Genomic DNA, 115,343 nt, shown 5'->3' on the forward strand with positions numbered 1-115,343 from the left:
ATAAAATGAAACGTGTATTGGTATCAACGTATCAGTCGGTTTCTGGTACAGGAATAAAAGCCGTACAACAATTAGAAAATGAAATAGCAGGCATCAAAGGAGAAATGGCTTATCCTTACCCAATAGGTAAAAATGCTTTACCACATTGCGACGTATTTGAGGAAAATGGGTACACTAAAGAAGAAATGAAATTAGCCAGAGAACCTCAAAAAATATTAAACGACAAAACATTTTCCGTGTCAGCAACTGCGGTAAGAATTCCTACTGCTGGTGGACATAGTGAAGCCGTTAATGTAGAGTTTGAAAAAGATTTTAATCTTGCAGATGTAAGACAAATATTAAGCGAAACTCCTGGTGTAGTTGTACAAGATAATACCGCTACAAATATCTATCCAATGCCAATTTATGCGCATAATAAAGATGAAGTGTTTGTAGGTCGTATTCGTAGAGACGAAACACAACCAAACACTTTAAATATGTGGATTGTGGCCGATAATTTACGTAAAGGTGCTGCGACTAATACGGTACAAATTGCAGAGTATTTAGTAAAAAATCAATTGGTATAATTTAAAAAAAATATAAAATTAAGCGTTGTATTAGTTTAAACCTTAAATTTACTTAGAATCTATATTAATGAAACAATTTATACTTGTTGCTTTATTCACTTTTTTCGCCATAAGTTCTTATGGTCAAAAAGTTGTGGCTAATAGTGGCGAGAATATTTTTAATAAAGTAGAAGCAAATACCAATCCTGAAACCGTTTCCATTTCTCCAAACCCAACCACTAAATTTCTAATAGTATCGACTATTGAGAATTTAAACACCTACGAGATTTATGATGTTTTAGGTAAAAAAATATTAAGTAAACCTATTGTAAAAGACATTAATGTTTCTAACCTAAAAGATGGTATTTACTTTTTAAAACTTATAGGTCCAAATCAGACAGTAAATAAGAAATTTATAAAACAGTAATCGCATAAAACGATACGTTAAAAAGCACTTACATATAGACTTGTAAGTGCTTTTTTTGTTAAATTTAGATTCAAAATCTTAATCAATGAAAAAATTAACCCTTTGTGCAATTACACTTGCTACAATTATGTCGTGTAAAACAGATAAAAAACAAGAACAGGAAGAATCCCAAATGGCTATTACTTATCCCGAAACTAAACGTGTTGACTCTACAAGAACTTATTTTGGTGTAGAGGTTAAAGACGATTTTGGTTGGCTGGAAGACGATAGAAGCCCGGATACCGAAGCTTGGGTAAAAGCACAAAATAAAGTAACCTATAATTATTTAGACCAGATTCCTTATAGAGCAGCACTTAAAGATCGCTTGGAGAAGCTATGGAATTATGAAAAAGTAGGAGCACCATTTAAAGAAGGTAATCAAAACTACTATTATAAAAATGATGGATTACAAAATCATTATGTTATTTACAGAACAAACGAAAACGGTAATGATGAGGTATTTCTAGATCCTAACACATTCTCTGAAGATGGAACCACTTCATTATCGGGATTAAGTTTTACAGAAGATGGCTCTTTAGCTGCTTATTCCATTTCTGAAGGTGGAAGTGACTGGCGTAAAGTCTTAATCATGAATACCGAAACTAAAGAAATTATTGAAGATACTTTAGTAGATATCAAATTCAGCGGAACCTCATGGAAAGGTAACGATGGATTTTATTATTCAAGTTACGACAAACCTAAAGGTAGCGAGCTATCGGCAAAAACAGATCAGCACAAAGTGTACTACCATAAGTTAGGCACGCCTCAAAAAGACGATAAAATTATTTTTGGGGCTACAGAAGCAGAAAAACACCGTTATATAGGCGCAAACGTAACCGAAGATCAAAATTATCTTATGTTAAGCGCTTCAGTTTCCACCTCTGGAAACAAGTTATTTATTAAAGATTTAAAGTCTCCAAATGCTAATTTTAAACCTATAATAGACAATACCGATTCCGATACTTATTTAGTAGAAAATGTGGGTAGTAAACTCTACTTAAAAACCAATTTAAACGCACCTAACGGTAAAGTTGTGGTAGTAGACGCTAAAAATCCATCACCAGAAAATTGGGTAGATTTTATTCCAGAAACCGAAAATGTACTTTCAATTTCTACAGGTGGTCATTATTTCTTTGCAGAATATATGGTAGATGCGGTTTCTAAAGTAATACAATACGACTATGATGGTAAATTAGTTAGAGAAGTTAAATTACCAGGTATTGGAAGCGCAGGAAGTATTGGTGGGAAAAAAGAAGAGAAAGAATTATACTATTCATTTACCAATTACAACACGCCAAGTAGTATTTACAAATACAATGTAGAAACCGGTGAGTCTACGCAATACTGGACACCAAAAATAGATTTTAATAGTGATGACTACGAATCTAAGCAAGTCTTCTATTTCTCTAAAGATGGTACAAAAATACCTATGATTATTACCTACAAAAAAGGCACCGAACTTAATGGTAAAAATCCAACCATACTTTACGGTTATGGCGGTTTCAACATTAGCTTAACACCAAGTTTTAGCATTACCAATTCCGTTTGGTTAGAGCAAGGTGGTATCTACGCAGTGCCTAATTTACGTGGTGGTGGCGAATACGGTAAAAAGTGGCATGATGCAGGTACACAGCTTAAAAAGCAAAATGTATTTGACGACTTTATTGCAGCTGCCGAATATTTAATAGAAAACAAATACACTTCAAAATCTTATCTAGCTATTTCGGGACGTTCTAACGGCGGTTTGTTAGTTGGCGCCACTCTAACACAAAGACCAGATTTAATGCAAGTAGCATTACCGGGCGTAGGTGTATTAGACATGTTACGTTACCATACTTTTACTGCAGGAGCTGGTTGGGCTTACGATTACGGAACCGCAGAAGATAATAGAGAGATGTTCGACTATCTTAAAAACTATTCTCCGGTACACAATGTAAAGCCAGATACCGAGTATCCAGCAACCTTAATTACTACAGGAGATCATGACGACCGTGTAGTTCCAGCACACAGTTTTAAATTTGCGGCAGAGTTACAAGCTAATCAAACTGGCGCAAATCCAACTCTAATTCGTATAGATGTAAATGCAGGTCATGGCGCAGGAAAACCTGTAAGTATGCAAATACAAGAATGGGCAGATATTTATGGCTTTACCTTATATAACATGGGCTATAAAGTGTTACCCACACAAAAGCTTAAAAAATAATTAAGTATTTTATCTAAAAAAGCGATACGTAAAAGTATCGCTTTTTTTATTTGGGCAAATGGCAAGCCACCACGCTATAAGCTATATCTTTTTTGTCATGAGGTTTCGACTGCGCTCAACCAGACAAAAAAGGATGCCGCTCCTATCGTTTTTGCAAAATTTATAAAATTTGTTATCTTAAAGAAGATTGTTTTTTTCTCAAATGAAATTCAGATTTAAAACGTAAGGTGTCTAAATCTTCTAAGAAGTCCATATAATTATATTTATCATTTATTTTATTTAGAGTCCAAAACTGTGTTGAATCGTAAATAAACTTATAAGTACCATTCTTGTTAGCTTGCAATGTAAATTCTATTTTATTAGAATTATCAACATCACATAATATAATATTAGTTTCAGAAACAAAAATTTTTCGTTTTTCTGTAGTTAAGAAATCTGGATCTATTTGATAATAAGTATTGTCTTGTATCACAATTTCAAAATACTGATTTTCACTAGTTAAGACAGAATAACTACCAATTAGTTTTTCTCGATGACTACAAGACATAGCAACAAATAAAAAAAGAATATAAATTAAGGTTTCTTTTAAACTAATCATCTTACAAAATTAATACTGGTTGCATCATGAGTTGGATTCTGCTTTTCAGCAGAATGACAAATCGACTAAACTAAAAACCCCACCACATCTTCAATTTTAGAAATCAATTGAATTTTAATGCATTTTGGTTTAATTGAAATCTTATTATATTTGGATACAAAAATGGTTGAAAAGCCTAATTTTTCAGCTTCTAAAATACGTTGTTCTACGCGTTGTACAGGTCTTATTTCTCCAGATAAGCCAACTTCTGCAGCAAAACAATAATTACTTGGCAAAGCTTCATCTTCGTTGCTCGATAAAATAGCTGCAACTACGGCTAAATCTATCGCAGGATCGTCTACAGTAATTCCACCAGTAATATTTAAAAACACATCTTTTGCACCTAATCTAAACCCTGCACGCTTTTCTAAAACTGCCAAAAGCATGTTTAAGCGTTTGGCGTTAAAGCCTGTGGCGCTTCGTTGTGGGGTACCATAAACTGCGGTACTTACTAAGGCTTGTACTTCTATCATTAAAGGTCTTACGCCTTCTAAAGTTGCGGCTATGGCGTTTCCAGAAAGTTCACCATCTTTCTCAGAAATAAGTAACTCGCTAGGGTTAGATACTTCGCGTAAACCTGTGCCTTGCATTTCGTATATCCCTAACTCGTTGGTAGATCCAAAACGGTTTTTATTGGCACGTAATATTCTAAACACATGGTTGCGGTCGCCTTCAAAATGAAGTACCGTATCTACCATGTGTTCTAATATTTTTGGTCCGGCAATGTTACCGTCTTTAGTAATATGTCCAATTAAAATAACAGGAGTATTAGTTTCTTTAGCAAACTTAATAAGCTCTGTAGTACATTCTTTAACCTGAGAAATACTTCCTGCAGAAGACTCGATATAATCGCTTTGCAAAGTTTGGATAGAATCAATTACCACAATATCTGGCTCTAAAGCTTCAATTTGCTTAAAAATATGTTGTGTTTTGGTTTCGGTTAAAATAAAACACGTGTTGTTAACTGGATTAATACGTTCGGCACGCATTTTTATTTGTTTCTGGCTTTCTTCACCCGAAACATAAAGGGTTTTATAGGGTAATTTTAAAGCTATTTGTAAGCACAACGTACTTTTACCAATACCAGGATCTCCACCTAAAAGCGTTAAACTTCCAGGTACTAATCCGCCACCAAGTACTCGGTTAAATTCGGCATCAAACGTGTCTAAACGCGCTTCTTTTGCCGAGTCTATTTCATGAATAAGTAAGGGTTTGGCATTTTTGGTTTTTACGGTGGTTGTGGCTTTCCAATCGTTTTTATCTGGTTTACTTACCAGTTCTTCCACTATGGTATTCCACTCCTTACAAGCCGTACATTGTCCTTGCCATTTGGCAAATTGGGTACCACAATTCTGACAAAAAAATGCCGATTTAAGTTTTGCCATATTTAGAAGCCGAAATCTGCTTTTAACTGGTCTGCTTTTTCTAACACTTCATCTTTGGTTATCCCTCCAATTTCTTCAAAAATATAAGCGTTTTGATAAGCTTTATAAGCTTTTTTAGGCTCGCCTATTTCTTCGTAATAACGTGCCATATAGTATGGTCCAATAATATGGTCTGGATATTCTTTTTTAGCAATTTTAGATAACTCTTCTAGAGGTTCCCATTTCTCCGACTTTCTAATAGCCGCATAAATAGCTCTGAAATCGTTAATTAAAATTTGTTTTTTGATACCAAAAAGGTCTTCTATAGTTGCATACTTTTCAGTTAAATACTCTACTGGAGATCCGCTTAATTTTAAAATAACATCGGTATATTCTTTTTTGCTAATAGGTTGATACACAAAAAAGGTGTTTTCTAAAGCTTTTGCAAATGAATGTGCAGGTAAAGAATAATGAGATGGTCCTTCAAAAGTATCTGCATTAAAAAAGAAATTTTTATTATCTACCGTTTTTAAAGTGGCAGCTAAAGCTTCGGTATTTGTTTTAATTTCTGGCACGTCATTAGTTGAGGTCGCTAAATAATAAAACAATTTAGTTTCGGTTTTTGGAGCTACATCGGTTATAAACGACATCATGTCTGGTGCAAAATCTGGTCCTAAAACTACAAACGACTGAAATGTTGGTGTTTTTTCAGCTTTCAACATAAAATAGTTAACATAATTAGCAGATTTACCATGACCCACCATCATTTTAAACTTCTCTAAATTGAAGTTTTTTTCCAAATAAGGTAAAACCTCTTCCATAACAAAACTGAAGAATTGTTGTCCTTCATCCATAGGAAGCGAATTTCTTTCATCATATAATAAGTCTGTATCTCTTGTTTTAGATTGGTTGATTCCTACCACTATAGAATTTGGCATATCGTCCCAAAATGAATAGTAATCTACTATCCCTGCAACAGGCTCAAATAAATAATCGCCATCTAAAACCACGACTAAAGGATATTTTTTTCCGTCATTCTCGTAAGCATCGTGACCACGCGGGACTTGTATTTTAAGTTCTCGAGTTTCGCCTAAAATACTAGATTCTATATTTTTATATAGGGTTTGTGCTGTAATTTGAACTGTTGCAAGTATTGCAACTAAAAGGAAACAGATGTTTTTCATTTTAAAAAGAATTTACTTGTATGCAATGTACAAATTATTTCTTTTTATTAAATAGCGGTAAACAAATTAAAGAGGCGCCACCACAAATAATAATCATAGCGGTTTGTGCCGTCCACATAATCCAGCCAAAAGCCAGACTTGGACTGTAAGGTAAATTAAACAACGTAAATCCTGTTACTACTGCTACCGGAAAAGAACCAATCCCACCATTGGTTGCAGCAATACTAAAACTGGCTAAAATAAACCCAATAAGGACAGCTCCAATAGTCACACCTTCAAGTTCTGGTACTGCAAAAGTGGTGACATAAAACATAAGCACATACATGATCCAGATAAAAAACGTGTGGAAAATAAAGGCCCATTTTTTCTTCATTTTAAAAATACTTAAAGCGCCATCTATAAGTCCTGTTATAAAGGTTTTAATTTTTAAGGCCAGTCCGGAAGTGCTTTTTCTAATTATTAAAAATGCAACAAAACCAAGACTTAATAAGAGCAAAGCTGCTATTAAAATTGAATTAAAATTAAATCTGGATTCTAAGAAATCAAAAATAAAATCAAACTGAAGAAAAAGCGTTATGCCAACAATAAGAAACATGATAATTAAATCGGCAATACGCTCGGCAACAATGGTTCCAAAGCCTTTTTCGAAAGGAACCTTTTCATAATTGGTTAAAATGGTTGCTCGGGCAACTTCTCCAGCTCTAGGAATAGTAAAATTAATAAGGTATGCAGAAAACACTGCCATAAAACTGTTGGCAAATTTAATTTTATATCCCAATGGTTCCAAAATAAAAACCCAGCGATATGCTCTAGAAATATGACTAAGTAACCCAAAAAACACACCTAAAAACACATAAAAATAATTAGCGCTTTTAAAATATTCTAGTAGCTCACTAAAAGACACTTTAGATAAGGAGTACCAGACTAAAAAAAATCCCAACAAAAGTGGGATTCCTATTTTTAATGTGTTTTTTAAAGATTTAGACACGAATTATTGCAATAAATTATTGGCTTCATTAGGAAACACAAGGTTTGGTTGAAACGTTTTAGCTTCTTCAATATCCATAGTTCCATAAGTAATTAAAATAAGGATATCTCCTTTAGCTACTTTACGAGCTGCAGCTCCATTTAAGGTAATTTCACCTGAATTACGAGGTCCTGGAATAGCGTAAGTTTCTAAACGTTCGCCATTATTATTGTTTACAATCTGAACTTTTTCACCTCTAATTATGTTTGCAGCATCCATTAAATCTTCATCAATAGTAATACTACCAATATAATTTAACTCGGCTCCTGTAACTTTAACTCGGTGAATTTTAGATTTTACAACTTGTATTAACATGGTACAAATATAATTAATTTAGAGCGATATTGTCTATAAGTCTAATGTTTTCAGTATAGACCGCAATAAACGCACGGTATGTTTTAGATTTACTTTTTCTTTTAACGGGTTTTAAATTTGTTTCGTCTGCAATAGTAAAATATTCCAACTCTAAAGTTTTATTATTCGAAAATTGTTTTTCTACCCATTTCACTACTTCATTAGCACTTTTTGTGCCAAAATAAATTTTTGCTTGTTGAAGTGTTTTATAGATAAATGAAGCTTCATTTCTGGCAGATTCAGATAAGCGTTCGTTTCTGGAGCTCATGGCTAAACCGTTGGGCTCTCTATAAATGTCGCAACCAATAATGGTAACCGGAATATTATTTTTTTTAACTAACGTTTTAATAATTTGAAGTTGTTGGAAATCTTTTTCGCCAAAAAACGCTTTGTCAGGTTTTACAATTTCCAATAGTTTTTTTACAACGGTTCCTACACCATCAAAATGTCCTGCTCGAAATTTACCTTCCATTTCATGCTCTAAACCATTAAAATCGAAATGTTTAGACGTGACCGTATTCTCATAAATATCGTCTACAGTTGGGGCATAAACCAAAAGTTGATTGGAAACTGTTTTTAATAAATTAACATCTCTTTCTAATGTACGCGGGTATTTGTTTAAATCTTCCGGATTATCAAATTGCGTCGGATTTACAAAAATACTAACCAAAACAAAATCATTTTCTTGCAAAGCACTTTGTACTAAAGAAAGATGACCTTGGTGTAAAGCGCCCATAGTAGGCACAAATCCAATAGTATAATTTTTAGTTTTTAAAGCGTTAATTTGTTTTTGTAAATCCTTGCTTTTATTGAAAACCTGCATATATTAATATAAGTTTAACGTCTGCAAAACTAAGATTTTAAGCCGATATTAGCATTATTTTTTGTACTTTTGCGTGTTTTTTATTTTGTTTTTTAAAAATAAATCTGTTTTATATTTTAAAGACAGTGTAATAATGATCAAAAATTTAATTTATGAAAGATAAGAGGATATTATATGTATCATCTGAGGTAGTACCTTATTTGCCAGAAACTGAAATCTCATCAATGTCGTTTGAAACCCCAAGAATGATTAACCAGCAAGGTGGGCAAATAAGAATTTTTATGCCAAGATTTGGTAATATCAATGAAAGAAGACATCAATTACATGAAGTTATACGTCTCTCAGGAATTAATTTAGTTATAAACGATTTAGATATGCCTCTAATTATAAAGGTAGCATCGATCCCTAAAGAACGTATTCAGGTTTATTTTATAGATAACGACGATTATTTTAAAAGAAAAGCAACTTTAACCGATGAGGACGGAAAACTGTTTTCAGATAACGACGAGCGTGCTATATTTTTTGCAAAAGGCGTTATTGAAACGGTTAAAAAATTAAACTGGTCTCCAGACATTATCCATGTTCACGGGTGGTTAGCTTCATTATTACCACTTTATTTGAAACAGTTTTATAAAGATGAACCATTATTTACAGAAAGTAAAATTGTAACCTCTATCTATAATAAAGGTTTTGATGGAGAATTAAACAAAGACTTAATTAATAAAGTAAAGTTTGATCAAATTGATGATAAAGCAATCGATTTGCTGAAAATACCAAATTACACCAACTTTATGAAAGTGGCTATAGACCACTCGGATGCACTTATTAAAGGTTCCTATGAATTGCCTGAAGAGTTAAACACTTATTTAGATAATGCAGATAAACCAGTCTTAGATTTTAAAGAAAAAGACGAATTTGCAGAAGCCTACACTAATTTTTATAATACAAGCGTTTTACAATAAACGTTTTTTTGCTATGAAACATATTTTATTAAAGCTTACAGCTTTAACCTTACTAATATCTTTAAGCTCTTGCGACAAAGATTTTGCCGACATTGAAAGTGATGTAAAAGGAGCACAGAACTTTAACGTTTCTGTTAGGGAATTTCCAGTTACAGCCTTTTCTAAAAATACAGGACCTGTACAAGTAAATGGTTTACCATACAGTTATTTAGGTGTTTTAAAGGATAACACTTATAATACACAAACCACAGCTAACATAATTACGGAAATTACACCTACTACTTTTAACCCAGATTTTGGAGAGAATCCTAGAATTAAAAGAGTAATTTTAAATATTCCTTATTTTTCTACTTTAAACTCTACATCCGAAGATGGAGAAGGGCAGTACACTTTAGATTCTATTTTTGGAAATCAAGATGTAACCTATAAGTTAACTATTTTAAAAAGTAATTATTTATTAAGAGATTTAGATCCTGCAACTAATTTTGAGGAACCACAGCGCTATTATTCAGATTTTTATACGAATACTTTAGAGGCACAAGATGATTCTTACACAGTTCTTTATACAATTGATGATTTTAAACCAAATAGCTCCGAAAATGTTTTGTTTGAACTTGGAGAAGATGGATTACCAACAACAGACATAAAAAGTAGGTTTTCTCCAGGATTATTTTTAAACCTTTTAAATAACAATCCAAACGATACAACAAACGCTAATAAGCAATTTTGGAACGATTTATTAGGGATAGTAGAAGATACAGATCCAGCAACTGATAACACACAAACAACACTAGATTATTTAAGTAATGCCAACAATTTTAAAGCATTCTTTAGAGGTTTAATATTTAAGGTTGAGGCAACTAATGCAGATGGTAGTTTAATTGCACTTAATCTTGCAAATACAAATGCTGGTATTACGGTAGACTTTACTAACAATGCAGAAGATGCACCAGGTTTTGTAGAAGATATCAGAAACCCATCAGAGTATAATTTTGGATTTAATGGAATACGTTTAAATACCTTTACAAATACACCAGACATCGCTACCTTAAATGCAAACGAGGTTAGTGGGGACGACAACTTGTTTTTACGTGGCTTCAATGGTAATTTCGCTGTAATCGATTTATTTGGAAGTGAAGATTTTGATGGTAATGGTATATCAGACGAATTAGAAAATTTCAAAAGTTTTAGAGGGAAGTGGTTGATTAATGAAGCTAATTTGACATTTTTTGTTGATAATAGCCAAATCAATAATCCAAATGGAAAACAACCTAATAGAGTTGTCTTGTACGATTTAAAAAATAACTTACCAATCATTGATTACTTTTTTGATAGTACATCAACTGCAGACGCAAATTCTTCAAGAACTGTTTATTCGGTTCCGTTAACAAGAAATTCTAGTGGTGAAGGTGTTAAATATAAAATAAGACTTACAGAGCATATGAATAACATATTATTGAGAGATTCCACAAATGTGAAACTTGGACTATATGTTACCAACAATATAAATAATCTTGGAACGTCTCAGTTAAAAACTCCTGTAACTGTTGGCTTACCAAATGATCAAACAATAATTGAAGCTGTTCCTCAGAACACGGTATTAAATAATAAAGGTACAGTACTTTATGGAACTTCTTCAAATGTTCCTGAAGATAAAAAAGTGAAGTTTGAAATTTATTACACAGAAGAAAATTAGTAATTATGTGTGGAATTGTAGGTTATATTGGTAAGCGTGAAGCTTATCCAGTTGTTTTAGAAGGTTTAAAACGATTAGAATATAGAGGATATGATAGTGCTGGAATTGCCATTTATGATGGGAATGATATCAAACTTTGTAAGACTAAGGGTAAGGTTTCGGACTTAGAGCTGAAAGCTAAAAATGATATTATAACCTCAGGAAACCTTGCTATTGGACATACACGATGGGCAACTCACGGTGTACCAAACGATGTGAATTCTCACCCACATTATTCCAATTCCGGAAATCTGGTTATTATTCATAATGGAATAATTGAAAATTATGAATCAATAAAACAAGAGTTAATTAAAAGAGGCTACATCTTTCACTCAGATACAGACACAGAGGTTTTAGTTAATTTAATTGAAGATGTTCAGAGAAACCAAAATTTAAAATTAGGTAAAGCCGTTCAAATTGCATTAAATCAAGTGGTTGGTGCCTATGCAATTGCCGTTTTTGATAAAAATAAACCTAATGAAATTGTTGTAGCAAAACTTGGTAGCCCTTTAGCTATTGGGGTTGGAGAAGACGAGTTTTTTATTGCTAGTGATGCCTCTCCATTTTTAGAGTATACCAAAAAAGCGATTTATCTGGAAGATGAAGAATTAGCGGTTATTCGTTTAGGGAAAGACATCAAAATTAGGAAAATTATAAGCGACGAGTTAACCGATACCTACATACAAGAGCTTCAAATTAATTTAGAGCAAATTGTAAAAGGTGGTTACGATCATTTTATGCTTAAAGAAATTTATGAACAGCCAAATGCCATAAAAGATACTTATAGAGGTCGTTTATTAGTTAAAGAAGGCATTATCAGAATGGCTGGAATAGACGATAATTTAGATCGTTTCCTTAATGCAAACAGAATTATCGTTGTGGCTTGTGGTACATCATGGCATGCAGGTTTGGTTTCAGAATATATTTTTGAGGATTTAGCAAGAATACCTGTTGAGGTTGAGTATGCATCAGAATTTAGATATCGTAACCCTGTTATAACCAATAAAGATGTGGTTATTGCTATTTCTCAATCTGGAGAAACAGCAGATACTTTAGCAGCTATCAAACTAGCCAAACAACATGGTGCATTTGTATTTGGTGTTTGTAATGTAGTAGGTTCTTCAATTGCAAGAGAGGCAGATGCCGGAGCATACACACATGCAGGTCCAGAAATAGGAGTAGCTTCAACTAAAGCATTTACTACTCAAATTACTGTATTAACCCTTATTGCTTTAAAATTAGCTAAAGCAAATGGTAATATTTCAACAAGTAATTATCAGTATCATTTACAAGAACTCGAGCTTATTCCTGAAAAAGTAAAAAAAGCATTAGAGTCGGATAAACATATTTTAGAAGTTGCTAAAATGTATAAGGATGCTAAGAATTGTCTTTATTTAGGAAGAGGCTATAATTTTCCTGTAGCTCTAGAAGGCGCATTAAAACTAAAAGAGATTTCTTACATCCATGCGGAAGGATATCCAGCTGCAGAAATGAAGCACGGTCCAATTGCTTTAATTGATGAGCAAATGCCTGTTTTTGTAATTGCAACAAAAAAAGGTCATTACGAAAAAGTGGTAAGTAATGTTCAAGAAATCAAGGCGAGAAAAGGTAAAATAATTGGTATTGTTACCGAAGGTGACGTTGATGTTAAGAATTTAGCAGATCACGTCATTGAAGTGCCGGACACTTTAGAGGCCTTGTCTCCATTATTAACTACAATTCCCCTTCAGTTATTATCTTACCATATTGCGGTATTACTTGACAAAAATGTAGACCAACCAAGAAACCTTGCAAAATCGGTTACGGTAGAATAAAAACATAAAAAATATCAAAATAAATAAAAGCACATTCACATTTTGAATGTGCTTTTTTTGTTAAAAAACTATTATGCACGCATAATTTTTATAAAATTTTCACAATAAATAGTTAAAAAATGTATATTTACTCTAAATAATCTAACTAATTTGATAATATGAAATCAATCTTTTCAATTTTATTATTGTTCTGTTTTGGGCTAACCTATTCACAAACAAGCATTTCCGGGACGGTTTTAGACGATAGTGGTCTGCCAATTCCTGGGGCTAACGTAATTGTTGTAGGAACTTCTTCGGGAACCGTAACAGACTTCGATGGTAAATTTAATTTAACAACAGACAGTGAGCCACCATTTACAATTCAAATAAGTAGTGTTGGTTTTGCAACATCAAATCAAGAAGTTACAGCTAATAATCAATCTTTTGATGTGGTTCTAGAAGAAGGTACTGCTTTAGATGAGGTAGTTATCTCTGCATCTAGAACTCCAGAACGTGTGTTTGAATCTCCTGTAACTGTAGAGCGTTTCGGGCTAAAAGAAATTAAAAGTACTGCTTCAGCAGATTTTTATGGCGGTTTAGAAGACCTTAAAGGAGTGGATGTTAACACTAACAGTTTAACGTTTAAATCGGTTAACACGAGAGGTTTTGCAACATTTGCAAATACCCGATTTATGCAGTTAGTGGATGGTATGGACAACTCTACACCTGCATTAAATTTCCCAATAGGTAACTTAGTGGGTATGATAGAAACTGATGTTTTAAGTGTAGAATTACTTCCGGGAGCATCTTCAGCTTTATATGGCGCTAACGCATTTAATGGGATCTTATTTATGAGAAGTAAAAACCCATTTGATTTTGAGGGGATTAGTGGATACATTAAAAAAGGTATTACAGATCAAGAAGCAGCTGGTGAAAATGCCTATACCGATTTAGGTATTAGATTAGCTCATAAGTTTACAGATAAGTTTGCAGCTAAAGTAAATTTTGGATACTTAAAAGGAACAGATTGGGCAGCAACAAGTGAAGTAGATAAAATAGATCCTAGTAGAACACGTTCTAACACAAACTATGATGGTATTAATGTTTATGGTGATGAAGTATCTACAAATATTCGTTCGGCTTCAGGATTAGGAATAATTCCAGATGTAGTAGTTAGTAGAACTGGTTATAATGAAGAAACTTTAACCAATTATAATGCGGAAAGTATTAAAGCAGATTGGGGATTATACTTTAGACCAATTGATGGAAATAGTTTAGAACTATCTTATGTAGGTAAGGTTGGAACTGGATCAACTATTTATCAAGGAACTAACCGATATAATATTAATGGCTTTTTCCAACAACAACACAAATTAGAAGTTAGAAATGATAATTTCTTTGTAAGAGCTTATGAAGTTTCAGATAAAGCTGGAGATTCTTACGATATGGTATTTACAGGAATTAACATTAACCGAGCTTGGAAAAGTGACGAAGATTGGTTTGGCGACTATATTGCAACCTATGCAGGTATAGAGTTATCAGGAAATCCACAAGGTTTAACCGATCAACAAAAACATGATGCAGCAAGAGCTGCAGCAGACACAGGGCGTTATTTACCAGGATCACCAGAGTTTAAAAATGCGTTTAACCAAAGTATTAATAATCCAGATTTAAGTCAAGGTTCTAAATTTCAAGATGCATCAAAATATATACATAGTGATGCTAACTATAATTTCGGACATTTAATAGATGTTGCTGAAATTCAAGTAGGAGGTTCTTTTAGAAGATATAATCTTAATTCTGGAGGAACTATCTATACTGATGGCGATAGCCCAATAGATTATTCTGAATTTGGTGTATATACGCAAGTACAAAAAGACTTAGAATTAAACGAAAGTTTAAAATTAAAATTAACCGCTTCTGGACGTTATGATAAATCAGAATTATTTGATGGCTTTTTCTCCCCAAGATTATCTGGTGGTTTAACTGTAAATAAAAATCATAACATTAGAGCGTCAGTACAAACAGGCTTCAGAAATCCAACAACTCAGGATTTATTTATTGGTTTAGATGCTGGTAGAGCAATTCTAGTAGGTTCTGCAAAAGAAAACTTAGACAGATATGTTAGAACTTTTAATGTAAGTACAGAAGGGCAGACTTTAGGTCAACCTGCAACAGTAACACAAACAGGTGCGGTTGCATATAATAATTCTTATTCACAACAATCTGTAAGGGACTTTGCAAATTCTGGTAATCCAGCAGATTTAGAAATAGCAAATCCAGACTTAATAAAACCAGAACAAGTTACTTCTGTTGAGATAGGTTATAGAGGTAAGTTAAACAAAGTAATTGTAGACTTTAGTACATACTATAATGCATATAAAGATTTTATCTCTCAAAACGTAGTGATTTCTCCGTATTATGGAACTGTTGGAGACAATAGCTCATCTGTACAAGCAATAGCAAATGGAGATTTCCAAGCTTATAGTACTTACACAAATTCTGATGCTAATGTAAACTCTTATGGTGCATCTTTAGGATTATCTACTAAAGTATTTAAAAACTTCGATTTAAGCGGAAGTTATACCTTTACAAAATTAGATTTCGATCAAGAAGCTAATCCAGATTTTCAAACGAATTTTAATACACCAGAACATAAGTTTAAAGCGTCTTTTGGTAACACAGAATTATTTAAAAATTTCGGATTTAATGTCTCATACAGATTTAGTGATGATTATTTCTGGGAAGCAACGTTTGGAAATGGTGTAGTACCAGAATTTCATGTCGTAGATGCTCAAATCAATTATAACATTCCAAGTTTAAAAACAACTTTAAAGGCAGGAGGAACAAACCTTACAGGTAAGGAATACTTTACTGCGTTTGGTACTGGATTTATTGGATCTATGTATTATGTTGGTTTAACTATTAACAACCTATAAAAAAGAAAAATTATGAAAAGCATAAAATATTTATGTCTTCTAGCTCTTGCAGTTGGTTTTACCTCTTGTAATGACGAAGAAGATTTTATTGAGAATCAAAATGAAGAGGTTAATAGACCTGCTTTAACTGCTGGTCAGGCAGATTTTTCAAATTATGTTGCAGTTGGAGCTTCTTTTACTGCAGGATTTACAGACAACGCCTTATTTCAAGCATCTCAGGAAAACTCTTTTCCTAATAGTTTAGCTAAGCAATTTGCTAAGGCAGGTGGCGGTAACTTCGTTCAGCCTTTAACAAATGATAATTTTGGAGGGTTAGCGGCAAATGGAACAAGAATTACACAACCAAGATTAGTATTTAATGGTACAGGACCTGCTCCCTTAGAGTCTTTAATTGGACCTGTTACTGTTTCTACAGATATTGTTTTAAATAACCCTACAGGACCATTTAACAATTTAGGTGTTCCAGGAGCAAAAAGTTTTCATATGATTGCGCCAGGTTATGGAAATATTATGAATTTTCCATCTGCAGCAAATCCATATGCGGTTAGATTAACAGGAAACACCCCAGATGCATCAATGTTAGAGTTAGCTATTGTACCACAAACACCAACCTTTTTTACTTTAAGTGAAGTTGGAGGAAATGATGTTTTGGGTTACGCGACTACAGGTGGAGATGGGTCTAACCCTATAACGCCACAAGCTACATTCGACTTCGCTCTTTCAACATTAGTTAATGGTTTAGTAGGGACTGGTGCAAAAGGGGCAATTGGTAATTTGCCTAATATTACCAGTTTATCTTTCTTTACAACCGTAGCTTATAATCCTGTACCTTTAGACGCTGCAACAGCTGGTCAATTAAACCAAGGATATGCAACTTACAATGGAGGTATTCAATTTGCGTTAGCAAACAATGCTATTTCTCAAGAAGAAGCAGACAGAAGAACTATTGTTTTTAGTGCTATACCTGATAACGCAGTGGTTATTGAAGATGAAACCTTAACAGATTTATCAGGTTTTGGTATTCCTAGTTATAGACAGGCAGAACCTACAGATTTAATTTTGTTAACTGCAGCTTCTCAAATACCTTCAGGATTAGGTACTCAAAACCCAATGAGTGATTCATTTGTTTTATTACCATCAGAGCAGCAGGAAATTGCAGATGCAACCATAGCTTATAATGCTTCTATAGCAGCTATTGCAAATGCTAATGGTTTAGCTTTAGTAGATTTAAACAGTATTTTAAATCAGGCTACTATGGGTATCCAATTTGATGATTATAATCTATCAACAAACCTTGTTACAGGAGGTTTAGTGAGTTTAGACGGTGTACATTTAACAGCTAGAGGTTATGCTTTAATGGCTAATGCATTCTTAAAAGCTATAGATGCAACATATGGTTCTAACTTTGAAGCTTCTGGAAATTTAAATAAAGCAGAAGACTTTAATGTAAGTTATCCTGTTCTACTTCAATAATTTAAGCAATTATACAGTATAAAAAACACCTTCAGTTTGAAGGTGTTTTTTTCGTTTTAAAAAAGCTTTTAATAAGACTTTTAAATTAAATTAAAACAACTATCTTTGCACGCGAAAACGTATAGGTTTTCAAATCAATTAAATACCATAATATTAAATAGATAAGTAATGTCAAAAGTTACAGGTAAAGTTGCTCAAATTATTGGTCCAGTTATCGATGTAGAATTCGCTTCTGGTTCAGAACTTCCAAAAATTTACGATTCGTTAGAAATTAATAAAGCTGACGGTACTAAATTAGTATTAGAAGTACAATCTCATATTGGTGAAGATTCAGTTCGTACCATTGCTATGGACTCTTCAGATGGTTTAAGTAGAGGAACCGAAGTTATTGCTACAGGTGCTCCAATACAAATGCCAATAGGAGGAGATGTTTATGGACGTTTATTTAATGTAATTGGTGATGCAATTGATGGTTTAGGAGATTTACCTAAGTCGGGAGATGCAGGTTTACCAATACACAGACAAGCTCCTAAATTTGAAGACTTATCTACGTCTACAGAAGTTTTATTTACGGGAATTAAAGTTATAGACTTAATTGAGCCTTACGCAAAAGGTGGAAAAATTGGTTTATTTGGTGGAGCAGGAGTAGGTAAAACGGTATTAATTCAGGAATTAATTAACAACATTGCCAAAGGTCACGGTGGACTTTCTGTATTCGCAGGGGTAGGAGAACGTACACGTGAAGGAAATGATTTACTTCGTGAAATGTTAGAGTCTGGAATTATCAAGTATGGTGATGACTTTATGCATTCTATGGAAGATGGTGGATGGGATCTTCAAAAAGTTGATAAAACAGCTATGAAAGATTCTAAAGCAACTTTCGTATTTGGACAAATGAACGAGCCACCTGGAGCTCGTGCTCGTGTAGCACTTTCAGGATTAACTATTGCAGAATATTTCCGTGATGGTGCAGGTGAAGGACAAGGAAAAGACGTATTATTTTTCGTAGATAATATCTTCCGTTTTACACAAGCAGGTTCTGAGGTATCGGCTTTATTAGGTCGTATGCCATCTGCGGTAGGTTACCAACCAACATTAGCGACCGAGATGGGAGCAATGCAGGAGCGTATTACATCTACTAAAAGAGGTTCTATTACATCTGTACAAGCGGTTTACGTACCTGCAGATGATTTAACGGATCCAGCACCAGCAACAACCTTTGCTCACTTAGATGCAACAACCGTATTATCTCGTAAAATTGCCGAGTTAGGTATTTATCCAGCGGTAGACCCGTTAGATTCTACGTCTCGTATTTTAACAGCAGATATTTTAGGTAATGAGCACTATGACTGTGCACAACGTGTTAAAGAGTTATTACAACGTTATAAAGAATTACAAGATATTATTGCCATCTTAGGTATGGAAGAATTATCTGAAGAAGATAAATTAGCTGTAGGTAGAGCTAGACGTGTACAACGTTTCTTATCTCAGCCTTTCCACGTTGCCGAGCAGTTTACAGGTATTCCTGGAGTACTTGTAGATATTAAGGAAACGATTAAAGGATTTAACATGATTATGGATGGTGAATTAGACCATTTACCAGAAGCTGCATTTAACCTTAAAGGTTCTATTGCTGAAGCAATTGAAGCTGGAGAGAAAATGCTTGCTGGAGAATAATTATAGGTTTAATACTAAATTAAAAGTACATGTTTTTAGAAATCGTATCGCCAGAAGCCACATTATTTAGTAGCGAAGTAGATGCAGTTACTGTTCCTGGAGTAGAAGGAGCATTTCAAATGCTTAATAACCACGCACCAATAGTTTCTGTTTTAACGGAAGGTGTTATTAAAATAAACGTGCATACTCAAAGTCATTTGGTATTAGACGATTTGCACGGAACTGTAGTGCCTCATATTGACGATCCAAAGGTTTTAACTGTTAAGATTAATTCTGGAACAGTTGAAATGAAAGATAACAAAGTGATTATCTTAGCAGACTAAAACACAAGTTAAATAATTATATAAAAAAAGTTCCGTTTTATAACGGAACTTTTTTAGTTTTAAGATATCTACTTAATAATTAGTCTAACTTATCAGTTAATTTTAGGAAGACTTTTTTAGCATCTTTGCCCTCATATAAAATCTCGTGAACCGCATTTATTATAGGTAAACGGGTTTTCTTTTTATTTTTTTCATTTAGCTTAAAAGCACTTTTAGTGGCATAGTAACCTTCGGCTACCATACTCATTTCCATTTGTGCACTTTTAACGGTGTATCCTTTTCCAATCATGTTTCCAAACATTCGGTTTCTTGAAAATGTAGAGTAACCAGTAACTAACAAGTCTCCTAAATAAGCTGAATTGTTGATGTTACGCTTCATTTTATGCATTTTTTTAATAAAACGCTTCATCTCCCGAATAGCATTACTCATTAAGACACTCTGGAAATTATCACCATAACCTAAACCGTGTGCTATACCTGCTGCCACAGCATAAATATTTTTAAGCATTACAGCATATTCAGTACCAATCACATCATCACTGGTTTTTGTTTTAATGTAATGGCTTTCTAAAACTTTAGCTAATTGCTGTGCTTTTTTCTTATCTGAGCAAGAAATGGTTAAGTAAGATAAACGTTCTAAAGCGACCTCTTCTGCATGGCAAGGTCCGGCTATTACACCAATATTATCGTAAGGTATTTGGAAGTTTTCGTGAAAATGTTCACCTAACAATAAACCTGTTTCAGGTAAAATACCTTTTACAGCACTCACAATAGTTTTGTTAGAGATATCTACGTTTAATTTTTCTAATTCAGAATGAATAAAAGCGGAAGGAATAACAAATATGAGAACATCTGCATACGCTGCAATTTCATTAATATCGTTACTTAGTTTAAGTTGATCTAAATGAAACTCTACTGAACTTAAGTAACTTGGGTTATGTTGTTCCTTTAATAAATGTTCCTTGGTATATATGCTACGCATATACCAGCCTACTTCGTCTAAATTTTCACATAACATTTTTACTATAGCGGTTGCCCAACTTCCAGATCCAAAAACAGCATATTTTAATGCACTCATAAGCTTTTAACATAGGTATTTATACCTTCAAAAATACACAATTTATTAGAGTTACTGCAATGCTATTCTTAGAAGCTTTTATATTTTGGCACGTCTTTTGGTTTTATTGAAGTATAACTTTAAAATTCAAGATTATGAAAACAACAAAATTACTTTCAGCATTTGCTTTAATAGCATTACTTTTCACCTCTTGTTATACAGAAGTTATTGTAGATGAGACACCATATGTACAACCGGCACCTGTAACTACTATTACAACCAATCAATTACTTAATTCTTACGAGTTATGGTATATAGATATAAATCAAACTATTGGTTATGGTGAAACTCCTTTTTTGCAAATAGCTTTTACTGTATCATTTAGGAATGGTATTTTATACGCAAACAATAATTTGGTGGGCATAGGAAGTCAAGGAAACGGTTTTGGTATTGAAATTGGGCACTACGACGCTTATAATGGTATTTTAGATACCAACCATATCATAGATGGCTTTGATAGTTTTGATGTGTTTGTAGTAGACCAAAATACGATTGAATTATATAATATTTATAATGACACCTCTTATTTTTTACATGGCTATAACCGAAACACATTTGATTATGATTATGTTTTTTACGATAATGTAAGATATTTTATGCAGGAATATGAAGCTTGGGAAAAAACGTATACAAGTGATTACGGTGTATTAAACGAGTTTGATAACGAAAACTATCTACAGTTTTTATCTGGTGGAAATGATAACACCTTTAGAAGTTCTCAAGATGTTGTCCCAACAAATCCAAATAATTTATATTGGGATTATACAGGAATTTATGGCGTAAATGATGTGCCAGGTAATTTTTATTTGAAAACGTTAACGCTTGACTATGATTATTTTGATAATGAATATTTTGAACTGAATATTGTAAATGATCAGACCATAGAATTATTTCATCCTGATTCTGGAACCTTATACGAGTTTAGAGGTCGAGGTTATATTGCTTACTATAAAGAAGGACAAACGGTAAACAAATCTAAAACCTCTGCGCAAAAAAAACGTGTACAACGTACAGACAAAAAAGAGAATACTAGAGAAGCAGATAGAATATAAGAACTTAGTATAAATAAAAAACACCCAAGACTACACTGTAATCTTGGGTGTTTATATTTTAGATGATATAAATTTAGTTACTGAATGTGATATTTAAATCTATAGTAACACTACTTAATGCTTTTGAAACTGGACAAATGTCTTTTGCTTTTTGAGCAATTTGCTTAAATTCTTCTTCCGAAATTTTTGGGACTTTTGCATCTAAATTTAATTGAATATGCTTAAAAGCAAAACCACCATCTTTTTCTTCCATTTCAATTATAGCATCAACATCCAAAGTATCGGCTGTAAAACTATTAGCATTTAACATAAAACTTAGTTGCATGCTATAACAGCCCGCGTGAGCTGCTGCTATTAGCTCTTCTGGGTTAGTTCCTGCTTTACCATTTTCATTCTCAAAACGAGCTTTAAAACTAAAAGGAGTTTCATTTAATACGCCACTTGGGCCATTTAAAACTCCATTTCCTTCTTTACCTGAGCCTTTCCAAATTGCATTTGCTTTTCTTTTCATAATTATAGTTTAAATTGTGTACTACAAGGTCTTAATTATGAATACAAAACACTGTTAATGAAGTTCTAATTTTTATTCATAAAACCCCATCTCGTCAATATACCTCCAAACTTCTGGGCTTAATAAAGGTTTTACGTTTTTTTGAGCTTTTATACTATTACGAATCATGGTAGAAGACAACTCAATAATTGGTGCATCTACTCTTGAAATTTTTGGATGATTGGTAAATTGGGTTTCAACAATTCCTTCAGAAATTCTAGGGTAAACATACACTTGGTAATCTTCAAGTATGACCTCGTAATTTTTCCACTTATGAAAACTTTTTAAATTGTCTTCTCCCATTATGATAGAAAAATCATGAGTAGGATGTTTTTCTTTTAAATGAATTAATGTATTAACGGTATAATTGGGTTGCGGTAAATTAAACTCGATATCGCAAGGTTGTAGTTTATCGTAATCTTTAGTGGCTAAAAAAACCATTTCTAAACGCTGATAATTATCTAATAAAGAAGCTTTTTTCTTAAAAGGATTATGTGGTGTCACCACAAACCAGATTTGGTCTAAATCGCTGTTTTCTACCAAATGATTGGCAATAATTAAATGACCAATATGTATGGGATTAAAAGAGCCAAAATATAAACCTACTTTCATGTTCAGTGATCAATTATCAGTTATCGGTAATCATTTAGTGTTGGTCGGTTGTAGTGATTACTTATTTACAAATGTTCCCACTAAAAGTTCAGCTTCCGCTAAAGCATTCTCGAGTTTATCATTTTCGATAATCACATCAAATAGTGGTGCAGTAGCTAACTCTGCACTGGCTTTTGCCACACGCATGTTTATTTTGTCGTCCGACTCTGTCTTACGGTTTTTTAGTCTTATTTTAAGTTCGTCTATACTTGGCGGCTTTACAAAAATAGCTAAAGTTTGTTCTGGAAATTTTCGTTTAATACGCAAGCCTCCAGACACATCAATATCAAAAATAACATTTTTCCCTAGTGCCCATAAACGCTCAACTTCATTTTTTAAAGTGCCATAAAAATTATCTCGATAGACTTCTTCCCATTCTAAAAAATCGTCATTTTTAATATGTTGCTTAAAATCATGAGCCGAAAGAAAATAGTAGTCTTTAGCATGTTCTTCTGTACCTCTTTTTTCGCGAGACGTCGCAGAAATAGAAAATGCTAAATTTAAAGACTCTTGTTTAAGCAAATGTCTTACGATGGTTGTTTTTCCTGAGCCAGATGGTGCAGAAAAAACAATAAGTTTACCTTGTGTTGTATTGGTATTGGGCATTTTATTCAGTTATCATTTAATAATTAACAGTTATTAGTCCTTCATTTAGAAAGCAAAATTTATTCATCGGGCATCCAATATCACGCATCCGACTTCATTATTCACACTTAAAATTCTTAAAGTACGTTTAATAATTGTTCTTTTATTTTTTCCAGTTCGTCTTTCATTTGCACCACAAGCTGCTGCATTGGGGCATAATTACTTTTTGAGCCTATGGTATTAATTTCGCGACCCATTTCTTGGCCTATAAATCCTAATTTTTTACCATTAGAGTCTTTGGAGTTTATACTTTCTATAAAGTAATTTAAATGGTTGGTTAATCGCACTTTTTCTTCAGTTATATCATATTTTTCAATATAATAGACTAATTCTTGTTCAAATCGGTTTTCGTCATATTTTTCTTTTAACTCTGCAACACCTTTATGAAGACGTTCACGAACCGCTTCAACACGTTCAGGATCAATTTTTATAACCTCTTCCAATAAATTAGAAAGTGTTTCTATACGCGCTTTAAAATCGGCCTCTAAAATTTTTCCTTCGTCCAGGCGGTATTGCGTAATAGCGTCAATAGTCTCTTTTATACCGGCTTCAATATGTTGCCACTCTGCTTCATTTATTTCTTCTCTTACCGTATTTAAAGCATCCGGTAAACGCATAGCCATTTTTAATAACTCAATACCATCACCTGGCACCACTTCATTTAGCTGTTGCATGTATTTTTGGACTACAGGCGTGTTTATTTGAGTACTGGTATCGTCTGCAGTGGTTTCTACATAAATAGAAAAATCTACTTTGCCACGCTCTAAATCTTTTGCTAATTGTTTACGTATATCCAATTCCTTTTCTCTATAAATAGAAGGCATTCGAACATTTAAGTCAATACTTTTACTGTTTAAAGACTTAAGCTCTATGGTTACTTTTTTGGTTGGTAATTGTAAAACCGATTTACCATAACCCGTCATGGAATATATCATATAAATAAGGTATAAAGTCGCAAAGGTAAGTAAAACCTAGCGTATTATAAATGTTTCTTAAATATAGCGCAAAGTGACAATAAATTGTAATTTTGAAGAGGATTGAATCTTAATGTTATGTATAAAAAATCTTTTGAAATACGCTGGAGCGATATTGATGCGAATAGACATATGGCAAATTCTGCCTATTTAAATTTAATGAGCCATACCAGAACGGCTTTTTTACAGGATCATGGATTTTCATTAATGACCTTAAGTAAAGCACATTTAGGTCCAGTTGTATTTTATGAGCATATCTATTATTTTAAAGAAGCTTTTTTAGGTGAAACGATTGATGTTTCTCTTGAAGTTGCTGGTTTAAGTGAAGATGGTATGTTTTTTAAATTTGAGCATAACTTCTACAATAAAAAAGGTAAACATTTAGCGCATTGTGAGATTTTAGGCGCGTGGATAGATTTAAATACCCGACAACTTACCGCACTAAAGGAAGAGTTACTAACGGATGCTAATAACTTCCCTAAGTCTAAAAATTACAAGGTTTTAACAAAAGAAGATACCAGAGCTTTTGGAAAAAAACCGCAAAACTTAGAGTTATAATATACTTTCCTGTTTTTCTTTTTTCTTCTTTGTTACTAAATAGACACCAGAGAAAATAATAGCAGCCGCTAAAACTTTAATCACATTTAAACTGTCTGCACCCATAGCAATTGCAAAAATGGCAGCAATAACTGGTTGTAAGTATATAAAAGTGGTTACAGTAGATGCTTTTAAATGTCTAAGACCAATTGGATTTAATAAATACGTTCCAAAGGTTGCTCCTACCACCACAAATGCCACCGCAAAAAAGTCGTAAGCAGTAAACCTGTAAAGTTCTACCTGTGTTAAATCCTCATAACCAAAAGGCAGCACAATACACAAACCAAATAAAAACAACCATTTAATAAATGAAAATGGATGGTATTTTGAAGTGACTTTTTTAATAATAATAATATAAACCGAATAGGATGCAGCATTTATAAACACTAGTAAATTACCTAAAGGCACATTGCTACCAACACTTGAAGTTCCAGAACCATATAAGCTTAAAATTATAGCTCCACTAAACCCTAAAAAAACGCCTAACACCTTAATTAAGGTCAATTTTTCAGCTAAAAAAATAGCAGAAAGGAGTAAAACAATTATGGGCACTGTAATCATAATTACAGAAGCATTTATGGGCGTAGTATATTCTAATCCTTTAAAAAAGGTTAGCATGTTTAAGGCAATACCAAATATGGAGGCTAAAAAGAAGGTCAGAAAATCTTTACGCTCTATTTTTTCGTTTTTGGTGAATATGCTCAGGATCCAAAATAAAGCGGTTGCGCCAATAATGCGCACTAAAATAAATCCAAAAGGCGCAATAAGGCCTTCATTTATAATGCCTTTAGCAAATGTAAAGGTTAACCCGTACAAAAGCTGCACCATAAAAACAGCTATTAGTGCTAATGCTCTAGTGTTCATTTAAAAAGGTTTTAGCAGCTTCCACAGTTTTTTTAGAATTTCCAACAAAAATAGTATTATTAGACACCAAAACGGGACGACTTAAAAAGGTATAATGTTCTAATATTAAAGCTTTATAATCGTTTTCTGTTAGCGTTTCATTTTTAAGATCTCTTTCTTTATATAGCGTTGCTCTTCTGCTAAACAAAGCTTCGTGTGAGCCTGCTAGTTTTTTCATGTGGTCTAACTGCTCCTCTGTAATAGGATCATTTTTTATATTTTGAAGCGTTACCGTTTCAGGTAAATTTAAATCGTCTAAAATTCGTTTACAGGTCGAGCAAGATTTTAAATAGAAAAAAATGTTCATAGCTAAAGTATTTCAGTGCAAAGAAAACGTATTTCTATCAATTTTCAACTGAAATAACTGCTTGATGTGCTACTTTAAAATTTAGGGAATTTGCAATAAAACACATTTCATTTGCCCTGTTATGAAGTAATTCTGCCAATTTTAAATCGGCTTTAGCGGTTATAGTAATTTCTGGATGTAAAGTAATTCCTGTAAACTTTCCACTTCCATTTTCTACCTCTTTCATAGTGCCGGTAGCCTTGTCTGTATAGCTAGTGACTACAATATTATTTGTGGCGCAAAGGTGCAAATACCAAAGCATATGGCATGAACTTACTGCACTTAGTAATAATTCTTCCGGATTATATTTAGAGCTATCTCCTAAAAAAGCAGGATCGCTGGAGCCAGAGATGGTTTGGGTTTTACCATTACTGCTAATGGTATAATCTCTACTGTAGTTTTTATAACTTTTTGTTCCCGAACCTAAATTACCTGTCCAGTTTATGGTGGTATTATAACGATGTGTTTTCATAGTTTTTGAGTTAATAACATGTAAAAATTATGGTTTTTAAATGAATTAATTTTAGCTTTAAGAAAAAATTATTAAAACATGAATTTTACTTTCGACGTTACCATAAAAAACAGAACCATATTTAAATCGTTTTTAGAAAATTTAGATTTAGAACAACTTAATAAAGTTCCAGAAGGCTATAACAATAATATTTTTTGGAATATAGCGCACACTGTAGTAACCCAACAAATTCTGGTATATAAACTATCGGGCTTACCTATGTTATTGGAGGAAGATTTTGTAGATAAATACAAAAAAGGAACTAAAACCGAGCATGAAGCCACTCAAGCTGAAGTGGATTTTGTTAAAGGCTTATTGTTTTCTACTATTGAAAAAACCAAAGAAGATTACACCAATAGGGTTTTTCAAACGTTTCATGAGTATACCGTAACCACAAAAAGTACATTAACTACTGTAGAAGAGGCTATAGCATTTAATAATTTTCATGAAGGGATTCATTTAGGCTATATTTTAGCCCAAAAGCGTGCTTTAAAAATCTAATAATTTAGAAAGCTTTCAATTTGAGAAAATGGTACAGCTATTTCAACAAAATCGTTTAAATTGGTTTTATACAATGCAATAATACCATTTGTATTAAAGCTTATTTCATCGGGATTTCTTAGCTTACCTTCTGTTTTAAATTCTTTTATGGTGTAAGCTGTATTAGACATTAATTCGCGTACCAAATATTTTTCTAAAACTAGGTTAAATTTTTCAGGGTTTGAGATAAGGTGTTTAAAACTTAATGCTTTTCCCATATCCTTATCGAAATTTAAGAACTTAATTTGTGTAGTTCCTTTTGAGCCTCCAGTATTTATGCTTGAAGACATACTAAAAGAGACTAAGTTTTCATCTTCATAAATCTTCTCGCCTTCAATAACAGCTTCCCAAGCTGGTAAAGGTTCTGTTGTAATTTGCTCTACCTGTTTTTTAAAGCGCTTATAAGCAGTATTAAAAAGAGTTACGCTCAAAGTAATGTCTTCTGTATCTTCCGCATTAACATCCATTTGTAATGCATTTGTAACAAATTGAGTTAGTTTTTTATTTATTTTTTGAGCTACTTCGCTATCACCTAGAACTTTTGGGATATTCACTACTACTTTAGTGTCTTTCATACTGGTGATGTTAATTTCGGAGTATTGTAAAACTTCTTCTTTTTCGCATGACATTAAACTCAAAAAAGTTAAGGTAATTGCACAGTAGAAATATAATTTAGAGAATTTAAACATGACGTTAAAGAATTTGATGCGGTTTTTAATACAACGAATTAAACGTTATTTTAGTGGTTATCAAAATCATTTTTAACTTAAAATGATAGCAAAATACAATTACTGTATGAAATTTAACACCAAAACCATCCACGGAAATCAACATCCAGACAAGGCTTATGGCGCTGTAATGCCACCTATATACCAAACTTCTACGTATATCCAAGAAGCACCAGGCGTGCATAAAGGTTATGCATATTCACGATCTAAAAATCCAAGTAGAGAAGCTTTAGAGAATGCTCTTGCTAGTATAGAAAATGGTGTTTACGGTTCAGCATTTGGGTCTGGAATGGCTGCAATAGATGCCATTTTAAAACTTTTAAAACCTGGAGATGAAGTGATAGCAACTAATGACTTGTATGGCGGCAGTTATAGATTATTTACACAGCAATATGAGACCTACGGAATAGTGTTTCATTTTGTGGACATGAAGGAAGCGTCTCATATTGAAAGTTTTATAAATGAAAAAACAGCATTAATCTGGATAGAAACGCCTACAAATCCGCTGTTAAACATTATAGATATTGCAGCGGTTAGCCACATAGCAAAAACACATTGTATACTGTTAGCAGTAGACAATACCTTTGCAAGCCCATATTTACAGCAACCATTAGATTTAGGAGCAGATATAGTAATGCATTCTATTACCAAATATATTGGTGGACATAGCGATGTGGTTTTAGGCGGTTTGGTGGTTAAAGATGAAGCATTAGCTAAAAAACTTTATTTCATTCAGAATTCTAGTGGTGCTATTTGTGGCCCACAAGACGCGTTTTTAGCTTTAAGAGGTTTAAAAACACTACATGTCCGGATGCAAAGACATTGCGAAAATGCGAAAACTGTGGCTCATTTTCTTTTGAATCATCCAAAAGTAGATCGTGTTTATTGGCCAGGTTTTGAAAACTTTCCAAACCATAAAGTTGCAAAAAAGCAAATGAAAGATTTTGGTGGTATGGTAAGTTTTAGTTTAAAAAATAGTACTTATGAAGAAACCATACATGTATTACAGCAGCTAAAACTATTTACACTAGCAGAATCATTAGGCGGTGTGGAGTCACTTGTGGGACATCCGGCAAGTATGACGCATGCTAGTATACCAAAAGCTGAACGTGACAAATTAGGCATTGTGGATTCCTTAATTAGATTAAGTGTAGGAATTGAAGATATCGAAGACTTAATTCAGGATTTATCTCAAGCTTTAAGTTAATAAACTCAATAATTGTTAAAAACAGTCACTTTAACGAGTAATTTCACATTTCAACAAAAAAATTGTTATACAAAGTGTAGTAGGGTTATATTTACTAAACCATAACGTAAGTAGGTTAAGTTAATGGTAGATTTGGGGCAAAAAAGGTGAAAGCAATTTCACCTTTTTTATTTTTTAACCCATATGTAATATTAGAATCCGCGTTCTTTTTGAAGTTGTTCGTAAGCTTTTAAAACTTCTTTAAATTTTGCTTCCGCTCCTTTTTTATGTGCTTCGCCTAAATGTTCTACTTTATCTGGATGGTATTTTTTAGCCATGCGTCTGTATGCTTTTTTAATTTCATCAACACTAGCTTCTGGTGTAATCTCTAAAATTTTATATGCGCTATTACTACTGTTATAAAACATGGCTTTAATACTTTCGTAATCGCGATAGCTAATATTAAGATATCCAGCAATGGTATGTATTTGAGATTCTTCGCTCTCATGTACTTCGCCGTCTGCTTTTGCAATATCAAATAGAAAATGAACCAGTTGTAAGCGGGATGCATGTTCCATGCGTTGCTGTATTTGCAAACAAACTTGTCTAGTAGAAATTTGCTGCTTACTTATTTCCTTAAAAACTTTAAACGCATTATTTGCCCGTTCCTTACCGTAAAGTTTAACAAATTGCATGCGTACAAGATCCAATTCTCGCTGATCTTGTTTTCCATCGGCTTTAATAACCACACTGGCTAAAACCAAGAGACTTACTTCAAAATCTCCGGGTTGTGTCTGGTTTCTATAACTGTAATTTGGAGATGGTCTTCGTTTTTTCTTATCGCCTTCTCCAAGATTAAACAGGTTTTCTTCTTTAGAAAACGCATCGCCTAAACTTCCCAAAGCCAATCCTAAAATAGCACCTAAAGGTCCACCAAGCGACCATCCCACTGTGGCACCAATCCATTTAAATACACTCATTACTTCTAATTTTATCAATTCAAAGATACTATAGTTAGTAGAAGTTATTAAAAATTGTTACAGTTTTAATATGTAATATCTAAAAATCAAAAGATGTTTTTTGTAAATAGATTAAACTGACCATATGGCACAAATTCACTTAAAAAATTTCAAAAAAGAGTATTGCATGATTTTTGATTAACTTTGCAGTATAAATAAAAATTGAAATTATGTATCCAGAACAATTAGTAAAACCAATGCGTGAAGATTTAACTAACGTAGGTTTTCAAGAATTACATACCAGTGAAGATGTTACTAACGCAATTTCTAAAGAAGGTACTACATTACTAGTAGTCAACTCTGTTTGTGGTTGTGCAGCTGCAAATGCCAGACCAGGAGCCAGAATGAGCTTAGATAATAGTAAGAAACCAGACCACATTACTACAGTTTTCGCGGGTGTAGACAAAGATGCTGTAAATAAAGCTAGAGAATTTATGGTGCCTTTTCCTCCAAGCTCACCTTGTATGGCGTTATTTAAGGATGGTGAATTGGTTCACATGCTTGAACGTCATCATATTGAAGGAAGACCAGCAGAGTTAATTGCAGAGAATTTAAGAGATGCCTATAACACACACTGTTAAAAATTTACAATGCATACATAGTAAAGCCACGTATTTTTACGTGGTTTTTTTATGTCTAATCTTTTAATGTCACTAACTTTGTAGTTTACTATAGTTATTATAATGAGGAAAATTTTAGCCTATCCGTTAACCATTATTTACTTTATATTTTTTGGATTGTTGTTGCTTATATTTCATCCAATCCAAGTAATTTGCTATAATGTGTTTGGATATAATGCACACAGAATAAGTGTGGCATTATTAAATCTTGGCTTAACTCGTTGTTTACATATTTTAGGATTTACCTATAGTTTTAAAGTTCCAGACCATATCCCTACAGACCAGCCAGCAATTATTGTTGCCAATCATCAAAGCATGAATGATATTCCACCAATAATTTGGTTTATGCGTAGATTTCATCCAAAATTTATTAGCAAAAAGGAATTGGGACGCGGTTTTCCCAGTGTTTCTTATAATTTAAGAGTTGGAGGATCTGTATTAATTGAGCGTAAAAATCCGCGTCAGGCGTTAACAGCTATTGCGGCTATGGCAAATTATATTGAAACTCATAAACGTGCAGTGGTTATTTTTCCAGAAGGTACTAGAAGTAGAACTGGAGCTCCTAAACCATTTCAAACGAAAGGGTTAACCGTGTTATTTAAGAAAGCACCAAATGCAATTGTTATTCCAATTACTATAAATAATTCGTATAAAACCTTACCTTACGGTAAATTTCCTATGGGAATTGGTCATCATATTACATTTACTGTTCACGATTATTTAAAAGTTAAAGATTACGAAGCCCAGGATCTTATAGATAAAGTAGAACATACTATTACAAACGCCATTAAATCTACATAAATTATGTCTTTAAAAAATATACGCTTAGACGTTATGAAATATCTTGAAAAAGATGTTGATACGTTAATTGAAAAATATCTAGTGCCTATAGAAACTATATGGCAACCAAGTGATTTTTTACCAGATTCAGAATCGGATACGTTTTTTGAAGAAGTTAAGGAAATCCGCGAGTTAAGCAAAGAGTTACCTTACGATTTCTGGGTGGTATTGGTAGGAGATATGATTACAGAAGAAGCTTTACCAACTTACGAATCTTGGTTAATGGATGTGGAAGGTGTAGGGCAAATAGAGCGAAATGGCTGGTCTAAATGGGTGCGCCAATGGACTTCTGAAGAGAACAGACATGGAGACGTGCTAAATAAATATTTGTATTTATCTGGACGTGTAAACATGAAAGAAATTGAAAAAACCACGCAGCACTTAATTGCCGATGGGTTTGATATTGGTACAGACCGTGATCCTTATAAAAACTTTGTTTACACTTCATTCCAAGAATTAGCAACCTATATTTCTCATAACCGTGTGGCAAAATTAGCCAAAGAAAAAGGAAATAAGCAGTTAGCTAAAATGTGTAAAATTATTTCTGGAGATGAGATGCGTCATCATATGGCATATAGCGAATTTGTAGATCGTATTTTTAAAGAAGATCCAAACCAGATGATGATGGCTTTTGAATATATGATGAAAGCAAAAATTACTATGCCAGCTCATTTTTTAAGAGAATCTGGAGGCGAAATTAGCACTGCTTTTGAAGAGTTTAGTAATACTGCACAACGAATAGGTGTTTACACATCTATGGATTATATCGATATTTTAGAGAAGTTAAATACGAAATGGAATATTGGTGGTATGACTGGTCTTGATCCTGAAGCTGAAAAAGCCAGAGATTACCTAATGAAATTACCGGCACGTATGACGCGTATTGCAGAGCGAATGAAGGTACCAGCAAACTCTTATCAGTTTAAATGGGTGGAACCAGCAAAATTGTAAAGCATTTGAATCCTTATAACGTTTAGTCAAGCTGAATTTTTTTCAACTTCACACTAATTTAGATGAGATTATTATGTATTGAAATAGGTGAATTACTTTTACCAAACAAAATTCAACAAAGCCTTTCAACTTTAAATTGAAAGGCTTTTTTTTGTGCTATGGATAAAACCTCAATAATTAATCAAACCATACATTTCGTAAAAAAACAACTCGAAAATGTTGAAGGTGGACACGATTGGTTTCACATAGAACGCGTGTATAAAAACGCCTTATTAATAGCAAAAACTGAAAAAGTGGACAGTTTTGTGGTTGCATTAGGAGCTTTATTACATGATATAGCCGATAGTAAATTTCATAATGGCGATGAAACTGTTGGCCCAAAAGTGGCAAGAAAACATCTAGAAGTGTTTCAAGTTGAAGAACCTATCATAACACATGTTGTTGCTATTATTGAAAATATAAGTTTTAAAGGCGGACATGAAACTCAAAAATTTAAGTCTTTAGAGCTCGATGTGGTTCAGGATGCTGACCGACTAGACGCGATAGGTGCTATAGGAATTGCCAGAACATTTAATTATGGCGGATTTAAAAACCGTAAGATTTACGATCCGGACATAGCGCCAAATTTACACATGGATAAGGAAACGTATAAGGCTTCTACCGCACCAACTATAAATCATTTTTATGAAAAGCTGTTACTTTTAAAGGATAAGATGAATACTAAAACAGGAAAACAGTTGGCCGAAAAACGTCATGCCTTTATGGAACTGTATTTAGATCAATTTTATAACGAGTGGAACGGTAAAGTTTAATTAGATTCTAAAAAAGCACGTTTGTCCTTTCTATATTTTGAGGCACTTTTTCCAGTAATTAAATTAAATTGAGTGTTAAAATAGGAGAAACTATTAAAACCACATTCATAACAAATATCGGTAATTGTATGGTCTGTTTCTGTAATGAGTTTTGTAGCGTGTACAATTCTGTATTCATTTAAAACCTTTGTAAAGGTTTTGCCGGTTGCCTTTTTAAAAAATCTACAAAATGATGGGACTGTCATACCAGTTTTATCTGCAATAGCTTCTAAAGTAATATCATCTCTAAAATGCTCTGTGATATAACTAAATATAGTATCTACTTTATGACTGCCTTTTAAATCACTCTCAAACGCATAGCCATTACCATTTAAAACCTTGTAGTCGTTTTGCTGCGCTAAATCATTCAAAATTTCTAGAAACAAAAGTGTTCTGTTAAATCCGCTGGTTTCCATTAGGGCTTCCACTTTTAATCCAATTTTATCTTTTTCTTCACCAGTAAAAAGTAAACCTTGTTTAGACCGCTCTAGTAAATTATTAATTTCAAAAGTTTCGGGTAAATTAAAAAAGGCGTCCCCTAAAAAATTAGGCTTAAACTGTACAATGGTCTCTTTGCCATTTACCGGCATATTATTGGCAAAACCTTGATGAGGTAAGTTAGAACCTACCAATAATAATTGATTGGTGTCAAAATAAGACAGATGGCTACCTATATGACGTTTTCCAGAGACATTCTTAATGTAAACCAATTCCAGTTCCGGATGAAAATGCCAAGATAAAAACGTGTTTGGATGATTAAAATCGTGTTGTTTAATAAAAATTGAACTAAATACATTAGGATCAATATGTTCTAAGCTGGGTTTTTGCTGCATAACAACTAATTATAACATTAAAATTAACACAATTTAAGAAAAAAAAAGATATTAAGGTTAATATAGTGTATAAATGTGGCAATTATGATATGTTCTTTAAGCGTTAAAACTATTAATTTTGTACCATAACTTTTAATATGAAGATGATGAAAAAGATTTTAAATGTATTAGTGATAGCTGTATTAGCTATAAATAGTTTAAATGCTAATAATATTACAAAAGGAGATGGCGATTTAGGTAAATACACCGAATTTAAGTTAGACTTCGTAGAGAAAAACTCTAAAGTAGTTTTAAAGGATAAATTTTCAAGTATTTTATATTCTGAAGTAATTGAAAATGCTGGTTCATACAGTAAAAACTTCGATTTTAGTTTACTGCCAGAAGGTTACTATTTTTTCGAGGTTACTACTAACAAAGTAACAAATCGTTACCCAGTTAAAGTTACAGAAGAGTTTGCAAAAGTAAATACTAAAAGAGTTTTAAAAAGCTACGCACCAACTGTTACGCTTAGAAGTAATTTGTTATATGTAAGCCAGTTAACGACAGGCTTAACCAAGCTTAAAATATACATTTACGCCAAAGATATTGAAACCAATGAGTTTAACTTATTAAAAAAGGAACTTGTTAAAGACCAGAATTTTGCGGGTCGTATCTTTAAATTAAATAAAAACAAAGCAACCTCTTATAAAGTGGTTATAAAGACAAAAAACGGCGACGTTTTTGAAGAATTGGTAAACTTATAAATCTACCAATAAATCCCTACTTACTTAAAAAGCCTCACAATTTGTGAGGCTTTTTTAATTTAGGAAAGGCATATAATTAATGTCCTTTAAAGTCTGCTTTACGTTTTTCTAAAAATGCAGTAGTACCTTCTTTAAAATCGGCAGTACCAAAACAAGCGCCAAACTGCTCAATTTCCACCTCATAGCCACTAACACCATCTATAAAGTTGGCATTTACAGCTTTAATAGCTTTGCTTATAGCAACCGAAGAGTTTCTCATAATTTTGCCTGCAATTTTTTCAGCAAGAGGTAGTAGTTCTTCTAAAGACACCACGTGGTTTACTAAACCATAATTTAACGCAGTAGCAGCGTCAATCATTCCAGCAGTCATGACTAATTCCATTGCGCGACCTTTGCCAATAAGCTGTGGTAAACGCTGTGTCCCACCATATCCAGGAATGACGCCTAAAGAGGTTTCTGGTAACCCCATTTTTGCATTATCGCTAGCAATTCTAAAATGAGCAGACATGGCTAATTCTAAACCGCCGCCTAAAGCAAAACCATTTACAGCAGCAATAACAGGAGTGTCTAAATTTTCAATAAAATTAAATAGAAGTTCTTGCCCATTGGCAGCCAATTTGCCGCCATTTTCTACACTAAAATTAGCAAATTCGCTTATGTCTGCTCCAGCAACAAATGCTTTTTCTCCATAACCCGTAAGTATAATTACTTTAGTTTCTTTATGGCTATTAGCTTCTTTAAAAGCATGGTGTAGCTCTTCAATAGTTACTTTGTTTAAGGCATTTAATTTACTTGGTCGGTTAACAGTAATAGTAGTTATTCCATTACTAAAGTTGCTAAGAATGTTTTCGTATGTCATGGCTTATTATTTTGGAAAAACAACCAAAAAGGTTGTTCCTATATTTTCTTGGGTTGTAAATGTTATCGTTCCGTTATAGGTTTCAATTACACTTTTAATCATTGGTAAACCTAATCCCATACCACTGGTTTTAGTGGTAAATTTAGGTTCAAATACTTTATCAATATTGTCTTTGCTAATACCTCCGCCATTATCTATAACTTCAATGGTTATCTCTGTAGGAGATTCGTTTAAATTAATTATAACCTTTGGCGTACGTTCTTTAGGAATTGCTTGTATAGCATTTTTCACTAAATTAGTAACGACTCTTATTAATTGTGTCCGGTCAAATTTAGTAATGATTTCCTTTTTATTAGAACTAAAGGTAATATAATCTTCATTAAAAATATCCAACGCCAAATCTATCACTTCAACCACATTAAGCTCTTCTTTTTGTTGAGCAGGCATTTTAGCAAAATTTGAAAACGCCGAAGCAATGGAGCTCATGGTATCTATTTGTTGGATTAAGGTTTTAGAATATTCATCTACTTTTTGAATAATATCAGGATCATTAGGATCAAATTTACGCTGAAAACTCTGTATGGTTAAACGCATTGGTGTTAATGGGTTTTTAACCTCATGCGCCACTTGTTTTGCCATTTCACGCCAAGCCTGTTCTCGCTCGCTTGTGGCTAACTTTACCGCACTTTCTTCAAGCTCGTCAATCATGCTATTATAAGAATCTACAAGTGTGGCTATTTCTTCGGTCGTAGAACCAATTTCAATACGCTGGTTACGTTTTTCCAAACGGGTTTGGTTAATCTTATCGCTAATGGTTTTTAAATTTTTTGTAATGTATTTGGAGAGTAAATAAGCTAATGCAATTGCAATAAAAAGCATAAAAACATAGGCATAACCTAAACGCTCAAAAAACTCCCGAAGTTCTTTCGCTAGAAAATCGTCATTCTCTAAGTAAGGTAAATTTACAATCCCAATAGGTTTAAAATTAGCATCGGTTAAATACGTATAAGAAGAGCGAAAACTTTGTCCGTCTTCCTCACGTTCTTCAACTACACGATGTTCTGCGGAGTTAAGTAAATCATTTAAAATAGGGGCTTTAATACAAGCTTGTATGGTGTCCTGTGGTAAAGCAGCTTTAGAACTTTTTAATATAGAACCTTCTAAATCGTATAGATTAATTTGAAGGTTATGCACATCGGCAATTTCATGAATTTCATCCTTAAAAATAAGCGGAATTTTCTCTGTACTTACCTCGTAGGTAGTTTCTCTAATAACAAACTCGATATGTCGTTTTATACTTTTTTCCTTACGCTCTAAACGTTGTGTATGGTAATCTTGAGTTTCTTCACGGTACTGAAAAATAGCTACTAAAGCAATCAAAATAGAGGCGAGTAGCACCAAAAAAATCATGGCAACAAAAATGCGGACGCGTAAAGAATATTTTTTTCGAAACAATTTTAAAATGCTTTGGCATAAATATAGCAAAAATGAAGCCAATTAACTGGTTTTATTCTTTTTTGGGCATTCCCATTTTAAAAAATGGTCGCGCTTTACGCTATATCTTTTTTTGCCATTTATTAAAGCAAAAAAAGGATACCGCTGCAATCGCTAATGCGAAAACTAAGAGTAATAGTTTAATGTTTTTTGGAGCGCAGTCGAGAACTCAATTAAGATTGTAAATAAAAAGTCATTTCGACGTAAGGAGAAATCACACTATTTTGGTGACTATATAATAAAAAAATATTATGTGATGTCTCGATACCTCGACATGACTAATATGAAAATTTTTGTCTGTTCGAGCGCAGTCGAGAACTTAATCAAGATTGTATATAAAAAATCATTTAGACAGCAGGAAATCACGCGATTAATCTTTAATACTTAAGTCTATGCTTTAGTGATAGAAGTGGCATCCTTTTTTTGGTGCGCCTAAGCCAAAAAAAGATATAACGGATAGCACGACCTGAAAGGGAACGCCAATATGTTACTAAGCCTCAGGGTTTTTATCTCTAATACGTTTATACACTTTAAAGCCCAACATTAATAAAATACCTAATACTAAAATACCAATAACACCAAAAATCCAATTAATGGCACTTTTAACCAGTACCAAAAAGATAACTGCAAATAAAATAAAGGTGGCACCTTCATTCCATAAACGCATAAAATTGCTGGTTTTACGAACATCATCTACTTGTAATTGCTTAAAGTAGATGTGTGTTTTTAAATGGTAAATAATTAATAGGACTACAAAACCTAATTTAACTTGCATCCAAGACAACTCTAATAAAAAAGGTCTTAAATGTAAAAGTAGTAAGGCAAAAATAATGGCTAAAATGGCACTTGGCCAAGTAATAATATACCATAGGCGTTTTGCCATAAGTTTAAGTTGTTTGCCTAAAATTTCTTTTTCGGGAGAAGGTTTATGAAAGGCTTCTATTTGATAAACAAATAAACGCGGGATATAAAATAAACCTGCAAACCAAGTAATTACAAAAATAAGATGTAAAGCTTTTATATAGTTATAGTACGGTTCCATGAGTCTGGTTTGGTGTTGATGGAAGTTTATTTAATTCTCGTTTTAAAAAGATTGCTGTAATGATAGTTGCAGAAACATCGGAAATTGGAAATGCCATCCAAATACCTAATTCTCCAAAAAACTGAGGTAAAATATACAACAAAGGTATAAATATGAAGCCTTGTCTGGTTAAAGTTAATAATAACGCAGGAATAGCTTTACCTATAGCCTGAAAATAGGCTGCGCCAATAATTTGAACGGCAGCTATAGGTGTTACAGCAAATACCCAGCGCATCGCATCTGGAGCCAGTTCTAAAACCGCTTTGTCGGTAGTAAATAATTTTGAAATCGTTGTAGGGAAAAGCATCAATACAGCAAAGACGATAAACCCGAAAAACACCGCAGATTTTACTCCAACAGCAACAGATTCTTTCACCCTACTATAGTTCTTTGCGCCATAATTAAAGCCTGCAATAGGTAAAAAACCTTGTGTAATCCCAAATACAGGAAATAACGCGAACATAAGCATACGTGCAGAGATGGCGTAAGCGGTCACTAAGGTTTCTCCGCCATAATTAAAGAGTAAATTATTTAAATATAAATAGGTGATACTTACTACGGCTTGTCGGGCAAGTGTAACAAAACCTAAGCTACCAATTTCTTTAACTATAGGCAGTTTTAATTTAAAATGGGATATGTTGGGTTTTAATTCCGATTTTTTGGAGCAGAAAAACCAAAATATAAAAGCGACACATAAACCATACGAAATAGTAGTCGCCCAAGCTGCGCCTTCCATACCATAATCTAATACATTTATTAAAAGATAATCGAGCAGCAAATTCCCAACCGATGGAATTAACATGGCATACATGGCAAATTTTGGTTTGCCCTCAGCTCTAATTACTGTGTTTCCCATCATGCACAAGGCCAAGAATGGCACACCATAAAGCACAATGGTATAATATATTTTGGCAGGAGCAAAAATAGCACCTTTACCACCAAAAGAAGGAATAAGATTATCTACATAGTACAATCCCGCAGCAACAAAACTAACCGTAATTAGTAAAGTTAACGCGATTTGATTACCAAAAACAGTGAGTGCTTTATTATGGTTGTTGGAGCCTAAGGCTCTGGAGATAATAGACGATCCACCAATACCAATACTCATACCAATAGCCGCAATAAAAAATGAGACTGGTAAGACAACATTAATAGCTGCAATTGCTGTTGGTCCAATCCATTGACCCACAAAAATAGTATCGACTAAAATGTTTAAAGACATCACTAAAATACCTATAGAGGCAGGTACGGCTTGTTTGACCAAAAGTTTTGGTATGGTTTCCGAGCCTAATAGTGCTGCTTTGTTTGGTTTCATTAAGCGTTAACAGGTGTTTTTGCCCAGTCGTTAATCCATTGTGCTAATAAATCTACCCATGGCTGGTCCGAATTTAAACACGGTACTGTTGTAAATTCTTTACCACCAACTTCGTGGAACAGTTCTTCACCTTCCATAGCAATTTCTTCTAAGGTTTCTAAGCAATCACTTACAAATGCAGGCGTAACTATAGCCATGTTTTTAATGCCTTTTTTCCCTAAACGTTCTATGGTTCTGTCCGTATAAGGTTGTAACCAAGGATCAAATCCTAATCGGGATTGAAATGATGTTGAATACGTATCGGGCTTTAAGTTTAGTTTTTCGGCAACCAATCGGGTAACTTCCTTACATTGGTGTCTGTAACAAAATTCGTGTGCAGGACTTGGTGTAGCACAACAAGAGCCATCTATTTTACAATGTGATTTTGTAATATCGCTTTTTCGAATATGACGTTCTGGAACACCATGATATGAAAACAGTAAATGCTCGTAATCTTTATCTTTTAAATGATGTTGAATTGAATTTGATAGCACATTAATATAATCTTCATTATTATAAAAAGCAGGTAAATCTTGAATCTTTACATTAGGAAAATGTTGCGCTCTAACCTCTTCTGCTAACACCAAAATAGTCTCGGTTGTTGCCATAGCAAATTGTGGGTATAATGGTATTAAAAACACCTCTTCTACACCTTTGTCTACCAGCTCTTGTAGTCCTTTTTTTATGGTCATACTTCCGTAGCGCATAGCTAAAGCAACAGGATAGTCTACTTTTTCCTGCACTTTTTCTTTTAACTGTTCACTTAACACAATTAAAGGCGAGCCATTTTCCCACCATATTTTTTGGTAAGCTTTGGCACTTTGTTTAGGTCTGGTATTTAAAATAATCCCTTTAACTAAAAGCGTTCTTGCCCATAAAGGCACGTCTATAACGCGTTCATCCATTAAAAATTCCCCTAAATATGTTTTGACGTCTTTTGGAGTAGGAGAATCTGGCGAACCCAGATTAACCATTAAAATGCCTTTTTTCATTTAAAAAATTTATAGTGTTACAAAAATACAATTCTATTTTGTAATATGCCTACTTATTAAGCGTTGCTATAGTAGTAAGATATTTTAATACCTTTACATACCTTTTTCTTAAGTATTTATGAAGTACAGTGTTTTTTACCTCTTTATTTTTGTTTCATTTATCGGGTTTTCCCAAGAAAATCAAAACAGTTTATTATGGGAAATTAGTGGTAATGGTTTAGAAAAACCTTCTTACTTATATGGTACCATGCATGTAAGCAATAAAGTGGCGTTTCGATTGGACGATGTGTTTTTTGAAGCCTTAAATAATGCCGATTATGTTGCTTTAGAATCCAGCCCGAGTGAATGGCTGGAGTATAATTACTACACCACGACGTTGTTTCCGCAAAATTATGCCTCTACGTTTAAAGATGATTTTTATTCTAATATTGTTGGAATTGAAGCTCCCAAAGATTTGCTAATTCGTTCTGCTATACGCTTTAATAACCAGTTAGTTAATGGTATTTTATACAGAAAAGATTCGGCTAAAGATAATTTTGAAGAAGAAACCTACCTAGATATGTTTATTTATCAGGCAGGAAAAAAAACTAATAAGCCCATTATTAGTCTCGAAAATTTAGAAGAGTCGCGATATTTGGTAGCAAAAGCACAAAAAAATTCAAAAAAAGATAAAATAGACCCTTGGTTGGCTAAGTTATATGAAAAGGAAAACGCATATTTATTAAGAGAAAATACGTACCGAGATCGAAATATCCAGTTTTTAGATTCTATAAGTAAAGCATCAAATTCTGAATATTTTAGAGAACATATGCTATTTATTAGAAATGATAATATGGTTAAGGTTCTAGATTCTGTTATGCAAACCAAGTCTGTGTTTTCTGGAGTTGGAGCAGCGCATTTAGGCGGAAAACGCGGGATGATACAATTACTTCAAAATTTAGGATATCGTGTAAAACCCTTAACATCTTTAAAAACAAATCTTGCCATAACCGAAAAGGAACGCTTGGAAACCAAAATTAAAACCCCTGTATTTTCTAAGCAGCAAACTCCAGATGGTTTTATAAGCTTAAATGCATATGGCGAGTTACGAGAATTCTTGTATAATGGAATTAAATATTACATATCTCCAGACTTACCAAACGGCGCACATTTAACGCTTACCAGAATAAACACCTTTAACTATTTACCTAACGATAATAATTTATACTTAAACCACATTGAAAAGTTTTTGTTTGAAGACGTTCCGGGAAAAATCATTTCGAAAGAACCTATTACGGGGAAATTTCCTGGGTTAAGTATTGTTAATCAGACCAAAAAAGGCGATTATGAAAAATTTCATATTTATCAAACGCCACTAGAATTTATTATTATTAAATTATCTGGGCTTAAAACTTACGTGTTAGATTTTGAAAAAAATGTGTTCGATTCAATTTCATTTAAAGAATCTGCAACAACATTTACGGTATTAAAGGAGCCTTTTAATAAATATGAACTAAAATTTCCCGAAACTTACGTGACGGATAATTACGATTATTCAGGTAATAAACTCGTGCAAGGTTATTACAACAATGCCTTTTACTTTTTAAGAGAAACCGTTTATCATGACAATTATTATTTGGAAGAAGATAGTTTCGAGGCAAAATTTATGGCTCATAACTTTCTTAAAAACCTGGAATTGGAAGTTAACGAAGGTAAACTTACAAGAACACCAGTTACAAGTTATGAAACCAATGCTATATTAAAAGATTCTGTTAATGGTCTTCATTTAAAAACCGTAATAAAAGATGGTAGTTACTACACCTTAGGTTATGTAGGACAAAGTGAGGCAGAAGCTAAAAAGTATTTCAGCTCTTTAAAATTTAAAGCATACCAATATCCGGATAATTTTGAAACAGTTATTGATACGTCTTTGCATTTTTCAGTAAAAACAAATACCAAAACTATACCACCAAAAAGCAACTATAGTTACGAAAAAGAAAAACCTTATGCTGAAAAAGAGACCTTAACAACCTATTATAGTAAAGCAAACGAACAGATTTATGTGACCAAATACAAGTATCACGATTTACAGATGTTTGAACACATTGATAGTTTGTGGGCTACCGTAAAAAAAGAATATGAAAATTATAGCCAGTATGAGGGCTACAAGGATTTTATTATTTTAAATGAAAAGAAACAGGTTAAAGACAGTACGTTTACATATGAGTATATTTTAAGAGATACTGCCAGTATTAAACAAGTTTACGTAAAAAACATACTTAAAAAAGGCGCTTATTTTGAGTTACGTGCTCAAGGTGATACCATAACGCCACAAAGTCAATTTTTAAAAACATTTTACAATTCCTTCCAACCCTTAGATACCTTGTTGGGAGTTTCTGTATTTAAAGATAAAACACCAATTTTTTTAGAAGCACTAAAAGCCAATGATAGCATTGTGTTTGATAGTGTAGATAAATTAAAATTTAACACCACTCATGCAGAACCTTTAATGAAGTTTTTAAAAACTTTCGATTTCCCTGAAAATAAAATTGATATTAAATACAAGCTTATTAAAGAGCTGGCACAGCTGGAGCATCCAAATTTAGAAACTTACTTGGAGCAGTTATATGATGATTCTTACAGCGATCCAGAAGTTCAAATTATAGTTTTAAATAGTTTTTTTAGAAAGAATACCACGAAATCGTATGAGAAGTTTATTCAACTCCTTAATAAAGATTTACCCTTAGATGAGCGTGAAATTACAAATGTTTTAAACCGTTATAACGATAGTTTAAGTGGTAAAAAACAGTTGTTTCCAGAATTATTACAGTTTACATCTGTAAACGATTACAAGGCTCCAATTTATGGTCTGTTGAGTCAGCTTATTATTAAAGACGAAATTAAGCCTAAAGTCTACAAAAAATATAAAAAGCAAATTATTAACGATGGTAAAATTGAAATAAAGCGTAGTTATAGTCAATATAGCAGTTCTTACAAAGGAAACTATGGCCTAATAGATTATGTGTATTTAATTTTTCCTTACCGTGAAGAAAAAACAGCACAAGAATTTTTTAACAAATTAATTGAAAGTAAAAACGGACATGCCCAAGCGTCTTATTATTCGTTATTAGCAAGAGAAAATGAAACCATACCTAATGCTTTAAAAGAAAAAACCATTTATAGTGATGATCTTAAACACCTTATAATAAGTAAGCTTTACCATAAAGAATTATATACTCATGCGAAAGCAACTGGTATAACACAGGACAGCTACATTAAATCTTACTTATTTGCCGATACGAATATTGAAAAAGAGCGTGATTCCATAGTATTTGTAGACAAAAAACCATTTGAAACCGATTTAGGAGATAAAGGAGAAATTCATTTCTATAAACTAATTAAAACCACAAGCGACTCTGAAAATACTCGTTTATACTATTTCGCTTATTTAAAGGACGATTCTAACGACTTAATTGTTCTAGATTCGTATTTAGAAACAGGCTCTTACGGAGAAGAGTTTAATGAAAATAAAGACGAAGAAGAACTCTATCAAAACATTATTGATAAAGTAGTCCACAAAACCAGAAAACGATTGATGGATGAGGATTATTAATTATTTGCTTAAAGCCTTTAAAATTCTTTCTTCATTTATCACAATATCTCGAAATAAAACATGAGGAAATTCATTAAATTTTGATGTTTTAAAAGCTTCGGAAATATTTAATAAGGTTGAAGCGGTTATAAGCGATAGATTCATTTCTGTATCCATTTCACAATCAGTAACAAAATCATCACTAAATTCAGGAGCGACTAAAAGAATTTTTACAATTCTCAAATCATTTTTTAAAGCAACATTTTGATAAGATTTTAGTTGTCTAGAAACTGTACTAAACTTGTTATAACCCTTCTCTTTACTTGTTTTGCATTCTACAATTATAATTTCATTGTTACCTAAATTGATTAGGATATCCATCATGTCTTTCTTGGTGTTTAATTGATTCTTTAAAACATCATCAACTTGTAAACCAAGACCTTCGAAAATAGTTTTTGTTAATTCTTCAAATTTTAAACCAAGCTCACTTTCTTTAACTGTTATTCCGTTTTCTTTTAAAACATTTAAATTTCTATACGCAACATTCTCAAAATTTTCCAAATAAAGATTTTCAACATCTTTGTAGTGTTCTAATATGTTAAGAATATTATCGCCACGTTGTTTTACTCCATTATCTTTAATAAATTTAATTAAATCTTCTTTAACCAATAAATCTAAAATATCTCTTGGTTTTATGTTATAGTCTAATAAAAAATCAGCTTTTAAAACATATTCATCCTGCAATTCAAATTGCTCTTTAATGTGTTTATTTTGTTTTGGTAGAGATTGATTTAACTCAGAAAGGAGCTTATCAAACCCATCGATAGAAATGCCTACTTTCTCATCTCTTTCAACGCTGTCGAAGTGTTCAATTAGGCTACATATTTTATCTTCTAAAACACTACCTTTTAAATTATTAATATTTAATCCTTTTTCACAAAGCTCATTTAATGTCTTTTTCTTTTCTGTAAGAGTACTGCCTTGCTTATAAATATCTTCCAAAAGTAGATTGGTAAAAGAAACACCTTCTTTTATAATTTCTTCTATTTTCTGTGCTGGTGTTAATTTTCTGTCAATATTATGTTCTTTACAAATTTGATTTAAAATTGGCTCTCTTAGTAATTTTAGAGTTCTTCTAAAAAATTTCTCAGCGACTTCTTGTTCCCTAACTCTTCTAAGAACCCTAACCATCTCATCAGCAACATAAATCGTATTTTCTTTATTTGAATAGAAAATAACTCCTATGTTTTTCAAACTCTTAATAACATCCTGAATATCAAGTTTTTTTATTGGAAGAATGGAATAGTTTATTAGTTTAATCTCCTCTTGAGATAAACCAAGTTGTTTTGATAATGTTAGTATAATTGAAAGCTCATCAGATGTTATTTTTGCATCTCTATTATTATCTACATCATTAAAATAGGCTGTATGTAAGCAAGATTTGTAAATTTTATAATCTCTCTTTCTGGAAGAAGATAGTTCCGATTTTTCATCTTCAAAATCAGCATTTAATTCTTTAATTTTATTTTTAAGTTGTTTGATTTCTTTCTCATATAATCTTGAAAACCAATCTTGCTTCATGATACAATTACCATCTCTAATAATAATATCTATTAAAATATCTAACTGGGATGTGATTTCTTGAAATTCACATTTTATATGATCTTGAAATTCGTTTTGAGTAAGTTCAAATATTTTTGAAATATTTTGATTGTCTACAGACTTTAAACCTTTATCTGTAGAACTTAATATTTTATTTATAATCTTTAAATTATTAGGTTCTTTAGATATAATATTGTCTATTATTTTTATGAATGAGTTTTTCTCAATAGAGCCTAACTTATCTAGTATTTTTTCTAATTTCATGGTGGGGTTTTTGGTTGGTTAAAATAAATTTAGACTCTAAAATAATAAATTAATTCTCTTAAAGCACAATTAATAATATTTAACTACTCTGCAAATACTTTTTAGGCGTAGTAACATATTTCTTTTTAAAAGCGGCTATAAAATGGCTTCCAGTGCTATAACCAACTTTTAAACCTACTTCGTTAACGTTATGAGTTCTAGCTTTTATGAGTTTACGATTAACTTCAAAACAATTATAAAGTAAAAACAAGAAAACGATTAATAGATGAGGATTATTAAGTTTTTTATTGAAAATATTAATACGTATACGTTATTTAACCTCAAAAGATGAATTTTATCGAATATTTTAAACAAAACATTGCGTAGTTTATATTATTGAATATATTCCTATTATAAAAGTAGGTATATGATTAAAAAATTACTCCCAGCCTTGATTTGTTTTCCATTATTCGCACAAGTTGGAATAAATACAACAAATCCACAACAAGCTTTACATATAGGTTCCAATACAGGTACAGTTAGAGTTGAAAGTTTAGATGCAGATAATAGTCCCTATAACGCAGGAGATGTAGATGGTGATATGGATTTATCAAATAATACATATAATCTATACGTCGATGATTTAGGTAATTTAACCACAGAGTTTAAACCATTATATAATAGTAATGGTACAGATGCGGTTGATGATGCTGCCATCCCAGTAAATTTTGTGTCTCTTGCGGCTAATGATACCGATGGTGAAGCAGATGTTCAAATAACCTTATTTGAAGTTACTATAAACAGACCAGCAATTCTTGAAGTAAAATACAATTTAAGTTTTGATGTGTATTTAAATGCGGGAAGAGTCCCGATATCCGATAATTTTGCAAGAAGAATAAGTACTTATTTTATTGTAAGTGGTGTGGGAACTAGAAAGTATGGTCCGGTTTCTAAATGCTATTCTAGTGGCTCTGCCTTAAGTGTTACGGGTCCTATGTATAATGCTTCTACTGCGTACATACAACTTCCTGGTGCTGGCAAATATGAAATTCAATTTTATGGCGAAGTATCTTCAAATGTAAAAGGCGGCGGAGGTGGCACAACCTCTAAAGCAGCATATGTTGAATTTGCTACAGGATATGACGCTATATTTCTTCGTCTTCATTAATATTTAAAACCAAAAAACATTATGAAAAAAAACTATTTTATCATAGTAATGTTCAACCTATGCTTTTTTATAAGCTTTTCTCAAGTAGGGATAGGTACATTAACACCTCAAGAGGAATTGCATGTTGCAGGAACTAATTCTACTATTAGAATAGATGCCTTAAATACTGCTAATAACCCTGTACAAAACCCATCGGGTAAGCTAGTAAAAGCTTATGTTGATGGTAATGGAGATATAACTTTTGGAAGCGGATTTGGGTCAGATTCTATTGAGCCATTAAACTTTCTTTTAGATATACCAAATTTTATAGAAGACGATCCTTACGCATTAGGTTATGGTTCTGGTTCTGTCGTTAATTGTGGTGTAGGTAGCACAACCAATGAAGATACTATAAAAACAATAACATTTAATTGTCCTCAAGCGGCAACCGTAGAGGTTAAATATGGCATTACGTTATTAATAACTGGTAACGATTTAAGTACTAGTCCTCCAACTACTTATGCAACATATGATAGAGCTGTAAGTATGATAACTTATTTCTGTGTAGATGTTAATAGTGATGGTCTAGATGCTACAGAAAAAAGTATTAGACATGGTTACAAAGGTCAGTCTTATGAAACAAATTATGGGGGCACCATAGGTTATCCATATATGAATAGCCAAGGTTATTTAACTCTACCTGCAGGAAACCACACCTTACATTTTTTTGGAGAGGTTAATAGCAACGCTTTAGATTTTACAAGCGTAGGGTTTGGTGGAGATAAAGATTATTTAAAAATTAGAATTTACAATTAATTATGAAAAAATTATATATAACCTTTAGCTTTGTATGTATTTTTAGTACTGCTTTTTCACAAGTAGGTATTAATACAGACAATCCACAACAAGCATTACATGTTGGTGGACCTATTGAAACTATTAGAATAGATGGTTTAAGTAGTGCAAATAACCCAAATAATTTGGGTCCAGACAGTACAACACAAGTGCATATAGACGACAATGGAGATCTAGTGTTAGGGACACAAACGGATAATATAGAAATTTTATTCGATTCTGAGAATTACTTAATTGATGGAATTAGTCCAACAACTTTAATTAATCAAACTGGAGGTGGTTTTGGTTATACAACCGCAGGTATACCCGTTGGGGGAACAGCAACAAGTTTTACCTTAACAAAAAATGCTATTGTAGAAATAAATTATTCTGTATCGTGGTCAGTTTACAAAACAGCAAACCCTTCAGGTAGAATTGATGACGAACATGCTAGAATTGTACAAACAGGTTTATATTTTAGAAGAAATAATTATTTAGGACCTGCCGTAACATTTGATGTGGATGGCAATCCAATAAATGATGGGCCTTGGTGTATTGATGTTAATTCAAGTGGTACAAATTGCCAAGAAGTAGGAGGAATGTTAGCAATTAATGGTCAATTTTATAATAACGGAGATGGTAGAAATGGTGAATATGAAAATTTTCATAATACTGGTTCAGATTATGTTAAGTTGGGACCAGGCACTTATACAGCAATGTTTGCTGCTCAATTAGCGGTTGGAGATACGGGAGGAACAGGTGCTGTAAAAATGTATATTGGAACAGGAAATGATGATATTCAAATAATAGCACATTATTACCAAGATTAATACTTACAAGTTTTTATATAAAGGTGTCTGTAACTGTAAAGTTATAAGATACCTTTTCTCATTTTAACTACTCTGCAAATACTTTTTAGGCGTAGTACCATATTTCTTTTTAAAAGCGGCTATAAAATGGCTTCCTGTGCTATAACCAACTTTTAAACCTACTTCGTTAACGTTATGAGTTCCGGTTTCTAAGAGTTTACGGGCAACTTCCATCTTATAATCAAACAAAAAGCCATAAACCGTATCGCCATAAATTTGCTTAAAGCCTTCTTTTAGTTTTTTTAAGCTTAAATTAATCTCGTCCGATAATTCCTGTAAAGTTGGTGGCTCTGCCATGCGAGAAATAATAATATCTTTAGCACGCTTTATTTTGGTTACATTACTTTCATCGGCTAAAAATGGGCATTGTTCAATATCGGCATCTTCATTTCGGTTAAAATAAAGACTTAATAACTCATAAGCTTTCGCTTTAAAATAGAGTGGTTTTATAATCTCATTAAGATTGTAGTTAATCACCTGATTTAAAGCAATACTCATAGACGGCGAAATTTGCCCATCTTTATAATACTTGGTGTCTTTATTGTCTTTGTTCAAAAATGAAATATAATCGGCTTCCTGAGAAAATAAACCATGAAACTTTTTAATAGAAATCACTATAGAAACCATCCAACTATTCGGCTTTACTTTTAAAAAAATAGGTAAGTCTCTTTGCGGGTTATAAAGTAATAGTGAAGATTCTTCAGAAATGTCTAAAACATAAGAGCCATTATTAAATAAAAAGGCGCTATGTCCTTTCAAACAAAAATGAAACTGAATAAAACTACTGTCTATATCTCTCTCAATATCAACAATTTGATTGGTGTCGTTTCGGTAACTTAAAACTAAAAATCCATCTTCAATCTGGGTTTCATTATAGAACCCTTTAGCGTTATTTTTTTCTGAAATAGACATAAAAAATATATTTATTTTATTTAGATTCGTTCTAAACTAATTTTAGCTTAGCAACCGTAAAAGCTTGTTATTACTGTAATAATAGTGTAAAAATACAAAAAACAACTCTAAAAAACCACAAGCGACATTTATTGTTCTTACAGCGTTATAAAAAACCATAACCGACGTGTAAATTTGCAGACAATACCTTAATGCTTTAATGGAACAATACCACATCTCTAAAGGAACTCATTTCTATGCCTTAGGCTTAAGCTATAAAAAAGCAGATGCCGAGGTAAGAGGTCATTTTAGTTTAGATGAAAACGCAAAAGCTAATTTACTGGCTCAGGCTAAGGAAGCTGGTATTGAGAGCTTACTGGTAACTTCTACCTGTAACCGTACAGAAATTTTTGGCTTTGCCGAGCACCCATATCAATTAATTAAATTACTATGTGACAACACCAAAGGAACGGTTGAAGAGTTTCAGGAAGTCGCATACATTTATAAAAGCCGTGAAGCTATCTCGCATTTATTTCGTGTAGGTTGTGGCTTGGATAGTCAGATATTAGGGGATTTTGAAATTATAAGTCAATTAAAAGTAAGTGCTAGAGCTTCAAAAAAACAAGGCTTATTAAATCCTTTTTTAGAGCGTTTATTAAATGCCGTAATTCAAGCAAGTAAACGTATTAAGACCGAAACCGAGATTTCTTCGGGAGCAACATCGGTATCTTTTGCATCGGTACATTATATTTTAAATGAAGTTGAAAACGTTTCAGATAAAAATATTTTATTATTTGGAACTGGTAAAATAGGACGTAATACCTGCGAAAATTTGGTAAAACACACCAAAAATGAGCATATTACACTTATTAATCGTACTAAAGATAAAGCCGAAAAAATTGCTGGTAAATTTAATCTAGTAGTTAAAGATTATGCCAATTTACAGGAAGAAATTCACGCTGCAGATATTTTAATTGTATCTACAGGTGCACAAAACCCAACGGTAGATAAATATATTATTAAAAACAACAAACCGCTTTTAATTTTAGACTTATCGATTCCTAAAAATGTAAATGAAAATGTGACCGATTTAGAACAAGTCACTTTAGTACATCTGGATCAATTATCTCAAATGACAGACGATACTCTGGAGCGTCGTAAAACTCATATTCCTTTAGCTGAAGAAATTATAGAAGAAGTAAAAACCGATTTTAACGCTTGGTTAGAGACACGTAAATTTGCGCCAACTATAAAAGCTTTAAAACATAAACTTCACGATTTTAAAATTGCCGAACTAGATACACAACGTAAAAAGTTGGCTAATTTTAACGAAGAACAAGCCGAATTAATTAGTAATAATATTATACAAAAAATAACAAATCACTTTGCGCACCATTTAAAAGATGATGCGAGTTCTAATACAGATAGTTTAGAACTTATTAAAAAAGTGTTTCAGTTATAAGAACCAAATAAACCATGTCTAAAACCATACGCATTGGTACACGCGATAGCCAACTAGCCCTTTGGCAAGCAAACGCAGTAAAATCTCAGTTAGAACATTTGGGTCACGAATGTGTTTTAGTGCCTGTAAAATCCACAGGAGACATAGTGTTAGACAAGCCACTTTATGAGCTTGGAGTCACTGGAATTTTCACCAAAACATTAGATATTGCTTTGTTAAATGGCGATATAGATGTGGCAGTACACTCTTTAAAAGATGTACCAACCATGATGCCGGAAGGCATTATACAAGCGGCAGTTTTAAAACGTGGAAACACACGTGATATGTTGGTTTTTAACGATTCTGAAGAATTTTTAAGTCAGCCAGACGCAATAATAGCTACGAGCAGTTTACGTCGAAGAGCGCAGTGGTTAAACCGCTTTCCTACTCATAAAGTTGAAGATATTCGTGGTAATGTTAATTCTCGTTTAGAGAAACTTGAAAATAGCGAAACTTGGAATGGTGCTATTTTCGCAGCTGCGGGATTAGGGCGTTTAGGAATTAAACCAGAAAACTCGTTTAATTTAGATTGGATGATTCCTGCACCAGCACAAGGCGCAGTTATGGTTGCTGCATTGGAAGAAAATGTTGAGGTCATAGAAATTTGTAAAGAAATTAACGACGAAAAAACAGAAATTTGTACCTCTATAGAACGTAAATTTTTACGAATTCTGGAAGGTGGTTGTTCTGCACCAATTGGAGCATTAGCGTTTTACAGAGATAAAGAAGATGATATTTGTTTTAAAGGAATTTTACTAAGTCGTGATGGAACACGTAAAATTGAAGTTGAGAAAATTGAACCTTTCGGAAAACATCATGATATCGCCAATTTTTGTGCACATTATATTTTAGATAAAGGTGGAAATAGTTTAGTAGACATCCGTGATTATACTAAAAGAGATGAAACAGTTTTCTCTACAAAAGCTTTAACCGACGAGCAGAATAAATTATTCCATGATGGGATCAAAGTTAATCATGCCGATTTTGTAAAAGTAAATATTAATCGTCTTGCACCACATGTGCTTAAAAAAGCACATAAAAATGTAGTTATCACAAGTCAGAATGCGGTAGAAGCTATAGTAAATAGTGTTCCTGCTGAAGACTTAAATTTTAAGACTATTTACTGCGTAGGAAGACGTACAAAAAAGTTAATAGAACAAAAAATAGGAAAAGTAAAACACCAAGCTAAAAATGCCGAGACCTTAGCAAATTATCTACTAGATTATATGGAAGGCACAGAAGTTACTTATTTTTGTAGTGATATTCGTTTAGATGCCTTACCTACTATTTTAGGAGAAAGCAATATTAAAGTTGAAGAAATTGAAGCTTACAGCACAAAGTTTGATCCTTTAGAAATTAATACTAAAGCAGAAGGTGTGATGTTTTACAGTCCAAGCACTATAGACAGTTTTGTAAAAGAAAACACCATAAGACCTATTGCATTTTGTATTGGAGAAACTACAGCAAAACACGCCAGAAAACATTTTGAAGATGTACGTGTGGCAAAAGTGCCAACGGTAGAAAGTGTGATTGAATTAGTAAATGAAGCATTTGTGTAAAATAGCTTTTTAGCAATAACAGGTTAACTAACAAGGCATGTCTGGTTGAGCCTTTCGACTGTCGCTCAAGACAGGCTAAAGTTGAGACCTAATAAATCAGAGAACAAGCTAATAGCAAAAGGCCACCTGCTATAAGCAAAAAATATAACTAGAGAGTTGACAGAGCGGCCGATCGTGCTACCTTGGAAAGGTAGTGTACTTGCAAAGGTACCAAGGGTTCGAATCCCTTACTCTCTGCTAAATTTTTTAATGATTTTTTTATCAGTCATTAAAACCAAAGTGTCAGGTTGAGCAAAGTCGAAACCTAATTAATAAAAAAAAGCTAACAGCCAAAAGCTAACAGCTAACAGCTATTTATGAAGAACGATTTATTTTTAAGAGCATTAAAAGGAGAAACTGTAGAACGTCCACCAGTATGGATGATGCGTCAAGCCGGAAGATATTTGCCAGAATTCATGGAAATAAAGGCAAAATACGATTTTTTCACACGTTGCCAGACGCCAGAATTAGCAAGTGAAATTACCGTACAACCTATACGTAGGTACGGCATGGATGCTGCTATTTTATTCAGTGATATTTTAGTGATTCCTCAGGCTATGAATATCGAGGTGCAGATGAAACCAAACTTTGGTCCTTATTTGCCAAATCCTATTCGTTCGCAAAAAGATGTGGATAACGTGATTGTTCCAGATGTTAAAGAAGCTTTAGACTATGTGTATCAGGCTATAAAAGCGACTAAGGAAAAACTAAATGACGAAATTCCGTTAATTGGTTTTGCTGGATCACCTTGGACTATTTTATGTTATTGTGTACAAGGTCAGGGTTCTAAAAACTTTGATAAAGCCAAGGAATTTTGTTTTACAAATCCTGTGGCAGCTCATCAATTATTACAGAAAATTACAGACACGACTATTACTTATCTAAAAGAAAAAGTAAAAGCCGGTTGTAATGCGGTTCAGGTATTCGATTCTTGGGGTGGTATGCTATCTCCGGTAGATTATCAGGAATTTTCATGGAAATACATTCAGCAAATTATAGATGCCCTTAAAGATGATGCACCTGTCATTGCATTTGGTAAAGGTTGCTGGTTTGCATTAGATACTATGGCAAAATCAGGTGCTTCTGCATTAGGTGTAGACTGGACCTGTTCGGCTAGAAATGCACGTTATTTAACTGGAGGAAACATTACCTTACAAGGTAATTTTGATCCTACACGTTTATTTTCGCCACCAGCCGAAATTAAGAAAATGGTAACTCAAATGATTAACGAGTTTGGAAAAGATAAATACATTGTAAATTTAGGTCATGGTATTTTACCAAACATTCCGTTAGAAAACGCCAAAGCATTTATAGATGCGGTAAAAGAATATAAAGCGTAATTCTTTTACTTAATAACCTTCACATGTGTAAGGCATTAAGCATAGAATAATGATTAAAAACATCATAAAAGGTATTCAAGGCTATTTCCATAGTTTTAGTTTAATGAATAAACTAAAGCTATGGAAATACTTTTTTATACCTATCGTTATAAGTGCATTAACTGCAATCAGTATTGGGTTAATTGCTTATGGCTTTTCAGATAACATAGGTGCATTTATTGCAAGAATATGGATTTGGGAATTTGGTAAAGACACCTTCACCTCATTTTCAACTATTTTAGGAGTTATTTTTGTGTTAGCAATTGGCTTGGTGCTCTACAAGCATATTATCATGGCATTTTCTGCACCATTTATGAGTCCCGTTTCAGAGAAAATTGAAGCTTATTTAACTGGAAATGTTCATCACGAACATCGTAAAACAAACTTCACAGAACAACTGGTTAGAGGTATTCGTATGAATGTGCGAAACTTGTTAAAAGAACTACTAATTACAATACCGCTTTTACTCTTAAAATTTATTCCTGGAGTTAACGTGTTTTCAACGATAGCATTATTCCTTACACAATCTTATTATGCAGGTTTTGGAAATATAGATTATACCTTAGAGCGTCATTATAACTACCGCGACAGTATAAAATTTGTTTCAAATCATAAAGGTTTAGCCATAGGAAATGGCATTATATTTATGTTGTTTTTATTAATTCCTGTATTTGGGGTTATTCTGGTTTTACCATTTAGCGTAACTGCAGCTTCTATAAAAACAGTTGAATTATTAAATAAAAAAAGCGCTTTAGCTCATAAATAACTACATTTTAAGGTAGTTATAAGATGAATTGAAAGCCACAAATAAAAAATAAAATGAAAGACCAGTTTTTTAAATACATTCATGAACTACAAGACCGAATTACCTCTAAATTAGAGGCTATCGATGGAAAAGCTAAGTTTAAAGAAGATCTTTGGGACAGACCTGAAGGTGGCGGCGGCAGAACACGTGTGATAGAAAACGGAAATGTTTTTGAAAAAGGTGGTGTTAATATATCTGGGGTTCATGGTAAATTACCAGACAGCATGCAAAAGTACTTTGGAGTTGAGGATGCCGATTTTTTTGCGTGTGGTTTAAGTTTGGTGTTACATCCAAAAAACCCAATGGTGCCTACGGTTCATGCTAATTGGCGCTATTTTGAAATGTACGATAAAGACGGAAATATTGTAGACCAATGGTTTGGTGGCGGACAAGATTTAACACCTTATTATTTATTTGAAGAAGATGCCAAACATTTTCATCAAGTTTGTAAAACAGCTTGCGATAAACATAATCCAGAGTTTTACCCAAAATATAAAGCGCGTTGCGACGAATATTTTTATAACACACATCGTGAAGAAGGTCGTGGTATAGGTGGATTATTTTACGATTATTGTAAAAAAACCGACGATATGTCTATGGAAGATTGGTATAATTTTGAAACTGAAGTTGGTAATAGCTTTATTGAAGCCTATGTGCCTATTGTAGAAAAAAGAAAAGATTTAGAATACACCAAAGCACAACGGGACTGGCAGGAAATTCGTCGTGGTCGTTATGTAGAATTTAATTTAGTACACGATAAAGGCACATTATTCGGTTTAAAAACCAATGGACGTATTGAAAGTATATTAATGAGTTTGCCACCACACGTTCAATGGGTTTACGATCATCATCCAGAACCAGCTTCAGCAGAAGCGAAACTTATTGAAGTTTTAAAAAATCCTGTAGATTGGATTAATAAAATTTAAAGTGAAAAGCTAATAGGTCGTTTGTATAAGGCACAAAAAAACACCTTGGGGTTGAAAAATTATTAGCCAAGGTGTTTAAAAGTATAAATTGAAATATGAGTTATTGACTTACTTTTTTCATGTAGTTGTAGGTCCCTCCATTTTTTAGTTTAGAAACATATATGTTATTATATTTTTTCAAAGTTAATAATTCTTCTAAACGTTGGCCTTCAGGTTTACTAATTTTGTTAATACTATCATTTCTAAATCGTGTACTATCAGATTTTAATATAATGTTTTTATTATTAATAGACCATTTACCATTAGCATATATACCGCAAGTCTTAAAAAAAAAAGTAGAGTCTTTTTTTAAAATTAATTCGTTATTAAATATATATTGCTGAGTTTTAAACTTTTTCTTTAATTGCTTATTGGGAATAATAGATTTATATGTGCCAATATACTCATCTTCAGATTTGCATGAAATAAATATTAAAAAAAAGGTTAAATAAATATATTTCATTATTCCATTGAATTTAATATCTCTCCTTTAGTTTTATTAGAATAGATATTTAAGTCATTTTCCAAATCGTCTAAAATATAATTAAAATCTGGATTATTAGACATTAATCTTAAATCATCTAAAATAGCTATAATATCTGTTTTTAATTGTTGAGTTAATATTATAGTATTATTATCGGTGTTGTCCTCTAATAGTCTATTAACGCTTGTATTTAAACTTGGTAAAGTGCTAATCATTTTTAAAAAAGTAGAAGTATTATAATCGCTAACCATTTTAAAGTCTGAAATAGCATAATAATAATTAGTGTGTTTTGTTCCTATATTATAATTTAATAAAAAATTGTCTCTTAAATTTCTATGTAAATCTAAATCAAAAAGCTCATTTGCTAAATCGTTAGCAATTATATTTTGATCAACAACAGCAACCCTATTTTGATCATCTTCACAAGTACCATCATCAGAACCACCATTAGAACCACCATCTCCACCACTAGCTCCAATATCACAATAATAACCACCATCACAAACTCCATCACCTTGTTCTGAACAACTATTGTCACATTCTCCAGCACCACTTGCAGGATATCTAGATGTAGAGTTTCTTAAATTATCTTTATTACTTGGGAATTGATATATAACTCTAAACATATTAAAAGCATTTCTTTGGTTGCCATATCTAGCTTCTCTGCCTTCATCGTTTAAATTAGATATACTCTTAACTCCTATGTGTTTATTGTTTTTAAATTCTTTATTAAAATATTTCCAATACAAGAAATTAACATTTTCTAAATTCCTAACATCTTCCCTTAAAGCTCTTTTTAAAATAAATGTTTCGTTTTCTTTTTTATAAAAACCATGTGTCATTTCGTTATTATCGTCAATTGTATAAATTGAATAACCAATAACATTTTTAAGATCAAGTTTTTCTTCTAAATTATTTTTATAATATAATTTAATATCAACAACTTTATTTTTTAATCCTATTATAGGAAGCTCTTTTGTTAAGAAATCTTGAGAATAAGTAAATTCCCTTTGACTAAAACTAGTAAAATAATACTTAACATTGGTGTTATTATATTCTTTTAAGTTTATATCTAAAGCTAATGTTTCATTCTTTACATTTTCAATATCTTTTGAAGTTAACTGATTGATGTCAGTTTTCTCATTTTTAGAACAGCTTGAAATAAATAAAATCAAAGCTAATTTAAATAGTTTTTTCATGTTAGTTAGTTTTATAGTAAAAAAAATTTAAGTAAACTAAAAAAAAAAAAAATGACGTATGCAAGTTTATTTATCTTTGCAAAAATACTTTTAATCAAATTTTGTAAAAAAAATTGATAACACTGAAGACTGCAAACTGAAGACTAATAAGATGTATCCACTAAGACGAAATAGAAGATTAAGAACCAGCGAAGCTATAAGAAGCCTAGTAAGAGAAACCATCATTTCTCCAAACGACTTTTTAGTGCCGCTATTTGTGGTAGAAGGTAAAGGAGTAAAAGAAGAAATTGCGTCTATGCCAAATTACTACCGCTACAGTTTAGATCTGTTAGAAAAGGAAGTAAAAGAGCTTTGGAGCATGGGTTTAAAAAGTGTATTGCTTTTTGTAAAAGTACCGGATGCTTTAAAAGACAATGCAGGAAAAGAAGCATTAAACCCAGAAGGATTAATGCAACGCGCCATAAAAACTGTAAAAAATGCATGTCCAGATATGTTGGTTATGACCGATGTAGCATTAGACCCATATTCGCAATACGGACACGACGGAATTATAGAAAATGGAGTAGTTTCTAACGATAAAACCAATCAGTTTTTAGCAGAAATGAGCCTATCTCACGTCAAAGCTGGCGCCAATTTTGTAGCACCAAGCGACATGATGGACGGACGCATTTTAAGTATTCGTGAAGCTTTAGAGACAGAAGGATTTACAGACACAGGAATTATGAGCTATTCCGCTAAATATGCATCGTCATTTTACGGCCCATTTCGTGATGCTTTGGACTCTGCACCTGTTGATATGATGGATATTCCAAAAGATAAAAAAACCTATCAAATGGATTATGCGAATCGGTTTGAAGCCATTAAGGAAACCGAAATGGATATAGATGAAGGTGCGGATATTGTAATGGTAAAACCAGGGTTATGTTATCTGGACATTGTACGCGAGATAAAAAATGCGGTAGACGTTCCTGTTGCAGTGTATCAAGTATCTGGCGAATATGCTATGCTAAAAGCAGCTGCCGAAAAAGGTTGGTTAAATCACGATGCTGTTATGATGGAGCAGGTCACTGCCATAAAAAGAGCAGGAGCAGATGTTATTGCAAGCTATTTTGCTAAAGATGTGGTGAAACTATTAAGCTAAAATTAAAAGGCTTTTAAATTAACTTTAACACCAAACCCATTTCATTTTTATACATTAGTAAAAAAAACTAAACCATCAAATGACAGCACTTTTACTTTGGGCAACCTTATCCATCTTCTTTTCATTTTTATGCTCTATACTGGAAGCCGTACTTTTAAGTGTAACACCAACATTTATAAACGTAAAAAAACAAGAAGGTAAAAGCTATGCACTAAACCTAGAAGCTTTAAAACAAGATGTCGACAAACCACTTATTGCCATACTTACTTTAAACACCATTGCCCATACTGTTGGAGCCATGATGGTTGGTATACAGGCAGAAGAGTTGCCTTATAAATTTGAGCTTTTTGGTATTAATACCGTAGGTATAGTTTCGGCAGTAATGACCTTCTTAATTTTAATTGCATCAGAAATTATCCCAAAAACTATTGGGGCGAAATACTGGAAAAGTCTAGCTAATTTTACCTCGGGAGCCTTAAATATTTTAATATTTCCTTTAAAATGGACCGGAATTTTATGGTTACTTCAATTAACCACAAAACTTATTGGTGGTAAAGGACACGGAAGCATTTTAAGTCGTGAAGGATTTTTGGTAATGACGGATATGGCTAAAGATGAAGGTGTTTTTCAGGAAAATGAAAGTAAGATTATTAGAAACCTGTTAACGTTTAAAGAGGTCTTTGCTAAAGATATCATGACGCCCAGAATTGTTTTAAAATCTGAAGACGAGCAAACCACAGTCGAAGACTTTTTTAATAGAAACATGAATGTACGTTTTTCAAGAATTCCTGTGTACAGCAAAAAAGCCGATAATATTAGTGGTTTAGTTCTTAAAGATGAGGTTTTTAAGGAAATGGCATTAGGAAATGGCACCAAATTACTTTCAGAATTAAAAAGACAAATTATTATTGTAGACCGAAACATTCCAATTCCGGTGTTGTTTGATAAATTGGTAGAAAGTCGAAACCATATGGCATTAGTGGTAGACGAGTATGGTAGCGTGAGTGGTATTGTAACTATGGAAGACGTTATAGAAACCCTACTTGGTTTGGAAATTATGGATGAGAGCGATAGTATTGATGACTTACAACGTCTAGCACGAAAAAGCTGGGAAAATAGAGCCAGAAAATTAGGACTTCACAACCCAGAAAATCCATCGTCTTAGTGGAAGAATGCATCATCAACACGCCTTTAGGCTTCACTAAAATTACTGGTGATGACGACGGAATCTCTAACGTAACCGTATTAAATTCCGAAGAAAACATAACCGAGATTATTCCTGAAGTTCTCGAAGATGCAGTATATCAGCTCAACGAGTATTTTAATGGCGAGCGCGAGCAATTTAACTTAAAATTAAACCCAGAAGGCACCGACTTTCAACAAACAGTTTGGAAAGCTTTACAACAAATTCCTTACGGGAAAACCTGCTCATATTTAGAACTTTCTAAAACTTTAGGTGATGTTAAAGCCATTAGAGCGGTAGCAAATGCAAATGGAAAAAACCCATTATGGATTATTATTCCATGTCATCGCGTTATTGGTTCCGATGGTAGTTTAACAGGTTATGCAGGAGGCATTCATCGTAAAAAATGGCTTTTAGATCACGAAAACCCTTACAAACAACTCTCTTTTTTTTAAATTTTAACGTTACCACAAGGGTCGCGTTTTCCATTCTATCTTTTTCTCGTGCTGAATTTATTTCAGCATCTCAAAAAAGGATGCCTTTTCAACCGCTAACGCAAGACACACCTGTAAGTTTTTATTATAAAAATTTATGTCTGGTCGAGCGTAGTCGAAATCTAATTTTTCAGTTTTAATTCATATCTTTAAATATTACTAATTCACTTCTATGAAATTTTTAAAAAATCTATTTAAAGGCATATTAATCATCTTCGTTTTACTAATTGCCACACTTTATATTACAGATACAGATTATCTTATTAAAGCAGTGAGGACTATTTATCTAAATGGCTATACTACTGCTTATTTAGAGGACTATAAAAAGTTTGATAATCAACAAGTAAATAACGGACAAGCACAACCGTGGTCTAATCATAAAAATTATAATACCGTAAAACCCACAGAACGTCTAGCAAAAGCTAATAAAGATTGGGGTACTATAGCCTATGTAATTATTAAAAATGATAGCATTTGGTTTGAGGAGTATTACGACGGGTTTGGACCAAATTCTAAAAGTAATTCCTTTAGTATGGCAAAAAGTTATGTATCAGGATTATTGGGAATGGCCATTCAACAAGGACATATAAAAAGCTTAGAGCAACCTGTTTGTGACTTTTTACCAGCATTTTGTGACGATAAAGCTAAAAAAATGACGGTTGGCGATTTATCTACCATGAGCTCAGGAACCAATTGGGACGAGAAATATTATTCGCCATTATCCATTACCACACGTGCTTATTTTGACGACGATTTAGCCAAAGTTATGAATGGTTTAAAAGTAGTCGATGAGCCTGGACAAGCTTTTAAATATGCAAGTGGAGATACGCAAATGTTAGCTATGGTCATAGAAAAAGCAACCGGTAAAAAACTATACAAGTATTTAGAAGAAAGTTTCTGGAAACCTCTAGGTAGCGAAAACGCAACACTTTGGCAAGTAGATAGCGAATCTCACGACTTGGTAAAAGCGTATTGCTGCATTGCCAGTAACGCCAAAGATTTTGCACGTTTTGGAAAACTTTACAAAGACCACGGAAAATGGAATGGGAAACAACTATTAGATTCTGCATTTGTAGCAAAATCTTTAGTGCCAAAATTTCCAGAAAGCCCGCAATATGGTTATGGCTGGTGGCTACAGAAAAAAGGAGATAAAAACTTTTTTATGATGCGTGGACACTTAGGTCAATACGTTATTGTTGAACCTACAGATAATATTATAATTGTTCGTTTGGGACACCAGAAATCGCCAGACCAAGGTGTTGGTGTATTTACAGATGATATTGATTTATATATAGATGAAGCTTATAACATGTTAGAAAAAGAATAAATGGGACTATTCAACAAATTATTAGGAAACGCAAGTGAGGTTTCGGTAGAAAAACTAAACGACAAATACGGTCGTCTTTTAACCGATAGTGAAGACATTGAGTTAGGTTTTAAATTGATGCGAGACGTCTTTATGTTTACAAACAAGCGTCTTATTTTAATCGATGTGCAAGGTTTAACAGGTAGTAAAATAGAGTATAAATCTATGCCTTATAAAAGTATTTCTAGGTTTTCCTTAGAAACTGCAGGCACTTTTGATTTGGATGCGGAACTTAAAATCTGGATTTCTAGTGAAAATATTCCTTCAGTAAGTAAAAAATTTAATAAAAGTATAGATGTGTACGAAGTACATAAATATCTGTCCAGTAAAGTCATTTAAAAATGATTTCAAAACTTAATCTCGAACATATTTTATTTCTGGATATTGAAACAGTTCCGGAAACCGAACATTTTAATGAGCTTTCTGATACAAAAAAAGAGCTTTGGGAATTAAAAACACGTTACCAGCGTAAAGAAGAGTTTAATGCTGAAGAATTTTACGATCGTGCTGGAATTTGGGCAGAGTTTGGAAAAATTGTTTGTATTTCGGTAGGTTTTTTTAAAAATCAAGGCGATGTGCGACAATTTAGAACGACGTCTTTTTATGGTGATGAGATAACTATTTTAAAAGACTTTAAAAATCTTTTAGAAACCCATTATTACGACAATCGTTATTTGCTTTGTGCACATAATGGTAAGGAATTTGATTTTCCCTATATCGCCAGACGTATGATAATTCATAACATATCTTTGCCTTCTAAACTCAATTTGTTTGGAAAGAAACCTTGGGAAGTCCCACACTTAGACACTTTAGAATTATGGAAGTTTGGAGATTATAAAACCTACACTTCTTTAAAGCTCTTAACCAATGTTTTAGGCATTCCTTCGCCTAAAGACGATATAGATGGTAGTGAAGTAAGAGATGTGTTTTACAATGAAAAAGATATCGATAGAATTATTACCTATTGCGAGAAAGATACTATTGCAGTAGCTCAAATTTTTCTACGTTTACGTGGGGATGCTATTTTAGAAGAGGACGAAATCATACACGTATAATATAATAACTTTTAGATAAAAAAAGACCGCTTAAATAGCGGTCTTTTAGTTTTCAATTATTTACTAATGATTATTCTTTCAAGAATTTTTTGGTTATTAAACCATCTGCAGTATCAAATTGTATTAAATACATGCCAGCTTCTATATTAGAAACATTTAAACTTTGGTTAGAAGTTGTTCCTCTAGCCACTTGTTGTCCTAACATATTTACAACTTTAAATGGCACATTTTCAATATTAGATTTAATGTACAAAGTATTTCCTTTTACAGGATTAGGATATATGTTAAATTCAATAGCTTCTAAAGTAGCTACTTCAGTTCTACTATTATCCACTCGCGGAGTTCCACAAGTTCCTAAATTTATCCATCCTGTAGAAGTTCTTTCATATAAACTTCCTTGGTATGTTACACGATCTCCTACGCTATAACTAGTACTACTATTATATGGACTAACACCAGCACATTTGTCGGCAGGAGCATTCGTAAGTGCAATAGCATCTACCGCCATATCACCTTGCCAAGTCGTTCCTGTGGTACCATCAAAACGTAATTTAATAGTACTGCTTGAATAGGCAGATAAATCCACATCGGCATCTAACCAAGCATTACCTTGATTTCCAGTTCTGGTCCAAATAGTTGTCCAAGAAGATCCATTATTGGTTGAAACGGCTAATTTTAAATTACCCATGTTACTTGCACCATACATATGGTACTTGAAAGTAAAACGACCTTGAGATACTCCAGAAAGATTATAACATGGAGATTCTATTATAGCACGACTCACGTTATTGTTTGGAGCAGAAGACTCCATATAGATATATTGTGAACCTTGAGAAGCACTTGTTGGTCCTGTATTACTAGATGCAGTAGATCCACTTTGTCTTGTCCAGTTAAAATCATCGTTTGTAGCTTGTGTCCAAGCTCCAAAACCACTTTCAAATCCTTCATTGTAAGGGAAGCTTGATACTGTATTGCTACAAGACGAACCTCCAGTTCCACTACTTGTAATGTTAACTGTATAGTCTTCAACTTCACCATAATCAAACGTTTCACAAGATGTTGGTACACCATTATATTTCATAGAAACTCTTAATCTCGTAGTTCCATTAAGGGCAGTAGTTGGTATAGAAACCGTTCCAGTTACTGGACTTGTTTGAGATGCAGCTCTAGAAAATATTTGTTCTCCAGCATCATTAAAATCTCCGTCTTGATTAAAATCAATCCAAGCAGCATAACCTTCGCTGTAAGTTGTTCCTGTCCAAGTAGGTGTTACGCTTAAAGTATAGCTAGACCCTTTAGTTAAAGATGTTGAAATCGAAGTAAAATTAGAATAGCTTTGAGCACCAGAATTATTGTTAATACTTCCTAGCTTAACATTGCTAATATATTCATCTGCAACACTATTTCCTTGAGAAGCGCAATATTGATTCCCTGTTTGACAAGGTGTACATGAGCCACCACAATCTACTCCAGTTTCATTTCCATTTTGAACACCATCATTACAAGTAGGCTGAACAACAGCTCCACATTTATCAGATAAGGCTAAAGAACGTCTTGGTCCACCAGCAGCTAAAACAGCTCTCATTCGGTTTTTTTGACCTTGTGTAAATAAATTCATACACGAATCATTCGTGTAATCCATATAGTTTTGTGGCATATCTGTAGAAGAACATGACACTTGGCCAACTGGGCATCCTCTATTTGAAGTTTGGTGTGTAGGTGTATCACTTACAAAATCGTTTCCACAATTAGCATCTCCCCAGATGTGACGTAAATTTAAATAGTGTCCAATTTCATGTGTGGTAGTTCTTCCACCATCATACGGAGCAGTTACAGCACCTGTACGACCAAATGCATTATAAATCATAACAAGACCATCGGTAGCTGCAGAACCTCCAGGAAATTGAGCATAACCTAATAAATTTATAGTTTGTCCTCCAGAAACAGTAGTCATTTTAGGAACAACCCACATGTTTAAATATTCTGCAGTATTCCATGGGTCAATTCCACCTGAAGATGAGCGTTTTGCGTCATCGTTTGCGCCCCAATCCTGTCTTGTGGTTTGTTTACGGGTAATCCCAGTAGTCGCATTTCCATTTGGGTCTACAGTAGATAAACAAAATTCGATTTCTGTATCTGCTGCTTGTGACCATATGTTATTGGCGTCTGGATTTGTTCGTCTAAAATCTTCATTTAAAACATCTAGTTGAGATTGAATTTGAGCAACACTGATGTTTTCTGTACTATTTCTATATAATACATGTACTACAACCGGGATTGTAATAACATTACCGACAATCTTTTGCTGGTTTTGTTCAAAGTCTGAAACTTTAGACTTAGTAAATTTTTCAATGTCCTGCATTCTTTTCTCAAGCTGCGGATCTTTTTGTTTACGTAATTCCAGATTCTCCATAGTTCCGCAGGTCTTATCCTGTGCGAAAGAATGCAGGCTAAATAGTAAACAAATAATTAAAAGCGTAAAGATTTTTTTCATAATTATCGGTTTAATTTTTAATTGATTCATTTTAAAACTATGAATTATTCTTTTATGTAGCTAAAAAATTGAATAATATTTATATAAATCACTCAAACTTTAACATTTAAGCAAAAGTCATTCGGTTTAATCGATGATTTAAAAGAATCCATTTTAATTGATTAAATTCGTAGATATGAGTCTATTAAGCGTTGAAAACCTGAAAATTTCTTTTGGTAAGAAAGAAGTGATTAAAACAATTTCATTTGAAATATTTGAAAATGAGATATTAGGCATTGTTGGAGAGTCAGGGTCTGGTAAATCTGTAACCTCGCTAGCTCTAATGGGACTTCTGCCTAAAAATTTAGCAAAAATTACCTCTGGTAACATTATATACAAATCTAATGACATTACTAATCTTAGAGATAAAGCATTCCAAAAGATTAGAGGAAAGCAAATTGCTATGATTTTTCAGGAACCTATGAGTTCTTTAAATCCTAGTATGCGATGTGGTAAGCAAGTAGAAGAGATCTTAAAGCAGCATTCTAATTTGAACGACTCAGAGCTTAAAGCTGAGGTTTTACAATTATTTGAACAAGTTAAACTACCAAATCCAGAACGCGTTTATAAAGCTTACCCGCACGAAATTTCTGGTGGACAAAAGCAAAGAGTTATGATTGCTATGGCAATTTCCTGTAAACCAGATCTTTTAATAGCCGATGAACCTACAACTGCGCTTGATGTTACTGTGCAAAAGGAAATTATTATACTTCTTAAAGAGTTACAGAAGCAAACAAAAATGAGTGTGTTATTTATAACACACGATTTAGCTTTAATTTCTAAAATAGCCGATAGGGTTTTAGTGATGTATAAAGGCGAAATTGTAGAACAGAATACTACAGAACAAATTTTTAATTCTCCAAAAAACGAGTACACTAAGGCACTAATAGCCTCAAGACCAAGTCTGGACGTTAGATTAAAACGCTTGCCAACCGTAAGCTCTATTTTAAAAAAGGAAGAATTTGCTAACGAATATACCGCAGAAGATAGGCTACAACACCATAAACAGATATATAGTCAAATACCTCTTTTGCAGGTTATTGATGTAGATAAAGAATATATTTCTACTACAGGTTTTTTTGGTAAAAAAGAGCGTTTTAAAGCGGTTAACCATGTGAGTTTTAATGTTTATGAAGGTGAGACTTTAGGATTGGTAGGAGAATCGGGTTGTGGCAAAAGTACTTTGGGAAATGCCATTTTAAACTTAGAAAAAGCTACTGCAGGTAAAATTCTATATAGAGGTATAGATATCACAAAAATCTCTAAGGCTGAAATGGTAACGTTTAGAAAAGAAATTCAAATTATATTTCAGGATCCGTATTCGTCTTTAAATCCACGTCGCTCTGTTGGAGAAACCATAATGGAACCAATGCTGGTTCATAAATTATATGCCAGCAAAGCCGAATGTAAAGCAAAAACGCTAGAATTATTAACGCAGGTAGGTTTGGATGAAACAGCTTTTAACAGATATCCACATGAATTTTCTGGAGGACAGAGACAACGTGTTGGGATTGCCAGAACCATTGCCTTGAAACCAAAGCTAATTGTGTGTGACGAGTCGGTTTCTGCTTTAGATATCTCGGTACAAGCACAGGTTTTAAATCTTCTAAATGAATTAAAAGAAAATTTTGGATTTACTTATATATTTATTTCTCACGACTTAGCCGTAGTTAAATATATGAGTGACCAATTATTAGTAATGAATAAAGGTAAAATTGAAGAAATTGGAGATGCCGACCAAATTTATAGTAATCCTAAAAAACCTTATACTAAAACATTAATTGAAGCGATACCAAAAGGAATTTAAAGTTTTGCTAACTAGAAATTCATTTTTATAAAATAACATTTTTACTTATAAAAAGTTAAAAACTTGTTTGCCGCTCAAATAAACTGTAGTTTTCTTATCAATATAACTATAAACTAATCCATTTATTTAATGAAAAATTCTGTAAAACTATTAATTCTAACTTTATTTAGTGCTTTACTTTTTTTAGGCTGCACAGATAAAAAAAAGGAAGAAGAACAAATACAACAACAAGTTGAAAGAATAGAAGCTATTGAAGATAAAATTCAAGATACTGAAACTGAATTAGAAAATATTAAGGAAGAAGCAGAGAGCGCCTTAAAAGAATTAGACTCACTATAAAATTAGAAAAGATGAAAAAATATACTTTTATTTTAACTTTTGGGATTGTATTAACCTTTGGAAATTTAAGCACTTTTGCACAGGAAAACTCTAAAGAAATCAACCAAAAGAATAATGACAAAACAGAGAAAGTTAAAGAAGCAAAATTAAAAAAGCATAAAGAAAAAGATCACGGTAATCACAATCATGATAAAATAAAAAATGATAAGTCTAATAACGGTAACGCCTATGGAAAATACAAAAATGGTTTAACTGGCAGAGAGTTTGTAGAACTAAGATCTGAAGAGGCTAAAAATAAAATTAAAGAACAAGAGCAGAATTTAAAAGATAAGCAAGAGTTTGTTCGTAATGGTAGAGAAAAAATAGTAAAAATTAGAGAAAGAGTTAAAACACAAAGAGAGAATCAAGTAATTACTTTAGAGCAAGCTATAGAAAAAGAAAAAAAGATATCTAAAGCAGAAGATAAATTAAAAGTACTTGAAGATCGTATTTCTTTAGCAAGAGAAAATCTAAAAAAACGGAGAGAAGAATTTAGAAAGGTTGTATTACCTGAATAAAATGAGTTGCATGTTGAATAAATAAAAAAATCTCAAACATTAGTTTGAGATTTTTTTATTTATAAATGACGTGTATTTATATCTAGATATTCATTTCAGGAATATCACCTTCTATAATCAATTCACCTTCTGTAGCATTTTGGATGTCTTCTACAGAAACTCCTGGAGCGCGCTCCAATAATTTAAATCCTTTAGGCGTAACTTCTAATACAGCTAAATTGGTTACTATTTTTTTAACACAACCAACACCAGTAAGCGGTAAGCTGCATTTTTTCAATAGTTTAGATTCGCCAGCACGATTGGTATGCATCATGGCTACAATAATATTTTCTGCTGAAGCAACTAAGTCCATAGCACCGCCCATACCTTTAACCATTTTACCAGGTATTTTCCAGTTAGCAATATCCCCATTTTCGGACACTTCCATTGCTCCTAAAATAGTTAAATGCACATGTTGACCACGAATCATTGAAAAACTGGTGGCTGAATCAAAAAAACTTGCACCAGGTAAAGTGGTTATGGTTTGTTTTCCTGCATTAATAATATCGGCATCTTCTTCACCTTCAAAAGGAAAAGGCCCCATGCCAAGCACACCATTTTCACTTTGAAATTCCACTTCTATATCGTCTCTTACATAGTTAGCTACTAAAGTTGGTATACCAATACCAAGATTTACATAGTAACCATCTTGTACTTCTTTTGCAATTCGTTTTGCTATTCCTGTTTTATCTAACATATATTTAATGTTTCAATTCTTTAATGTAAAAATGTAACAATTTGACTATGAAATAGTAATTTTAAAGTCAAGGTTTTGTTTTATAACTCGTGCTTATTATTTTATATAATATCAAACCAAGTTCTTTAATTTGTAGTTTAACTATAGGGTTAAAAGTATACGATGATGCTTTTTCGCATAATAATAGCCAATACTTTGTTTCTTCTAATTCTTTTGCTGCTATTTTTAATTTATGAATAAAGTCTGCTTTACTTTCTGCATTTTGTGCTTCATGAATATTTGCACCTATACTTGTTCCAGATTTTAAAAGCTGATTTGCAATTACAAATTTTCTTTTAGATTCTAATAATTCTGTAAATTCAATAATGTGTAAAGAAAACTCAATTGATTTGTCTAAAATTATGTTTTTTCTTTCCATTGCTACATTATTAAATTAGTGCATTGAAAAATTATTTAGTTCTCACTGTTCGTTGCTCAATTCGTTTTTCGTACTTCTCACCTTGAAATATACGCTGTACAAAAATTCCTGGGATATGAATTTGATTTGGGTCTAACTCACCAGCAGGAACTAACTCTTCAACTTCTGCTACTGTAATTTTTGCAGCGCCACACATGACTGGGTTAAAGTTTCTTGCGGTACCTTTAAATATTAAATTTCCAGCGGTATCGCCTTTCCAGGCTTTTACAAAAGAAAAATCAGCCTTAAAAGCATGTTCTAGCACATACATTTTGCCATCAAATTCACGAGTTTCTTTACCTTTTGCAACCTCAGTTCCAAATCCTGCAGGTGTATAAATTGCAGGAAAACCAGATTGTGCTGCTCTACAGCGCTCGGCTAAAGTACCTTGAGGAATTAATTCTACATCCAATTCCCCTGAAAGCATTTGGCGTTCAAATTCATCATTTTCTCCAACATATGAAGAAATCATTTTTTTAATTTGTTTACCGTGTAACAGTAAGCCTAATCCAAAATCGTCTACCCCAGCATTATTAGAAATACAGGTTAATCCGTTTATATTTTTTTCAACTAACTCGGCTATAGCATTTTCAGGAATACCACACAATCCAAAACCTCCTAACATAAAGGTCATGTCATTTTTAACACCTTCTAAAGCTTCTTTAACCGAATTTACTTTTTTTGAAATCATTCGTTTATGTTTATTTTTGAAGTATAAATTTACAAATAAAAAAGCCATTCAAAAATGAATGGCTTAATAAATTAAGGCTTATTCTAAATATTCCTTAAAATAATATTTATATTTTAGAGTTACATTCCCAAATCATCAATATCGGGAACTTGAGGTGTTTCCGAACCATCTGGATTATAATTGTCACAATCCACTTCGATAGTTAATTCTTCAGGAGCTTCAAATTCACCTTTAGAAATTTCTAAATCTTTATTGGCATAACAGTCTTTCATATACATTCCCCATATAGGTAATGCCATAGAAGCACCTTGACCATACGCTATATTTCTAAAATGTGTTGCTCTGTCTTCGCCACCAACCCAAACTCCGGTAACTAAGTTAGGAACCATTCCCATAAACCAGCCATCACTGTTATTTTGTGTAGTTCCTGTTTTACCAGCTATTGGATTTTTAAATTCATAAGGATAACCTGTAATTATTTCTCTATAAACTGCGTTCCATTGATCTGCACCCTTAGTTCTTAAACGTGTTCCAGAACCACCTTGAGTAACACCTTCCATTAACTTTACAGTAACATAAGCAGATTCTTCGCTCAAAACATCTTGAGATTTAGGTAAAAACTGTTCTAAAACCGTATCATTTTTATCTGAAATTGCAGTAACCATAATTGGTTCTATATAAACCCCTTTGTTTGCAAATGTGGCATAAGCACCTACCATTTCGTAAACGCTAATGTCTGGAGTTCCTAAAGCAATGGAAGGAACTTCAGGAATATTAGAAGTTACTCCTAATTTTTGAGCTAAATTGGTTACCTGTTTTGGCCCTACTTTATCCATTAATCGTGCAGTGACGGTATTTACAGAATTTGCAAGAGCCGATTTTAAGGTCATCATACCACCATAACTACCATCACTATTACTTGGCGTCCAGGCTTTCTGATTGTTCCACTTTCCTGCTTCAATAGTATATTGAGATTTTGGTAATTGGTCGCAAGGCGACATGTGTAATTGGTCTATTGCGGTAGCGTAAACAAATGGTTTAAAGGTTGAGCCTACTTGACGTTTACCTTGTTTTACCATATCATATTGGAAATGTCTGTAATTAAAACCTCCAACCCAAGCTTTTACATGACCCGATTGTGGTTCCATACTCATCATTCCTGTACGTAAAAAGGATTTGTAGTAGCGCATAGAATCTATAGGTTTCATAATAGTATCTATCTCTCCTTTCCATGAAAACACACTCATTGGAGTTGGTTTTTCAAAAGAAGCATAGATTTCATCTTCCGATTTTTTTAAATCGTATTTCATTTTACGCCAGCGTTCGGATTTTTTAATGTCACGACGCAATAAATCTTCAACTTCGTCTACTGTTAGTCCTAAAAAAGGAGCTGTTTTATTTCGATCTGGTTTATTTTGAACAAAAAATTCAGCCTGTAATTTTTCCATATGCTTTGCAACTGCATTTTCTGCATATTCCTGCATTCTGGAATCTATAGTGGTATAAATTTTTAATCCGTCGTTGTATAAATTATATTTTGACCCGTCTGGTTTTGGATTGTTTTTAATCCAATCTTTCATATATTCTGTTAGGTAAGCTCTAAAATAAGTTGCAGTACCATCACGATGGGATTCTGGAGTATACTTTAAATCTAAAGGTGTTTTTTGTAAAGAATCGCTAATTGTTTCTTTTAAGTAACCATATTTAACCATTTGGTCTAGAACGGTATTTCTTCGGTCTTTTGTTCCGATTGGGTTTCTAGAAGGTCTTGGGTTGTATAAAGAGGAGTTTTTAAACATTCCTACTAACATAGCAGACTCCTTTACATTTAAATCTTTTGGTTCTTTTCCAAAATAGATACGCGAAGCACTTCTAATACCATCGGCATTATTACCAAAATCGTAAATATTAAAATATTGTGTAATAATTTCCTCTTTAGTGTATTGACGCTCTAAACGAATAGCAATAATCCATTCTTTTATTTTTTGAAAAGCACGTTCAATTTTACTACTAGACACCTGGTCTGTAAACAATTGTTTTGCTAATTGCTGAGATATTGTACTTGCACCGCCACCTTTACCAAGCATAACAATTGCTCGTAAAGTACCACGAGCATCAATACCAGAATGGTCATAAAAACGAGCATCTTCGGTTGCAATTAATGCATTTACTAAATCTTTTGGTAAGTTCTCATAACTTACAGGCGTTCTATTATCATTAAAATAAAATTTAGCCAGAGTTTTTCCATCTGAAGAAATAATTTCTGAAGCTAAATTGGTATTAGGGTTTTCTAATTGTGTATGGTCTGGAAGCTCTCCGAACACACCTACTGATGCTAAAAAGAAAACAAGAACTATCATAAGCACACCGCTTAAAAATAGCATCCAAAACCATTTGATATAAGTTCCAAAACCTGTGTTTTGATTATTTTTTTTCTTTGCCATATCTCGCTTTTAATTAAAAAAGTTATAGGTGTTTTTTATTTTGATTTTTCTATACTAAATCCTACATCGGTAACGCCTTCCAGATTTGTAATTCCATTCACTTCGCCATTTTTTCTCATAGCATGTTGAATTTTTATTTCGTAATCGCCTTCTTCGGTAAATTTAACGCCTTCTTTATACCATAATTTGTTTGTTTTTATGGCGCCAATACCTTCTCCCAATAATTCACCTGTTTTATAGGCCATCTTATATTCTAGCGTATCTACAACTACTTTACCATTTGGAAAGTCCATTTCAACAATAAGGAATAAGTTATTGTATTTATACTCATTGGTGTTTCTAACATTTACAAATAAATTATAAGCTTGTAAAGTGTCATTAGGATTCATTTTAAAAGAAACGATATCTTTCTCGTTCCAAGAGGTAGAGACTTCTTTATACTCATCAAAGACCATATCATTTTTGCATGATACAAAACAGATCACAGCAATAATTAATATGAAATTTATATTAGTCTTTTTTTGAATCATTGGTATTCGGGTTAGGTCTCGTTTTTCTTGGCTTATTAGAAGGTCTTCTTTTTTTTGAATTATTTTTTTGTGTTGGAGCTTCCTTCGGATTTACTTTTGCGTCTGTTGTTGTTTGATTTCGCTTTGGTTTAGGGCCTGTTTTTTTAGATGCTGTTCTTTTTTGATTTGGATTTGCCGATTTTGTAGCCGAATTAGGATTTCGTTTTTTAGACTTGTTTTGTCTACCTCTTCCTTTAGATTTAGGTTTATCAAATCGGGTTAAACTGTCTTGTCCAACGACATTTTCAAATTCAGTTTTAGGCTCTTCCGTTATATTAACTGCATATTCCTCTATACTAGCAACAGTTTCTTTTTTCTTATTTTTAAAAATAATGGCATTGGCCTGTTCTTTGGTTAACAAATGCCAATTCATCCAATCTCCTTCATAAGCATACCACAAATGACCTTTAAAAATGTCTGTTTTCTGGCAAACTGCGGTTCCTTTTTCCGTATAAAGTTTGGTTTCCGTTTTAGGAAATGTTTTTAAAGCATCTAAATAAGAATCTAGCTCATAATTTAAACAACATTTTAATTTACCACATTGCCCAGCCAGTTTTTGCGGATTTAAAGACAGTTGTTGGTAACGTGCAGCACTTGTACTTACCGATCTAAAGTCTGTTAGCCAAGTAGAACAACACAATTCTCTTCCGCATGATCCAATACCACCAAGTCGTGACGCTTCTTGTCTAAACCCAACTTGTTTCATTTCTATACGGGTCTTGAACTCTTTGGCAAATAGTTTTATAAGCTCTCTAAAATCAACACGTTCTTCTGCAGTATAGTAAAAGGTTGCTTTACTGGCATCACCTTGAAATTCAATATCTGAAATTTTCATTTTCAGTTTTAAATCTATAGCAAATTGCCTTGCTTTTACCTTCATAGGTTCTTCTCTGTCTCTTGCAGCAGACCAAATGTCGATATCTTTTTGAGAAGCTTTACGATATACTTTTTCGAATTCTTTCGTTTCGGCATTTATTTTCTTTCGCTTCATTTGTACTCTAACCAATTCTCCGGTTAAAGTAACCATTCCAATATCATGTCCAGATTGTACTTGTGTAGCTACAATATCTCCTATGCTTAACGATAAATTTTCAGTGTTTTTATAGTATTCTTTTCGTCCGTTTTTAAAGCGAACTTCAACCCAGTCAAATGGTTTTTCATTATTTGGTAAAGACATGTTAGATAACCAATCGAAAACGGTTAGTTTATTACAACTGTCTGTACCACATGTACCATTATTTTTGCAACCTTTTGGTTGACCATCGGTTCCTGTTGCACAACTTTGACAAGCCATTTGTTTTATATATATAGAATCTAAAACTTGGTTTTAGATGAGGGTTAATATGATGTAAATTAGTGTAAATATACTATTATTATAACGAGATAAAAAGTGTAAACTTTAACTCTACTAAAAACAACTCTAAAAAGTAAGTTTTATTTCTTCTAAAAGAAAAAAATAAATGAATTTTTCCGGGTTTTAAGAAGGTAAGCCGCCAACAATAACAACAATTTCGCCCTTAGGCGGTTTATTAGTATAATGATCTAAAACTTCCTTTGCAGTACCGCGAACAGTTTCTTCAAAAAGCTTTGTAATTTCTCTTGAAACCGAAACCGGACGTTCCTCTCCAAAATACTCGCAAAAATGACCTAATGTTTTAATTAATTTATGAGGACTTTCATAAAAAATCATAGTACGAGTTTCTTCTGCTAAAAATTTCAAACGGGTTTGTCGCCCTTTTTTTACTGGAAGAAATCCTTCAAAAACAAATTTATCATTAGGTAGACCACTATTTACTAGTGCAGGTACAAAAGCAGTTGCGCCGGGTAAGCAGTTAACTTCTATCTGGTTCTCTACACAGGCGCGGGTTAATAAAAACCCTGGGTCTGATATAGCAGGAGTTCCGGCATCACTAATTAACGCTATTTTTTCTCCATTTTGAAGACGTTTAATTAATTGCTCTACCGTTTTATGTTCGTTATGCATATGGTGGCTTTGCATTGGCGTTTTAATCTCGTAATGCTTTAAGAGTTTTCCGGAAGTTCGGGTGTCTTCAGCTAAAATACAATCGACTTCTTTAAGTATGCGTAACGCTCGAAAAGTAATATCTTCTAGATTGCCTATTGGTGTTGGTACTAAGTATAGCATTATGTTTTTATTAGTAGTCTATAAATATAGCATAAAAAAAGCCTTTACATTGCTGTAAAGGCTTTTAAACTTGCTCCTCTTCTTGGGCTCGAACCAAGGACCCTCTGATTAACAGTCAGATGCTCTAACCAACTGAGCTAAAGAGGAGTGTTTGTTTGAGTGCGCAAATATAAAAGGTTTTTTAAATTGCACAAAACTTTTTTATAAAAATTTAATTAAAAAGTGCTTTAAAAATATCATTTCCGTTGGCAAACAGCACTAAAGCTATTAAAATAAAGAAACCAACCATTTGTGCATACTCCATAAATTTGTCTCCAGGCTTACGTCCGGAAATCATTTCATATAGTAAAAACATCACATGTCCACCATCTAAAGCAGGAATAGGTAATAAATTAAGAACCCCTAACATAATAGATAGAAAAGCAGTAATACTCCAAAATGCCGGCCAGCTCCATGTGTCTGGAAATACGTCGTAAATCGCTTTAAAACCACCAACACCTTTGTAAGCACCAGTACTTGGACTAAAAATTTGTTTTAATTGCCCAAAATAGCCTGTAATTTGAGAAGTGAATTTATCTAGACCTACACCGAAGCTTTCTGAAAAAGAGTATTCGTTTCTAACAACCTTTAAATACCCTAACTCTTCCATGCTTTTGTATGTAACACCTTGCACAACACCTAATTCCCCTTTATCATTTATTTTTAACTCTAAAGACTCCAATTCTCCATTTCTTAACACGTCAGCTTTAATAGTTTGATTTTTTGAATCTTTCGCAATTGAAACAACTTGATCTGTATATTCAGCATCTTTACCATCTAATGTTCTAATAATATCGCCTTCCTTTAATCCTGAATTTTTATTTAAAGATGAATCTGGAACTTTCACTACTACAAAAGGAATTCTAAGTTCAAACAAATCTCGATCATCACTTGTAGATAATTGTCCTAAAAAATCTTCTGGTAATGCAATGGTTTTTTGTTCGCCGTTTCTTTCTACGGTAACCGATTTTGCGCCAATAATATTTCCTTTAATCTCAGAATATTTTGTAATTTCTTTATCATCAATCCTAACAACATCGTCTCCCGTTTCAAAACCTAATTTAGTTAATAAAGGATTTTGAACGGTATATCCTTCTTTTATACTGTCTGTAGAAATATCGGCATCGCCATAAGCCCAAGAGGCTACAATATATATAAGTAAGGCTAATACAAAGTTTACGGTAACACCACCAAGCATAATTATTAAACGTTGCCAAGCTGGTTTAGAACGAAATTCCCAAGGTTGTGGTGGTAAAGCCATTTGTTCTTTGTCCATGCTTTCGTCTATCATTCCAGAAATCTTCACATAACCACCAAGTGGTAACCAGCCAATTCCATATACGGTATCTCCAATTTTCTTTTTAAAAAGGGAAAACTTAACATCAAAAAACAAATAAAATTTTTCGACTCTGGTTTTAAATAATTTTGCAGGAATAAAATGACCTAATTCGTGTAACACTATTAATAATGACAAGCTTAAAAGAAACTGTCCAATTTTTATAATAAATTCCATGTAGTATATAATCTGTAAATAATCGCCCAAAAGTACATATTTAAGCTTGGTTTAAAAAAATTAAAATGAATTGAGTTAAGACATTAACAGCAATTTATGAGTGTATAAAGTTTTTGGTACGATTCCTATCTTGTATTTTTGTAGTATTAATAAGCTATTATGTTAGAGTTTTTTAAAGACTACAAAAAGTTTGCCTTTTTTTTTATTTTGCTTTCTGCTGTAATTATAACAGTGTTCTATTCTATACTAAGTGTAGATAAAGTTTTGCCTATTTGGCAACCAGCATCGGTAAACCAAGAGTTAGTGGACACTACTATTCAGCATGTAAAAAAGTATCACAAAATTGCCGATTTCTCTTTAATTAATCAGAATGGTAAAACCATAACTCAAGAGGATTATAAAGACAAGATATACATTGCCGATTTTTTCTTCACAACTTGTCCTACCATTTGCCCTATCATGACAGATCACATGTATCAAATTCAAAAAGAAATTTTAGATGATGATGAGGTTATGTTGTTGTCTCATTCGGTTACTCCTAAAATAGATTCGGTAGCTCAATTGAAACGTTATGCACAACAAAAAGGGGTGAATGATAAAAAATGGAATCTGGTTACCGGCGATAAAAAACAAATTTATGAGTTAGCTAGAAAAAGTTACTTTGCTGTTTTAACAGATGGTAATGGAGATGAATATGATATGATCCATACCGAAAACTTTATGTTAATAGATAAAGAACGAAGAATTAGAAATTATTATGACGGTACAGATCCAGAAGCTATACAACAATTATTAGAGGATCTTAAAACGTTAAAAAAGGAATATGATTAAGACTTTAGGTCTATATTTTTTTTTGACTGATTAATTTCTACTACTTTTGCTTCTTTAAAATCAATCTAAATAAGCTTGAGCCATACACTTGCAGATTTAAAGCGTGGAGAACACGCAGTAATATTAGACGTTTCGTCTGTAGAAATTCCTTTAAAGTTATTGGAAATGGGTTGTTTACCTGGTAATAAGGTACAATTGGTACAAGTTGCCCCGTTTTCGGATCCCATGTATTTAAATATTAACGGGACGCATTTAGCTATTAGAAAAGAAACAGCCATTCATATCTTAATTGAAAAACTGTAATGAGTAAACATATTAATATTGCTTTAATTGGAAATCCTAATACAGGTAAAACCTCGGTGTTCAATGCACTTACAGGCTTAAACCAGCAGGTTGGGAATTATCCAGGAATTACGGTTGAAAAAAAACAGGGGATTTGCAAGTTAGACAGAAATCTTAAAGCACATATTATAGATTTACCGGGAACGTATTCCTTAAACGCTTCGTCTTTAGACGAAAATGTGGTTATTGAATTGTTGCTTAATAAAAACGACAAAGATTTTCCCGATGTTGTTGTAGTGGTAAGTGATGTAGAAAATTTAAAACGTAACTTATTATTATTTACACAAATTAAAGATTTAGAAATCCCTACCATTCTTGCTATAAATATGGCAGATCGTATGTCTTATAAAGGGATTTCTTTAGATATACCTTATCTAGAAAAACACTTAAAAACAAAAATAGCCTTAATAAGTACCCGAAAAAATTCTGGTATTGCAGAGTTAAAGGAAACGATTCAATCTTATAAGGATATATCTACAGAACCTTGTTTAAATGCTTCAGAGATTGATTCTGAATATTTTAATAGGTTAAGAGTGGCGTTTCCAAATCAGTTACTATATAAATTATGGCTGGTCATTACACAAGATGTCAATTTTGGAAAAACCAATAGGAAGGAAATTGATGCCATTACGAGTTTTAAAACAAAATCTGAAGGCGATTTAAAACGACTTCAACAAAAGGAAACCATTAAACGTTACCAGTTTATTAATGAAGTTTTAAAAATTGGTAAAACGGTTGATGCCTCTCAAGCTAAAGATTTACGAACTAGAATGGATCGTATTTTAACGCATAAGATTTTTGGTTATGTAATCTTTTTCTTCATTTTACTACTTATTTTTCAAGCTATTTACGATTGGTCTAGCGTACCAATGGATTTAATAGACACAGCTTTTGCAAACTTAAGTGAATGGGTTAAAGATACCTTGCCTCCAGGAGATTTTACCAATTTATTGGCTGAGGGAATTATTTCCGGACTTGGTGGTATAGTAATTTTTATACCACAAATTGCTTTCCTGTTTTTATTTATTTCTGTTTTAGAAGAAAGTGGTTATATGAGCCGTGTGGTGTTTTTAATGGATCGCGTCATGCGAAAATTTGGACTAAGCGGTAAAAGTGTTGTCCCATTAATTTCAGGAACAGCTTGTGCTATTCCGGCTATTATGGCAACGCGAAATATTGAAAGCTGGAAAGAACGATTAATTACTATTTTAGTTACGCCATTTACAACATGTTCTGCCAGATTACCTGTGTATTTAATTATTATTTCCTTGGTTATACCGGAAGGTTCTATCATTGGATTAAGCTATCAGGCATTAACTTTAATGCTTTTATATTTAATAGGTTTCGGTTCGGCAGTATTTTCAGCATACCTTTTAAATAAGGTGTTAAAAATAAAAAGCAAAACGTTTTTTGTAGTAGAAATGCCCAATTACAAACTGCCGCTTCTTAAAAATGTAGGTTTAACGGTTTTAGAAAAAACCAAATCCTTTGTGGTTGGAGCAGGAAAAATAATCTTGGCTATTTCTATCGTGCTATGGGTTTTAGCATCTTATGGTCCAGGTGATGCCTTTAATAATGCCGAAGAAATAGTTACAGAGCAATATGCTTCAGATAATTTAGGAAGTGAAGAACTTAACAAGAAAATTGCTTCACATAAATTAGAACATTCTTTTATAGGAATTACAGGAAGAGCTATAGAGCCTGTTATTAGACCTTTAGGTTACGACTGGAAAATTGGTATTGCCATAGTAAGTAGTTTTGCTGCGCGTGAAGTGTTTGTAGGAACTTTAGCAACCATTTATAGTGTTGGTAATGACGATGAAGAAACGATTAAAAACCGAATGGCAGGCGAGGTCAACCCTATTTTAGGTGGACCATTATTTAATTTTGCTTCGGGAATTTCATTGTTACTATTTTATGCATTTGCCATGCAATGTATGAGTACTTTAGCTATAGTTAAAAAAGAAACTAACAGCTGGAAATGGCCAGCTTACCAATTAGTAGTTATGACGGCATTGGCATACGTAGTGGCTTTTGCAAGCTATCAGTTTTTAAAATAAGCAATCTTATGGAAAGTCCAGTGATACAAAAGGTTTTGGTAGGAGCGGCATTACTTATTGCTGTAGGGTTTTTAGTCTATAAATATATTTTACCAAAAAAATCTAAAGCAGGAAAAGACTGTGGTAATGGCAGTTGTGGTTGTTAATTGGCTTTAGTAACATTTATCTTTAAAATATACTCGCCAATAGTCTTACCTTCTTCAGGGTAAGGTAAAAGGTCAATAGCATTTATATTAAATTCTCCATCACTTGCTATAAAAGAACTTGACTTTGTTAATCCGTTTGAAGTTATAAAAACTTCTTTTTTTTCTTTTTTCCCATTTGTAATAACTTCAACAAGTACTTTGGCTTCTCCAGCCCAAATACAGGTTACTCCAATAGGACATCTAGAATCACTTAAGACTTTAAGTAAAGTGACTGACATATTATTTACAGGAATTGCCTGATTTATTTTTTGCTCCATAACAATTTTTGGCGCTTTTACTACAGTAGTGTCTTGCGCGTAAGTTAAAGAGGCTAAGAGAAAAAAGGGAAGTAAAAAATAGTTCATATTATAGTTCTATAGATACAAAAATGTTTTTTGCAACATGTTGGGAAACCACTAATTCTGTATTATTATACATAAGCTTTAAAGAATTATCAAAAGGTTCTTTGTGTATTACTTCAAATAACGTTCCTAATGCAATTTTATTGGTATCTAAATACCTTAAAAAATCTGTGGAGGTGTCTTTTACTCCAACACATTTATATATTTTTTTTAATTCCGCGTTAGCTAAAATGATTTTATCTATGCTATTAAAATTTCCGTTTTTATCAGGAATTGGGTCTCCGTGCGGATCGTACTTAGGAAAATTTAGAAACGCGTCTAATTCATTTATTAATTTTTCAGATTTTATGTGTTCCAACTGTTCTGCAACATCATGAACTTCATCCCAAGTAAAATTTAATTTTTCAACCAAAAAAACTTCCCATAAGCGATGTTTTCTAATAATGTTTTTAGCCGCTAATTGTCCTTGTGCGGTTAAGCTAACACCTTGGTATTTAACATAGTTTACTAATTGCTTATCAGACAATTTTTTAATCATATCTGTAGCCGAAGACGCTTTGGTTTTCATGGCTTTGGCAACCGCATTAGTACTTACACTTTCCTTGCCTTGTTTGCCTAAATGATAAATTCCTTTTATATAGTTTTCTTCGGTTAAAGTCATTGCTCCATATTATCGTATTACAAATATATACTAATTTTCTAAACTTATTTTTAGACTAATCTAAAAATAAGTTTATATTTGCATAAAAATTAACTAAAATGAAATACAAATTAGCTCTAATATGTTTTGGGATAAGTATTTGGGTAAGCGCTCAAAATACGAATACAAGTATTACAGATAATGTAGATGCAGAATTGGGAGCATTAATTACCGACAGACCAGACGCAACAGAATCTCCAACTGCGATGCCTAAAGGGTTTTTACAGGTTGAAACTGGTGGTTTTTATGAAAGTTTTGAAGAAAACGCCGTAAAATCTGAAAATTACACCTACAACACTACCTTAGTGCGTTTTGGATTACTAGATAATTTAGAATTAAGATTGGGGTGGAATTTCACCGAAGGTCAAACTACAGTAAATGGTAGAACATTAGACAATGTAACTTCTGGCTTCGAGCCTTTATTACTAGGTTTTAAAACCACTATTACTCAGGAAAATGGATTTATGCCAGAGATTGGTTTTCTGGGACACTTGTATTTACCTTTTACCGCTTCTACAGATTATAGACCAGAAACTACAGGAGCCGATTTTAGATTTTCTTTTGCTCATACCTTAAGTGAAAAATCTAGCTTAGCTTATAATTTAGGTGCTGCTTGGGGAAATGACTCTTCAGAAGTTGCTTATCTATATACCTTGGCTTATGGTTATAGTATTACAGATAAAATTGGTGCTTATGTTGAAGTTTATGGCGATTTTCCTGAAGATAATCAAGCCAACCACTTGTGGGATGCTGGTTTTACCTACTTGCTAAACAATAATGTCCAGTTTGATGCCACTTTTGGATCTAGTTTTACTAAAGGACAAGATATTTTATTAAGTGCAGGAGTAAGTTTTAGAATTCCTAAAAAATAAATACGATAAAAAATGAAGAATATATTATGTCTTGTAACACTTGTTATAACATTGGTTTCTTGTAAAAATGAAACAAACTCTAATGGAAAATTAAATGTAGTAACTACAACTACCATGATTACCGACTTGGTACAAAATATTGGTGGAGACCACATTACTGTTAATGGTTTAATGGGCTCTGGAGTAGACCCGCACTTGTATAAAGCAAGTGAAGGCGACGTGAATAAACTAGTTAATGCAGATGTTATTTTTTATAACGGATTGCATTTGGAAGGTAAATTGGTTGAGGTTTTTGAAAAAATGGGAAATAACACCAGATCTCAAATTGCTTTAGCTGAAGAATTGGATAAATCCGGGTTAATTGGGAGCGAATATTTTGCCTCTAATTACGATCCGCATGTTTGGTTCAATATTCAGTATTTTAAGCAATTCACAAAAAAAGTCACTAAAGTTTTGTCTGAAAAAGATCCTGAAAACAGTGAAAATTATAAAGCAAATGAAGCTAAATTTTTAGAAAAACTAGATGCTCTGGAAATTACAGTAAAATCTACAATAGAAGCATTGCCTAAGGAAAAACGTATATTAGTTACCGCTCACGACGCGTTTAATTACTTCGGAAAAGCTTACGACTTTGAAGTGGTTGGTTTACAGGGCTTAAGTACAGCTACAGAAGCAGGTGTGAAAGATGTACAACAATTAGCAAGTTTTATCATAGAGCATAAAATTAAAGCAGTTTTTGTTGAAAGTTCTGTACCTAAACGTACCATTGAAGCTTTACAAGCTGCAGTAAAAGCTCAAAATCATGACGTTCAGATTGGTGGTACTTTATATTCAGATGCTTTGGGAACCTCAGGAACTATTGAAGGAACTTATGTAGGTATGTTTGAGTATAACGTAAAGACTATTGTAAACGCTTTAAAATAAAAACACGTATTTATGTCAAATCCAATAGCTATTAAGGTAGACGATTTAACGGTTGCATATAATTATAAACCTGTACTTTGGGACATCGATTTAGAAATTCCAGAAGGTGTTTTAATGGCTATAGTTGGTCCTAACGGAGCAGGAAAATCGACTCTTATTAAATCTATTTTAGGTATTTTAAAACCTATAGCTGGTAGTGTTTCTATATATGGGAAACCATATAAAAAACAACGTGACTTGGTTGCTTATGTGCCACAAAAGGGAAGTGTAGATTGGGATTTTCCAACCACAGCTTTAGATGTTGTTACTATGGGAACTTACGGTGCTTTGGGTTGGATTAAACGTCCGGGACAGAAAGAGAAGAAAGCTGCTTTAGAAGCTCTGGAAAAAGTAGGAATGTTACCATTTAAAGGCCGACAAATTAGTCAGCTTTCTGGTGGGCAACAACAACGTATTTTCTTAGCAAGAGCTTTAGTGCAAAATGCATCTATCTATTTTATGGATGAACCTTTTCAAGGTGTAGATGCAACAACAGAAATTGCTATTATTAATATTTTAAAAGAATTACGCAAAGCTGGCAAAACTGTAGTTGTTGTACATCACGATTTGCAAACAGTACCAGAATATTTCGATTGGGTTACCTTTTTAAATGTGAAAAAAATAGCAACAGGTGCAGTGAAAGATATTTTTAATGATGATAATTTAACTAAAACCTACGGGATTAATTTTAAGGTAAGTGTTAATAAATAGGTTTTTGTAATGAAACAGCTATCAGTCATCAATTAACGATTTTACCAAATACCAACTACTAAAGAAAAAATGAACTTTACAGATTACACCTTTCTTGTTATTGCAATAGGAACTGCCATTTTGGGAGCAGTTTGTGGTATGCTTGGAAGTTTTGCGGTGTTAAGAAAGCAAAGTCTTTTGGGAGATGCTATTTCTCATGCTGCTTTGCCAGGTATTGCGATAGCTTTTTTAATAACGGGTGCTAAAGAAAGTAATGTGTTATTACTTGGTGCCTTAATTAGTGGACTTGTTGGTACGTTCTGGATTCGTGGTATTATCACCAAAACACATTTAAAGTCCGATACAGCTTTAGGATTAATTTTGTCACTTTTTTTTGGGTTTGGAATGTTACTTTTAACGTTTATTCAGAAGCAACCCAACGCCAATCAGGCAGGATTAGATAAATATTTATTTGGTCAGGCAGCTACATTACTCATTGCAGATGTGTATTTAATGGCTATAGTTACGGGATTATGTCTATTTGTATTATTGCTGTTCTGGAAAGAATTTAAAATCCTATTATTTGATGCCGATTATACCAAAACCTTAGGATTTAACACCAAATTTATAGATGTATTAATTACAAGTTTTATAGTGTTAGCCATAGTTTTAGGCTTACAAACGGTAGGTGTGGTTTTAATGAGTGCGATGCTTTTAGCACCAGCAGCAGCAGCACGACAGTGGACAAACAGCTTAAGTACTATGGTTATTTTGGCAGCTGTTTTTGGCGCTTTTTCTGGAGTGTTTGGAACAGTAATTAGTGCTAGTCAAAATAATTTATCTACTGGTCCGGTAATTGTCATTGTTGCAGGAGTGTTTGTGCTGGTTTCTTTTGTGTTTTCTCCAAGTCGAGGTTTATTATTTAAACAAATTCGATTTATGAAAAACCGTCGCGATTTAGAGCTTTATAAAACTTTATCCTTTATGCATCATATTGCAGAAACTCACGAAGATATCTCACATCCGCACAGCATCAAATTATTAAATAATTTTCAAGGCTTTACACGAAAAACATTACAGGAGCTGGAAGAAAAAAATTACATCACGATTTCTGGTTTAAACTGGAGTTTAACTCCTGAAGGCTTTGAAAAAGCAAGTAATTTGTACAACCAAAATTTTAAAGATGAATAACGCTCAGGTTGAAATACAGTTAATTGCGAGTTTAGTCGCAATTGCTTGTGCTATACCAGGCACGTTTTTAGTACTTCGTAAAATGGCTATGATAAGCGATGCTATTAGTCATTCCATTTTACCGGGTATCGTTATCGGTTTTTTTATTACACAAGATTTAAATTCGCCAATTCTTATTTTACTTGCGGCATTAACCGGAATTATTACGGTAGTATTAGTGGAATATATTCAAAAAACAGGCTTAGTTAAAGAAGATACAGCAATTGGACTAGTGTTTCCAATTTTGTTTAGTATTGGGGTTATTATGATTGCAAAAAATGCCAATGACGTGCATTTGGATATAGACGCGGTATTACTAGGAGAACTGGCTTTTACACCTTTTGATCGTTTGATTTGGTTTGGTACAGATGTGGGCCCGAAATCTTTGTGGTTAATTGGAGGTATTTTAGTATTAACACTAGTATTACTCTTTGCATTTTTTAAAGAATTGAAAGTAAGCACCTTTGATGAAGGTTTATCGGCTTCGTTAGGATTTTCTCCAATACTTATTCATTATGGATTAATGAGTGTATCGTCTGTAACCACAGTTGGAGCTTTTGAGGCGGTTGGAGCTATTCTGGTCGTAGCACTTATGATTGCACCAGCTGCTAGTGCCTATTTATTAACTACCAATCTGAAAAAAATGCTACTGCTTGCAGTAGGTTTTGGAGTTTTTAGTGCAATTTCAGGCTATTGGTTGGCTCATACTTTAGATGCCTCTATTGCCGGAAGCATTACTACCATGTTAGGTCTTGTATTTTTACTAGTCTATTTATTTGCACCAAGTAAAGGGGTTATTGCTGTGTTGTATCGAGAAAAACAGCAACGTACAGAAGTGTCTTTGTTAACTTTTTTATTGCATTTAAAAAATCATGACGAGTTGGAAGAACGTCATGTTAATCACTTGCGGGAACATATCAACTGGCAAAAAGTACGCGCAAAATCTGTTTTAGATTTAGCGTTGAAAAATAATATGATTGTAATTAATAAAAATATAGTATCTCTAACTGAAAAAGGAAACACTTTTACCACAAAAGCGATTGATTATATCATAACTAATAAAGATGCTCAAATAGAAGACATGAAAGACGATTTCTTTTTGTTTAGAGGTTAGTTTTTAGTCCACAGTCCACAGTCCACAGTCCACAGTCCACAGTCCACAGTCCACAGTCCACAGTCTTCAGTCTCTTGTTTTTTTGCGTTAGTGATAGAAGCGGCATTCTTTTTTTGCTTTTGCATGTGGCAAAAAAAGATATAGCGTTTAGCACGAGCTGAAAGGAAACGCCTTAATACTTTTAAAAAACAAAAAGCCCAAAACCTATGGTCTTGAGCTTTTTAATAGTTTTAAAACTTTAAATTTTATTTTGTAGCAACTGCGTAACGACGTTCTACTTCGTTCCAGTTAATTACGTTAAAAAAAGCTTCAACGTAATCTGGTCTTCTGTTTTGGTAGTTTAAATAATATGCATGTTCCCAAACATCTAATCCTAAAATTGGTGTTCCGCCACAACCTGCTCCTGGCATTAGTGGGTTGTCTTGGTTAGGTGTAGAACACACAGAAACGCTTCCGTCTTCGTGTGCGCACAACCAAGCCCACCCTGAACCGAATTGGGTTTTTGCAGCTTTGCTAAATTCATCTTTAAAAGCATCAAAAGTTTTAAATTTTGCTTCAATAGCATCCTTTAATGCACCAGACAAACGACCTTTATTGTCAGGATTCATTATAGACCAGAATAAAGAATGGTTATAAAATCCTCCACCGTTATTTCTAACCGCTTTATTGTCCATATCTAAATTAATTAAGATATTTTCAATAGTTTTTCCTTCTAAATCGGTGCCTTCTATAGCTCCATTTAAATTATTTGTATATCCTTGATGGTGTTTACTATGGTGAATTTCCATAGTTCTTGCATCGATATGTGGTTCTAAAGCATCGTATGAATAGTCTAATTTTGGTAATTGGAATGACATAAATTTTGTTTTTAGTTTTGTTAATTTCAAAATTAACGATAATTAGATGGAATAAAATAATTTTTTAAATTTCTTTAACAACTAACTCATCGTAAATCCGTTACTTTATGATTTATATATTCTAAATGAATCAGACTAATTCTTTTAAAATTTACGATGCATCTGCTGGAAGCGGTAAGACATTTACTTTAGTTAAAGCTTATTTAAGCTTGTTGTTAGCCACTTCTAACATTTATAAATTTCAACGAATATTAGCTATTACTTTTACTAATAAAGCAGTTGGTGAAATGAAACACCGTATAATAGATTGCTTAAAGGATTTTTCTAACCCAGACATTATTAATGGCTCTAACGATATATTTAATGCTATAGCACTAGATTTAAATATTGACAAAACCATTTTACATCAAAGAGCTTCTTTGGTATTAGAAGTTATATTACAACAATATGCAGCATTAAATATTTCTACAATTGACGGATTTAATCACAGATTAATAAGAACTTTTGCACATGACTTGAAACTTCCCGTTAATTTTGAAGTTGAATTAGATACGGTTTTATTACTTCAAAAAGCTGTAGACTTACTTATTGCTAAAGCAGGTACAGATAAAGAACTTACTAAAATACTTATAAACTTTGCTATTGAAAAAGCAGATGATGATAAAAGCTGGGATATCTCTAAAGATTTAAATGAAATTGCCCTTTTACTCGTAAATGAAAACCATTTAAAACAAACAAAAGATATTGAAAATGTGTCTTTGGAAGATTTTAAGCGTTTAAAAAAACATATTAAAAATAACGTTTTAAAGCATAAAATAAGTGTCGAGACAATTGCGCAGCAAACTCTGGAAACCTTTAAAAATTACCACATTACCAAAGATGATTTTAACCGCGGGTCAGTCTGGAACTATTTTGAGAAAGCTTTATCGTTAAGCCAGCAGGACGCGTATAAAACTAAATTAGAAGAAAATTTAGAGCAGGCTAAGAGTATTTATAAAAAATCTGCACCCGTCGTAACTCAGAGGATACTTGACGAAATTATTCCAGAAATATATAGGGCTTTTATGAAAGTTAAAGAGAGTTTTTATGCCTGGAAATTTTACAAAAGTATTTACAAAAACATCACTCCACTATCACTTTTAAATCAAATAAAGCAAACGTTAAATACGATAAAAAAAGATGATAATAAAATGCTTGTTTCAGAATTTAATGGCATTATTAGTGATGAAATTAAAAATCAACCTATTCCTTTTATTTATGAACGAATAGGTGAGCGTTTCCACCATTATTTTATAGACGAATTTCAGGATACTAGCGAGTTGCAATGGAACAATCTTATCCCATTAATTGATAATACTTTAAGCACAGAACATCTTCCTAACGAGAAAGGCACAGCTATGATAGTTGGTGATGCAAAACAAGCCATTTACAGATGGCGTGGAGGAAAAGCAGAACAGTTTTTAGGGTTAATAAATAGTGATGAGCCATTTATAGAGCCAAAGCAAGTGGTAAAATTAGAAAGCAATTATCGCAGTCATAAAGCAGTTGTAAATTTTAATAATGGTTTATTTAAATTTATTTCAAAGCACTGTCTAAATCATATAGCATATAAGGAATTATACGAAAATGCAGCTCAAAAACAAATCTCTAACCATGAGGGTTTTGTGGGTATTACTTTTTTAGAATATAAAAATAAGGAAGAAGCAGAGCCATTATACTGTGAAACTGTTTTAGAACATATTAAAAGCTGCTTGGCACTAAATTATAATTACCAGGACCTTTGTGTTTTAGTTAGAAAAAAAAGTGAAGCAAAAACAATTGCCAATTATTTAGGGGACCAAAATATACCTTTTACATCATCAGACTCCTTGCTGCTTGTAAATGCAGATGAAATAGGTTTTATAAATGCTGTTTTGCAGCATATACAAAATGCATCAGATGTAGAGAACCGTCTTATTATTTTAGATTTTATTGCAATCAAATTAAATATTGAAGACAAGCATACGTTTTATTTGGATCATATTCACTTAGAAAATAATACCTTTTTTAAGCCTTTTGAGAAATTTGGTTTTTATTTTGATGCTCAGTCATCACAACAGTTACCATTATACGAGCTTGCAGAAACCATTATAAGACAATTTAAATTAGTCCATCAAAGCAATGCTTACATACAGTTTTATTTGGAAACTGTATTTGAGTTTACACAAAAAGTTTCAAGTTCAATTCAAGAATTTTTAGAATATTTTGAGTTGAATAAAACTAAACTTAAAATATCTACAGCAAGCGAAGCTAACGCTGTAAAAATTATGACGATTCATTCTTCAAAAGGATTGGAGTTTCCTGTGGTTATATATCCGTTTGTAGATTTAAATGTATATAATGAAATTAAACCAAAGGAGTGGATTGAACTTAACGAAGCCGATAGTCAAGTGTCAAACATAAATTCCATTCTTCTTGACTATAATAACGATTTTGAAAATTATAATAGCCACACCAATAGTATCTATATTAACCATAGAGCCCAACAAGAATTGGATGTTATAAATGTATTTTATGTAGCGTTAACTAGAGCAGTAGAACGTTTATGTATAATAACCAAAAAAGAGGCAAAACCTAACCTAGAAACCTATCAAGGTATATTATATCATTATCTTGAGCATTTAGGAGAACAATTAAATAGTCAAGAACATATAAATTTTGGAAATATAAATCAGCTTTCGCAAAAAAAATCATCAAGTGATAATGAATCAAATCCTCTAGAGTTTATAAGCGTTGCTAAAGAAGATCATGGTATTCACTTAATTACATCTTCAGGAGCGTTGTGGGGATCAGTTCAGGAAGAAGCACTTCAAAAAGGTAATGCAATACACCATATTATGTCGCGAGTTTATTATGCAAAAGATGTTTGTGCAGCTGTAAATTTCCAGATTACAAAAGGGAACGTGTCTAAAGAAGAAGCTAAAAACCTTCTGCCCTTATTAAATGATTTGGTAAATATGGAATCACTTAAAGGTTATTATAGTCGTGATTACTCCATTTTTAATGAAACCGATTTATTATCTCAAAACGGGTTAATACTAAGACCAGACCGTTTTGTAGTAAAGAATAATACAGCAACTATTATCGATTATAAAACAGGGTTAAAAAACCCGAAGTATAAAGAGCAGCTACATGCATATAGGTTAGCATTGGAAGATGTTGGCTTTGCAGTAGAAAAATTATTAATAGTGTATATAAATGATGCTATAATTATTGAAGAAGTTTAAAAAAGACCTTAAATTTGAAAAAAAACAAATATGTATTCAAAAATAAAAGAACATTTAGCTGAAGAATTACAAACCATTAAAGATAATGGATTATTTAAATCTGAACGCATAATTACTTCACCTCAAGGTGCAGAAATCACTTTAAATACAGGAGAAACCGTTTTAAACTTTTGTGCTAACAACTATTTGGGATTATCTAGTCATCCAGATGTTATTCAGGCAGCAAAAGACGCAATGGATACGCATGGGTTTGGAATGTCCTCTGTCCGTTTTATTTGCGGTACTCAGGATATTCATAAGGAATTAGAACAAAAAATAGCAGATTTCTATCAAACTGAAGATACTATTTTATATGCTGCAGCTTTCGACGCCAACGGTGGAGTTTTTGAGCCGTTATTAGGCGCAGAGGATGCTATTATTTCCGATAGTTTAAATCACGCCTCTATAATTGATGGAGTGCGTTTGTGTAAAGCCAAACGTTTTAGATATCAAAATAATGATATGGCGGATTTGGAGCAACAACTTATTGCTGCAAACGAAAAAAATGCCCGTTTTAAAATTATTGTAACCGATGGTGTGTTTTCAATGGATGGTTTGGTTGCTCCATTAGACAAAATTTGTGATTTAGCCGATAAATATGATGCGATGGTTATGATAGACGAATGTCATGCAGCAGGTTTTATAGGTAAAACCGGTATTGGAACTTTAGAAGAAAAAGGTGTTCTTGGCCGAATAGATATTATTACAGGTACCTTAGGGAAAGCTTTAGGTGGTGCTATGGGAGGTTATACGACAGGTAAAAAGGAAATTATCGAAATGTTGCGTCAGAAATCGAGACCATATTTGTTTTCAAACTCTTTAGCGCCTGCAATTGTTGGTGCATCTATAAAGGTATTCGATTTATTAAAGAATGATACGAGTCTTAGAGACCAGTTAGAAAAAAACACTAATCATTTTAAAAAAGGTATGAAAGCAGCAGGTTTTGATATAGTTGACGGAGACTCAGCAATCGTACCTGTAATGCTCTATGATGCGAAATTAGCTCAAAGTATGGCAAATGAGCTCTTAAAAGAAGGAATTTATGTTATTGGATTTTTCTTTCCAGTAGTTCCTAAAGAAAAAGCGAGGATTAGAGTCCAGCTGTCTGCAGCACATACTGAAAACCAGCTCAATAAAGCTGTAGAGGCTTTTATAAAGGTCGGAAAAAAGCTTGATATCATTACCTAAAAAGCATCTTTAAGGATAATTTAACGTAAAAAATGTAATATTTTTAACATTTCACTTTGTTAATAATTTATAACCACTTACTTTTGTTACCGATTAACACTTAAAATTAAATTTAATTGAATATGAAAAATCTTAACCGATTAGTATTAGCATTGGTGCTTTTAGTGAGCTTTAGCAATGTAAATGCACAAGACGAAAACAACCCTTGGGCAATCTCTTTTGGTATAAATGCAGTTGATGTATTTCCAGTAGGAGAAGATGCTCCACAAGGAGATTATTTCCAAGAATTCTATAATGTTAAGGATCACTGGAACATTTTACCTTCATTGTCAACTATTTCTGTTTCTAAGTATTTAGGAAAAAACTTTTCTTTAGAGGCAAGAGGTTCTATTAATAAAATAGAAAAATGGGGTCAATTTGGTAGTGATGTACCAAGCGTTAAAGTAGGAGATTTAGATTATTATGCTGTAGATGGTGCTGTTCGTTACCACTTTGGTACTCTGTTTGGATTCTTAAGCCCTAACTTAGGTGTTGGTGGTGGTTACACTTGGATTGAAGAAGGAACTTATAATACATTCTCTGTTGAGAGAGGAAGAGATAATTTAGTAGGAGCTGGAACTGTAAATGGTGCTATTGGTTTAGATATCAATATTTCAGAGCATATTGCACTAATGCTAGAAACTAAATATAAGCATTCATTCGAAGAATATTTAACTTCTCATTTTCAACATAATGCAGGTATTAAAGTTAAATTTGGTGGTAAAGATACTGATGGTGATGGTGTTTACGATAAAGACGATGCTTGTCCAGAAGTTCCTGGTTTAGCTGAATTTAATGGATGTCCTGATACTGATGGTGACGGAATCGAAGATGCTAAAGATACTTGTCCTAACGAAGCTGGATTAGCTGAGTTTAACGGATGTCCTGATACTGATGGTGACGGTGTTCCAGATAATACTGATGCTTGTCCAACTGTTAAAGGTTTAAAAACTTTAGCTGGTTGTCCTGATGCTGATGGTGATGGTGTTGCTGATAAAGATGATAAGTGTCCAGATGTTGCAGGTCCTGCAGCTAATAATGGATGTCCTTGGCCAGATGCTGATGGTGATGGTGTGTTAGATAAAGATGATAAGTGTCCTAACGTTAAAGGAACTGTTGCAAACAATGGTTGTCCTGAGCCTGTATTACCTACAGTTGAAGTAATGAATAAATTAAATAGCTATGCAAAGACAATTTTATTCGAAACTGGTAAAGCAAGTTTCAAAAAAGCAACTTACCCAGTATTACAGTCAATCACTGCAATCTTAAAAGAATATCCAGATGCTAACTTCATTATTGAAGGTCACACAGATAGTGTTGGTTCTGAAACTTTAAACCAAGGTTTATCAGACTCTAGAGCTGGTGCTGTAAAAGGTTACTTAGTTGAAAATGGAATCGACCCTGCAAGATTAGAGTCAGTTGGATTTGGTGAAACAAACCCAATCGATACTAACAAAACTGCTGCTGGTAGAAGAAACAACAGACGTGTAGAAGTAAAACTTAAAAAATAAGTTTTAACTAAATACACAAATAAATAATAAAACGCTTCGGGAAACCGAAGCGTTTTTTATTTTTATAAAATGAAAACTTTTTTACATGATGTCGTTTGCCAATTAGATGTTAAGAATATAAATGCTTATACATTTATTTTTCCAAGTAAAAGAGCAGGTGTATTTTTTAAAAAAGAACTTTTATCACATATTTCTGGAACAGTTATAAGTCCATTAATTTTAAGTATTGAAGAATTTATAGAAGAAGTAAGTGGAACAATAACTATAAGCAATACAGTAGCTCTATTTATTTTATATGATGTTTATTTAAAAACTCCTTCTAAACTACCTAAAGATAATTTTTATGCATTTAGTAAATGGGCTCAACTTATTATACAGGACTTTAATGAAATAGATCGGTATAATATTAATTCTAGTCAGATATTTAACTACTTGGCTTCAATTAAAGAAATTGAGCATTGGTCTAAAAACTTAAACCAATCAGAGTTAATTTATAATTATTTAGAGTTTTGGAATTCTTTAGAATTACTTTATAATAATTTTAGTGAGACTTTATTAGATCAAGCTAAGGCATATCAAGGATTGGTTTACAAAGTGGCAAAAAATAATATAGATGATTATATTAAAGAGACTAATAAAACGCATGTTTTTGTTGGCTTTAATGCCTTAAATACCTGTGAAGAAATCATTTTTAAATCATTTAAGCAATCTGATAAAGCACTTTTTTTCTGGGATTTAGACGAGTATTTCTATAATAAAAAAAATCACAGCGCAGGAAAATTTATTCGTTCCTTCAAAGAAAACAACTTATTTGAAACTAACGATTTAACTAAATTACCAAATTATTATACTCATAAAAAAGATATTTCTATTTATGGCACACAAAAGAGTGTGGGGCAAGCAAAGTTGGTAGGTCAAATTTTAGATAGTTTAGATACTGAAAATATTTCTAAAACGGCTCTTGTTCTCGGAGATGAAAATTTATTATTACCAGTTTTGGGGTCAATCCCTAAATCGGTTAATAATATAAATATTACTATGGGTTTGCCATTAAATCTGTCGTCTTTTTATCATTTATTTCTATTAATATTCAACGTAAAATCTTCAAAAGAAACTCACATATTTTATAAAGATTTATTTAATATAATATCTAATGAATATTTGCGACCAATTTTTATTTCAGATTCAATAGATGTTGTTTTAACTAATTTAAAGCAATCTAACGAAGTTTTCTATACACTAGAAAAGGTTTGTTTATTTTTTCCTAAAAATGAAGATTTTCTGAAGGCTATATTTTATAAAGATAATAATGTTACTGATTCTATTCATCAATTTTTATTCATTATCAATGTATTGAAAGATGAATTGACTCTAAGACCTAATTCTGCTATTGAATTAGAGTATCTCTACAAATTTAATCAGGTTTTCGAGCAGCTTTTAGATTTAAATAAAACCTATAAGCATATTACATCTATTTCTATACTTTTCGAATTATTTAAAGAATTAGTTTCCAATGAAACGCTTGATATTAAAGGAGAGCCTTTACAAGGATTACAAATTATGGGAATGTTAGAATCTAGGGTTTTAGATTTTGAAAACGTTATCATTACCTCTGTTAATGAAGGGATTTTACCTTCGGGAAAATCTGATAATTCTTTTATTCCTTTCGACTTAAAAACGGAATACGGTTTACCAACATATACAGATAAAGATGCCGTTTATACCTACCATTTTTATCATTTATTACAACGTGCAAAAAACGTCCATATTATTTATAATACCGAAATGGATGCGCTTTTGGGTGGAGAAAAAAGCCGATTTATTCATCAGCTTGAAACGGAACAATTACATAATATTCAGCATCATATTTTGTCGGCAGATATTCCAACATATATTGAAACACCAAATCATATAATAAAAACGCCTTTAGTATTAAGTAGTATAAAACAACTAGCCCAAAAAGGATTTTCACCTTCATCTTTAACAAACTATATTCGAAATCCTTTAGATTTTTATTATGATAAGGTTTTGGGAATACAAAAGGAAGATAACATTGAAGAAGTTGTTGCAGCTAATACTTTAGGAACTATAGTACATGAAGTACTTGAAGTATTTTACAAACCATTTGAAGGTAAGATTTTAGAAGTCGAGCCATTAGAAGCTTTAAAGACTAAAATAGACGCTACGGTTTTAATGTATTTTGAAAAAATATATAAAAATGGTGATGTTACTAAAGGAAAGAACCTTATTATTTTTGAGGTTGCAAAGCGTTATGTTTTAAATTTTTTAAATTTTGAAATTGCCGAATTAAAAAATGGGCATGAGATTAAAATTATTGCATTAGAGCTTAAAAATGAAATAATTTTGGATGTGGAACCTTTGAATTTCCCTATTAAAATTAAGGGAACAGTAGATAGAATTGACGAATTTAATGGAATTACCCGAATTATAGATTATAAAACGGGTAGCGTTAAACAAGATAAAGTTAGGGTGATGAACTGGGAAGATATTTCCTTAGATTACGATAAGTACAGTAAACCATTCCAGATTTTAACTTATGCCTTAATGATGTCACAATCCGCTCCTTTGAAGTTCCCTTTGCAGGCTGGGATCATTTCATTTAAAAACTTAAAATCAGGTTTTTTACCTTTTCAAAAACAAATATCTTATGGTAAATATGATGATTTCATTTCACAAGAAACTTTAAACGACTTTAAACAGGAACTTTGTAAATTAATTCTGGAGATTTGTGATGAAAAAACAGATTTTGTAGAAAAAGAAATTAAGAGTTTTTCTTCATTTTAGTTAAATAAGCCAAGTTTGGTAAAATCCTATCATGATGTTTTACAAAAGGATTTGCAATGTCCCAGACATAACCAGCTAAAACCGAACAAATTTGACGCTTGTTTTCTAAATTATCGTCCGCATTAAAAAACAAGGTTTGTAAATTTCCAGTGTACCATTCCTTAACATAGCTTTTAAAAACATTAACCCCAGATTTTATATAAAGCTCGTAGTCTGTTTCCCAATTTACAAGGTCTCCTTTTAGTTGTAACGCTGTAAGTTGTGCTGCTTTTAGGGCAGATTCTGTTGCAAATGTTACACCACTCGAAAATACAGGATCCAAAAATTCTGCACTATTTCCTGTTAAAGCAAAACCAGTTCCATAGAGTTTGGTTGCCGATTTGGAAAACGCACACATGTCATAGGTATTAATTATAGGCTCACAATCTTTAAAACGCTGTTTGTAATGCTCAGACTTATTCAAGAAATAATTTAACTTGGTAAAGGCATCACCTTTCGTTTTTTTAATAGTTTCCTCGTTGCTTACCACGCCTAAACTGGTGTTTCCGTTAGAGAAAGGAATAACCCAAAGCCAAGTATTTAAATCTAAAACATCAAAAGTAATTAAAGTACCTTCTTTACCTTTTGGACGATTAACATCTTTTACATGAGTAAATACACTTGCATTAACCTGCACGTCGGAAGCTTTATTTAAAGTCATTTGGTTAGCCAATAATCGACCATAACCACTACAATCAATAATAAATTTTGCCAGAATTGTTTTTTCAGAAGCGTTTTTAATATGTTTTACCCGAGATGTTGAGCTTCCGTTAGGTTGTATATCAACATCCAATACTTCAGTGTTAAAAAGGACTTTCACGCCATGTTTTTCTAAAGTATCGGTTAGAACTTTATCAAATTCTGCACGAGGCACCTGCCAAGTCCAATCCCAGCCTTCTGTAAATTTATCGCTAAAATCAAATTCACAAACATCATTACCTCTAATAAAACGTGCACCATACTTTTTTTCGAATCCAGCTTGATTAATAGCATCAAAAAGTCCAACTTCAGTAAAATGCTCCATGCATCTTGGGAGCAAGCTTTCTCCTATGGCAAATCTTGGAAATTCGTTTTTCTCAACAACCAAGACATTGTAGCCTTTTTGCTTTAAATACATCGCCGCAACACAGCCAGCAGGACCAGCACCAATAATTAATATATCTACAGAGGGATTATCTTTCAATTTATAGGCGTGTTATAATAAAAATCTTAATTTTATCGAATAGAATTTAAAAGTACAATTTAGTTTTAAATTGAAAAACATATAAATGCTAAATATAAACGGAACCTTAAGCTTAAAAGATTTTAATACAGTAGTATTTAAAAATACACCGGTACAAATAGATGAGGATACAATGCTTGCGGTAAAAGCAAGTCATGATTTTTTAAAAGAATTTGCAGAAAATAAAATTATATATGGTGTAAATACAGGGTTTGGACCTATGGCGCAGTATAAAATTGAAGCCTCTAAAACTAAAGAGCTTCAATATAATTTAATACGTAGCCATGCGTCCGGCACAGGAGATGTGTTAGATGAAGCCTGTGTTAGAGCAGCTTTATTGGCACGTTTAAACACCTTGTCTCTAGGAAACTCAGGCATTCATTCTTCGGTATTAGATGTCATGAAAGCGCTGTTAAATAAAAATATTCATCCACTTATATTTCATCATGGCGGCGTAGGAGCAAGTGGAGATTTGGTGCAATTAGCACATATAGCGCTGGTTCTTATAGGTGAAGGTGAAGTGTTTTTCAAAGGAAAACGATTAGAAACCAAAGAGGTTTTTAATACCGAACAAATTAAGCCTATAGAGATTGTCCTTCGTGAAGGATTAGGATTAATTAATGGAACTTCTGTAATGACTGGAATTGGCATGATTAATTTAATTTATGCTAAAAAAATAATTAAAATTTCAACTCAATGTTCTTCGGCCATAAATGAATTGGTTCAAGCTTATGACGATCATTTATCCTTAGAACTGCATCAAACCAAAAAACATGGTGGTCAAAGTGAAGTAGCAGAGCAAATGCGACTTCATCTTAAAGACAGTAAGCTTATAAAACATAGAGCACAACATTTGTATAAGTCGAATGAAGATGTAGACATCTTCCACGATAAAGTACAGGAATATTACTCTATACGTTGTGTGCCACAAATTTTAGGACCTGTTTTAGACACTATTAATCAGGCAGAAAAAGTTTTGGTAGACGAAGTTAATTCGGCTAACGACAACCCGATTATAGATGTTGCAAATCAAAATGTATATCATGGAGGCAATTTTCATGGCGATTATGTTTCTCTAGAAATGGATAAATTAAAGCTAGTTATAACCAAAACCAGTATGTTGGCAGAACGACAACTAAATTATTTACTTAACTCTAAGCTGAATAATTTATTACCACCATTTGTAAATTTGGGACAACTAGGATTAAATTTTGGAATGCAAGGAGTACAATTTACCGCAACGTCTACCACAGCCGAAAATCAGACCTTATCAAATCCTATGTATGTACATAGTATCCCAAATAATAACGACAATCAAGATGTGGTAAGTATGGGCACCAATGCCGCCTTATTAACTAAAAAAGTGATTGAAAATACTTTTGAAGTATTAGCGATAGAAGTTATTACTATTATTCAGGCTATAGAGTATTTGGAAATTCAGGATAAACTGTCTTCAGAGACGCTTAAACTATATACGTCTATTAGAGAAATTGTTCCGGTGTTTAAAGAAGATCTTGTGATGTATCCTTACATTTCAAAAGTAAAAGCTTTTTTAATGCAGACGAATACTACTATTTAATATGAAAAAGATAGCATTAGTTACAGGTGGATCACGAGGCATTGGCAAAGCTATTTGTATAGAATTGGCAAAACACTTAGACCTTCATATTTTAATAAATTATAATTCTAACGAAGCTGCAGCAAAAGATACTTTAGCTCAAATTGAAGCTTTTGGTGGTTCTGCTGAAATATTAAAATGTGATGTGTCAAATGCTGAAGATGTAGAAAAAACATTGAATATCTGGCAGACGAACAACCCAGAACAAGGCATTTCTATACTCATTAATAATGCAGGGATTACAAAAGACGGTTTATTTATGTGGATGCCAGAAGCAGACTGGTCTTCAGTATTTAATACGAGTGTAAATGGGTTTTTCAATATGACTCAAAAGGTCATTCAACCTATGATGCTTCAAAAATTTGGACGTATTATAAATATAGTCTCTCTGTCGGGACTTCATGGTCAGGCTGGGCAAACTAATTATTCGGCAGCAAAAGGCGCTATCATTTCAGCAACAAAAGCATTGTCTAAAGAAGTGGCAAAAAAAGGGGTAACCGTAAATGCGGTAGCACCTGGTTTTATAACTTCCGATATGACCAAAGATTTAGACCAAACGCAGCTTAAAAAACAAATACCGGCAAATCGTTTTGGAGAACCAGAAGAAGTCGCTCATTTGGTCGCTTTTTTAGCCTCAGAAAAAGCCTCTTATATTACAGGAGAAATTATTAGCATTTCCGGAGGGATTTAAAATATACATTGGTTTAAATTAAACAATAATATGGCAGCAGAGTGGGACGGGAAATCTCGAGGTAGTGTGTTTGGCTTTAAGGTTTTTGTGTTTTTCATCAAAAACTTTGGAGTTAATGCCGCTTACGCTTTAATGCACTTGCCGGTTCCTTATTTTTGTTTGTTTTCTGGTAAAAATGTTCAAGGATTACGTTTTTATTTTAGAAAACGTTTGGGATATTCTTGGTTTAAATCAGCCCTTAGTATCTATAAAACCTACTATGTGTTTGGGCAGACGTTAATAGATAAAATAGCAATTTCGGCAAATCTAAGAGACTCTTATACATTTAATTATAATGGAGAACATCTTATTAAAGATGCTCTAGCAGAACAAAAAGGTGGTTTACTTATAAGTGCTCACATGGGTAATTTTGAGTTAGCACAATATTTTTTTAAAAACAGAATTGACAAGACTAACGTTAGTATAGTCATAACAGACCAAGACCATCAGGCTATAAAGGATTATCTTAATAAATACCTTAAAAAAGACGAAACACAATTTATTATTGTAAAATACGATTTTTCTCATATTTTCGAGATTAATGCAGCTTTGGCACAAAACCGTTTGGTATGTATTTCTGGCGACAGATATTTAGAAGGAGTAAAATGTATTGAAGGCAAACTACTAAATAAAACAGCTAAATTTCCGGTTGGACCATTCCATTTGGGTAGTAAATTACAAGTGCCTGTACTCTTTGTGTATGTATTTAGAGAGCCTAAAAAGAAGTATCAATTATATGCCGAAAGAGTTCAAGTGATTTCAAAAAGACCAGAGGATTTATTACAATCTTATACAGAAAGTTTAGAAAAAATGATTTCAAAATACCCGTTACAATGGTTCAATTTTTATAACTTTTGGGACGATGAAGCATAATTTGAACAATTTTACATTACCTATCAACTCATTATCGGAAATTAAACAACTCATTCCGCATAGAGCACCAATAATTATGGTGGATGGTTTGCTAGATTTTGCTGAAGGAAATGCGGAAACAACACTTACAATTGAACCCGAGAACCTATTTGCAGAAAATGGTTTTTTTAATGAAATGGGATTAATTGAACATATGGCACAAAGTGTAGCTTTATATACAGGTTTTAAAAATAAAGATAATTTAACGTCAGCAAAAGAAGGCTTTATTGCAGGCGTAAAGCAATTTAAATTAGAACAGTTACCTTTAGTCAATCAAACTTTAATAACTAAAGTTATTATCTTGTACGAAACAGAACAAATGGTGTTGGTTAATTTTGAAAGTTATGTAGGCGAAACTTTAATAGCAAGCGCCCAAATGAGTACTATTTTAAAAGATTAATATGAACCAGCTCACAGCAACGTTTCCCATACAAATCTCGTTTAGTGACGTCGACTCCTTAGGTATTGTTTGGCATGGCCATTATATTAAATATTTTGAATTTGCCAGAGAAGCATTTGCTAAAAAACACCATATCGACTACTTAACAGCAAAAGCTCATGGCTTTGCCTTACCAATTGTTAAAACCAACACAGAGCATAAACTAACTTTAAAATACGGGCAAAACCCAACAATTAAAGTAGAGTTGATCCCTAAAGAGTCAGCTAAAATAGTTTATAAATACACCATTTATAATGAAGACAACCAAGTAGTTTGTTTAGGCGAAACGACTCAGGTTTTTACTCATTTTGAAATTAACGAATTAGCTTTGGTTTTCCCCGAATATTATAAAACAGCTTTAAAACAAATGCTAAATGACTAAAATTTATTTGTCGCATAGCACTATTATTTCGGCTTTAGGGTTTTCTACCGAAGAAAATATACGCAATGTTGAGGCTAATATTTCAGGTGTAAAATTAATTGATGACACATCTTATTTTCATTCACCATTTTACGGATCTATCATAGATAAAGACCGACTACATTCCGCATATAAAAAATTAGAATATAACATGGAAGCTTCGGTTTTAGAACAAGCCATGATATGTTCTTTAGCTGAAGTTATTTCAGCTTCAAAATTAAAAATAAGCTCTAAAACAGGCTTAATTATTTCAACAACCAAAGGAAATATCAACGCGTTAAATAAGCAAGACCAAAGTTCTGCCTATTTAAGTGTTTTAGCTCAAAAAATAAAAACTGTTTTTGGTTTTAAACAACAGCCCATTGTGGTGTCTAACGCATGCGTTTCTGGTGTTTTAGCGCTTTCTGTAGCTAAACGTTACCTTTTAGAAAATGAATACGATAATGTTTTTGTGGTTAGTGGCGATTTAGTTTCAGAATTTATTTTGTCTGGGTTTAATTCCTTTCAAGCTATGAGTGCAGAACCTTGTAAACCTTACGATGCTAAAAGGAAAGGTATTAATATAGGCGAAGCAGTTGCCAGCATTTTAGTAACAAAAAGTACAGCTAATTTATCCGAAGATGCTGTAGAATTGTTAGGCGAATCGTCTATAAACGATGCCAACCATATTTCTGGACCTTCGCGGATTGGAGAAGGGCTTTCTAGAAGTATTACAATAGCTTTAAAAGAAGCTGGTTTAAAGGCTACAGATATCGATTATATTTCGGCTCACGGCACCGCAACACTTTTTAACGATAATATGGAAGCCGAAGCCTTTAATAGAATTGGACTTCAAAAAACACCAGTTAATAGTTATAAAGCGTATTACGGTCATACTTTAGGTACTTCTGGCTTGCTGGAAACCATTTTAGCCATGCAATCATTACACAAAAATACATTGTTTACCTCTTTAGGATTTACCAATTTAGGCACAAACAAAGCTTTAAATGTTATTTCTAAAAATAAAAAAACAACTCTAACCTATGCTTTAAAAACCGCATCGGGTTTTGGAGGTGTCAATACGGCAGTGGTTTTTAAAAAAATATATTAATTATGAAACAGAAACCTTTAAAAGCCGTAACGGCAATAGAAGAAGCACAAAAAATAGCATTTGCACCTTTTGTGTTTCAAACCACGGTAACGCTTAGAGATTTAGGGGTTTTAGATTATATTTTTAATCATAAAAATGAAGAAAACTCTATTACTAATTTGTCTGAGGTTTTAGATGTTAGTGTTTATGGTCTTGAAGTTTTGTTAGAAATTGCTGAAAGCGCCAATATTGTAAGTAAAAACGAAAAAAATGAGTTTGAATTAACCAAAACAGGCTATTTTTTAACCTATAACCAAATGATAAACGTTAATTTAAATTTTACAAATGATGTCTGTTATAAAGGATTACATCATTTAAAAGATTCTATAACCAATACAAAGCCAGAAGGCTTAAAGGAATTTGGAAATTGGGATACTATTTATGAAGGTTTATCTCAGTTAGATAAAAAAGTCCAAAAATCGTGGTTTGAATTTGATCATTTTTATTCCGATGGAATTTTTGATATGGCATTATCCATTGTATTTAGAAACCATCCAAAAACCCTTATAGATATTGGAGCTAATACAGGTAAATTTACCTTACAATGCTTAAATTATAATAAAGATGTAGCTATAACTATTTATGACTTGCCCGGACAATTAAAAGTAGCTTTACAAAACATTTCTAATGCGGGTTATGCTGATAGAGTTACAGGCGAAGAAATAGATTGGTTGTCTGAAAATCCAACGATACACCATACTGCCAATGTGTTTTGGATGAGTCAGTTTTTAGATTGTTTTTCTAAAGAAGAGATTCTGAAAATTTTAAAAGTTGCAGGTAAAGCCATGACAAAAGATTCGGAATTAATTATTGTTGAAACTTTTACAGACCGACAAAAATTTAAAAATGCACAATTTTCTTTACAAGCCACATCGCTTTATTTTACCGCTTTAGCTAACGGGAACTCACGGATGTATGATGCTTCGGTTTTTATACAATTAATTGAAAAAGCTGGTTTAACGGTAACCAAAGACCATACATTAGGTGACTATCATACACTATTAATTTGTAAGTTGAAGTAAATGGAGGAAACACCATTTTATATTGAATCTTATGTGTCTATAAAAGAAAGCAGTATTGCTTTTAATGGCAAGAATGTATTCTGTTCAGAAACTAAAGACCTTCAATTATTTTTAAAAAAAGCTTATAAAGCACGCATTTCAAACTATCCAAAATTTCATAAAATGGATTTGTTAAGTCAGTTGGCGCTTTTGGCTTCAGAATGTATTTTGAAACCGGAAAGTCATTCATCTATCAATAAAAATACCGCTTTAATTTTCGCCAATCATGCTTCAAGTTTAGAAACCGATAGAAAACATCAAAGCAGTATTACAGATAAAAATAACTATTACCCAAGTCCATCGGTTTTCGTCTATACTTTACCTAATATTTGTCTGGGAGAAATAAGCATTAAACACCAATTACACACAGAAAATTGTTTTTTGGTCATGCCTAGTTTTAGTCCTAAAGACTTCCTAATTCAAACCAATTACTTATTAAAATCGGGTAAAGCAGAAAAAGTTTTGTGTGGTTGGGTCAATTTAGATGCAAATAACTACGAAGCTTTCTTATATTTGGTGTCCAATACAGGTGCTATTAAGCATAACGAAACCGAAATTTTAGAATTATATACCAAATAATATGTCTTTACAATTAGAACTTAAAGAAAAAATCATTGAATTACTAAACTTAGAAGATATAGCTGTTGAGGATATTGACAATTCAGATGCTTTATTTGGAGACGGATTAGGTTTAGATTCTATAGATGCTTTAGAATTAATTGTAATGCTAGACAAAGATTATGGTATTAAATTAACTAATCCTAACGACGGAAAAGCGATTTTTCAATCTATAGATGTCTTAGCTAATTATATAAAAACACATAGGACCAAATAAACCACATAACGGTATTGCTGTTACCGGAATGGGTATTATTTCGGCAATAGGTCACACTGTTGAAGACCATAGAACTTCTTTAATGGCTTCAAAAAGTGGTATCTCTACCATTTCAAATTTTAAAACAGCACACGCTAATAGTATTAAGGTTGGCGAAATTAAAAAGACCAATTTAGAGCTTTCAAAAGCATTAAATTTACCTGAAAACCATAATTATACACGCACCGCATTATTGGGTTGTATTGCGGTAAAAGAAGCTTTAGCTCAAGCCAATATTAGTGATGTTTTTAACTATAAAACAGGTTTAATTAGTGCAACTACAGTTGGGGGCATGGATAAAAGTGAACTTCATTTTCCAGATTTTAATAGTTCAAAAAACGCCGAAAAATATATTTCAAGCCATCACGCTGGAGATAGCAGCAATAAAATAGCCAATTATTTTAATATTACAGAGTTTGTAACGACTATAAGTACTGCTTGTTCTTCTGCAACTAATGCTATTATGTTAGGCGCGCGACTTATAAGATCTGGTCAGTTAGATCGTGTTATTGTTGGCGGTACAGATCCGTTGTGTAAATTTACTATTAACGGATTTAAATCGCTTATGATTTTATCTGATGAGATTTGCGCACCTTTTGACGCCAATAGAAAAGGATTGAATTTAGGTGAAGCTGGCGCCTTTTTAATATTGGAATCTGAACGTGCAAGACAAGACAAACCCGTTTTAGCTTATGTTTCGGGTTATGGGAATGCTAATGATGCATTTCATCAAACAGCATCGTCAGAAAATGGCGATGGTGCTTTTTTAGCCATGCAAAAAGCATTGAAATTGGCTAAACTACAACCAGAACACATAGATTATATTAATGCTCACGGTACAGCAACCGTAAATAACGATTCGTCCGAAAGCGCAGCTATTAAACGTTTATTTACTCAAGTCCCAAAATTTAGTTCTACTAAAGCTTTTACAGGTCATACCTTAGCAACAGCTGGCGCAGTGGAAGCTATAATTTCCATTTTAGCCATTCAAGAACAGGCGGTTTTTCCCAATTTAAATTTTAAAAACCCTATACCAGAATTAGGGTTAATCCCAGAAACCAAGTTGGTTTCAGCAAAAATAAATCACGTTTTATCTAATTCCTTCGGATTTGGTGGTAATTGTTCCACTTTAATTTTATCTAAAGCATGAAAACCTGTTACATCAATAGTGCGGTTTCAATTTCTACTCAAGATACTTTTGATGTAGAAAAATTGGTATTTAAACCTTTAGATTATTCAAATTCTACAGTAAAAGCTAAATATCTAGAATTTAAAAAATTTATTTCACCTATAGCTTTAAGACGAATGTCTTCTGCAGTAAAAATGGGAGTAACTGCAAGTCAGTTAGCTTTGTCTAAAGCTGAAATTGAAGTTCCAGACGCTATTTTAACAGGAACAGGAATGGGCTGTATAGATGCTACCGAAACATTTCTGGAAGCCATTATAGCTAATAACGAAGATTATTTAACGCCAACAGCATTTATACAATCCACACATAATACCGTTGGTGCACAAATAGCTTTAGGCTTAAAGTGCAAATCTTATAATAACACTTATGTAAATGGCGCAGTATCTTTTGAGTCGGCTTTGTTAGATGCTAAATTGTGTATAGAGCTGGATGAAGATAATTCTATTTTAGTTGGTGGAATTGACGAAATAGGAGCTACTTTTAGTGATCTTCAATATAAAAATGAATTAAAAGATGACTCAGAAATTCGCTTACCTAAATCTGAAGGCGCTCACTTTTTTGGATTGTCAAATATTAAAAAAGAAAACAGCATTTGTTTAAAATCTGTTGAAGTACTTCATCATTTAAAAATTAATAGTATTGAAACCCATGCCATTTCAATTTTAAAAAAATGTGGTTTAGATGAAGTAGATGCCATAATCACCGGACATAAAAATGATGAATTTGACGTGTATTACGAGTCACTTTTAGAAAATACATTTCAAAACACCACGCAAATAGCGTATAAAGATGTGGTTGGCGATTATTTTACCGTTTCTGGATTTGCCGTATTTTTAGCACAATATATGTTAATAAATCAAACTATTCCCGAAGGACTTACGGTTAAACAGAATAAAGCAAAACCGTTTAAAACGATTCTGCTTTATAACCAAGAACAAGGACAAAATCATAGTTTTATACTTATATCGACATGCTAAAATTTAGACTGGCTTTTGTATTATTGGTTGTTAGTATTATTACGGCTTTGGTAATGTTTACAAACCACGTTTCGGTTGGCTTGTTTATGGGCACTATAATTTTACTCTGGATAGTCATCATTTTTTTGGGATCTATGTCAATGGGTTGGCAGTTTTTTTTAACAGCTAAAACAAAACATCCTAAAAGTAAAAAAGCATTTTTTGCCATTACGTTTGACGATGGTCCAAACCCAGAATTTACACCTCAAATTTTAGATATTTTAGAAAAACACAATGCTAAAGCCACGTTTTTTTTAATAGGAAAAGAAGCTGATAAATATTCGGGATTAGTAAAACGTATTATTAGATGTGGTCACGAGATTGGGAATCATAGCTATTCTCACAGCCCATATATTGGAGGTTTTAGCGCAAAAAAATGGTTAGCTGAAATTGAAAAAACAAATTCAGTTTTAAAGCAATATGCATACAATATGGTTTATTTTAGACCGCCATTTGGCATTACAACTCCACATTTAGCTAAAGCAATACAACACACCAACCTAAAAGTAATTGGTTGGAATAAACGTTCTTTCGATACGTTTTTTAAAAGCGAATCTCGTATTTTAAAACGTATAACAAAAGATTTAAAACAAGGCGATATTATCTTATTACACGATAAACAACCTAATTGTTTACCTGTTTTGGAACGCTTATTGCAAATTGCAAAACAGAAACAGTTACAACCCGTAACTATAAGTCAATTGATAAATGAAAACTAATAGTATAACCTTTTTTTTAATTGTTTTTTTAAGCTTTCAGTGCATAGCTTTTTCACAGCAAAATACACTAAGTCCTAAAGAGATTGCTGCTTTTAAAAAAGATGTCGCGTTAAAGGCTAAAAACACGAATACTCTTAGTAGTAATTTTACGCAAACCAAACAAATTAGTGTTCTAAATAACAGTATTATATCTACTGGGAAACTGGTTTACAAATCCCCTAATTTAGTGCGTTGGGAATATATTACACCAAAGTCTAACATCGCTATTTTTAAAGACAACTTACTATTAGTTTTTAACGATGGAAAACGTAAGTCTATAGATTTAGATTCTAATAAATGGTTTAAGCAACTAAACACACTAATTGTTAATAGTGTTACAGGAGATTTATTTGATGATGAAACATTTGAAATTGACTATTTTTCTACTAAAACAGGCTATTTAGTTGTGTTTAAGCCAAAAAATAAACGGTTAAGAAAGTATATGGCGCAATTTGAATTGACGTTTCCAAAGCATGAATTTGTAGTTAAAACAGTAAAACTAATAGAGCCTAATAATGATTTTACTTTAATTGAATTTAAAAACAGAGTCGATAATAAACCTGTTTTAGATACTGCATTTACCTTGTAATTATGGCTTTATTAGAAGATTTTTATAACCTAAACGCATTAAGCTTTGAAGGAGAAAGTTGTTTGAATTTTTCAATTCAAATTAACGCATCACACGAAATATTTAATGGTCATTTTCCTAAATTTAAAGTCACACCAGGCGTTGTCATGCTTCAAATAGTAAAGAATGTTTTAGAGCAAGAACTACATTGTAAACTTCAATTACAACAAGTATCGCAACTAAAATTTTTAAGTGTTGTAGAGCCAGATAAAAATAGTGAATTAAATTTTGAAGTCAGCTTAACTGCTGAAACCAATAAAACTTCCACTAAAATCTTAGTTAGCGTTCCTGATAATACAACTGTATTAAAATGTAATGCTATATTTGTCAAAAAAACATAAGATTTGCACGAAACCAACATCATAAAACAGACTAAAGCTCAATTAGTAGCCTTAAACTGTTGTGTGGTTTTGCCAACTTATAACAATCAAAATACCTTAAAACGTGTTTTAGATGGTGTTTTAAATTACACCACCAATGTTATTGTGGTTAACGATGGTTCTTCAGATAAAACGAAGGACATTTTAAATAATTATCCGCAAATAACTGCTTTACATCAATCTAAAAATTCAGGAAAAGGACATAGTTTAAAAATAGGTTTTAAACACGCCTTAAGCATGGGATTTGATTTTGCTATTACTTTAGATACCGATGGGCAACATTTTCCAGACGATATTCCAAATTTCACCAATCATTTAGAGCAATCTGCAAATAAAAATCAATTGATTATTGGCGATAGAAACATGAACAATGCCAATGTATTTGCGCAAAGCGCTAAAGGAAATCGTGTTTCTACCTATTGGGTAAAAGCTGTTACAGGTTTATCGCTTAACGATTCGCAATCTGGTTTTAGATTGTACCCTATAAAAGCCATGAAAGCCATAAAATGGCTTAAAATGACCAAGAAATTTGAATTTGAGGTCGAAGCTATTGTAAAAGCGCACTGGATTAATATTTCTATTACGCATGTGCCTATAAAAGTTTTGTATGATCCGAAAGAACGGGTTTCACACTTTAGACCATTTTGGGACATTGCACGAATTACGACCTTAATTATATGGTTTCTTTTAGTGAAATTATTTTATGTTATTCCTAAAAACTTCTTTAAGAAATTAAAAAAAAAAGGACTCAAACAATTTATAGCTGAAGATGTTTTATATACTCAGGATGCTCCAAAAAAGAAAGCATTCTCGGTAGCTTTAGGTATTTTTTTAGGCTTATCACCACTTTGGGGATTCCACACGGTTATAGTCATTTTTTTAGCGATGCTATTAAAACTAAATAAAGTTATTGCTTTTATAAGCTCTAACATAAGTTTGCCTCCATTTATTCCGCTAGTCTTATTGTTAAGTATGCAGGTTGGCAATTGGGTTTTAGGCATAAAAACCTATTATACCTTAGAGACCTTTACTAAAAACTACGATTTATTTCAAAATTTAAAATCGTATCTCATAGGTAGTTTGGTTTTAAGCACAAGTTCTGCTTTAGTTTTTGGACTGTTAAGTTATGGTTTGTTTTCATGGTTTTCACTTAAAAGAAGCGCCAGACATGCTTAATCTATTTTACAAATTCTATTTAAAGTTAAAAAAGAATCCTGTTGTTGGTACTGCTTTACTTTTTATGTTATTAATCGTTTTAGTTTGGCGTATTTTAAGCATAAGTTTTGCTGAAGATGTTTCTAAATTAATTCCTCAAAACGAAGACAATAAAACGCTTCAAAAAGTTCTAAAAACAGCTAATTTTTCTGATAAAATTATAGTGCATATTAGAAAAAAAGATGCTGTTTCTACTGAAACATTAACTAATTATGCCGAAGATTTTTTAGAGGAACTAAATGCATCCAAAAATCCATATATTAAATCCGTTCAAGGTTATATTGAAGAAGAGTCGTTATTTGAAACTTTAGATGTGGTTTACGAAAACCTTCCGTATTTCTTAACTGCGGAAGACTATCAACACATTGAAGCTAAAATGACTCCAGATAGTATAGCTGCTATTACCCAACAGAATTACGAAACACTAATTTCACCATCGGGCTTAATTGCTAAAAAAACCTTGGTTCGTGATCCTTTAGGTCTGTCCTTAATGGGAATTAATCATTTAAAATCATTGGGTTTTAACGATGATTTTAAAATAGTCAATGGATTTTTAGTTAATAAGAAAGAAACCGATGTGTTGTTATTTATAACACCTAAATTTCCAACCAGCGAAACTCAAAAAAACACCCAATTTAGCACTGCTTTATACAACTTACAATCTAAATTAAACACTAAATATCAATCCGAAATTACAGCGTCATATTTTGGAGGTGTTTTAATAGCAGTTGCTAATGCCAACCAAATTAAAACCGATGTTATTTTAACCGTAAGTTTGGCGCTAAGCTTGCTTTTAATGGTGTTTATCGTGTTTTACAGAAGTGTTTTTGTGCCAATTATTTTGCTTTTACCAACCGTTTTTGGGGCTTTAGTGGCTTTAGCCATTTTAAGCTTATTTAAAACTCAAATATCAGCCATTTCGTTAGGCGTTGGTGCGGTTTTATTAGGTGTAACTTTAGATTATGCTTTACATATTTTAACGCATTTACGTGCCCAACATACCATAGAAGACACTTTAAATCAGGTCACGAAACCTATTATTATGAGTAGTGTAACCACTGCTTTGGCTTTTTTCTGTTTGTTGTTTATCAATTCCGATGCGCTACAAGATTTAGGACTTTTTGCAGGATTAAGTGTATTAAGTGCTGCATTTTTTGCTTTGGTATTAATTCCTGTGTTATACAAAGCGCCTAAAAAGAAAACATTAGCCAAACAAACGCCTATTGATAAGTTTGCATCGTATCCATTCCATCAAAAAAAAGGATGGATTATTGGCTTAGTCTTGCTTTTAATTGGTAGTGTGTTTTTCTATTCTCAGGTATCATTTAATAAAAATCTGTCGAGTTTAAATTTTGTGCCTCAACATTTAAAACAAGCCGAAAAAGAGTTAGACCAATTAACCAATGCTTCAGATAAATCGGTGTATTTAGTGAGTTATGGGAATACTTTAGACGAAGCTTTACAACATAACGATATATTATTTTCAACATTAAAAAAGCAAAAGGCCACTAACAGTTTAGTGAGTTTTACATCGGTTACGCCATTAGTAAAATCTAAGCGCACGCAAAAAGAAGGTTTACAACAATGGACGACTTTTTTTAATGAAGAACGAAAGCAATTTTTAAAAGAGGAATTCATTTTAAAAGGCGAAGTTTTCGGTTTTAAACCCGAAACGCATCAGGCATTTTATAATTTACTCAACCAGCCTTTCAATATTCTTCATCTTGAAGACTTAAAAGGCATCGCTTCAATTTCTCCTGAAGATTTCATAAGCTCAAATGATCAATTCCATACGGTTACGACATTAGTCAAATTAAAAGACAATCAAGTCAATGCTTTTAAAGCTCAATTTAAAAATCAAAAAGGGACTATTTTAATAGACAGACAAGCTATTAACGAGGATTTGTTAGGACAATTAAAAAACAGCTTTAACACCTTAATGTTGTATTGCTTTGGAGCGGTTTTATTAGTGTTATTTATTTTTTATAGAAATATTAAGTTAGTTCTGGCAACTATTTTACCAATTGTAATAACCTGGTTAATTACCATTGGACTTATGGCGTTTTTTAATATTCAGTTTAATGTATTTAACATTATAATCTCAACCTTTATTTTTGGTTTAGGCGTAGATTACAGTATATTTATTACCAATGGTTTAATCAAGAATAATAAACAAGAAAACGCAGTGTTGCCAACGTATAAGACTTCGGTTATTTTATCGGTAATTACCACGTTATTAGGTGTTGGTATTTTATTTTTAGCCAAGCATCCAGCGTTGCAATCGTTAGCATTAGTATCGGTAATTGGAATAAGCACAGCGCTATTAGTTTCGTTTACTTTGCAACCGCTTGTGTACAATGTATTATGTAAATCGAAGAAATAATCACAGTATGGAACGTATCAAAACCACAGAAATTCCAAGAATAAAATCAATTTCTAAAGAAGATTTTATCACGCATTATTTTAAGCCTCAAAAACCGGTGATTATTGAAGATTTAGCCAAATCATGGCCAGCTTATAATACATGGAGTTTAGATTATATTCAAAGTAAAGCTGGCGACCAGATTGTGCCACTTTATAATAACGAACCTACAAAAGGACGCACTAATTCTGTAGTGCCTGCAAAAAAAATGAAACTATACGATTATATCGAGTTGCTTAAAACGCAACCTACAGATTTGCGTATGTTTTTTTATAATGTATTGCAAAAAATGCCGGAATTAACCAAAGATTTTAGCTATCCGGATATGGGATTAAAGTTTTTCAAAAAACTACCGGTTATGTTTTTTGGCGGGAAAGGCTCGAAAGTTTTAGCGCATTACGATATGGATTTAGCCGATTTGGTTCACTTTCATTTTCATGGGACTAAAAATGTCACACTTTTTGCACCAGACCAAGCACAATATTTATACAAAGTACCTTACACGGTACATAATTTAGAATGTATAGATATGGATAATCCCGATTTTGAAAAATATCCAATGCTAAAACAAGCGCATGGTTTACATGCCGAAATGAATCATGGCGATGCGCTTTACATGCCAAGTGGTTACTGGCATTATATTACTTACGAAAATGGCGGATTTTCCATTACGCTTCGGGCTTTTCCAAGAACTGTAAAAGGTTTAGCTAAGTTGTTTAAAAACCTTGTTTTTATGCGTACTTTCGAAAATATCATGCGACGTATTCAAGGTCAGAAATGGGTGGATAATAAAGAAGCCAATACCATAAAACGAGTGAACAAACGCTATGAAAAGGAATTTAAAAATCAGTAAAACCAGCGCTTTTCTCTTTAAAATAACGGTTGTTTTTGCAACCTTTATGTTAAGTTCTTGTGGAGTAAAAAAATCACTAAAACATCAACCTGACTTAAGTTCTTACACAACCAATACAGTAGAAAAAACACTTATAAACGATTCTACGTTTAAAGTAAATAAAAGCTTTTTAACTAAAAACAAGTTTGGGCTTTACGAGTTATATGTGGAAGGAAACGCTTACCAACGCGGATTAGATATTGGAGTATTAACCAAAGATTTAATGTACACACAGGAAAAAGTGTTTTTCGATAAAATTAAAACCTTAGTTCCAAGTGAAGGCAAACAGAAATTCTTACAGAAATTTTTGCACTGGTATAACCGAAAAATATACAAACACATTCCTAATGAGTTTAAAGCTGAAATTTATGGCGTATCGCGCTATGCTTCGGAAGATTTTAATGGTATTGCAACGCCATATTTACGCTCGTTATATTTACATGGCGCTCACGATATTGGTCATGCCTTACAAGATTTAGCTTTGGTAGGTTGTACGTCTTTTGCGGTTTGGGACGATAAAACTGAAGATGGCAATTTATTGATTGGGCGTAATTTCGATTTTTATGCAGGAGACGATTTTGCCAAAAATAAAATGATTGCATTTGTAAAACCAGATCAAGGTTATGCGTTTATGTCTGTTACTTGGGGCGGAATGATTGGCGTGGTTTCTGGGATGAATGTGGAAGGTTTAACGGTAACTATAAATGCTGGAAAATCTAAAATTCCATTAGTAGCAAAAACACCAATTTCCATTTTAACCCGAGAAATCCTTCAGTATGCGAGTACGATAGAAGAAGCTATTGAAATTGCAAAAAAACGAGAGGTTTTTGTCTCCGAATCTATACTAGTTGGAAGTTCTAAATCTAATAACGCGGTTTTAATAGAAGTATCTCCAAAGAATTTTGGCGTTTATAAAGTCGAAAATTCAAGTGAATTGGTCTGTTCTAATCATTTTCAAAGTGATGCTTATGCAAAAGATAACAGAAATTTAAAAACCATTAAAGAAAGTCATACCGCATATCGCTACGAAAGAGCAGAACAATTATTGGAAAATCATGATAAAATCAATCCAGAAAAGGCAGTAGAAATTCTAAGAGACACCAAAGGTTTAAACGATAAACACATTGGTTTTGGTAACGAAAAAGCGTTAAATCAGTTGTTAGCTCATCATGGTATTGTGTTTCAGCCTAAAGATTTAAAAGTTTGGGTTTCCAGTAATCCGTATCAGTTAGGAGCATTTGTGGCTTACGATTTACATACGGTTTTTGATGAATCGTTTCATATTTCAAACGACCAAAATATTTATAACGCAGATTGGGTTATTTCCAAAGATGATTTTGTGAACACGGAAGCCTTCAGACACTATGAAGCTTACCGCAAACAAGAACGTCTTTTAGAGCAGCAATTAGAAAACAATACAGTTAGTGCCACTCAAGACTTTTCAGCATTTATAAACCTGAATCCAGAGTATTGGAAAGCATATTATTTAGTAGGTTTGCATTATTATAATCAAAAAGAGTACGCAAAAGCTTTATCTTATTTTGAAACTTCTAAAACCAAAGAAGTTACCACGCTTTTAGATGAAGAACGCTTAGAGAAACTCATAAAAAAATCGAACCGAAAAGCTAAAAAATGATTCCAGACATTGAAACACAATCGGTTGAAGCCATTAAAATTTTTCAGGAGCAGAAGTTAGCTGAAGCTTTGCAGTATTTAGACGCTAAATCTAAGTTTTACAAAACACTTTTTAAATCTAATAACATTTCAATTTCTGAAATTAAAACGATTGAAGATTTACAACAGATTCCTGTAACCACTAAAACCGATTTACAACGCCATAATACCGATTTTATATGTGTGGATAAAACGGAAATTGTAGATTATAATACCACTTCTGGAACCTTAGGCGAACCTGTTTTTTTTCCTTTAACTGAAAACGATTTAGAGCGTTTAGCCTATAACGAAGCCATTTCTTTTGCAACCGCACAAGTAACCAAAACCGATGTGTTGCAGCTCATGACCACTATAGACAAATGTTTTATGGCAGGTTTGGCGTATTTTTTAGGAGCAAAAAAAATTGGCGCAGGAATTATAAGGTTAGGTATTGCATCTCCCGCACAGCATTGGGATAGTATTTTAAAATTTGAGCCTAATTATTTAATCGCAGTACCTTCATTTTTAATTAAATTAAAAGCATTTGCGCTGCAAAATAACTTCAACCTAAATGCAACCAGTATAAAACGC

108 protein-coding genes, 2 tRNA genes and 1 pseudogene (2 of these 111 cut by a window edge) are annotated in these 115,343 nt (G+C 32.7%); 70 read left to right on the forward strand and 41 right to left on the reverse strand.

The features are described from left to right. The 3 genes from C7H52_RS03570 to C7H52_RS03580 all read left to right on the forward strand — a co-directional run. Window positions 1–566, forward strand: partial view of an aspartate-semialdehyde dehydrogenase gene (locus tag C7H52_RS03570; protein ID WP_106462511.1) — the 3' portion only. It extends 424 nt beyond the left edge of the window; 566 of the gene's 990 nt are visible here — the last part of the coding sequence; its start codon lies off the left edge, out of view; its stop codon occupies window positions 564–566. Between the two features lie 67 nt (window positions 567–633). Continuing rightward, the gene (locus tag C7H52_RS03575; protein WP_106462512.1) at window positions 634–972 is read left to right on the forward strand and encodes a T9SS type A sorting domain-containing protein; all 339 of its coding nucleotides are present in this window, start codon (window positions 634–636) and stop codon (window positions 970–972) included. Between the two features lie 85 nt (window positions 973–1,057). Next, a complete protein-coding gene (locus tag C7H52_RS03580) occupies window positions 1,058–3,214 on the forward strand; it encodes a prolyl oligopeptidase family serine peptidase (RefSeq protein WP_106462513.1) in 2,157 nt (718 codons plus the stop codon). Window positions 3,215–3,386: 172 nt separating this feature from the next. Here the strand turns inward: C7H52_RS03580 and C7H52_RS03585 are convergent, their stop codons facing one another. The 6 genes from C7H52_RS03585 to panC form a co-directional block, all read right to left on the reverse strand. Beyond that, window positions 3,387–3,812 (reverse strand): hypothetical protein, encoded by a 426-nt coding sequence (locus C7H52_RS03585; protein WP_106462514.1) that lies wholly within the window; start codon window positions 3,810–3,812, stop codon window positions 3,387–3,389. A 65-nt stretch (window positions 3,813–3,877) separates the two neighbouring features. Further along, the gene (gene radA / locus C7H52_RS03590; protein ID WP_106462515.1) at window positions 3,878–5,236 is read right to left on the reverse strand and encodes a DNA repair protein RadA; all 1,359 of its coding nucleotides are present in this window, start codon (window positions 5,234–5,236) and stop codon (window positions 3,878–3,880) included. Between the two features lie 2 nt (window positions 5,237–5,238). Beyond that, a complete protein-coding gene (locus tag C7H52_RS03595) occupies window positions 5,239–6,399 on the reverse strand; it encodes an alpha/beta hydrolase (protein WP_106462516.1) in 1,161 nt (386 codons plus the stop codon). A 34-nt stretch (window positions 6,400–6,433) separates the two neighbouring features. After that, the gene (locus tag C7H52_RS03600) at window positions 6,434–7,339 is read right to left on the reverse strand and encodes a lysylphosphatidylglycerol synthase transmembrane domain-containing protein (protein ID WP_245918563.1); all 906 of its coding nucleotides are present in this window, start codon (window positions 7,337–7,339) and stop codon (window positions 6,434–6,436) included. A gap of 51 nt (window positions 7,340–7,390) precedes the next feature. Further along, entirely contained in the window at window positions 7,391–7,741 is a 351-nt protein-coding gene (gene panD, locus C7H52_RS03605) for an aspartate 1-decarboxylase (RefSeq protein WP_106462518.1), read from the reverse strand. A gap of 13 nt (window positions 7,742–7,754) precedes the next feature. Next, complete coding sequence (gene panC, locus C7H52_RS03610) at window positions 7,755–8,603, reverse strand: pantoate--beta-alanine ligase (RefSeq protein WP_106462519.1); 849 nt, start codon at window positions 8,601–8,603, stop codon at window positions 7,755–7,757. A 152-nt stretch (window positions 8,604–8,755) separates the two neighbouring features. Between panC and C7H52_RS03615 the strand changes: the two genes are divergently transcribed. From C7H52_RS03615 to C7H52_RS03645, 7 genes are all read left to right on the forward strand, one after another. After that, on the forward strand, window positions 8,756–9,565 hold the full coding sequence (locus C7H52_RS03615; protein WP_106462520.1) for a glycogen/starch synthase: 810 nt from the start codon (window positions 8,756–8,758) through the stop codon (window positions 9,563–9,565). Window positions 9,566–9,578: 13 nt separating this feature from the next. After that, a complete protein-coding gene (locus C7H52_RS03620) occupies window positions 9,579–11,261 on the forward strand; it encodes a DUF4270 domain-containing protein (RefSeq protein ID WP_146130002.1) in 1,683 nt (560 codons plus the stop codon). A 5-nt stretch (window positions 11,262–11,266) separates the two neighbouring features. After that, on the forward strand, window positions 11,267–13,114 hold the full coding sequence (gene glmS, locus C7H52_RS03625) for a glutamine--fructose-6-phosphate transaminase (isomerizing) (protein ID WP_106462522.1): 1,848 nt from the start codon (window positions 11,267–11,269) through the stop codon (window positions 13,112–13,114). Between the two features lie 158 nt (window positions 13,115–13,272). Continuing rightward, window positions 13,273–16,032: a TonB-dependent receptor gene (locus C7H52_RS03630; RefSeq protein ID WP_106462523.1), complete on the forward strand. Its 2,760-nt coding sequence runs from the start codon at window positions 13,273–13,275 to the stop codon at window positions 16,030–16,032. Between the two features lie 12 nt (window positions 16,033–16,044). Next, the gene (locus C7H52_RS03635; RefSeq protein WP_106462524.1) at window positions 16,045–17,505 is read left to right on the forward strand and encodes an SGNH/GDSL hydrolase family protein; all 1,461 of its coding nucleotides are present in this window, start codon (window positions 16,045–16,047) and stop codon (window positions 17,503–17,505) included. Between the two features lie 168 nt (window positions 17,506–17,673). Further along, entirely contained in the window at window positions 17,674–19,182 is a 1,509-nt protein-coding gene (gene atpD / locus C7H52_RS03640) for a F0F1 ATP synthase subunit beta (protein WP_106462525.1), read from the forward strand. A gap of 29 nt (window positions 19,183–19,211) precedes the next feature. Continuing rightward, window positions 19,212–19,505: a F0F1 ATP synthase subunit epsilon gene (locus tag C7H52_RS03645; RefSeq protein ID WP_106462526.1), complete on the forward strand. Its 294-nt coding sequence runs from the start codon at window positions 19,212–19,214 to the stop codon at window positions 19,503–19,505. 79 nt (window positions 19,506–19,584) lie between these two features. Here the strand turns inward: C7H52_RS03645 and C7H52_RS03650 are convergent, their stop codons facing one another. Further along, window positions 19,585–20,583 (reverse strand): NAD(P)H-dependent glycerol-3-phosphate dehydrogenase, encoded by a 999-nt coding sequence (locus tag C7H52_RS03650; protein WP_106462527.1) that lies wholly within the window; start codon window positions 20,581–20,583, stop codon window positions 19,585–19,587. A 134-nt stretch (window positions 20,584–20,717) separates the two neighbouring features. Between C7H52_RS03650 and C7H52_RS03655 the strand changes: the two genes are divergently transcribed. Further along, complete coding sequence (locus C7H52_RS03655) at window positions 20,718–21,674, forward strand: nicotinic acid mononucleotide adenyltransferase (protein ID WP_106462528.1); 957 nt, start codon at window positions 20,718–20,720, stop codon at window positions 21,672–21,674. 73 nt (window positions 21,675–21,747) lie between these two features. Here C7H52_RS03655 and C7H52_RS03660 read toward each other — a convergent pair whose 3' ends face one another. From C7H52_RS03660 to C7H52_RS03675, 4 genes are all read right to left on the reverse strand, one after another. Beyond that, window positions 21,748–22,185 (reverse strand): OsmC family protein, encoded by a 438-nt coding sequence (locus C7H52_RS03660; RefSeq protein WP_106462529.1) that lies wholly within the window; start codon window positions 22,183–22,185, stop codon window positions 21,748–21,750. A gap of 72 nt (window positions 22,186–22,257) precedes the next feature. Then, window positions 22,258–22,836: a nicotinate (nicotinamide) nucleotide adenylyltransferase gene (gene nadD, locus C7H52_RS03665; protein ID WP_106462530.1), complete on the reverse strand. Its 579-nt coding sequence runs from the start codon at window positions 22,834–22,836 to the stop codon at window positions 22,258–22,260. A 57-nt stretch (window positions 22,837–22,893) separates the two neighbouring features. Then, complete coding sequence (gene gmk, locus C7H52_RS03670; protein ID WP_106462531.1) at window positions 22,894–23,481, reverse strand: guanylate kinase; 588 nt, start codon at window positions 23,479–23,481, stop codon at window positions 22,894–22,896. Window positions 23,482–23,597: 116 nt separating this feature from the next. Beyond that, window positions 23,598–24,455 carry a YicC/YloC family endoribonuclease gene (locus C7H52_RS03675; protein WP_106462532.1) on the reverse strand — a complete coding sequence of 286 codons (858 nt, stop codon included), beginning with the start codon at window positions 24,453–24,455 and terminating at the stop codon, window positions 23,598–23,600. Between the two features lie 117 nt (window positions 24,456–24,572). Between C7H52_RS03675 and C7H52_RS03680 the strand changes: the two genes are divergently transcribed. After that, on the forward strand, window positions 24,573–25,052 hold the full coding sequence (locus C7H52_RS03680) for an acyl-CoA thioesterase (protein ID WP_106462533.1): 480 nt from the start codon (window positions 24,573–24,575) through the stop codon (window positions 25,050–25,052). On the opposite strand, the gene C7H52_RS03685 is transcribed toward C7H52_RS03680, so the two are convergent. Genes C7H52_RS03685 through C7H52_RS03695 form a run of 3 tightly spaced genes read right to left on the reverse strand, consistent with a single transcriptional unit; the run spans window position 25,047 to window position 26,812 of the window. After that, window positions 25,047–25,955 carry a DMT family transporter gene (locus C7H52_RS03685; RefSeq protein ID WP_106462534.1) on the reverse strand — a complete coding sequence of 303 codons (909 nt, stop codon included), beginning with the start codon at window positions 25,953–25,955 and terminating at the stop codon, window positions 25,047–25,049. The two genes, C7H52_RS03680 and C7H52_RS03685, sit on opposite strands and share 6 nt — an antisense overlap. Continuing rightward, entirely contained in the window at window positions 25,945–26,301 is a 357-nt protein-coding gene (locus C7H52_RS03690; RefSeq protein ID WP_106462535.1) for an arsenate reductase family protein, read from the reverse strand. Before C7H52_RS03690 ends, C7H52_RS03685 begins: the two co-directional genes overlap by 11 nt. Window positions 26,302–26,338: 37 nt before the next feature. Beyond that, complete coding sequence (locus tag C7H52_RS03695) at window positions 26,339–26,812, reverse strand: OsmC family protein (RefSeq protein ID WP_106462536.1); 474 nt, start codon at window positions 26,810–26,812, stop codon at window positions 26,339–26,341. 78 nt (window positions 26,813–26,890) lie between these two features. Here C7H52_RS03695 and C7H52_RS03700 point away from each other — a divergent pair, with 78 nt between their 5' ends. Then, window positions 26,891–27,352, forward strand: coding sequence for a DinB family protein (locus C7H52_RS03700; RefSeq protein WP_106462537.1), 462 nt, complete (start codon window positions 26,891–26,893; stop codon window positions 27,350–27,352). On the opposite strand, the gene C7H52_RS03705 is transcribed toward C7H52_RS03700, so the two are convergent. Continuing rightward, a complete protein-coding gene (locus tag C7H52_RS03705) occupies window positions 27,349–28,020 on the reverse strand; it encodes a PdaC/SigV domain-containing protein (RefSeq protein ID WP_181256201.1) in 672 nt (223 codons plus the stop codon). The genes C7H52_RS03700 and C7H52_RS03705 overlap by 4 nt on opposite strands. Window positions 28,021–28,186: 166 nt before the next feature. Here C7H52_RS03705 and C7H52_RS03710 point away from each other — a divergent pair, with 166 nt between their 5' ends. After that, window positions 28,187–29,326 (forward strand): cystathionine gamma-synthase, encoded by a 1,140-nt coding sequence (locus C7H52_RS03710; RefSeq protein ID WP_106462539.1) that lies wholly within the window; start codon window positions 28,187–28,189, stop codon window positions 29,324–29,326. A gap of 191 nt (window positions 29,327–29,517) precedes the next feature. Here the strand turns inward: C7H52_RS03710 and C7H52_RS03715 are convergent, their stop codons facing one another. Beyond that, complete coding sequence (locus C7H52_RS03715; protein ID WP_106462540.1) at window positions 29,518–30,285, reverse strand: TerB family tellurite resistance protein; 768 nt, start codon at window positions 30,283–30,285, stop codon at window positions 29,518–29,520. A 209-nt stretch (window positions 30,286–30,494) separates the two neighbouring features. Here C7H52_RS03715 and C7H52_RS03720 point away from each other — a divergent pair, with 209 nt between their 5' ends. The 4 genes from C7H52_RS03720 (at window position 30,495) to C7H52_RS03735 (ending at window position 33,547) form a co-directional block, all read left to right on the forward strand. After that, complete coding sequence (locus tag C7H52_RS03720) at window positions 30,495–30,905, forward strand: BrxA/BrxB family bacilliredoxin (protein ID WP_106462541.1); 411 nt, start codon at window positions 30,495–30,497, stop codon at window positions 30,903–30,905. 102 nt (window positions 30,906–31,007) lie between these two features. After that, on the forward strand, window positions 31,008–31,745 hold the full coding sequence (locus tag C7H52_RS03725; RefSeq protein ID WP_106462542.1) for a lysophospholipid acyltransferase family protein: 738 nt from the start codon (window positions 31,008–31,010) through the stop codon (window positions 31,743–31,745). Between the two features lie 3 nt (window positions 31,746–31,748). Next, window positions 31,749–32,735: an acyl-ACP desaturase gene (locus C7H52_RS03730; RefSeq protein WP_106462543.1), complete on the forward strand. Its 987-nt coding sequence runs from the start codon at window positions 31,749–31,751 to the stop codon at window positions 32,733–32,735. A 158-nt stretch (window positions 32,736–32,893) separates the two neighbouring features. After that, window positions 32,894–33,547: an HD domain-containing protein gene (locus C7H52_RS03735; protein ID WP_106462544.1), complete on the forward strand. Its 654-nt coding sequence runs from the start codon at window positions 32,894–32,896 to the stop codon at window positions 33,545–33,547. On the opposite strand, the gene C7H52_RS03740 is transcribed toward C7H52_RS03735, so the two are convergent. Continuing rightward, on the reverse strand, window positions 33,544–34,419 hold the full coding sequence (locus C7H52_RS03740; protein ID WP_106462545.1) for an AraC family transcriptional regulator: 876 nt from the start codon (window positions 34,417–34,419) through the stop codon (window positions 33,544–33,546). The two genes, C7H52_RS03735 and C7H52_RS03740, sit on opposite strands and share 4 nt — an antisense overlap. A gap of 146 nt (window positions 34,420–34,565) precedes the next feature. Between C7H52_RS03740 and C7H52_RS03745 the strand changes: the two genes are divergently transcribed. Further along, on the forward strand, window positions 34,566–35,162 hold the full coding sequence (locus C7H52_RS03745) for a hypothetical protein (RefSeq protein ID WP_106462546.1): 597 nt from the start codon (window positions 34,566–34,568) through the stop codon (window positions 35,160–35,162). Between the two features lie 76 nt (window positions 35,163–35,238). On the opposite strand, the gene C7H52_RS03750 is transcribed toward C7H52_RS03745, so the two are convergent. From C7H52_RS03750 to hemH, 5 genes are all read right to left on the reverse strand, one after another. Continuing rightward, window positions 35,239–36,021 carry an enoyl-CoA hydratase/isomerase family protein gene (locus tag C7H52_RS03750; RefSeq protein ID WP_106462547.1) on the reverse strand — a complete coding sequence of 261 codons (783 nt, stop codon included), beginning with the start codon at window positions 36,019–36,021 and terminating at the stop codon, window positions 35,239–35,241. A gap of 6 nt (window positions 36,022–36,027) precedes the next feature. Then, window positions 36,028–37,431, reverse strand: a complete 1,404-nt coding sequence (locus tag C7H52_RS03755) for a sensor histidine kinase (protein WP_106462548.1) — start codon at window positions 37,429–37,431, stop codon at window positions 36,028–36,030. 574 nt (window positions 37,432–38,005) lie between these two features. Further along, complete coding sequence (locus C7H52_RS03765; RefSeq protein ID WP_106462550.1) at window positions 38,006–38,557, reverse strand: CopD family protein; 552 nt, start codon at window positions 38,555–38,557, stop codon at window positions 38,006–38,008. Further along, window positions 38,541–39,911 (reverse strand): MATE family efflux transporter, encoded by a 1,371-nt coding sequence (locus C7H52_RS03770; RefSeq protein WP_106462551.1) that lies wholly within the window; start codon window positions 39,909–39,911, stop codon window positions 38,541–38,543. Before C7H52_RS03770 ends, C7H52_RS03765 begins: the two co-directional genes overlap by 17 nt. Continuing rightward, window positions 39,911–40,942 (reverse strand): ferrochelatase, encoded by a 1,032-nt coding sequence (gene hemH, locus C7H52_RS03775; RefSeq protein WP_106462552.1) that lies wholly within the window; start codon window positions 40,940–40,942, stop codon window positions 39,911–39,913. The genes C7H52_RS03770 and hemH overlap by 1 nt, the downstream gene beginning before the upstream one ends. A 118-nt stretch (window positions 40,943–41,060) precedes the next feature. Here hemH and C7H52_RS03780 point away from each other — a divergent pair, with 118 nt between their 5' ends. Beyond that, window positions 41,061–44,534, forward strand: a complete 3,474-nt coding sequence (locus C7H52_RS03780; protein ID WP_106462553.1) for a TraB/GumN family protein — start codon at window positions 41,061–41,063, stop codon at window positions 44,532–44,534. On the opposite strand, the gene C7H52_RS03785 is transcribed toward C7H52_RS03780, so the two are convergent. Next, the gene (locus C7H52_RS03785) at window positions 44,535–46,379 is read right to left on the reverse strand and encodes a hypothetical protein (RefSeq protein WP_106462554.1); all 1,845 of its coding nucleotides are present in this window, start codon (window positions 46,377–46,379) and stop codon (window positions 44,535–44,537) included. 79 nt (window positions 46,380–46,458) lie between these two features. Continuing rightward, window positions 46,459–46,635 (reverse strand): annotated as a pseudogene (locus tag C7H52_RS13530) (helix-turn-helix domain-containing protein); the annotation flags it as partial. 150 nt (window positions 46,636–46,785) lie between these two features. Between C7H52_RS13530 and C7H52_RS03795 the strand changes: the two are divergent. From C7H52_RS03795 to C7H52_RS03805, 3 genes are read left to right on the forward strand one after another with little or no spacing between them, the layout of a single operon-like run. Beyond that, window positions 46,786–47,526, forward strand: coding sequence for a hypothetical protein (locus C7H52_RS03795; RefSeq protein WP_106462556.1), 741 nt, complete (start codon window positions 46,786–46,788; stop codon window positions 47,524–47,526). A gap of 21 nt (window positions 47,527–47,547) precedes the next feature. After that, window positions 47,548–48,321, forward strand: a complete 774-nt coding sequence (locus C7H52_RS03800; protein WP_106462557.1) for a hypothetical protein — start codon at window positions 47,548–47,550, stop codon at window positions 48,319–48,321. A 2-nt stretch (window positions 48,322–48,323) separates the two neighbouring features. Then, window positions 48,324–49,169: a hypothetical protein gene (locus tag C7H52_RS03805; RefSeq protein WP_106462558.1), complete on the forward strand. Its 846-nt coding sequence runs from the start codon at window positions 48,324–48,326 to the stop codon at window positions 49,167–49,169. 63 nt (window positions 49,170–49,232) lie between these two features. Here C7H52_RS03805 and C7H52_RS03810 read toward each other — a convergent pair whose 3' ends face one another. Next, on the reverse strand, window positions 49,233–50,120 hold the full coding sequence (locus C7H52_RS03810; protein ID WP_106462559.1) for a helix-turn-helix transcriptional regulator: 888 nt from the start codon (window positions 50,118–50,120) through the stop codon (window positions 49,233–49,235). Between the two features lie 199 nt (window positions 50,121–50,319). Here C7H52_RS03810 and hemA point away from each other — a divergent pair, with 199 nt between their 5' ends. From hemA to hemF, 6 genes are all read left to right on the forward strand, one after another. Further along, window positions 50,320–51,561 carry a glutamyl-tRNA reductase gene (gene hemA, locus C7H52_RS03815; protein ID WP_106462560.1) on the forward strand — a complete coding sequence of 414 codons (1,242 nt, stop codon included), beginning with the start codon at window positions 50,320–50,322 and terminating at the stop codon, window positions 51,559–51,561. A gap of 14 nt (window positions 51,562–51,575) precedes the next feature. Further along, window positions 51,576–53,159, forward strand: a complete 1,584-nt coding sequence (gene hemC, locus C7H52_RS03820) for a hydroxymethylbilane synthase (RefSeq protein WP_106462561.1) — start codon at window positions 51,576–51,578, stop codon at window positions 53,157–53,159. 150 nt (window positions 53,160–53,309) lie between these two features. Beyond that, window positions 53,310–53,396 (forward strand) — tRNA-Ser (locus C7H52_RS13405). Window positions 53,397–53,515: 119 nt separating this feature from the next. Beyond that, window positions 53,516–54,538, forward strand: coding sequence for a uroporphyrinogen decarboxylase (gene hemE / locus C7H52_RS03825; protein WP_106462562.1), 1,023 nt, complete (start codon window positions 53,516–53,518; stop codon window positions 54,536–54,538). A 49-nt stretch (window positions 54,539–54,587) separates the two neighbouring features. Then, the gene (locus C7H52_RS03830) at window positions 54,588–55,343 is read left to right on the forward strand and encodes an EI24 domain-containing protein (protein ID WP_106462563.1); all 756 of its coding nucleotides are present in this window, start codon (window positions 54,588–54,590) and stop codon (window positions 55,341–55,343) included. Window positions 55,344–55,396: 53 nt separating this feature from the next. Beyond that, a complete protein-coding gene (gene hemF / locus C7H52_RS03835; protein WP_106462564.1) occupies window positions 55,397–56,308 on the forward strand; it encodes an oxygen-dependent coproporphyrinogen oxidase in 912 nt (303 codons plus the stop codon). A gap of 100 nt (window positions 56,309–56,408) precedes the next feature. Here hemF and C7H52_RS03840 read toward each other — a convergent pair whose 3' ends face one another. Continuing rightward, window positions 56,409–56,810 (reverse strand): hypothetical protein, encoded by a 402-nt coding sequence (locus C7H52_RS03840; protein WP_106462565.1) that lies wholly within the window; start codon window positions 56,808–56,810, stop codon window positions 56,409–56,411. After that, a complete protein-coding gene (locus tag C7H52_RS03845; protein WP_106462566.1) occupies window positions 56,810–58,030 on the reverse strand; it encodes a hypothetical protein in 1,221 nt (406 codons plus the stop codon). The genes C7H52_RS03840 and C7H52_RS03845 overlap by 1 nt, the downstream gene beginning before the upstream one ends. A 151-nt stretch (window positions 58,031–58,181) precedes the next feature. Here C7H52_RS03845 and hemB point away from each other — a divergent pair, with 151 nt between their 5' ends. The 6 genes from hemB to C7H52_RS03875 all read left to right on the forward strand — a co-directional run bounded on the left by hemB (window position 58,182) and on the right by C7H52_RS03875 (window position 63,269). Further along, entirely contained in the window at window positions 58,182–59,171 is a 990-nt protein-coding gene (gene hemB, locus C7H52_RS03850) for a porphobilinogen synthase (RefSeq protein WP_106462567.1), read from the forward strand. A gap of 79 nt (window positions 59,172–59,250) precedes the next feature. Further along, the gene (locus tag C7H52_RS03855; RefSeq protein ID WP_106462568.1) at window positions 59,251–60,336 is read left to right on the forward strand and encodes a CNNM domain-containing protein; all 1,086 of its coding nucleotides are present in this window, start codon (window positions 59,251–59,253) and stop codon (window positions 60,334–60,336) included. Next, complete coding sequence (locus C7H52_RS03860) at window positions 60,336–60,809, forward strand: methylated-DNA--[protein]-cysteine S-methyltransferase (RefSeq protein WP_106462569.1); 474 nt, start codon at window positions 60,336–60,338, stop codon at window positions 60,807–60,809. The genes C7H52_RS03855 and C7H52_RS03860 overlap by 1 nt, the downstream gene beginning before the upstream one ends. Window positions 60,810–61,020: 211 nt before the next feature. Next, window positions 61,021–62,175, forward strand: a complete 1,155-nt coding sequence (locus C7H52_RS03865) for a serine hydrolase domain-containing protein (protein WP_106462570.1) — start codon at window positions 61,021–61,023, stop codon at window positions 62,173–62,175. Further along, window positions 62,176–62,553: a PH domain-containing protein gene (locus C7H52_RS03870; protein WP_106462571.1), complete on the forward strand. Its 378-nt coding sequence runs from the start codon at window positions 62,176–62,178 to the stop codon at window positions 62,551–62,553. A 2-nt stretch (window positions 62,554–62,555) separates the two neighbouring features. Beyond that, on the forward strand, window positions 62,556–63,269 hold the full coding sequence (locus C7H52_RS03875) for a 3'-5' exonuclease (RefSeq protein ID WP_106462572.1): 714 nt from the start codon (window positions 62,556–62,558) through the stop codon (window positions 63,267–63,269). Window positions 63,270–63,339: 70 nt separating this feature from the next. Here C7H52_RS03875 and C7H52_RS03880 read toward each other — a convergent pair whose 3' ends face one another. Further along, window positions 63,340–65,763 carry a GEVED domain-containing protein gene (locus C7H52_RS03880; protein WP_146130003.1) on the reverse strand — a complete coding sequence of 808 codons (2,424 nt, stop codon included), beginning with the start codon at window positions 65,761–65,763 and terminating at the stop codon, window positions 63,340–63,342. A gap of 175 nt (window positions 65,764–65,938) precedes the next feature. Between C7H52_RS03880 and C7H52_RS03885 the strand changes: the two genes are divergently transcribed. The 3 genes from C7H52_RS03885 to C7H52_RS03895 all read left to right on the forward strand — a co-directional run bounded on the left by C7H52_RS03885 (window position 65,939) and on the right by C7H52_RS03895 (window position 68,505). After that, window positions 65,939–67,609: an ABC transporter ATP-binding protein gene (locus C7H52_RS03885; RefSeq protein WP_106462574.1), complete on the forward strand. Its 1,671-nt coding sequence runs from the start codon at window positions 65,939–65,941 to the stop codon at window positions 67,607–67,609. Between the two features lie 129 nt (window positions 67,610–67,738). After that, window positions 67,739–67,948 carry a hypothetical protein gene (locus C7H52_RS03890; RefSeq protein WP_106462575.1) on the forward strand — a complete coding sequence of 70 codons (210 nt, stop codon included), beginning with the start codon at window positions 67,739–67,741 and terminating at the stop codon, window positions 67,946–67,948. Window positions 67,949–67,959: 11 nt separating this feature from the next. Beyond that, the gene (locus C7H52_RS03895; RefSeq protein WP_106462576.1) at window positions 67,960–68,505 is read left to right on the forward strand and encodes a coiled-coil domain-containing protein; all 546 of its coding nucleotides are present in this window, start codon (window positions 67,960–67,962) and stop codon (window positions 68,503–68,505) included. An 82-nt stretch (window positions 68,506–68,587) separates the two neighbouring features. On the opposite strand, the gene C7H52_RS03900 is transcribed toward C7H52_RS03895, so the two are convergent. The 9 genes from C7H52_RS03900 to rseP form a co-directional block, all read right to left on the reverse strand. Beyond that, the gene (locus tag C7H52_RS03900; protein WP_106462577.1) at window positions 68,588–69,241 is read right to left on the reverse strand and encodes a CoA transferase subunit B; all 654 of its coding nucleotides are present in this window, start codon (window positions 69,239–69,241) and stop codon (window positions 68,588–68,590) included. 67 nt (window positions 69,242–69,308) lie between these two features. Next, entirely contained in the window at window positions 69,309–69,659 is a 351-nt protein-coding gene (locus C7H52_RS03905) for a four helix bundle protein (protein ID WP_106462578.1), read from the reverse strand. 31 nt (window positions 69,660–69,690) lie between these two features. Next, window positions 69,691–70,389: a CoA transferase subunit A gene (locus C7H52_RS03910; protein WP_106462579.1), complete on the reverse strand. Its 699-nt coding sequence runs from the start codon at window positions 70,387–70,389 to the stop codon at window positions 69,691–69,693. Between the two features lie 119 nt (window positions 70,390–70,508). After that, complete coding sequence (locus C7H52_RS03915) at window positions 70,509–72,833, reverse strand: penicillin-binding protein 1A (RefSeq protein ID WP_106462580.1); 2,325 nt, start codon at window positions 72,831–72,833, stop codon at window positions 70,509–70,511. A gap of 35 nt (window positions 72,834–72,868) precedes the next feature. Beyond that, window positions 72,869–73,363 carry a gliding motility lipoprotein GldH gene (locus C7H52_RS03920; RefSeq protein ID WP_106462581.1) on the reverse strand — a complete coding sequence of 165 codons (495 nt, stop codon included), beginning with the start codon at window positions 73,361–73,363 and terminating at the stop codon, window positions 72,869–72,871. Further along, window positions 73,344–74,696: a PSP1 domain-containing protein gene (locus tag C7H52_RS03925; RefSeq protein WP_106462582.1), complete on the reverse strand. Its 1,353-nt coding sequence runs from the start codon at window positions 74,694–74,696 to the stop codon at window positions 73,344–73,346. Before C7H52_RS03925 ends, C7H52_RS03920 begins: the two co-directional genes overlap by 20 nt. Window positions 74,697–74,879: 183 nt before the next feature. Continuing rightward, window positions 74,880–75,548, reverse strand: coding sequence for a 16S rRNA (cytidine(1402)-2'-O)-methyltransferase (gene rsmI, locus C7H52_RS03930; protein ID WP_106462583.1), 669 nt, complete (start codon window positions 75,546–75,548; stop codon window positions 74,880–74,882). 73 nt (window positions 75,549–75,621) lie between these two features. Continuing rightward, window positions 75,622–75,695 (reverse strand) — tRNA-Asn (locus tag C7H52_RS03935). Between the two features lie 64 nt (window positions 75,696–75,759). Beyond that, complete coding sequence (rseP, locus tag C7H52_RS03940; RefSeq protein WP_106462584.1) at window positions 75,760–77,100, reverse strand: RIP metalloprotease RseP; 1,341 nt, start codon at window positions 77,098–77,100, stop codon at window positions 75,760–75,762. Between the two features lie 159 nt (window positions 77,101–77,259). On the opposite strand from rseP, the gene C7H52_RS03945 reads away from it, so the two are divergent. The 4 genes from C7H52_RS03945 (at window position 77,260) to C7H52_RS03960 (ending at window position 80,479) form a co-directional block, all read left to right on the forward strand. Further along, entirely contained in the window at window positions 77,260–77,931 is a 672-nt protein-coding gene (locus C7H52_RS03945; protein WP_106462585.1) for an SCO family protein, read from the forward strand. Between the two features lie 75 nt (window positions 77,932–78,006). Next, the gene (locus C7H52_RS03950; RefSeq protein ID WP_106462586.1) at window positions 78,007–78,234 is read left to right on the forward strand and encodes a FeoA family protein; all 228 of its coding nucleotides are present in this window, start codon (window positions 78,007–78,009) and stop codon (window positions 78,232–78,234) included. Continuing rightward, the gene (feoB, locus tag C7H52_RS03955; protein ID WP_106462587.1) at window positions 78,234–80,333 is read left to right on the forward strand and encodes a ferrous iron transport protein B; all 2,100 of its coding nucleotides are present in this window, start codon (window positions 78,234–78,236) and stop codon (window positions 80,331–80,333) included. Before C7H52_RS03950 ends, feoB begins: the two co-directional genes overlap by 1 nt. A gap of 8 nt (window positions 80,334–80,341) precedes the next feature. Next, window positions 80,342–80,479, forward strand: coding sequence for a FeoB-associated Cys-rich membrane protein (locus C7H52_RS03960; protein ID WP_245918527.1), 138 nt, complete (start codon window positions 80,342–80,344; stop codon window positions 80,477–80,479). On the opposite strand, the gene C7H52_RS03965 is transcribed toward C7H52_RS03960, so the two are convergent. Further along, on the reverse strand, window positions 80,476–80,883 hold the full coding sequence (locus C7H52_RS03965) for a hypothetical protein (protein WP_106462588.1): 408 nt from the start codon (window positions 80,881–80,883) through the stop codon (window positions 80,476–80,478). The two genes, C7H52_RS03960 and C7H52_RS03965, sit on opposite strands and share 4 nt — an antisense overlap. A gap of 1 nt (window position 80,884) precedes the next feature. After that, on the reverse strand, window positions 80,885–81,541 hold the full coding sequence (locus C7H52_RS03970; RefSeq protein ID WP_106462589.1) for a metal-dependent transcriptional regulator: 657 nt from the start codon (window positions 81,539–81,541) through the stop codon (window positions 80,885–80,887). Between the two features lie 98 nt (window positions 81,542–81,639). Here C7H52_RS03970 and C7H52_RS03975 point away from each other — a divergent pair, with 98 nt between their 5' ends. From C7H52_RS03975 to C7H52_RS03995, 5 genes are all read left to right on the forward strand, one after another. Beyond that, on the forward strand, window positions 81,640–82,452 hold the full coding sequence (locus tag C7H52_RS03975; protein WP_106462590.1) for a transporter: 813 nt from the start codon (window positions 81,640–81,642) through the stop codon (window positions 82,450–82,452). A 12-nt stretch (window positions 82,453–82,464) separates the two neighbouring features. After that, window positions 82,465–83,376, forward strand: coding sequence for a metal ABC transporter solute-binding protein, Zn/Mn family (locus C7H52_RS03980; protein ID WP_106462591.1), 912 nt, complete (start codon window positions 82,465–82,467; stop codon window positions 83,374–83,376). A 12-nt stretch (window positions 83,377–83,388) separates the two neighbouring features. Beyond that, window positions 83,389–84,126, forward strand: a complete 738-nt coding sequence (locus C7H52_RS03985) for a metal ABC transporter ATP-binding protein (RefSeq protein WP_106462592.1) — start codon at window positions 83,389–83,391, stop codon at window positions 84,124–84,126. 69 nt (window positions 84,127–84,195) lie between these two features. Then, window positions 84,196–85,296, forward strand: a complete 1,101-nt coding sequence (locus C7H52_RS03990; RefSeq protein ID WP_106462593.1) for a metal ABC transporter permease — start codon at window positions 84,196–84,198, stop codon at window positions 85,294–85,296. Then, window positions 85,289–86,449 (forward strand): metal ABC transporter permease, encoded by a 1,161-nt coding sequence (locus C7H52_RS03995; RefSeq protein WP_106462594.1) that lies wholly within the window; start codon window positions 85,289–85,291, stop codon window positions 86,447–86,449. Before C7H52_RS03990 ends, C7H52_RS03995 begins: the two co-directional genes overlap by 8 nt. Window positions 86,450–86,694: 245 nt before the next feature. Here C7H52_RS03995 and C7H52_RS04000 read toward each other — a convergent pair whose 3' ends face one another. Next, the gene (locus C7H52_RS04000; protein ID WP_106462595.1) at window positions 86,695–87,306 is read right to left on the reverse strand and encodes a superoxide dismutase; all 612 of its coding nucleotides are present in this window, start codon (window positions 87,304–87,306) and stop codon (window positions 86,695–86,697) included. 125 nt (window positions 87,307–87,431) lie between these two features. Between C7H52_RS04000 and C7H52_RS04005 the strand changes: the two genes are divergently transcribed. The 4 genes from C7H52_RS04005 to C7H52_RS04020 all read left to right on the forward strand — a co-directional run bounded on the left by C7H52_RS04005 (window position 87,432) and on the right by C7H52_RS04020 (window position 96,154). After that, window positions 87,432–90,572: a UvrD-helicase domain-containing protein gene (locus tag C7H52_RS04005; protein ID WP_106462596.1), complete on the forward strand. Its 3,141-nt coding sequence runs from the start codon at window positions 87,432–87,434 to the stop codon at window positions 90,570–90,572. A 30-nt stretch (window positions 90,573–90,602) separates the two neighbouring features. Beyond that, window positions 90,603–91,799: a glycine C-acetyltransferase gene (gene kbl / locus C7H52_RS04010; RefSeq protein ID WP_106462597.1), complete on the forward strand. Its 1,197-nt coding sequence runs from the start codon at window positions 90,603–90,605 to the stop codon at window positions 91,797–91,799. 122 nt (window positions 91,800–91,921) lie between these two features. Then, the gene (locus C7H52_RS04015) at window positions 91,922–93,349 is read left to right on the forward strand and encodes an OmpA family protein (RefSeq protein WP_106462598.1); all 1,428 of its coding nucleotides are present in this window, start codon (window positions 91,922–91,924) and stop codon (window positions 93,347–93,349) included. A gap of 69 nt (window positions 93,350–93,418) precedes the next feature. Further along, window positions 93,419–96,154, forward strand: a complete 2,736-nt coding sequence (locus C7H52_RS04020) for a PD-(D/E)XK nuclease family protein (RefSeq protein WP_106462599.1) — start codon at window positions 93,419–93,421, stop codon at window positions 96,152–96,154. Here C7H52_RS04020 and C7H52_RS04025 read toward each other — a convergent pair. Further along, a complete protein-coding gene (locus tag C7H52_RS04025; protein WP_106462600.1) occupies window positions 96,132–97,376 on the reverse strand; it encodes an NAD(P)/FAD-dependent oxidoreductase in 1,245 nt (414 codons plus the stop codon). The genes C7H52_RS04020 and C7H52_RS04025 overlap by 23 nt on opposite strands. An 85-nt stretch (window positions 97,377–97,461) precedes the next feature. Between C7H52_RS04025 and C7H52_RS04030 the strand changes: the two genes are divergently transcribed. The 19 genes in view from C7H52_RS04030 to C7H52_RS04120 are tightly spaced (at most 30 nt apart) and all read left to right on the forward strand, a layout consistent with a single transcriptional unit that may run on beyond the window. Then, the gene (locus C7H52_RS04030) at window positions 97,462–98,994 is read left to right on the forward strand and encodes an HAL/PAL/TAL family ammonia-lyase (RefSeq protein ID WP_106462601.1); all 1,533 of its coding nucleotides are present in this window, start codon (window positions 97,462–97,464) and stop codon (window positions 98,992–98,994) included. A gap of 1 nt (window position 98,995) precedes the next feature. Further along, on the forward strand, window positions 98,996–99,724 hold the full coding sequence (fabG, locus tag C7H52_RS04035) for a 3-oxoacyl-ACP reductase FabG (RefSeq protein WP_106462602.1): 729 nt from the start codon (window positions 98,996–98,998) through the stop codon (window positions 99,722–99,724). 30 nt (window positions 99,725–99,754) lie between these two features. Continuing rightward, window positions 99,755–100,636 carry an LpxL/LpxP family acyltransferase gene (locus C7H52_RS04040; RefSeq protein WP_106462603.1) on the forward strand — a complete coding sequence of 294 codons (882 nt, stop codon included), beginning with the start codon at window positions 99,755–99,757 and terminating at the stop codon, window positions 100,634–100,636. Beyond that, window positions 100,626–101,075: a hypothetical protein gene (locus C7H52_RS04045; protein WP_106462604.1), complete on the forward strand. Its 450-nt coding sequence runs from the start codon at window positions 100,626–100,628 to the stop codon at window positions 101,073–101,075. Before C7H52_RS04040 ends, C7H52_RS04045 begins: the two co-directional genes overlap by 11 nt. Before the next feature lies 1 nt (window position 101,076). Continuing rightward, a complete protein-coding gene (locus C7H52_RS04050) occupies window positions 101,077–101,496 on the forward strand; it encodes an acyl-CoA thioesterase (RefSeq protein WP_106462605.1) in 420 nt (139 codons plus the stop codon). Continuing rightward, window positions 101,489–102,625 (forward strand): beta-ketoacyl-[acyl-carrier-protein] synthase family protein, encoded by a 1,137-nt coding sequence (locus C7H52_RS04055; protein ID WP_106462606.1) that lies wholly within the window; start codon window positions 101,489–101,491, stop codon window positions 102,623–102,625. The genes C7H52_RS04050 and C7H52_RS04055 overlap by 8 nt, the downstream gene beginning before the upstream one ends. A 2-nt stretch (window positions 102,626–102,627) precedes the next feature. Then, on the forward strand, window positions 102,628–103,686 hold the full coding sequence (locus C7H52_RS04060; protein ID WP_106462607.1) for a methyltransferase: 1,059 nt from the start codon (window positions 102,628–102,630) through the stop codon (window positions 103,684–103,686). Continuing rightward, on the forward strand, window positions 103,687–104,304 hold the full coding sequence (locus C7H52_RS04065; protein ID WP_106462608.1) for a 3-oxoacyl-ACP synthase: 618 nt from the start codon (window positions 103,687–103,689) through the stop codon (window positions 104,302–104,304). Window position 104,305: 1 nt separating this feature from the next. Further along, window positions 104,306–104,560, forward strand: a complete 255-nt coding sequence (locus C7H52_RS04070; protein WP_106462609.1) for a phosphopantetheine-binding protein — start codon at window positions 104,306–104,308, stop codon at window positions 104,558–104,560. After that, window positions 104,547–105,749, forward strand: a complete 1,203-nt coding sequence (locus C7H52_RS04075) for a beta-ketoacyl-[acyl-carrier-protein] synthase family protein (protein ID WP_262494498.1) — start codon at window positions 104,547–104,549, stop codon at window positions 105,747–105,749. The genes C7H52_RS04070 and C7H52_RS04075 overlap by 14 nt, the downstream gene beginning before the upstream one ends. Beyond that, the gene (locus C7H52_RS04080; protein ID WP_106462611.1) at window positions 105,746–106,765 is read left to right on the forward strand and encodes a beta-ketoacyl synthase chain length factor; all 1,020 of its coding nucleotides are present in this window, start codon (window positions 105,746–105,748) and stop codon (window positions 106,763–106,765) included. Before C7H52_RS04075 ends, C7H52_RS04080 begins: the two co-directional genes overlap by 4 nt. Then, window positions 106,759–107,523, forward strand: coding sequence for a polysaccharide deacetylase family protein (locus C7H52_RS04085; protein WP_106462612.1), 765 nt, complete (start codon window positions 106,759–106,761; stop codon window positions 107,521–107,523). Before C7H52_RS04080 ends, C7H52_RS04085 begins: the two co-directional genes overlap by 7 nt. After that, window positions 107,513–108,151: an outer membrane lipoprotein carrier protein LolA gene (locus tag C7H52_RS04090; RefSeq protein ID WP_106462613.1), complete on the forward strand. Its 639-nt coding sequence runs from the start codon at window positions 107,513–107,515 to the stop codon at window positions 108,149–108,151. Before C7H52_RS04085 ends, C7H52_RS04090 begins: the two co-directional genes overlap by 11 nt. 2 nt (window positions 108,152–108,153) lie before the next feature. After that, entirely contained in the window at window positions 108,154–108,531 is a 378-nt protein-coding gene (locus C7H52_RS04095; RefSeq protein WP_106462614.1) for a 3-hydroxyacyl-ACP dehydratase, read from the forward strand. Between the two features lie 3 nt (window positions 108,532–108,534). After that, window positions 108,535–109,746 carry a DUF2062 domain-containing protein gene (locus C7H52_RS04100; protein WP_245918528.1) on the forward strand — a complete coding sequence of 404 codons (1,212 nt, stop codon included), beginning with the start codon at window positions 108,535–108,537 and terminating at the stop codon, window positions 109,744–109,746. Beyond that, the gene (locus C7H52_RS04105) at window positions 109,739–112,168 is read left to right on the forward strand and encodes an MMPL family transporter (RefSeq protein WP_221405029.1); all 2,430 of its coding nucleotides are present in this window, start codon (window positions 109,739–109,741) and stop codon (window positions 112,166–112,168) included. The genes C7H52_RS04100 and C7H52_RS04105 overlap by 8 nt, the downstream gene beginning before the upstream one ends. Window positions 112,169–112,175: 7 nt before the next feature. Then, window positions 112,176–113,060 (forward strand): cupin-like domain-containing protein, encoded by an 885-nt coding sequence (locus tag C7H52_RS04110; RefSeq protein ID WP_106463069.1) that lies wholly within the window; start codon window positions 112,176–112,178, stop codon window positions 113,058–113,060. Next, window positions 113,035–114,735 carry a C45 family autoproteolytic acyltransferase/hydolase gene (locus tag C7H52_RS04115; protein ID WP_394336010.1) on the forward strand — a complete coding sequence of 567 codons (1,701 nt, stop codon included), beginning with the start codon at window positions 113,035–113,037 and terminating at the stop codon, window positions 114,733–114,735. The genes C7H52_RS04110 and C7H52_RS04115 overlap by 26 nt, the downstream gene beginning before the upstream one ends. Next, window positions 114,732–115,343, forward strand: the start of a protein-coding gene (locus C7H52_RS04120; RefSeq protein WP_106462616.1) for a phenylacetate--CoA ligase family protein. Its footprint extends 684 nt past the window's final position; the window shows 612 of its 1,296 coding nt (coding positions 1–612); it begins with the start codon at window positions 114,732–114,734; the stop codon falls past the right edge of the window. The genes C7H52_RS04115 and C7H52_RS04120 overlap by 4 nt, the downstream gene beginning before the upstream one ends.

It is taken from the genome of Aurantibacter aestuarii (assembly GCF_003008425.1).
GTDB lineage: Bacteria > Bacteroidota > Bacteroidia > Flavobacteriales > Flavobacteriaceae > Aurantibacter > Aurantibacter aestuarii.

Excerpts from the sequence above, each read along its gene's own strand:
- C7H52_RS03575 (WP_106462512.1), top strand. The coding sequence starts at position 634 with ATGAAACAATTTATACTTGTTGCTTTATTCACTTTTTTCGCCATAAGT.
- C7H52_RS03580 (WP_106462513.1), top strand. The coding sequence starts at position 1,058 with ATGAAAAAATTAACCCTTTGTGCAATTACACTTGCTACAATTATGTCG.
- C7H52_RS03585 (WP_106462514.1), bottom strand. The coding sequence starts at position 3,812 with ATGATTAGTTTAAAAGAAACCTTAATTTATATTCTTTTTTTATTTGTT.
- radA (WP_106462515.1), bottom strand. The coding sequence starts at position 5,236 with ATGGCAAAACTTAAATCGGCATTTTTTTGTCAGAATTGTGGTACCCAA.
- C7H52_RS03595 (WP_106462516.1), bottom strand. The coding sequence starts at position 6,399 with ATGAAAAACATCTGTTTCCTTTTAGTTGCAATACTTGCAACAGTTCAA.
- panD (WP_106462518.1), bottom strand. The coding sequence starts at position 7,741 with ATGTTAATACAAGTTGTAAAATCTAAAATTCACCGAGTTAAAGTTACA.
- panC (WP_106462519.1), bottom strand. The coding sequence starts at position 8,603 with ATGCAGGTTTTCAATAAAAGCAAGGATTTACAAAAACAAATTAACGCT.
- C7H52_RS03615 (WP_106462520.1), top strand. The coding sequence starts at position 8,756 with ATGAAAGATAAGAGGATATTATATGTATCATCTGAGGTAGTACCTTAT.
- C7H52_RS03620 (WP_146130002.1), top strand. The coding sequence starts at position 9,579 with ATGAAACATATTTTATTAAAGCTTACAGCTTTAACCTTACTAATATCT.
- glmS (WP_106462522.1), top strand. The coding sequence starts at position 11,267 with ATGTGTGGAATTGTAGGTTATATTGGTAAGCGTGAAGCTTATCCAGTT.
- C7H52_RS03630 (WP_106462523.1), top strand. The coding sequence starts at position 13,273 with ATGAAATCAATCTTTTCAATTTTATTATTGTTCTGTTTTGGGCTAACC.
- C7H52_RS03635 (WP_106462524.1), top strand. The coding sequence starts at position 16,045 with ATGAAAAGCATAAAATATTTATGTCTTCTAGCTCTTGCAGTTGGTTTT.
- atpD (WP_106462525.1), top strand. The coding sequence starts at position 17,674 with ATGTCAAAAGTTACAGGTAAAGTTGCTCAAATTATTGGTCCAGTTATC.
- C7H52_RS03645 (WP_106462526.1), top strand. The coding sequence starts at position 19,212 with ATGTTTTTAGAAATCGTATCGCCAGAAGCCACATTATTTAGTAGCGAA.
- C7H52_RS03650 (WP_106462527.1), bottom strand. The coding sequence starts at position 20,583 with ATGAGTGCATTAAAATATGCTGTTTTTGGATCTGGAAGTTGGGCAACC.
- C7H52_RS03655 (WP_106462528.1), top strand. The coding sequence starts at position 20,718 with ATGAAAACAACAAAATTACTTTCAGCATTTGCTTTAATAGCATTACTT.
- C7H52_RS03660 (WP_106462529.1), bottom strand. The coding sequence starts at position 22,185 with ATGAAAAGAAAAGCAAATGCAATTTGGAAAGGCTCAGGTAAAGAAGGA.
- nadD (WP_106462530.1), bottom strand. The coding sequence starts at position 22,836 with ATGAAAGTAGGTTTATATTTTGGCTCTTTTAATCCCATACATATTGGT.
- gmk (WP_106462531.1), bottom strand. The coding sequence starts at position 23,481 with ATGCCCAATACCAATACAACACAAGGTAAACTTATTGTTTTTTCTGCA.
- C7H52_RS03675 (WP_106462532.1), bottom strand. The coding sequence starts at position 24,455 with ATGATATATTCCATGACGGGTTATGGTAAATCGGTTTTACAATTACCA.
- C7H52_RS03680 (WP_106462533.1), top strand. The coding sequence starts at position 24,573 with ATGTATAAAAAATCTTTTGAAATACGCTGGAGCGATATTGATGCGAAT.
- C7H52_RS03685 (WP_106462534.1), bottom strand. The coding sequence starts at position 25,955 with ATGAACACTAGAGCATTAGCACTAATAGCTGTTTTTATGGTGCAGCTT.
- C7H52_RS03690 (WP_106462535.1), bottom strand. The coding sequence starts at position 26,301 with ATGAACATTTTTTTCTATTTAAAATCTTGCTCGACCTGTAAACGAATT.
- C7H52_RS03695 (WP_106462536.1), bottom strand. The coding sequence starts at position 26,812 with ATGAAAACACATCGTTATAATACCACCATAAACTGGACAGGTAATTTA.
- C7H52_RS03700 (WP_106462537.1), top strand. The coding sequence starts at position 26,891 with ATGAATTTTACTTTCGACGTTACCATAAAAAACAGAACCATATTTAAA.
- C7H52_RS03705 (WP_181256201.1), bottom strand. The coding sequence starts at position 28,020 with ATGTCATGCGAAAAAGAAGAAGTTTTACAATACTCCGAAATTAACATC.
- C7H52_RS03710 (WP_106462539.1), top strand. The coding sequence starts at position 28,187 with ATGAAATTTAACACCAAAACCATCCACGGAAATCAACATCCAGACAAG.
- C7H52_RS03715 (WP_106462540.1), bottom strand. The coding sequence starts at position 30,285 with ATGAGTGTATTTAAATGGATTGGTGCCACAGTGGGATGGTCGCTTGGT.
- C7H52_RS03720 (WP_106462541.1), top strand. The coding sequence starts at position 30,495 with ATGTATCCAGAACAATTAGTAAAACCAATGCGTGAAGATTTAACTAAC.
- C7H52_RS03725 (WP_106462542.1), top strand. The coding sequence starts at position 31,008 with ATGAGGAAAATTTTAGCCTATCCGTTAACCATTATTTACTTTATATTT.
- C7H52_RS03730 (WP_106462543.1), top strand. The coding sequence starts at position 31,749 with ATGTCTTTAAAAAATATACGCTTAGACGTTATGAAATATCTTGAAAAA.
- C7H52_RS03735 (WP_106462544.1), top strand. The coding sequence starts at position 32,894 with ATGGATAAAACCTCAATAATTAATCAAACCATACATTTCGTAAAAAAA.
- C7H52_RS03740 (WP_106462545.1), bottom strand. The coding sequence starts at position 34,419 with ATGCAGCAAAAACCCAGCTTAGAACATATTGATCCTAATGTATTTAGT.
- C7H52_RS03745 (WP_106462546.1), top strand. The coding sequence starts at position 34,566 with ATGAAAAAGATTTTAAATGTATTAGTGATAGCTGTATTAGCTATAAAT.
- C7H52_RS03750 (WP_106462547.1), bottom strand. The coding sequence starts at position 36,021 with ATGACATACGAAAACATTCTTAGCAACTTTAGTAATGGAATAACTACT.
- C7H52_RS03755 (WP_106462548.1), bottom strand. The coding sequence starts at position 37,431 with ATGATTTTTTTGGTGCTACTCGCCTCTATTTTGATTGCTTTAGTAGCT.
- C7H52_RS03765 (WP_106462550.1), bottom strand. The coding sequence starts at position 38,557 with ATGGAACCGTACTATAACTATATAAAAGCTTTACATCTTATTTTTGTA.
- C7H52_RS03770 (WP_106462551.1), bottom strand. The coding sequence starts at position 39,911 with ATGAAACCAAACAAAGCAGCACTATTAGGCTCGGAAACCATACCAAAA.
- hemH (WP_106462552.1), bottom strand. The coding sequence starts at position 40,942 with ATGAAAAAAGGCATTTTAATGGTTAATCTGGGTTCGCCAGATTCTCCT.
- C7H52_RS03780 (WP_106462553.1), top strand. The coding sequence starts at position 41,061 with ATGAAGTACAGTGTTTTTTACCTCTTTATTTTTGTTTCATTTATCGGG.
- C7H52_RS03785 (WP_106462554.1), bottom strand. The coding sequence starts at position 46,379 with ATGAAATTAGAAAAAATACTAGATAAGTTAGGCTCTATTGAGAAAAAC.
- C7H52_RS03795 (WP_106462556.1), top strand. The coding sequence starts at position 46,786 with ATGATTAAAAAATTACTCCCAGCCTTGATTTGTTTTCCATTATTCGCA.
- C7H52_RS03800 (WP_106462557.1), top strand. The coding sequence starts at position 47,548 with ATGAAAAAAAACTATTTTATCATAGTAATGTTCAACCTATGCTTTTTT.
- C7H52_RS03805 (WP_106462558.1), top strand. The coding sequence starts at position 48,324 with ATGAAAAAATTATATATAACCTTTAGCTTTGTATGTATTTTTAGTACT.
- C7H52_RS03810 (WP_106462559.1), bottom strand. The coding sequence starts at position 50,120 with ATGTCTATTTCAGAAAAAAATAACGCTAAAGGGTTCTATAATGAAACC.
- hemA (WP_106462560.1), top strand. The coding sequence starts at position 50,320 with ATGGAACAATACCACATCTCTAAAGGAACTCATTTCTATGCCTTAGGC.
- hemC (WP_106462561.1), top strand. The coding sequence starts at position 51,576 with ATGTCTAAAACCATACGCATTGGTACACGCGATAGCCAACTAGCCCTT.
- hemE (WP_106462562.1), top strand. The coding sequence starts at position 53,516 with ATGAAGAACGATTTATTTTTAAGAGCATTAAAAGGAGAAACTGTAGAA.
- C7H52_RS03830 (WP_106462563.1), top strand. The coding sequence starts at position 54,588 with ATGATTAAAAACATCATAAAAGGTATTCAAGGCTATTTCCATAGTTTT.
- hemF (WP_106462564.1), top strand. The coding sequence starts at position 55,397 with ATGAAAGACCAGTTTTTTAAATACATTCATGAACTACAAGACCGAATT.
- C7H52_RS03840 (WP_106462565.1), bottom strand. The coding sequence starts at position 56,810 with ATGAAATATATTTATTTAACCTTTTTTTTAATATTTATTTCATGCAAA.
- C7H52_RS03845 (WP_106462566.1), bottom strand. The coding sequence starts at position 58,030 with ATGAAAAAACTATTTAAATTAGCTTTGATTTTATTTATTTCAAGCTGT.
- hemB (WP_106462567.1), top strand. The coding sequence starts at position 58,182 with ATGTATCCACTAAGACGAAATAGAAGATTAAGAACCAGCGAAGCTATA.
- C7H52_RS03855 (WP_106462568.1), top strand. The coding sequence starts at position 59,251 with ATGACAGCACTTTTACTTTGGGCAACCTTATCCATCTTCTTTTCATTT.
- C7H52_RS03865 (WP_106462570.1), top strand. The coding sequence starts at position 61,021 with ATGAAATTTTTAAAAAATCTATTTAAAGGCATATTAATCATCTTCGTT.
- C7H52_RS03870 (WP_106462571.1), top strand. The coding sequence starts at position 62,176 with ATGGGACTATTCAACAAATTATTAGGAAACGCAAGTGAGGTTTCGGTA.
- C7H52_RS03875 (WP_106462572.1), top strand. The coding sequence starts at position 62,556 with ATGATTTCAAAACTTAATCTCGAACATATTTTATTTCTGGATATTGAA.
- C7H52_RS03880 (WP_146130003.1), bottom strand. The coding sequence starts at position 65,763 with ATGAAAAAAATCTTTACGCTTTTAATTATTTGTTTACTATTTAGCCTG.
- C7H52_RS03885 (WP_106462574.1), top strand. The coding sequence starts at position 65,939 with ATGAGTCTATTAAGCGTTGAAAACCTGAAAATTTCTTTTGGTAAGAAA.
- C7H52_RS03890 (WP_106462575.1), top strand. The coding sequence starts at position 67,739 with ATGAAAAATTCTGTAAAACTATTAATTCTAACTTTATTTAGTGCTTTA.
- C7H52_RS03895 (WP_106462576.1), top strand. The coding sequence starts at position 67,960 with ATGAAAAAATATACTTTTATTTTAACTTTTGGGATTGTATTAACCTTT.
- C7H52_RS03900 (WP_106462577.1), bottom strand. The coding sequence starts at position 69,241 with ATGTTAGATAAAACAGGAATAGCAAAACGAATTGCAAAAGAAGTACAA.
- C7H52_RS03905 (WP_106462578.1), bottom strand. The coding sequence starts at position 69,659 with ATGGAAAGAAAAAACATAATTTTAGACAAATCAATTGAGTTTTCTTTA.
- C7H52_RS03910 (WP_106462579.1), bottom strand. The coding sequence starts at position 70,389 with ATGATTTCAAAAAAAGTAAATTCGGTTAAAGAAGCTTTAGAAGGTGTT.
- C7H52_RS03915 (WP_106462580.1), bottom strand. The coding sequence starts at position 72,833 with ATGGCAAAGAAAAAAAATAATCAAAACACAGGTTTTGGAACTTATATC.
- C7H52_RS03920 (WP_106462581.1), bottom strand. The coding sequence starts at position 73,363 with ATGATTCAAAAAAAGACTAATATAAATTTCATATTAATTATTGCTGTG.
- C7H52_RS03925 (WP_106462582.1), bottom strand. The coding sequence starts at position 74,696 with ATGGCTTGTCAAAGTTGTGCAACAGGAACCGATGGTCAACCAAAAGGT.
- rsmI (WP_106462583.1), bottom strand. The coding sequence starts at position 75,548 with ATGCTATACTTAGTACCAACACCAATAGGCAATCTAGAAGATATTACT.
- rseP (WP_106462584.1), bottom strand. The coding sequence starts at position 77,100 with ATGGAATTTATTATAAAAATTGGACAGTTTCTTTTAAGCTTGTCATTA.
- C7H52_RS03945 (WP_106462585.1), top strand. The coding sequence starts at position 77,260 with ATGTTAGAGTTTTTTAAAGACTACAAAAAGTTTGCCTTTTTTTTTATT.
- feoB (WP_106462587.1), top strand. The coding sequence starts at position 78,234 with ATGAGTAAACATATTAATATTGCTTTAATTGGAAATCCTAATACAGGT.
- C7H52_RS03960 (WP_245918527.1), top strand. The coding sequence starts at position 80,342 with ATGGAAAGTCCAGTGATACAAAAGGTTTTGGTAGGAGCGGCATTACTT.
- C7H52_RS03965 (WP_106462588.1), bottom strand. The coding sequence starts at position 80,883 with ATGAACTATTTTTTACTTCCCTTTTTTCTCTTAGCCTCTTTAACTTAC.
- C7H52_RS03970 (WP_106462589.1), bottom strand. The coding sequence starts at position 81,541 with ATGACTTTAACCGAAGAAAACTATATAAAAGGAATTTATCATTTAGGC.
- C7H52_RS03975 (WP_106462590.1), top strand. The coding sequence starts at position 81,640 with ATGAAATACAAATTAGCTCTAATATGTTTTGGGATAAGTATTTGGGTA.
- C7H52_RS03980 (WP_106462591.1), top strand. The coding sequence starts at position 82,465 with ATGAAGAATATATTATGTCTTGTAACACTTGTTATAACATTGGTTTCT.
- C7H52_RS03985 (WP_106462592.1), top strand. The coding sequence starts at position 83,389 with ATGTCAAATCCAATAGCTATTAAGGTAGACGATTTAACGGTTGCATAT.
- C7H52_RS03990 (WP_106462593.1), top strand. The coding sequence starts at position 84,196 with ATGAACTTTACAGATTACACCTTTCTTGTTATTGCAATAGGAACTGCC.
- C7H52_RS03995 (WP_106462594.1), top strand. The coding sequence starts at position 85,289 with ATGAATAACGCTCAGGTTGAAATACAGTTAATTGCGAGTTTAGTCGCA.
- C7H52_RS04000 (WP_106462595.1), bottom strand. The coding sequence starts at position 87,306 with ATGTCATTCCAATTACCAAAATTAGACTATTCATACGATGCTTTAGAA.
- C7H52_RS04005 (WP_106462596.1), top strand. The coding sequence starts at position 87,432 with ATGAATCAGACTAATTCTTTTAAAATTTACGATGCATCTGCTGGAAGC.
- kbl (WP_106462597.1), top strand. The coding sequence starts at position 90,603 with ATGTATTCAAAAATAAAAGAACATTTAGCTGAAGAATTACAAACCATT.
- C7H52_RS04015 (WP_106462598.1), top strand. The coding sequence starts at position 91,922 with ATGAAAAATCTTAACCGATTAGTATTAGCATTGGTGCTTTTAGTGAGC.
- C7H52_RS04020 (WP_106462599.1), top strand. The coding sequence starts at position 93,419 with ATGAAAACTTTTTTACATGATGTCGTTTGCCAATTAGATGTTAAGAAT.
- C7H52_RS04030 (WP_106462601.1), top strand. The coding sequence starts at position 97,462 with ATGCTAAATATAAACGGAACCTTAAGCTTAAAAGATTTTAATACAGTA.
- fabG (WP_106462602.1), top strand. The coding sequence starts at position 98,996 with ATGAAAAAGATAGCATTAGTTACAGGTGGATCACGAGGCATTGGCAAA.
- C7H52_RS04040 (WP_106462603.1), top strand. The coding sequence starts at position 99,755 with ATGGCAGCAGAGTGGGACGGGAAATCTCGAGGTAGTGTGTTTGGCTTT.
- C7H52_RS04045 (WP_106462604.1), top strand. The coding sequence starts at position 100,626 with ATGAAGCATAATTTGAACAATTTTACATTACCTATCAACTCATTATCG.
- C7H52_RS04050 (WP_106462605.1), top strand. The coding sequence starts at position 101,077 with ATGAACCAGCTCACAGCAACGTTTCCCATACAAATCTCGTTTAGTGAC.
- C7H52_RS04055 (WP_106462606.1), top strand. The coding sequence starts at position 101,489 with ATGACTAAAATTTATTTGTCGCATAGCACTATTATTTCGGCTTTAGGG.
- C7H52_RS04060 (WP_106462607.1), top strand. The coding sequence starts at position 102,628 with ATGAAACAGAAACCTTTAAAAGCCGTAACGGCAATAGAAGAAGCACAA.
- C7H52_RS04065 (WP_106462608.1), top strand. The coding sequence starts at position 103,687 with ATGGAGGAAACACCATTTTATATTGAATCTTATGTGTCTATAAAAGAA.
- C7H52_RS04070 (WP_106462609.1), top strand. The coding sequence starts at position 104,306 with ATGTCTTTACAATTAGAACTTAAAGAAAAAATCATTGAATTACTAAAC.
- C7H52_RS04080 (WP_106462611.1), top strand. The coding sequence starts at position 105,746 with ATGAAAACCTGTTACATCAATAGTGCGGTTTCAATTTCTACTCAAGAT.
- C7H52_RS04085 (WP_106462612.1), top strand. The coding sequence starts at position 106,759 with ATGCTAAAATTTAGACTGGCTTTTGTATTATTGGTTGTTAGTATTATT.
- C7H52_RS04090 (WP_106462613.1), top strand. The coding sequence starts at position 107,513 with ATGAAAACTAATAGTATAACCTTTTTTTTAATTGTTTTTTTAAGCTTT.
- C7H52_RS04095 (WP_106462614.1), top strand. The coding sequence starts at position 108,154 with ATGGCTTTATTAGAAGATTTTTATAACCTAAACGCATTAAGCTTTGAA.
- C7H52_RS04105 (WP_221405029.1), top strand. The coding sequence starts at position 109,739 with ATGCTTAATCTATTTTACAAATTCTATTTAAAGTTAAAAAAGAATCCT.
- C7H52_RS04110 (WP_106463069.1), top strand. The coding sequence starts at position 112,176 with ATGGAACGTATCAAAACCACAGAAATTCCAAGAATAAAATCAATTTCT.
- C7H52_RS04115 (WP_394336010.1), top strand. The coding sequence starts at position 113,035 with ATGAAAAGGAATTTAAAAATCAGTAAAACCAGCGCTTTTCTCTTTAAA.